This is a genomic window from Pseudonocardia sp. Ae331_Ps2 (assembly GCF_001932405.1).
GTDB lineage: Bacteria > Actinomycetota > Actinomycetes > Mycobacteriales > Pseudonocardiaceae > Pseudonocardia.
This window is the reverse complement of sequence record NZ_MCIM01000001.1, coordinates 5273984-5387349: the sequence shown is the minus strand read 5'-3', so window position 1 is coordinate 5387349 and position 113366 is coordinate 5273984. Positions and strand designations below refer to the sequence as shown.

Genomic DNA, 113366 nt, shown 5'->3' with positions numbered 1-113366 from the left:
GATCGTCGGCCGCGAGGGACGGCCCGGCCCGGCCGGTGTCGTCGAACAGCTCGACGCGCGCGCCTGCCTGCCCGGTGGGATGCCCGGGCTCGGCGACGGCCCGACCGTGCAGCTCTGGCCGCACGTGCACGGCACCGACGCGATGTTCCTGGCGCTGCTGCGCCGCCCGCTCACCGACTGAGCGCGGTGTGACGGCGGCCTCGCCCACGGGTGCGAGGCCGCCGGGACACGGCCAGTAGCCTGCTCCGCGTGCACCCGATGATCGCGCCCAGCATCCTCTCGGCCGACTTCGCCCGACTCGGCGAGGAGGCCGCCGCCGTGCGCGGCGACGGGACCGGCGACGGCGCGGACTGGCTGCACGTCGACGTCATGGACGCGCACTTCGTGCCGAACCTGACACTCGGTCTGCCGGTCGTGCAGAGCCTGCGCGCCGCCACCGACATCCCGCTCGACTGCCACCTGATGATCGAGGACCCGGACCGCTGGGCCCCGGGCTACGCCGAGGCGGGCGCCCGCAACGTCACCGTGCACGCCGAGGCCGCCCACGACCCGGTCATGCTCGCGAAGAACCTGCGTGCCGCCGGGTCCCTCGCCGGTCTGTCGCTCAAGCCCGGCACCCCGCTCGACCCGTGGGTCGAGGTGCTCCGCCACTACGACACGCTGCTCGTGATGAGCGTCGAGCCCGGCTTCGGCGGACAGAGCTTCATGCCCGAGGTGCTCGACAAGGTCCGCACCGTCCGCAACCTGGTCGACACCGGGCACCTCACGGTGCTCGTCGAGATCGACGGCGGCATCAACGCCGACACCATCGACGCGGCCGCCGAGGCCGGTGTCGACTGCTTCGTCGCCGGGTCCGCCGTCTACGGCGCCGAGGACCCGGGCCGCGCCGTCGCCGCGCTGCGCGACAGCGTCCGCCGGGCGACCCCGCACCGCTGGGCCGACTGAGCCCGCCGCGGACGACCGAGCGACCGAGCACACCGCAGTGGACCGCCCGACCGGCACCGACGAGCGCACGGCCGCGGCCATGCGCCGCGCCCTCGCCGCGTCCGTCGAGGTCCACGGCAGCACCAGCCCCAACCCGGCGGTCGGCTGCGTGGTCCTCGACCGCGACGGCGTCGTCGTCGGCACCGGCGCCACCGCACCGCCCGGCGGACCGCACGCCGAACGGGTCGCGCTCGCGGAGGCGGGGGACCGCGCCGCGGGCGGGACCGCCGTGGTGACCCTGGAGCCGTGCAACCACACCGGTCGCACCCCGCCGTGCGTGGACGGCCTCCTCGAGGCCGGCGTCGCCCGGGTGCACGCCGCCGTCGCCGACCCCAACCCGGTCGCCGCGGGCGGCCTCGACCGGCTCCGCGCCGCCGGAGTCGCTGTGACACTGGGCACCCTCGCCGACGAGGTGGCCCGGGGTCCGCTGCGCGGCTGGCTGCACCGCCAGCGCACCGGTCGCCCCCACGTGACCTGGAAGGTCGCCACCACCCTCGACGGCCGGGTCGCCGCCGCCGACGGCACCAGCCGCTGGATCACCGGGCCGGCCGCCCGGGCCACGGTCCATGACCTGAGACGCAGGATGGACGCGATCGTCGCGGGGACGGGTACCGTCCTGACCGACGACCCGGCGCTGACCGCCCGCCGGCCCGACGGCACCCTGTTCGACCACCAGCCCCTGCGGGTGGTGGTGGGACACCGCGACGTCCCGCCCGGCGCCCGGCTGGCCCGGACCGACGAGGACGGCACCGCCGACGTGCTCCACCTCCGCACCCGCGATCCGGGGGAGGTGCTCGCCGAGCTCGACCACCGGACCGTGGTGGACGTGCTCCTCGAGGGCGGACCGACCCTCGCCGGTGCCTTCGTCGCCGCAGGACTCGTCGACCGGGTGCTCGTGCACCTGGCCCCGGCCCTGCTCGGCGCGGGACCGCACGCCCTCGGCGACGCGGGCGTGGTAACGATCGCCGACATCGTGCGGTTGCACGTGGACGAGATCCACCGCGCCGGCGACGACGTGGTCATCGACGCACGACCGGTACCCGGCCCGACCGGGCCGGACGTGCCGCAGTAGGAGGGACGGGCGATGTTCACCGGGATCGTGGAGGAGGTCGGCGAGGTCGTCGACGTCCGCACCGACGACGACGTCGTCGTGCTGACCGTGCGCGCGGCCCTGGCCGCCGAGGTCGGGCACGGGGAGTCGGTCGCGGTGAACGGCTGTTGCCTCACCGCCGTCGTCACCGGGCCGGGCGCGGCCACGCTGACCCTCGAGCTGGTGCCCGAGACGCTCAAGCGCACCTCGCTCGGCGCCGTCGGCCCCGGCTCCGGGGTCAACCTGGAGCGCGCGGTGCCCGCCGGCGGCCGGCTCGACGGCCACATCGTGCAGGGCCACGTCGACTGCGTCGGCACCGTGGTCTCCCGCACCCCCGGCGAGCGCAGCGACGAGGTCCGCTTCTCACTGCCCGCCGAGCTCGCCCGCTACGTCGTCGAGAAGGGCTCCGTCGCCGTCGACGGGGTCTCGCTGACCGTCGCCTCGGTGTACCCGGACGGGTTCGGGGTGGCGTTGATCCCGACGACCCTGGCCGAGACCACCCTGGGGTCGCGCGCCCCGGGGGACCCGGTCAACCTGGAGGTCGACGTGATCGCCAAGTACGTGGAACGCATGACCGCGGGGTACCTGCAGGGGCCCGGGTCCGGACAGGAAGGGGCCGCCCGGTGAGCGAGCCGTCGGAGTCGCCGGTCAACCCGGCAGACCAGGGGGCTGGCAAGCTGCCGGACGCCCCGCACACCGCGATGTCGCCCTCGGAACGGGCCGAGCGCTTCGCCCTGATCGAGAAGGCCATCGCCGACATCGCCGAGGGCAAGCCGGTCGTCGTGATGGACGACGAGGACCGCGAGAACGAGGGCGACCTCATCTTCGCGGCGTCGAAGGCGACCGCGGAGCTGCTGGCGTTCACCGTCCGCTACACCTCAGGCTACGTCTGCGTGGCCATCACCGGTGAGGCCTGCGACCGGCTGGACCTGCCGCCGATGCACCACACCAACCGGGACTCCTTCCGCACCGCGTACACGGTCACCGTGGACGCGAAGGAGGGCATCACCACCGGCATCTCCGCCCAGGACCGCGCGCACACGATCCGCACGCTGGCCGACCCGGAGTCCGACCGGCACGACCTGGTCCGGCCCGGGCACGTGGTGCCGCTGCAGGCCCGCGAGGGTGGCGTGCTGCGCCGCCCCGGGCACACCGAGGCCGCGGTCGACCTGGCCCGGATGGCGGGCCTGCCCGCCGCGGGGGCGCTCTGCGAGATCGTCTCGGAGAAGAACACCGGCGAGATGGCCCGTGGCGAGGAGCTCGGCGTCTTCGCCGCCGACCACGACCTCACCCTGATCACCATCGCCGACCTCATCGCCTACCGGCGCCGCTACGAGAAGCACGTCGAACGGGTCGCGACCGCGCGGATCCCCACCGGCCACGGTGACTTCCTCGCCTACGGCTACGACTGCACCCTCGACGGCACCGAGCACATCGCCATGGTGATGGGCGACGTCGCCACCCCCGCCGACGACGGGGAGGACGTGCTCGTCCGGGTGCACTCCGAGTGCCTCACCGGTGACGTCCTCGGTTCGCTGCGCTGCGACTGCGGCCCTCAGCTCGACGCGGCCCTGGAGTCCGTCGCCAAGGAGGGCCGCGGTGTCGTGCTCTACATGCGCGGGCACGAGGGCCGGGGGATCGGCCTGCTGCACAAGCTGCAGGCCTACCAGCTCCAGGAGGCCGGCGCCGACACCGTCGACGCCAACCTCGCGATGGGGCTGCCCGCCGACGCCCGCGACTACGGCATCGGCGCCCAGATCCTCGCCGACCTCGGCGTGAAGTCGATGCGGCTGCTCACCAACAACCCGGACAAGCGCGCCGGGCTGGAGGGCTACGGCCTGCGCGTCGTCGGCCGCGAGCCGATGCCGGTGCGCGCCACCCCGCAGAACCTGCGGTACCTGCGGACCAAGCGGGACCGGATGGGCCACGACCTGCCCGACCTCGGTGAGGTCGCCGACCCGGCGCTCTGACCGGCGCCGCGCACCGCGGGCGAGCGCGGTCGGCGGACCCCCCGCTGCGGCCCACGGACCCGGAGGCGAGAATCGGCCCATGAGCGGTGAAGGCCGGCCCTCCGGGGCCACGCAGCTGGACGCGAGCGGACTGCGGGTCGGGGTGGTGGCGGCCCGCTGGCACGCCGAGATCGTGGACCGGCTGCTGGACCGGGCCGTCGCCACGGCCCGCGAGGCCGGCGTCGAACCGACCGTGGTCCGGGTGCCCGGCACCATCGAGCTCCCGGTGATCGCCCAGGAGCTCGCCCGCGGCCACGACGCCGTCGTCGCGCTCGGTGTCGTCGTCCGCGGCGGCACCCCGCACTTCGAGTACGTCTGCGACGCCGTCACCGCGGGCCTCACCCGCGTCGCCCTCGACGAGTCGACCCCGGTCGGCAACGGCGTGCTCACCACCGACACGGTGGACCAGGCGGTCGACCGCTCCGGCGCGCCGGGCGCGGCCGAGGACAAGGGCGCCGAGGCCTGCACCGCCGCACTCGAATCGGCGCTGGCGCTGCGCGACCTGCGTGCCGGCGCCCCGACCAGCCCGTGACCCCGACCCGGGTCAGCACAGGGAGACCCCAGTGACCGAGCAGCCGACCGACTCCACCACACCCGACGCCACCACCGCCGGCACCGCAGCGCCCGACACCCGGCCCCGGACCGGACCCGGGCCTGACGCGGTGACCCTGCGCCCGCGGGTCATCCGCTGGACGGCCTGGCTCAGCGCGCTCGGCGTGATGGTGTTCTTCCTCATCGCGGCCTACTACATGCCCGCCGAGGACACCGGGGTGATCTTCCAGCCGGCCGACCAGGTCGCGATGATGGTCATCGGGGCGTTCGTCGCCGGCGGGCTGCTGCTCATGGCCCGGCCCCGGGTGCGCGCCGACTCCCACGGCATCGAGGTCCGCAACGTCATCACCGCCCGGTGGTACGACTGGGCCGACGTGCACGGCGTCTCGTTCCCCGACGGCGCCGCCTCGGCCCGCCTGGAGCTGCCCGACGACGAGTACCAGTCGGTCCTGGCCGTGCAGGCCGTCGACCGTGGTCTGGCCGTGCGCCACGTCCGCACGCTCCGCACGCTGCACCGCGCCGCCGTCCTGGGCGAGTGACGGCTCAGGCGCCGATGCCCGGCGCCGCGGCCCGGTGGTCCAGGACCGGGCCGCCCAGGTCGGCCCGGTCGGCCGCGGCGGCCCCGTGCCGGAACCCGCTGCCCGACACCTGCGGGCGGCGGGCGCGACGCAGCCTGCCGAACTCGGCGTCGTAGGCGCGGTCCACCTCGGCGCCCCGGTCGGCCAGCACCAGCTCGGTCGACGCCGCCGCCCGCCCGGTCTCCGCCTCGGTCTCGCCCAGTGCCGAGCGCTCGGCCGCGCACAGCCGCTCGTACACCCGGCCCGCGAAGCCGTAGATCCAGGACCGCCGGTAGGCCGCCACCGACTCGCCGGGGTCCGGCGGGCGGACCGCGGCCAGCGCGGCCGTGGCCTGCAGCAGCAGCGACGTGTACAGCAGCTCCACCCGCTCCCGGTCCGAGGCGAACCCGAACACGGTGACCGCGGCGACCGAGCCGCCCCGCTGGTCGTGCATCACCCAGCGGCACCGCAGCGCCGACGCCGTCCACCCCAGCAGCCGGGCCTTCGCCCCGCTGTAGGGGTTGTCGACGGTGATCCGGCTCCGGCCGATCGGATCGGCCCGCGCCCCGGCGCCGGGTGCCGCGGCCAGCAGCGCCTCGTCGATCCCGTGCCGCGCCATGAGCGCGAACGCTTTGTCGGTGTAGATCTCGGCCTCGTCCGGCGTGCCGGCCCGCTCCGCTTTCGCCAGCAGCTTCCGGATCCGGTCCAGCCGGGCCCCGGGCACCTGCTCACCCGGTGCGGTGCCGATCTCGGTGCCGGTGTCGGTGCGGGGGCCGGTCTCCTGCGCGGTGGCCACGGCGGTCTCCTCGGGCTCGGTAGGGTCGAACTCGTGTTCGAGGGCGAGGTGTACCGGACCCTACCGACAGTTCCGGCGGCGCCGCGCGAGGTCCCCGGTCGACACGCGTCCCTACACCTCGTCCGGGGCCCGCGCCGAGACCGGGGCCGGACCGGGACTGTCGGTGCCCGCAACTACCCTGGGAGTCACCATGGCCGACCCCAGCACCTACCGTCCGGCGACCGGGACGATCCCGGAGTCGCCCGGGGTGTACCGCTTCTCCGACCCGCGCGGCCGGGTGATCTACGTCGGCAAGGCCAAGAGCCTGCGGCAGCGGCTGAACTCCTACTTCGCCGACCTGTCCGGTCTGCACCCGCGCACCCGGCAGATGGTCACCACCGCGTCGAAGGTGGAGTGGACGGTCGTCGGGACCGAGGTCGAGGCCCTCCAACTCGAGTACAACTGGATCAAGGAATACGACCCGCGGTTCAACGTCCGCTACCGCGACGACAAGAGCTATCCCGTGCTCGCCGTGACGATGCACGAGGAGTACCCGCGGCTGCACGTCTACCGCGGCCCGCGTCGCAAGGGCGTGCGCTACTTCGGCCCGTACGCCCACGCCTGGGCCATCCGCGAGACCCTCGACCTGCTGCTGCGGGTCTTCCCCGCGCGCACCTGCTCGACGGGGGTGTTCAAGCGGCACGGCCAGATCGGGCGGCCCTGCCTGCTCGGCTACATCGACAAGTGCTCCGCCCCGTGCGTGGGCAAGGTCAGCGCGGACGAGCACCGGGAGATCGTCGAGAACTTCTCCGAGTTCCTGTCCGGGCGCACCGACCGGATGGTGCGCCGGCTCGAACGCGACATGGCCGAGGCCTCGGAGAACCTCGAGTTCGAGCGCGCCGCCCGGCTGCGCGACGACCTCGGCGCCCTGCGCCGCGCCCTGGAGAAGCAGGCCGTGGTGCTGGGTGACGGCACCGACGCCGACGTCGTCGCCTTCGCCGAGGACGAGCTGGAGGCCGCGGTCCAGGTCTTCCACGTCCGCGGCGGTCGGGTCCGCGGCCAGCGCGGCTGGGTCGTCGACAAGGTCGAGCCCACCGACACCGGGCAGCTCGTGGAGCGGTTCGTCTCCCAGTTCTACGGCGAGCAGCACGCACTCGCCGGCGCCGCCGACGACGCCGCCCAGCCGGTGCCCAAGGAGATCCTGGTCCCGGTGCTGCCCGCCGAGACGCCCGCGCTGGAGCGCTGGCTGACCGGGCTGCGCGGGTCCAGGGTGCAGATCCGGGTGCCGCAGCGCGGCGACAAGCGGGACCTCGCCGCGACCGTCGCACGCAACGCGAAGGAGGCGTTCGCCCAGCACAAGCTGCGCCGCGCGGGGGACCTCACCGCCCGCTCGGCCGCCCTGCAGGAGATCCAGGAGAACCTGGAGCTCGACCAGGCCCCGCTGCGCATCGAGTGCATCGACATCAGCCACGTGCAGGGCACGAACGTCGTCGCCTCGCTGGTGGTCTTCGAGGACGGGCTGCCCCGCAAGTCCGAGTACCGCCGCTTCGAGATCCGCGACGCCGCGGCGGAGGGCGACGTCGCCTCGATCGCCGAGGTGGTGCGGCGCCGGTTCCGCCGCTACCTGGCCGAGACGGCCGACGAGCCCGCGCCCACCGAGGGCTCCGGCGAGGTCGCGCCGGGCGACACCGTCCGCACCGGGATCGACCCCGAGACCGGCCGGCCCAAGAAGTTCGCCTACCCGCCGAACCTGCTCGTCGTCGACGGGGCGAAGCCGCAGGTCGACGCGGCCGCGGCGGAGCTCGCCGCGCTGGGCATCACCGACGTCGCGGTGTGCGGGCTCGCCAAGCGCCTCGAGGAGGTCTGGCTGCCCGACGACACCGACCCGGTGATCCTGTCCCGGACCAGCGAGGGGCTCTACCTGCTGCAGCGCATCCGGGACGAGGCGCACCGGTTCGCCATCACCTATCACCGCCAGCGTCGTTCGCAGGGCATGACGGCGTCCGCGCTCGACGGGGTCCCCGGGCTCGGCCCGGCCCGCAGACAGGCGCTGCTCAAGCACTTCGGGTCGGTGCGCAAGCTGCGCGCCGCCGACGTCGACGAGATCGCCGGCGTGCCCGGCTTCGGTCGCCGGACCGCCGAGTCCGTGGTCGCGGCCCTGCACGCCGGAACCGAGGGGGAGAAGGCATGACCGAGGACAACGGCGAGGCGGCCGCGGGCCCGGGGATCGAGGTCGCGGTGGTCAGCGGCCTGTCGGGGGCCGGGCGCAGCACCGCGGCGAAGGTCCTGGAGGACCTGGGCTGGTTCGTGGTGGACAACCTGCCGCCCGAGCTGATCGCCACGATGGTCGAGCTCGGGTCGCGGGCCCGGGGCGAGGTGGCCCGGATCTCGGTGGTGATGGACGTGCGCTCGCGTGCGTTCACCGACGACCTCGGCGCCGTGATCAAGGACCTCGACGGCCGCGGCTACCGGCCGAAGCTGCTGTTCCTGGAGGCCTCCGCCGCGGTGCTGGTGCGCCGCTTCGAGCAGAACCGCCGCTCGCATCCCCTGCAGGGCGCCGGACGCATCACCGACGGGCTCAACGCCGAGCGCGAGGTGCTGCGCCCGCTGCGCGAGGACGCCGACCTCGTCGTCGACACCTCGAACCTGTCGGTGCACGACCTGCGCACCCGGATCGAGGGCTCGTTCGCCCAGGAGAGCGCGCACGCCGCGACCCGGGTGACGGTGCTGTCGTTCGGCTACAAGTACGGCCTGCCGCTGGACTCCGACCTCGTCGTCGACGTGCGGTTCCTGCCCAACCCGCACTGGATCCCCGAGCTGCGCCCGTTCACCGGCCGCGACCGGGAGGTCAGCGACTACGTGCTGTCCCAGGAGGGCGCGGAGGAGTTCGTCGACCGCTACCTGGAGCTGCTCGACCTGGTCGGGGCCGGGTACCGGCGCGAGGGCAAGCGCTACCTGACCGTGGCCGTCGGCTGCACCGGCGGCAAGCACCGCTCGGTCGCGATCTCGGAGGAGATCGGCCGACGGCTCGCCGACCGCGAGGGCATCCAGGTCAACGTCGAGCACCGCGACATGGGGCGCGAGTGAGCCCACGCCCGCCCGAGCACGGCGGGGGACTGCGGGTGGTCGCGCTCGGCGGCGGGCACGGCCTGCACGCCACGCTGACCGCGCTGCGTCGGTGCCCGCCGGTCACCGACATCACCGCCGTGGTCACCGTCGCCGACGACGGCGGTTCCTCCGGGCGGCTGCGCCGCGAGCTCGGTCTGCTCCCGCCCGGCGACCTGCGGATGGCGCTGGCCGCCCTCGCCGGTGACGACGAGCGGGGCCGCTTCTGGTCCGGGCTGGTCCAGCACCGCTTCGGCGGGACCGGCGCCCTGGCCGGGCACGCGGTGGGCAACCTGCTCCTCGCCGGGCTGCTGGAGCGCGACGGCGACCCGGTGCGGGCGCTGGCGACCGTCGGCGAGCTGATGGGCTGTGCCGGGCGGGTGCTGCCGATGGCCCGGGTGCCGCTGGACATCGAGGCGGAGGTCGCGCTGGACGGCGTGGACGGTGCCCACCTGATCCGGGGCCAGGTCGCCGTCGCCGCCACCCCCGGCCGGGTGCGCCGGGTCTGGCTGCGGCCCGAGAGCCCGCCGGCCTGCGACGAGGCCGTGCGTGCGGTGCGCGACGCCGACGTCGTGCTGCTCGGACCCGGCTCGTGGTTCACCAGCGTGCTCCCGCACCTGCTGGTGCCGGAGCTGCGTGCGGCACTGCTGGAGACCGTGGCGGCCCGGGTCGTGCTGCTCAACCTGGCCCCCGAGCCGGGGGAGACCGCCGGCTTCTCCCCCGAACAGCACCTTGAAGTACTGTCCGGGCACGCTCCCGGGCTGCGGGTGCACGCCGTCCTGGCCGACGCCGGGTCGGTGAGCCTGCCGGACCGGCTGGACGCGGCCGCCGCCGACCTGCTGGTCCCCGGCGGGCGGGTGTGGTCGGCCGCCGTCGCCGACGCCCGGGCGTCGACCCCACGTCACGACCCGGACGCACTGGCCGGGGCACTCGTCGACGTGTTCGGTGCTCTGGCCCCCGGCCGGATCCCGGCGGAGAACGGCACCCACGACAGCCCGCAGCACGACAGCCCGCAGCGTGGAAGGAGCTCCCGATGGCCATGACCGCCACGGTGAAGGACGAGCTGAGCCGGCTCACCGTCACCAAGCAGTCGTCGCGGCGTGCGGAGGTCGCCTCGTTGCTCCGCTTCGCGGGCGGCCTGCACATCGTGGGCGGCCGGGTGGTGATCGAGGCCGAGGTCGACACCGGCTCGGTCGCCCGCCGGCTGCGCCGCGAGATCCACGAGCTCTACGGCCACACCGCCGACGCGCACGTGATCACCGCGGGCGGGCTGCGCCGCAGCGCCCGCTACGTGATCCGGGTGATCCGCGACGGCGAGGGGCTCGCCCGCCAGACCGGGCTGCTCGACAACCGGGGCCGCCCGGTGCGCGGGCTGCCGCCGCCCGTGGTCTCCGGTGACCTGTCCGACGCCGAGGCCGCCTGGCGCGGCGCGTTCCTCGCGCACGGCTCGCTGACCGAGCCGGGCCGCAGCTCCGCCCTGGAGGTCACCTGCCCCGGCCCGGAGGCCGCGCTGGCGCTGGTCGGCGCGGCACGCAGGCTGGGTGTCACGGCGAAGGCCCGCGAGGTCCGCGGCGCCGACCGGGTCGTCGTCCGCGACGGCGACGCGATCGGCGCGCTGCTGACCAGGATGGGCGCCCACCAGAGCGTGCTGTCCTGGGAGGAGCGGCGGATGCGCCGCGAGGTCCGGGCGACGGCGAACCGGCTGGCGAACTTCGACGACGCGAACCTGCGCCGTTCGGCACGGGCCGCGGTCGCCGCGGCGGCCCGGGTCAGCCGCGCCCTGGAGATCCTCGGCGACGAGGTGCCCGAGCACCTGCAGGCCGCCGGCCGGCTGCGGGCCGAGCACACCCAGGCGTCGCTGGAGGAGCTGGGCCAGCTGGCCGACCCGCCGATGACCAAGGACGCGGTGGCCGGCCGGATCCGGCGGCTGCTGCAGACCGCGGACAAGAAGGCCGCCGAGCTCGGCATCCCCGACACCGAGTCCGCCGTCACCGCCGAGATGCTCGAGGAGGACGGCGGCGGGCGCTGACCCCGGTCACACCCCGTCACGAGAGGTTGCGCAGCGTCGGGCATGATGCCCTCGTGACGATCCCGGGCTCCACCCTCCTCGCCGTCCATCTCGATCGATCCAGCACGCTGCGGCCGCTCCTGCCCGCACTGCGCTCCGGTCTCGCCGACCTGCTCGCCGAGCAGGACGCCCACGACGGTGACCTGCAGGTCGTCGTCGCCACCGGGGACGACCTCACCCGCTCGCTGCCCGACGGCACGCACCCGCCCGCCGTCCCGGTCGGCGCCGGTGAGGCCCGGACCGCACTGCCCGCGAAGCTCCGCCCGCTGGGCGGCCCGGACCTGCGCGGCGGCGCGGCCCGGCTGCTCGGCGCCGTCGGCGACGAGCTCGCCGCCCGCGACGAGGCCGACCGCCCCGAGCGGGTCGTCGTCCTGCTCGTCGGGGAGGGCGCCGTGGGCGACACCTCCGCGGTCCGCGAGCGCATCGTCCACCAGCAGAACACCTACGCCTGGGAGTTCGTGCTGGTCGACGTGACCACCGGCACGATCCCGGCCACCGCCGGTGCCCGGGCGGCCGCGTCCGAGGAGAACCGGGGCGAGGGCGGGGACGCCGCCGTCGCCGTCGCCGAGCGCCCCGCGGGCGACGGTGCCGAGCGGTTCGGCGTGCCGGCCACCGCGACCATCACCGCAGGCCCGGGGGCCGCCGGCGTGACCGCCGCGCTGTCCGCGGCGTCGGCGTTCGTGACCCGGGCCCGTGCCGGGCGCCCGCACGAGCCGGTCGAGGGCTTCTCCGACGACGAGCGCGCCGCCGCCGAGGTCCCCGACACCCGTCCGGGCTGGCGCCGCCTGCTCCGCCTGGCCTGAGCACCCACCCGACGGCCCCGTGACCCGCCCGGGCACGGGGCCGCCGGGTGTCCGGATACCGGCCGGTACCGGTCCGTCCCCACACCGGGGACCGTCCGGAGCGCTCCGACCGTGCCCGACCGCGGAGCGCGGCGCAGGTCACGGGCCCTACGGGCGTCGCGACGGCCGATGCGCCGATAGGGTGGCTGCCGAGCACGGCACGCGCCGGCGCCCGCACGGGTGTCGACCCGCGATCGACCTGCCACACCCCACCGCCGGGACCCGGCGGGCCGGGGGAGAAGACGACAGGCACGACGAGCCCTGGAGGCATCTGTGACGGTCCGCGTAGGAGTCAACGGCTTCGGCCGCATCGGCCGGAACTTCTGGCGGGCGGTGGACGCCCAGCGCGCCGCCGGCACCACGGACATCGAGATCGTCGCGGTGAACGACATCACCGACAACGCGACCCTCGCGCACCTGCTGAAGTACGACTCGATCCTCGGGCGCCTGCCCTACGAGGTCAGCACCTCCGGCGACGAGATCGTCGTCGACGGCAAGGGCTTCAAGGGCCTGGCCGTCCGCGACCCCGCCGAGCTGCCCTGGAAGGACCTGGGCGTCGACGTCGTCGTCGAGTCGACCGGCATCTTCACCAAGCGCGAGGCCGCGGCCAAGCACCTCGACGGCGGCGCCAAGAAGGTCGTCATCTCCGCCCCGGCGACCGCCGAGGACATCACCATCGTCAAGGGCGTCAACGACGGCGACTACGACGGTTCGCAGACGATCATCTCCAACGCGTCCTGCACCACGAACTGCCTCGCCCCGCTGGCGAAGGTCCTCGACGACCTGCTCGGGATCGAGAAGGGTCTGATGACCACGATCCACGCCTACACCCAGGACCAGAACCTGCAGGACGGCCCGCACAAGGACCTGCGCCGCGCCCGCGCCGCCGCCCTCAACGTCGTCCCCACCTCCACCGGTGCGGCGAAGGCGATCTCGCTGGTCATGCCGCACCTCAAGGGCAAGCTCGACGGCTACGCGCTGCGGGTGCCGATCCCCACCGGCTCGGCCACCGACCTGACCGTCGACGTCCGCAAGGAGGCGTCGGTCGAGGAGATCAACGCGGCGTTCAAGGCGGCCGCCGAGGGCCCGCTCAAGGGCATCCTCAAGTACACCGAGGACCCGATCGTCTCCTCCGACATCGTGACCGACCCGCACTCGACGATCTTCGACGCCGGTCTGACCAAGGTCATCGGCAACCAGGTCAAGGTCGTCGGCTGGTACGACAACGAGTGGGGCTACTCCAACCGGCTCGTCGACATCACCGGTCTGGTGGCGTCGAAGCTGTGAGGACCCTCGACGACCTCGTCGCCGAGGGCGTGCAGGGCCGGACCGTCCTGGTCCGCAGCGATCTGAACGTTCCCCTCGACGACGACCGGAACATCACCGACGACGGCCGCATCCGCGCGTCCGTGCCGACGATCAACGCCCTCTACGAGGGCGGCGCCCGGGTCGTCGTCACCGCGCACCTCGGCCGTCCGAAGAACGGGCCGGACGAGAAGCTCTCGCTGGCCCCGGTCGCGCAGCGGCTCGGCGAGCTGCTCGGCGCCCCGGTGCGCCTGGTGCAGCTCGGCACGCCGCTACCGTCGATGGCCGCCGGTGACGTCGTACTGCTGGAGAACATCCGGTTCGACGCCCGAGAGACCAGCAAGGACGACGCCGAGCGCGGCGCGTTCGCCGACGAGCTCGTCGCCCTGGTCGGCGAGGACGCGGCGTTCGTGTCCGACGGGTTCGGCGTGGTGCACCGCAAGCAGGCGTCGGTCTACGACGTCGCCCAGCGGCTCGACCCCTACGCCGGCGGGCTCGTCCTGTCCGAGGTCGAGGTGCTCCGCACCCTGACCGGGAACCCGGAGCGACCGTACGCGGTCGTGCTCGGCGGCTCGAAGGTCTCGGACAAGCTCGCCGTGATCGAGGCGCTGCTGCCCAAGGTCGACACCCTGCTCGTGGGCGGCGGGATGTGCTTCACGTTCCTGGCCGCCCGGGGCCACGGCGTCGGGTCCTCGCTGCTGGAGGCCGACCAGGTCGAGGTCTGCCGGACGCTGCTGGAGTCCGGCAAGATCGTCCTGCCGACCGACGTCGTCGTCGCCGACGCGTTCTCCGCGGACGCGAACACGAAGACGGTGTCGGTCGAGGAGATCGCCGACGGCTGGATGGGCCTGGACATCGGGCCCGACTCGGTGCGGGAGTTCGCGGCCCGCATCGCCGACGCGAAGACGATCTTCTGGAACGGCCCGATGGGCGTGTTCGAGCTGGCGCCGTTCGCCGAGGGCACCCGCGGCGTGGCGCAGGCGATCGCGGACGGCGACGCCTTCTCCGTCGTCGGTGGCGGGGACTCCGCCGCCGCGGTCCGGGCGCTCGGCATCGCCGAGGACGCCTTCTCCCACATCTCCACCGGGGGCGGCGCGTCCCTGGAGTTCCTGGAGGGCGCGACCCTGCCGGGTGTCGCCGTGCTGGAGGAGAACGCCTGATGGCCACCCGCAAGCCGCTGATCGCCGGCAACTGGAAGATGAACCTCCACCACCTCGAGGCCATCGCGGTGGTGCAGAAGCTCGCCTTCGCCCTGCCCGACCGCTACCTCGACAAGGTCGAGGTCGCCGTCCTGCCGCCGTTCACCGACATCCGCAGCGTGCAGACGCTGATCGACGGGGACAAGCTGCGCCTCGTGCACGGGGCCCAGGACCTGTCCCCGCACGACTCCGGTGCCTACACCGGTGACGTGTCGGGGGTCATGCTGGCCAAGCTGGGCTGCACCTACGTCGTCGTCGGGCACTCCGAGCGCCGCGAGATCCACGGCGAGGACGACGCCGTTGTCAACGCCAAGGTGCACGCCGCGCTCAAGCACGGGCTCACCCCGATCCTGTGCGTCGGCGAGGGCCTGGACGTCCGCGAGGCCGGCACCCACGTGCAGCACTGCACCGAGCAGCTGCGCGCGGCGCTGAAGGGCGTCACCGCGGAGCAGGCCGCCGGGATCGTGCTCGCCTACGAGCCGGTCTGGGCGATCGGCACCGGCAAGGTGGCGGGTCCGGCCGACGCGCAGGAGGTCTGCGCCGCGCTGCGCGCGACGCTGGCCGAGCTGTACTCCGACGAGGTGGCCGGCGGCGTCCGCATCCTCTACGGCGGCTCGGTGAAGTCGTCGAACGTGGGCGAGATCGTGGCCCGGCCCGATGTCGACGGCGCCCTCGTCGGCGGGGCCAGCCTGGACGCCGAGGAGTTCGCGAAGCTCTCGGCGATCGCCGCGGGCGGCCCGCTCCCGTGACCGGCAACCACTAGCACCGGCACGACCACCGCGGCCCCGGTCCCCTCGTGAGGGGGCCGGGGCCGCTGGAGTATTCTCGGCCACTCCGGCGAGCGACCACTGATGGGGAAGCGCACGTGATCCTGACCCTCCAGATCATCCTGATCGTGACCAGCCTCCTGCTGATCGCGATGGTCCTGCTGCAGCGCAGCAAGGGTGGTGGTCTGACCAGCCTCTTCGGTGGCGGCGTGCAGTCGAGCCTGTCCGGCTCGGCGGCGGCGGACCGCAACATCGCTCGCTACACGGTCTTCGTCGGCCTCATCTGGCTCATCGCGGTGGTCGGCAACGGCCTGCTGCTGGCCACCGGCTGACGGTCGGACGGACGAGAGGGAGCGGGACATGGCAGGCGGCAACGCGATCCGCGGTACCCGGGTCGGTGCGGGCCCGATGGGCGAGAACGAGCGGGGCGAGACCGCCCCGCGCGAGCGCATCCCCTTCTACTGCGCGAACGGGCACGTCAACAACACCTGGTTCGCCGCGGAGGCCGAGGTCCCCGAGACCTGGGACTGCCCGCGCTGCGGGCTGCCGGGCGGGCGCGACGCGGAGAACCCGCCCGCCGCGCCCCGCACCGAGCCGTACAAGACGCACCTGGCGTACGTGAAGGAGCGGCGCAGCGACGCCGACGGGGAGGCCATCCTCGAGGAGGCCCTCGGCCGGCTGCGGGCGTCCCGGGAGCTCTGACCCCGAACCCGCGGCCCGCCCGGGTCGTGACCGGGCACACGTTCCGGTTAGATTCGGTGGTCATGAGCCGCTGGACGCTGCCCCCGGACCGGATCCCCTCGGCGTGGTTCAACGTCGTGCCGCACCTGCCGACGCCGCCGCAGCCGCCCCTGCACCCCGGGACCCGAGAGCCGGTGGTCCCGGACGACCTGGCTCCGCTGTTCCCGGCCGCCCTGATCGAGCAGGAGGCCAGCGCGGAGCCGTGGATCGACGTCCCCGGTGAGGTCCTCGACATCCTGAGGCTCTGGCGGCCCACGCCGCTGGTCCGCGCGACCCGCCTGGAGAAGGCGCTGGGCACCCCGGCGCGCATCTACTTCAAGGACGAGTCGATCTCGCCCTCGGGCAGCCACAAGACGAACACGGCGGTGGCCCAGGCGTTCTACAACGCCCGGGAGGGCACCACCCGGCTCACCACCGAGACCGGCGCCGGCCAGTGGGGGACCGCGCTGGCGTTCGCGTCCGCCCAGTTCGACCTGGACCTGAAGGTCTACATGGTGCGAGCGTCCTACGGGCAGAAGCCCTACCGGCGGATCGCGATCGAGACCTGGGGCGGGGAGGTCGTGCCGTCCCCGGTCGACGAGCCCGACCAGCCCGGCTCACTGGGCTCGGCCATCTCCGACGCGGTCCGCGACTGCGTCGGCCGCTCCGACACCCACTACGCACTCGGCTCGGTGCTCAACCACGTGCTGCTCCACCAGACCGTGATCGGTCTGGAGGCCAAGGAACAGCTGGCGCTGGCGGGGGAGCGGCTGCCCGACGTCGTCATCGCGCCCTGCGGCGGCGGGTCCAACCTGGGCGGCATCTCCTTCCCGTTCGTGCCGGACCCCGGCGTGCGGCTGCTCGCCGTCGAGCCGCTGTCCTGCCCGACGCTGACCCAGGGCCGCTACGACTACGACTTCGGCGACACCGCGGGTCTCACCCCGCTCATGCCGATGTACACCCTGGGCCACGACTTCGTGCCGCCGTCGATCCACGCCGGCGGTCTGCGCTACCACGGTGACTCGCCGCTGGTGTCGTCGCTGGTCAAGGACGAGCGGATGGAGGCCGTCGCCTACCCGCAGGGCAAGGTGTTCGAGGCCGCCATCCAGTTCGCGCGCGCCGAGGGCAAGATCCCGGCGCCGGAGTGCGGGCACGCCATCGCCGCCACCGTCGACGAGGCGCTCGCCGCGAAGGAGACCGGGGAGGAGAAGGTGATCCTCTTCAACTACTGCGGCCACGGCTTCCTCGACCTCGCCGCCTACGACGACTACACCCACGGCCGGCTCGACGAGATGGGCTGAGCCCCCGGGCACGTGACGACGGCCCGGCACCCCCGTGGCGGGAGTGCCGGGCCGTCACCGTGCGGGCGGTCAGCGGCGCAGGCCACCGACCAGGGCCGCGGTGTCGTGGCGGCGGGCCCACGCGACCACGCACACCGCCACCAGGGTCAGCGCCGGGAAGGCGACCATCGCGGGCATCAGCACCACGGTGACCGCGGTGGCCCCCACCATCAGCACCACCTGGCAGGCCGCGGCGAGCCCGCACAGCCGCGGGACGAGCAGCGCCACCGCGCCCGCCAGCTCCAGCCACCCGACGACGACCATCCCGGCCGTCCCCAGCCCCAGCAGGTCGAAGCCGGCGACCGCGACCGGATCGGCTCCGATCTTCGGCACGGCGGCCATGACGAAGATCCCGGCGAGCAGCACCTGCAGCACCCACAGGCCCACGGTGACGGCGCGCGGCCGGCGGGGACGGGCGGTGGTGGACGCGGACTCGGTGCGGATGGCGGTCATGACGGTCTCCCTCGATGGTGCGGCCCCGGGCCGGGGCCGCCGCCGTAAGGGGGAGACCGCACCCCGCGCCGGAACTCATCGGTCCGGTCCTGCCCCCGGTCCGGTCCGTGCCGTCGGTGCCGTGTGTCGCATGGGCGGCGTCTGCGTGCCCCGCGCCGGGTGCCCGGACCCGACACCCATCGGAAACCACGCATGGTTGCTCCACGAAACACCGCGGGCGAACGATCCCTGCCGGGGTCGGGGAACTGCGACGACGGAGGACGCGTGGGCGTGAATGCGGGAGACACCGCGTGGGTGCTGGTCAGCGCCGCGCTGGTGATGTTGATGACGCCGGGACTGGCGTTCTTCTACGGCGGGATGACCCGCAGCAAGTCCGTGCTCAACATGCTGATGATGAGCACCATCTGTCTGGCCGTGGTCAGCGTCCTGTGGGCGCTGTACGGCTACAGCTGGGCCTTCGGCAACGACGTGGGCGGCGGCCTCCTCGGCGTCGGCGAGTTCGCCGGGCTGGCGAACACCGTCGGCGCGATGGTCGGCGTCGGCAGCGACTCGGCCCCGTGGCCGGGGCCCGACGCTCTGCCCGCGCTGGCGTTCGTGATGTTCCAGCTCATGTTCGCGGTCATCACCCCGGCCCTGATCTCCGGCGCCGTCGCGGACCGCACGAAGTTCTGGGGCTGGACCGCCTTCGTCGTGCTCTGGGTGACCATCGTGTACTTCCCGGTCGCGCACTGAGGTGTTCTCAGTAGCGGGGTGGGAGGTTGTGGCGACACGCCGAGGGTGGTGAGATGAGCGGGAACGGGGCAGGACCCCGGTAGATCGGTTCGGTCCAGCACAGATCGACACCGTCACCGAGGTCCTGCATGTCTGATCCTGTCACCTACACCGCTGTCCTCCCGATCGGGGAGCGCACCGTGGCCTATCTGGCGCGGCTCCTGGTCCTTCAACGCCGTCGACGTGGCACCCGGCGGCGGGCGTTGACCCCGTTCGCCCAGGCAGTGCTGGTGATCCGCTGGTTCTGTGATGCTACCCGGGTCCGATGTTTGGCCGGTGACAACGCGATCAGCACTGCAACGGCCTACCGTTACCTGCACGAAGGCATCGACGTCCTCGCCGCGGCCGCACCCGGCCTGCACGGAGCCCTGCTCGCCGCCCGCACAGCCGGGCACACCCACGTGAATCTCGACGGCACCCTGATCGCCACCGACCGGTGCCGCGCGCTCGGCCTCACCCCCGGGGTCGACCTGTGGTGGTCGGGCAAGCACCGCCGCCACGGCGGGAACATCCAGGTCCTCACCGCACCTGATGGATGGCCGCTATGGACCAGCGACGTGCGGCCGGGCCGCGAGCACGACACCCGCTGCGCCCGTACCCACCCCGGGCTGCTCGAGGGCCTGGCCGCGTTCACCGACGACACCCACGCCGCGCTGGGCGACCTCGGCTACGAAGGCGAAGCCGACCGGCTCACCGTGCCCATCAAACCCGTCCCCGGCCGCGGGCAGACGGTCAACCAGCGCACCGTCAACACCCTGCACTCAGCCCTTCGTGCTCTGGCCGAACGCGGAAACGCCCTGCTCAAGACCACCTTCGCCGCGTTGCGGCGAGTCACGCTATGTCCCTGGCGCACCGGCGCGATCACCGCAGCTGCGCTCGTACTACTCCACACCGAGTACGACCGCACGACATGATCAACCCGCTACTGAGAACACCTCACTGGGTGTTCGCCTTCGACGGGTTCACCGGCCCGGACAACGTCGGCGGCTGGATCGCCAACACCCTCAAGGCCGAGGACTTCGCCGGCGGCACCGCGGTGCACATCAACGCCGGTGCCGCGGCGCTCGCGCTGGCGATCGTGCTCGGCAAGCGGCGCGGCTGGCCGCGCGAGCCGATGCGCCCGCACAACCTGCCCTTCGTGCTGCTGGGCATGGCGCTGCTGTGGTTCGGGTGGTTCGGCTTCAACGCCGGTTCCGCGCTCGCCGCCGGTGACCTCGCCGCGACGGCGTTCACCAACACCATGCTCGCCACCGCCACCGCGCTGATCGGGTGGCTGCTCGTGGAGCAGTTCCGCGACGGGCGTCCCACCACCCTCGGTGCGGCCTCGGGGGCCGTCGCCGGGCTGGTCGCGATCACCCCGGCCTGCGGGTTCGTGCGGCCGGTCGGGGCGCTGGCCATCGGGCTCATTGCCGGTGCGGTGTGCGCGCTGGCCGTCGGGCTGAAGTTCCGGTTCGGCCTCGACGACTCCCTCGACGTCGTCGGCGTCCACCTCGTCGGCGGCATCGTGGGCACCCTGCTCATCGGCTTCTTCGGCGACAACAGCGTCAACTCCGCCGCCGCCGGCGACAACGGCCTGTTCTACGGCGGTGGATTGGTCCAGCTGGGCCGTCAGGCACTCGCCGCGGGCGCCGTGCTGCTGTACTCCTTCGTCGTCGCGCTGGTCCTCGGTTACCTGATCAAGGTGACCATCGGGTTCCGCATCGACGAGGAGAACGAGGCCACCGGCATCGACGAGACCGAGCACGCCGAGACCGCCTACGACTTCTCGTCGCTGGGCACCCGCGCGCTCGCCGGGGCCTCGCGCCCCGCGACGCCGGCCACCCGCGAACCCGTGGGGGAGACCCGATGAAGCTCGTGACCGCCATCGTCAAGCCGTTCGCGCTGGAGGACGTCCGCGCCACGCTCGAACGCCTCGGCGTGCTCGGGCTGACCGTCGGGGAGGTCCGCGGGCACGGCAGGCAGAAGGGGCACACCGAGATCTACCGCGGCGCGGAGTACTCGGTGGACTACGTGCCCAAGGTGCGCATCGAGACCGTCGTCGACGACGACCTCGTCGACAAGGTCGTCGACGCCGTCGCCGAGGCGGCGCGCACGGGCAAGATCGGCGACGGGAAGATCTGGGTGCAGCCGGTCGAGACCATCGTGCGGGTCCGCACGGGCGAACGCGGCAGCGACGCCGTCTGAGCCGGTCAGCGCGTCGCCGGGCGGGCCGTCCGGCGACGCGCGACCCCGCCCGCGGGTGCGGTGCCCGCCGCGTGCGCCGCACCCAGCTCCGCCGCCGCGGCGGCGAACGCCGGGTCGAAGAACAGGAAGCTGAGCAGCTCCGCGCCGTGGGTGGTGTCGGCGTCCGGCACCGCGCCGCCGACCAGCCGTTCCAGCACGGCCAGCGACGGGTTCCGCAGCGCGCGCAGCCCGCCGTACTCGCGGCGGCGCACCGCGTCGGCCAGCTCCGCCAGCTCGGTGGCCCGGTCGGCGGGCGGCCCGGCGAACCAGGTCGCGATCCGGCGGTGCCGCCGGTCCTCGCCGCGCTCGACCAGCGCGTTGACCGCGCGCAGGGTCCGCAGGTCCTCGGTCACCCCGGCGCCCAGCACGATGCGCAGCGCCAGCGCGGCGACCGCGTACACGTCGGGCACCCGGTCGGCGGGGGGACAGCGCTGCGGCGGACGCGCCGAACGGCACGTCGGGTGTCGTCGCGACGACCCCGACCCAGTCGGCGCCCAGGCGCAGCGCGGGCTTCAGCGGGGTGTTGAGCCGGACCCCGCCGTCGAGGTACCAGCCGGCCGCCTCCCCCTCGATGCGGCGCGGGGCGAACAGCACCGGCACCGCGGCCGAGGCGAGCAGGTGGTCGGGGCCCAGCCGGGCGTCGACGTAGCGGATGTCGCGCCCCGGGTCGTATGGCGGCAGCGCCACGTCCGGCCCACGTTCGACGAACACCGTGGTCCCGCCGGTCCCGGCCGCGGTGCACGCCACGCCGACGGCGTCGACCCGGCCGCGGGCGACGGCGTCGTGCAGCCGGTCCCAGTCGACGACCCGGTCCACCACCGGGCGCAGCCGGTCGGCGTCCAGGAGCCGGGTCACTCGGTCCGGCACCAGCAGCAGCCTGCGCAGCCACGACGGGACCCCGGCGAGGTCACCGAGGTAGGCCGCGGTCGCCTCCACCGCCGACGACGGCAGCGCCACCACCTCGTCGGTGCGCACCGAGGACCAGCGGGCGACGAGCTCGGCGGCCGCGGCGTCCGGGGCGACATCGGCCAGCCCGGCGAGCGCGGCCACGTTCAGCGCACCCGCGCTCGTGCCGACCAGCACCGACGGCGCCGACCACGTCCTTGCCATCCGCGGAAGGAGCTCGGTCAGCGCACCCGCCTCGTAGGCCCCGCGCGCCCCGGCGCCGGCCACGACGAGTCCGGTCCGAGCCACCCCGCCAGGCTACCCGCGGTGGCCCCTCCCCAGGGCGACGGCGGGGACCCGCCGTCAGCCCCGCGGCACCGGCCGGACGTGACCGGCGGCGCGGGTCGCGCGCTCCCGGGCGGTGTCGACGTCGTCGGCGTGGGCGACCGCGACGCCCATCCGGCGCCGCTCGGTCGCGGTGGGCTTGCCGAACAGCCGCAGGTCCGCCCCCTCGACCGCGAGCGCCTCGGCGACGCCCTCGTAGGCGGGGGCGTCCATGTCCTTGCCGCCGTAGACCACCGCCGACGCACCCGGGGAGCGCAGTGCGGTGTCCACCGGCAGGCCCAGCACGGCGCGGGCGTGCAGCTCGAACTCCGAGAGCCGCTGGGTCGCCAGGGTGACCAGGCCGGTGTCGTGCGGGCGCGGGCTGACCTCGGAGAACAGCACGGTGTCCCCGCTCCCGTCGCGGCCCTCCCGGACGAACAGCTCCACCCCGAACAGCCCCCACCCACCGAGTGCCTCGGTGATCCGGGCGGAGACGTCGCGGGCGGCGGCCAGCGCGGCGTCGGACATGGGCTGGGGCTGCCAGGACTCGACGTAGTCGCCGGACTCCTGGCGGTGCCCGATCGGCTCGCAGAACGCGGTGCCGCCGGCGTGCCGGACGGTGAGCTGGGTGATTTCGTAGTCGAACTCGACGAAGCCCTCGACGATCACCCGCGGGTTCGACACCCGGGCGCCGGTGCGGGCCTGCTCCCAGGCGGCCTCGGCGTCGTCGGCGCTCTTCAGGACCGACTGCCCCTTGCCCGACGACGACATCACCGGCTTGAGCACGCACGGCAGCCCGACCGTGGCGACGGCGTCGCGGACCTCGTCGAGAGTGTCGGCGAAGACGTAGGGGGAGGTGGGCAGCCCCAGCTCCTCGGCGGCGAGGCGCCGGATGCCCTCGCGGTCCATGGTCAGCTTCGCGGCCCGTGCCGTCGGCACCACGGTCGTCCCGGCCGCCTCGATCTCCAGCAGCGCACCGGTGGCGATGGCCTCGATCTCGGGGATGACGAGATCGGGCGCCTCCTGCTCGATGAGCGTCGCCAGCGTCACCGGGTCGGTCATGTCGATCGCGTGCCAGCGGTGCGCCACCTGGTGCGCGGGTGCGTGCGGGTAGCGGTCGACGGCGACGACCTCCACACCCAGGCGCTGGAACGCGATCGCGACCTCCTTGCCCAGCTCACCCGAGCCGAGCAGCAGCACGCGGGTGGGGTCCGGGCCGAGCGGGGTGCCGATACGCATGACGGGGACCCTAACCGCAGGTCCACCTGCGGCACCCCGCCCGGGCGCGGCATCTCACATCCGCGCCCGGGCGGTGGTCAGGACACCCGGGCGACGAACCCGTCGGGCAGCTCCGCGGCCGCCTCGGTGTCGAGCAGCCAGCGGGTCGTGACGGTGCCGCGGGCCCCGCCGACCGGCAGCTCGGTCTCCGGTGTGCCGGTGAGCGCACCCGCGACGGCCGGTGCCTTGCCCGACCCGGCGGCGACCACCCACACCTCGCGGGAGCGGCGCGCCGCGGCCAGGGTCAGCGAGATCCGGGTCGGCGGCGGCTTCGGGCAGTCGAACACCGCGACGACCGTCGCCGCCTGCTCGTGCACGGCGGGGGAGTCGGGGAACACCGACAGGGTGTGGCCCTCCTCGCCCATCCCGACCAGGGTCACGTCGAACGCCGGGATGCCGTCGTCGTCGGGGCCCGCCAGGTCGTCGAGCAGCCGCGCGTAGTCGGCCGCGGCGGCCAGCGCGTCCTCGCGGGTGCCGCCGCCGGGCGGGGCCGCGGGCATCGGGTGCACCCGGGCCGGGTCCAGCGGGAGCGCGTCGAGCAGCGCCTCGCGGGCCTGGCGGTCGTTGCGCTCGGGGTCGTCGGCGGGGACGAAGCGCTCGTCGCCCCAGAACAGCTCCACCCGGTCCCAGTCGACGGCGTCGCGCGCCGGGGAGGCGGCGACGTCGCGCAACAGCGCGATCCCGACCCCGCCGCCGGTGAGCACCAGCCGTGGCACGGTGCCCGCGGCCTGCAGATCCACCAGCGCGGTGACCAGCCGGGCCGCGGTCGCCGCGGCGAGGGTGTCCTTGTCCGGGTGCACCGCGACCCGGACCTGCGACGTGGCGCTCACGCGCGCACCTTCAGCGGGGTGCGGCCGCGGGTCACCTTCGACACCCCGGCGAGGGCCTCGGCGTACACCTCGTCCGGGTCGAGCCTGCGCAGCTCCTCGGCGAGGCAGTCCGACACCTGCCGGCGCGCCAGCGCGATGAGGCGCTCCGGCTGCCCGGGCTGGCTCAGCCGGGCGGTCTTGCCGTCCGGGCGGGCCAGCTCGACGTCACCGGAGGGGCGCGTCAGCCGGACCAGGGCGAGCCCGTTGTCCTTCTCCGACGGCGAACGCTTCACCTTCACGCCCAGGCACGCGGCGAGCCAGCCCGCGATCAGCTCGGTGGACGGCGACACCGCCTCCCCGGCGACGACCGCCGACGTGATGCCCTCGAACGGCGGCACGTCCAGCGCCGCGGCCAGCTGGGCCCGCCACTGGGTGAGGCGGGTCCAGGTCAGGTCGGTGTCGCCCGGGGCGTAGTCCTTGCGGCGTGCCTCGAAGGCCTTCACCGGGTTCTTCGCCGAGAGCGCGTCGGTGATGCGGCGCTGCGCGAGGCGGCCCACCGCGTCCTCCGACGGCGAGGCCGGTGCCTCGTTCGGCCACCACGCGACGACCGGCGCGTCGGGCAGCAGCAGCGGCATGACCATCCCGGCGCCGGCGTCCGCGTCGGCCAGGGGGCCGTAGCCGCGGAGCACGATGACCTCGCTGGCGCCGGCGTCGCCGCCGACCCGGATCTGGGCGTCGAGCCGCGGCGAGGCCCGGCGCTGCCCGCGGGCCAGCACGATCACCCGGCAGGGGTGCTCGCGGCTGGCCGTGTTCGCGGCGTCCACGGCCCGCTCCAGCTCCGGGCCGTCCTCGGTCAGCACGACCAGGGTCAGCACCCGGCCCAGCGCGAACACGCCGCCGGACTCGCGGAGCTCGACGAGCTTGCGGTTGACCGCCGAGGTGGTGCTCGACGGGAGATCGATGATCACGATGGGGTCTCCGTCTTCTCCGCGACTGCCGTCGGTCCGCTCACGGCCGCCTCCAGTGGCGTCCGGTGCGGGCGAGCATCTCCTCGGCCGAGGTCGGACCCCAGGACCCCGCGGGGTAGGAGTCCGGGCCGCGCTCGTCGGCGGCCCAGTGCTCCAGCACCGGGTCCAGGATCTCCCACGACCGCTCGACCTCCTCGTTCACCGGGAACAGCGACGGCTCGCCGAGCAGCACGTCGAGGATGAGGCGCTCGTAGGCCTCCGGGGACGCCTCGGTGAACGCGTTGCCGTAGCCGAAGTCCATCGTGACGTCGCGGACCTCCATCTGGCTGCCCGGCACCTTCGACCCGAACCGCATGGTGACGCCCTCGTCCGGCTGCACCCGGATGACCAGGGCGTTCTGCCCCAGTTCCTCGGTCATCGTCGCGTCGAACGGCAGGTGCGGCGCACGCTTGAACACCACCGCGATCTCGGTGACGCGCCGGCCCAGGCGCTTGCCGGTGCGCAGGTAGAACGGCACCCCGGCCCAGCGGCGGTTCTCGACCTCGCAGGTGATCGCGGCGAAGGTCTCCGTGGTGGACTCCGGGTTGAAGCCCTCCTCCTCCTTCAGCCCCGGCACCTGCTCGCCGCCCTGCCAGCCGCCCTCGTACTGGCCGCGGGCGGTAGTGGCGTCGAGCGGGTGCGCGAGCTTGACCGCCTTGAGGACCTTGATCTTCTCCGCGCGCAGCTCGTCGGAGGAGAACGACGTCGGCTCCTCCATCGCGGTGAACGCGAGCAGCTGCAGCAGGTGGTTCTGGATGACGTCGCGGGCCGCGCCGATGCCGTCGTAGTAGCCGGCGCGACCGCCCAGGCCGATGTCCTCGGCCATGGTGATCTGGACGTGGTCGACGTAGTTGGCGTTCCAGATCGGCTCGAACAGCTGGTTGGCGAACCGCAGCGCCAGCACGTTCTGGACGGTCTCCTTGCCGAGGTAGTGGTCGATGCGGAACACCGAGTCCTCGGGGAAGACGTCGTTGACGATGGCGTTGAGCTCGATGGCCGAGGTCAGGTCGTGGCCGAACGGCTTCTCGATGACGACCCGCCGCCAGACGTCCGGGTCCTCCTGGGCGGACAGTCCGGAGCGGGCGAGCTGCTTGCAGACCACCGGGAACGCGCCCGGCGGGATCGACAGGTAGAACGCGTGGTTGCCGCCGGTGCCGCGCTTCTCGTCGAGCTCGCGCACGGTGCGCTCCAGCTCGTCGAAGGCGGCGTCGTCGTCGAAGGAGCCCTGGACGAACCGCAGCCCCTCGGCGAGGTGGTCCCACACCTCCTGCCGGAACGGGGTGCGGGCGTGCTCGCGCACGGCCTCGTAGACGACCTGGCCGAAGTCCTCGTTGTCCCAGTCGCGCCGGGCGAAACCGGTCAGGGCGAAGCCCGGCGGCAGCAGCCCCCGGTTGGCGAGGTCGTAGATCGCGGGCATGAGCTTCTTGCGTGACAGGTCCCCCGTCACTCCGAAGATCACCAGTCCGCAGGGGCCGGCGATCCGGGGGAGCCGCTTGTCACGGGGGTCGCGCAGCGGGTTGGTCCGTCCGCCGTTCGCGGTGGGCATCGCCCCTCCTAGTACTGGTGTTCTCGTGATCGGGACACCGGGTCACGGCTCTGTCGATGTGACGGCCCTGGCCAGGGTGACCAGCCCGGCGAGCCGGTCGGTCAGGTGCAGCCGCAGCACCGGACGTCCCCGGCGTCGCTGGTCGTCGATGACCGCCCGGGCCTGTGCCGCGTGCAGGCTATCCAGTCCCGGGCCGGGCGGCGAGGCGCCCGCGCCGACGGATCCCGGAAGATCACCGCCGGGTCCGTCCCCGGTCAGGTGACAGTGCACCGCGACGTCCGGTGCACCGGTGTCGCCGCTGCGGCAGGCCGGGGCCCAGCCGAACGCGACGGGCAGCCCGAGCCGGGCCACCAGTGGCCCGCGCAGCACCGAGACCGAGGCGTCGGACTCCGGGTCCAGCCAGGCCGAGACGACCGCCGGGGCCCCGTCGGCGACGGCGGCCAGCGCGTCGAGCGCACCGGCGACGGTGCGGGTGCCGGCCGGCAGCCAGTCCCCGGCGTGCACCGCGATCCCGCCGTCGACGAACGACGGCGCGGGGTCGGTGCCGTCGGCGGGCGCGGGTGGGGCGGGCGCGAACGGGTCGGTGTCGAGCACCCGCCCGGCCAGCGCCGCGGCGGCCTGCCACAGCACGACCGCGGCCCCCGGTCCGGCGTCGAGCCGCACCGCGCCGTGGCCCGGCCCTGGCCGCGGCCCGGTGCCGTCGGCGTGCACGTCCACGACGCCCGCGGGAGCGGTGGGCTCGCGGGGGCCGGGGCCCGCGCCGACCGGCTCGTCGGGCGGCACCGGCACGACGGTGAGCCCGGCGGCGGTGAGCAGCGGGGCCAGCCAGCCGGTCAGGGCGGGGGAGCGCTCGACGTCGCGCAGGGCGAGCAGCGAGCCGCGGCCCGCGACGAGCGCACCGGCCAGCAGCAGCGCCGGGTTGTCCGGGTCGTCGGCGGCCAGTGCGCGCTCGGCGGCGACGGCGTCGCCCAGGACGGCGGGCACGTCCGCTCCGGCGAGCCCCGCGGGGACCAGCCCGAGCGGTCCCAGTACGCCGAAACGGCCGGGCACGTCGGCGTCGAGGGTGACCACGACCGGACCGGGGTCGGCGGGGACGTCCAGCGGCGAGCCGGGCTCGGTCAGGTGCACGGTGCGCGCGGCGAGTGCCTGTGCGCCGACCTCCTCGGCGATCGCGGCGGCGACCACCCGGGTGACGGCCGCGACCACCGGGTCGGTGCCCGCCGCGTCGGCGACGACGAGGACGGTCTCGGCGAGCTCCCCGGACAGCGCCTCCGCGACCTGCACGGGGTCCGCGGAGTCCAGCGCGGTCAGCCGGGTCCCGTCCGGGGCGGTCCCGGCGACCACCCGGGCCGCGGCGACCGCGTCGGGCGTGCCGACGAGCAGCACCCGGTGCGCACCGGCGACGGCGAACCGCTCGCGCAGCGCGGCGACCTGGCCGACGAGTGGCCGGCTGCGGGTGGCGAGCCCGGCCCAGCCGGTGCGGGGCGGGGCACCCGCCGCGCGGGGCCCCCAGACGCTGGGGTCGCCGTCGGCGAGCCGGGAGGCGACGGTGTCGCCGGCCAGCTCGGCGGCGATCCGCCGGGCCGCCCCGGCGAACGGCTCACCGGCGAGCCGCACCCGCACCGGGGAGGGTGCGGGTACGGCCGGGCCGCCGGTGGCGGCGGAGCCGAGGTCGGCCCCGTCGCCACCGGGAGTGACCTCGTCCAACTACTTCGCGGAGTCGAGCTGGCCGCGGACGGTGTCCTGCAGCTCGGTCCAGGACTTCTCGAACTTCTCGACGCCCTCGTTCTCCAGGGTGAGGAACACGTCGTCGAGGTCGATGCCCTGGCCCTCCAGGTCGGTGAAGACCTGCTGGGACGCCCCGGCGGTGTCGGTGACCTTGTCCCCGTTCACCTCGCCGTGGTCGGCGAAGGCCAGCAGGGTCTTCTCCGGCATCGTGTTGACGGTGTTGTCCACGACCAGCTCGGACACGTACAGCGTGTCCGGGTAGTCGGGGTTCTTCACCCCGGTCGAGGCCCACAGCGGGCGCTGGGCGTGCGCACCCTTCGCGGCGAGGGCGTCCCAGCGGGCGCCGGAGAACGCGTCGCGGTAGGCGGCGTAGGCCAGCCGCGAGTTCGCGACGGCCGCCTTCCCGCGCAGACCGAGCGCCTGCTCGCCGCCGATCGCCTCGAGCCGCTTGTCGATCTCGGAGTCCACACGGGACACGAAGAACGAGCCGACCGAGTGGATCCGGGACAGGTCCTGGCCGTTCTCCAGGGCCTGCTCCAGGCCGGTCAGGTAGGCGTCCATCACGAGCTTGTAGCGCTCGACGGAGAAGATCAGCGTCACGTTCACGCTGATGCCCTCGGCGGTCGCCCGGGTGATGGCCGGCAGGCCCTCCTCGGTCGCCGGGATCTTCACCAGCAGGTTCGGCCGGTCGACGGCCTTGGACAGCTCGCTCGCCTGGGCGGCGGTGCCCTCGGTGTCGTGCGCCAGCCGCGGGTCCACCTCCAGGGAGACCCGGCCGTCGACGCCGCCGGTGCGCTCGAAGACGCCGGAGAACACGTCGCAGGCCTGCTGCACGTCGGCGACGGTGATCTCGCGGATCGCGGTGTCGACGTCGGCGCCCCGGGCGGCGAGCTCGCGGACCTGCGCGTCGTAGGCGGCGCCGTCGGACAGCGCGCCCGCGAAGATCGTCGGGTTGGTGGTGACCCCGACGACGTGCTTGTCCTCGATGAGCTCGGCCAGGTTGCCCGAGGTCAGCCGTTCGCGGGACAGGTCGTCGAGCCAGATGGAGACTCCGGCCGCGGAGAGTGCGGCCAGTCGGTCGTTGCTCACGTTCGCTCCCTTCACGCCGTCGTCGCGGCGAGGGTCTCCCGCGCGGCGTCGGCGACGGTGTCGGCGGTGAAGCCGAACTTCTCGAACAGGGTGGCGGCATCGGCGCTGGCGCCGAAGTGCTCGATGGACACCGATCGCCCAGCGTCGCCGACGACGGCGCGCCACGGCATCGCGATCCCGGCCTCGACCGAGACCCTGGCCCGCACCGCGGACGGCAGGACCGACTCGCGGTAGGCCTCGTCCTGGGCGTCGAACCACTCGACGCACGGCATGGACACCACACGGGTACCGACGCCGTCGGCCTCCAGCTTCTTCCGCGCCTCGACCGCGAGGTGCAGCTCGGAGCCGGTGGCGACGATCACGACCTGCGGGACGCCGGTCGAGGCGTCGGACAGCACGTAGCCGCCGCGCGCGACACCCTCGGCGGAGGTGCCCGGCAGGGTCGGCACGTTCTGGCGGGTCAGCGCGAACCCGATCGGCCCGTCCGACGGGCGCTCCAGCGCCGCCTTCCAGGCGTAGACGGTCTCGTTGGCGTCACCGGGGCGGACCACCGACAGGCCCGGGATCGCGCGCAGCGCGGCCAGGTGCTCGATCGGCTGGTGGGTCGGGCCGTCCTCGCCCAGACCGATCGAGTCGTGCGTCCACACGTAGATCGGGTTGGTCTTCATCAGGGCGGCGAGGCGGACCGCCGGGCGCATGTAGTCGGAGAACACCAGGAAGGTGCCGCCGTAGGCGCGGGTCGGGCCGTGCAGGGCGATGCCGTTGAGGACCGCGCCCATCGCGTGCTCGCGGACACCGAAGTGCAGCGTGCGGCCGTACGGGGAGGTCGTCCACATGCCGGTCGAGGCCGACTTCGGGCCGAACGAGTCGACGCCCTTCATCGTGGTGTTGTTCGACTCCGCGAGGTCGGCCGAGCCGCCCCACAGCTCCGGCAGCACCTCGGCCAGCGCGCCGAGCACGGTGCCGGAGGCCTTGCGGGTCGCCAGGCCCTTCTCGTCGGTGTCGAAGTGCGGCAGCGCGTCCGCCCAGCCCTCGGGGAGCTCCTTCGCGAGCAGCCGGTCGAGCAGCTGCTTGCGCTGCGGCTCGCGCTGCGCCCACTCGTCGAAGGTGCCCTGCCAGGTGTCGTGCGCGGCGCGGGAGCGCTCGCCGACGGCCCGGGTGTGGGCGAGGACGTCGGCGTCGACCTCGAAGTCCTGGTCCGGGTCGAACCCGAGGACCTTCTTGACCTCGCGGACCTCGTCGTCACCGAGCGCCGAGCCGTGCGCGGCACCGGTGTTCATCTTGTTCGGCGACGGGTAGCCGATCACGGTCTTGAGCACGATGATCGACGGACGGCCGGTCTCGGCCTTCGCGGCCTCGAGCGCGGCGAGGATGCCGGTGACGTTCTCGCCGCCCTCGACGACCTGCACGTGCCAGCCGTAGGCCTCGTACCGCTTCGCGGTGTCCTCGTTGAACGCGATGTTGGTGTCGTCCTCGATGGAGATCTCGTTCGCGTCGTAGATCACCGTGAGGTTGCCGAGCTCCTGGCGGCCGGCCAGCGACGACGCCTCGGAGGTGACGCCCTCCTCGATGTCGCCGTCGGAGGCGATCACGTAGATCTGGTGGTCGAACGGCGAGGACCCCTCGGGGGCGTCCGGGTCGAACAGACCGCGCTCGCGACGGGCGGCGATCGCCATCCCGACGGCCGAGGACAGCCCCTGGCCCAGCGGGCCGGTGGTCATCTCGACGCCGCGGGTGTGGCCCCACTCCGGGTGGCCCGGGGTGAGCGAGCCCCACGTGCGGAGGCTCTCGAGGTCCTCGCGCTCCAGGCCGTATCCGGCCAGGTAGAGCTGGATGTAGAGGGTGAGGCTGGAGTGGCCCGCGGAGAGCACGAACCGGTCGCGGCCCATCCAGTCCGGGTCGGCCGGGTCGTGGCGCATGACGCGCTGGAACAGCGTGTACGCCAGCGGGGCCAGGCTCATCGCGGTGCCGGGGTGTCCGCTGCCGCACTTCTGGACCGCGTCCGCGGCCAGTACACGGATGGTGTCCACGGCCCTGCGGTCGAGGTCGGTCCAGTCGTCGGGGACGTGCGCGCGGGTGAGCGCGGCGACGGCGCTGTCCCCGGCGTGGGGGGACGTAGCGGTCTCGGACAAGGCGATGGCTCCTGTACTCGCGTCGACGATCGTCGGTCTGCCGGTGGTGGATCCGGAGGTCCGCCCGGTGGTCGCGGCCACTGCGGTGGCGGCGACGTCGGCGGGTGTCGTGGTGACCCGGACCACCTGGCGGCATCCTCGCCGCCCCGACCCGGAACACCCTACTGCTCACGCCCGCGGCCAGCGGCTTTGCGCCTCGTGGCGTTCGGCGGACCGGGGCGCCGAGGTCGGTGTACCCGGCGGGCCCGCGACGCATGCCACCGGTTAGCATCGACGCGCTGTAGAACTAGGGAGGTCGCCACCGCGGCTACCCACCCGGTGTCCACGGCACCGAGCCGGTGCGGCCCCTCGGGCGGCGCGGCACGGGATCACTACGTCGAACCGAGCGAGGTACGAACAGGTGAGCGCACCCGCGTCAGGGCGGAGCCGGGCCGACGAGGCCGGAGTGCCGGCCGAGCACGTCCCGGCCGGACCGGACGCCGCGCCGGCGGCGACGCCCCCCGCCACGACCGTGGTGGTCCCGGCGGCACCGACCGGGCGCCTCGCCCGTGTCCGCGCCACGGTGGCGGCCTATCTGGGCCTCACCAAGACGCGGATCATCGAGCAGCTGCTCGTCGTCACCGTGCCCGCCATGTTCCTGGCCCAGCGCGGCGTGCCGTCGCTGCTGCTGATCGCGGCCACCCTGGTCGGCGGCGCGATGGCCGCCGCCGCGGCGCACGCGCTGAACTGCGTCGTCGACGCCGACATCGACCAGAAGATGGCGCGCACCGCCCGCCGTCCGCTGGCACGGGGACAGGTCCCCACCCGCAACGCGCTGGTGTTCGGCCTCGTCCTGGCCGCGCTGAGCTCGGTGTGGCTCGGCCTGACCACGAACTGGCTCGCCGCCGTGCTGTCGCTGGCCGCGATCGCGTTCTACGTGCTCGTCTACACGATGCTGCTCAAGCGGCGGACCTCGCAGAACATCGTGTGGGGCGGTGCCGCGGGCTGCATGCCGGTGGTGATCGGCTGGGCCGCGGTGACCGGCACCGTCGAGTGGCCCGCGCTGGTCATGTTCGGTGTGATCTTCTTCTGGACGCCGCCGCACTTCTGGGCACTGGCGATGCGCTACCGCGAGGACTACGCCGCCGCCGGGGTGCCGATGCTCCCGGTCGTCGCGCCCGCGCCCGCGGTGTCGGTGCGGATCGTGGTCTACAGCTGGGTGATGGTGGCCTGGAGCCTGCTCCTGCTGCCGGTGACGTCGTGGGTGTACCTCGCGGTGGCGCTGCTCGGCGGGGCCTACTTCGTGTTCCGGGCGCACCGGCTGCACCACCAGGTGAAAGAGGGCGGCGAGATCTCCCCGATGCCGCTGTTCCACCTGTCGAACATCTACCTGTGCGTGCTGTTCGCGGCGATCGCCGTCGACGCCGCGCTGGGGCTGCCGGTCCTGTTCTGAGCCCGGACCGGCAGCCGCCGGGGCGGTGGCCGGTCAGCGCAACAGGTCCGGGGTCTCCCACTCGGTGCCCAGCACGTGGTGGTCCAGGAACGCCCACACCGTGCGGTACCAGACCTTCGCGTGGTTCGGGGCGAGGACCCAGTGGTTCTCGTCGGGGAAATACAGGAACCGGTGCGGGTTGGCCTCCGGGTCGGCCTGCCGGGACACCAGGTCCCACCACAGCCGCAGCCCCTCGCCGATCGGCACCCGGTAGTCGCGGTCGCCGTGGATCACCAGCATCGGGGTGGCGATCGCGTCGGCGTGCCGGTGCGGGCTGTTGGCCTGGGCCATCGCCGGGGTCATCTCGGTCAGCCAGTACTCGGCGTGGTCGGTCGTCGGCCCGAACTGGTCGAGCGCCCACAGGCTGGCGTGGGTGACGATCGCGGCGAACCGGTCAGTGTGCCCGGCGACCCAGTTGGCCATGTAGCCGCCGAAGGAGCCGCCCATCGCCGCGGTGCGGGTGTCGTCGATGTCGGGCCGGGCGGTCGCGGCGTCGGTGGCGGCCATCAGGTCGGTGAACGGCGCGCCGCCCCAGGCACCCCAGCCGCGCTGGACGAAGTCCTGGCCGTAGCCGGTCGACAGGGCCGGGTCGGGGAGCAGCACGGCCCAGCCGCGTGCGGCCATCAGCCACGGGTTCCACCGCCACGACCAGGCGTTCCAGCTGGCCAGCGGGCCGCCGTGGATCCACAGCAGCAGCGGTACCGGGTGCTCGGCGTCGGCGCCTTCGGGCAGGACCAGCCAGGCGCGGACCCGGGTGCCGTCGGCGGCGGTGGTCTCCAGTTCGGTGAGCGAACCGGGCAGTGCGGGCGCCGCGGCGGGTGCGGGCAGGTGCTCCGGGACGGCGTCGTGGCCGTCGGCGGGGATCCGGACCGGGGCGGGCGGCGCGTCGTAGGCGTGGCGCAGTGCGTAGACCCACCGCCCGTCCGGCGACGGGCACGGGTCGGAGTAGGTGCCGTGGTCGCCGGTCAGCCGGGTGACGGCGTCGTCCTCCCCGGTCGCGCCCAGCTCGATCCGGAACAGCGGGCCGCGGCCGTTCTCGTCGGCGGTGACCACCAGCGCGGACCCGTCCCGGGTCCACCGCGCCGCGGTGGGCCACCGGTCCCAGCCCGGTGCCACCGGGCGCGGTGCGCCACCGGCGAGCGGGACCAGGACCAGCTCGATCCGCGGCGCGACCTCCGGGGTGGAGACGCGTTCGCGCAGCGCGACGACGGTCCGCCCGTCCGGGCTGATCCGGGGCGCGGCGTACTCGTGCCCGTCGTCGTCGGTGAGGCCGCGGTGCTCCCCGGTCGCGGTGTCGACCACGACCAGACCCGGCCGCCAGGTGCCGTGGCCGTGCGCGCGGTACCAACCGGTCACCACCGAGCCGCCGTCGGGGGACACGTCGAACGCGGTCTCGTCCAGCGCACGGCCCGGCGCCGGGGTGAGGTCCCGCCACGGGTCCGTCTCCCCGGGGGTGGCCAGGAGCAGCCGTTCCTCGGCCGGGCCGAGGTCGTGGTCCCAGTGCCGCACCGGGTAGCCGGTGTGCAGCATCGCGGTGACCTTGCCCTCGGTGCGCGCGCTGCGGCGCTGCTCGTCCTCCTCGGTCGTGGTGGCACCGGGCAGCGTGGGGGAGGACACGACGACCGTCCCCGCGTCGGCGGCGACAGCGACCGCGGAGATCCCGCCGGGCCGCGCCCCGGCGGGCTCGGCCTCGCCCCCGGCCGCCGGGAGGCGCCACAGCGAGGTCGGCGGCTCGGTCTCCCCGGTGGCATCGGGGTCGGGGCGGGCGGACCGGAACAGCAGGTCGCCGTCGGGGGTGAAGACCGGCCCGGACTCGCCGGCCGCGCCCCGGGTCAGCCGCCGCGCCGGGGCGTCCCCCGCGGGGTCGATCTCCCACAGGGCGGTCCGGTAGCGGGTGCCGTCGGCGTCGAGCTCGGCGACGCCGGTGACCAGGCGCTGCCCGTCGGGGGACAGGGTGAGCCCGCCGAGGCGGGGGAGCGCGACGTAGGCGTCGAGGTCGTGGAACGGGGTGTCGGTCACGCCGTCGGTTCTACCGCACGCCGCGCGGCGGACCGACCCCCGTGGCGCCTCGTCAGGGGACGAGCAGCACCTTGCCGGTGGTGCGGCGGCCCTGCAGGTCGTCGTGGGCGGTGCGGGCGTCCGCCAGGCCGTAGCGGTGTCCGATCCGTACGTCGAGGCGGCCCGCGGCGACCTCGCCGTACACGGCCGCCGCGCGAGCGCGCAGCTCGTCGGTGGTGGCGATGTAGTCGAACAGCTTCGGGCGGGTCAGGTACAGCGACCCCGCCGCGTTGAGCCGCTGCGGGTCGAACGGCTCGACCGGGCCGGACGCGGCGCCGTAGAGCACCAGCGTGCCGCGACGGCGCACCGAGGCCAGGCTCGCGTCGAACGTGCTGCGCCCGACCGAGTCGAACGCCGCGTGCACGCCCTCGCCGCCGGTGAGGTCGCGGACGGCGGCGGCCAGGTCGTCGACCGCGGTGTAGTCGATCACCTCGTCGGCGCCGGCCCCGCGGGCCAGCTCGGCCTTCTCCGGCGTCGACGTCGTGGCGATCACCCGGGCGCCCTTGGCGACGGCCAGCTGGGTGAGCAGCAGCCCGACGCCCCCGGCCGCGGCGTGCAGCAGGATCGTCTCCCCGCCGCGCAGCGGGAAGCAGTCGGTGACCAGGAAGTGCGCGGTCATGCCCTGCAGCGCCGCGCCGACCGCGACGTCGTCGGCGACGCCGTCGGGCACCGGGACGGCCTTCGCCCACGGCACGGCGACCTGCTCGGCGTAGCTGCCCAGGGTGTTGGCCCAGGCGATCCGGTCCCCGACCGCGACGCCGTCGACGTCCGGGCCCAGCGCGGTGACCCGGCCCGCGCCCTCCAGCCCCGCGACGTAGGGCGTCGGCATCGGGTAGATGCCCTCGCGCTGGTAGGTGTCGATGAAGTTCACGCCGGCCGCGGCGACCTCCACCAGCACCTCGCCCGGACCCGGGACCGGGGCGTCGGTGTCGACGACCTCCAGCACCTCGGACCCGCCGGGCTCCCGCACCCGTACCGCACGCATGTGTCCTCCTCGTCGCTCGCCGCTGCTGCCGGTCCCGATCATGCCCGCACGCGTCGCGGCGCGGCATCCGGGAGACGGCCCGCCGCGAGCCCGGTGCGCGCGACGAGACCGTCGGTCGGCAGCGGGTCGCGCAGCACGTCGTCCGGACGGACCCGTGCCGGCTCAGGCCGACGCGGCGGCGGGTTCCGGGGCGGTGTCCGCCGGGTCACCGGTCGGGGTGGCGCGGGGGTCGACGGCGGCCGGCCGGGTCGCGGTCCCGGCCCACACCCAGGCGGCCGCGGCGGCGGTCAGCCCGGCGCCGAGCACGTGCAGTGACACCAGCAGCTCCGGGACCCCGAGGGCGTACTGGACCCCGCCGAGCGCGCCCTGGGCGAGGACGACCACGACGAGCACCCGGAAGCGGCGCTGCAGCGCCTGCGGGGCGGACACCGCGCGCAGCAGGAACCCGAGCCCGACCAGGGTCCCGAGGTAGAGGAACAGGGTGTCGACGTGCAGCTGCGCGAGCGCGGGGATCGGCACGTCCAGGCGCGGGGTCTCCGGGTCGCCGCCGTGCGGACCCGCCGCGGTGACCAGCGTCCCGGCGACGAGCAGCACCGCGAGCACCGCGGTGGAGAACAGCACCAGCCCGCGCCCGGCGGCGGGCACGGTGCGGGTCGCCGGGCCGTCGGCCTCGGTCGCCGCGCCGACGAACAGCACCGAGAACCAGACCAGCACCATCGAGGCGAGGAAGTGCAGCATCACCGTCCACCAGGCCAGACCGAGGAGCACCGTGATGCCGCCGATGACGGCCTGCGCGACGACGCCGAGCGGCATGGCCAGCGCGAGCGCGGTGAGGCGGCGCCTGCGGGGCCGGGTGAACAGGGCCCCGAGCAGCGCGGCGCCGGCGAACAGCACGACCAGGATCCCGAGCAGCCGGTTGGAGAACTCGATCCACATGTGCAGCGGCGCGATCTCGGCGTGGTCGACCGGGATCATGCTGCCCGGCTCGCACTGCGGCCAGGTCGAGCAGCCGAGCCCCGAGCCGGTGACCCGCACGACCGATCCGGTCACCCCGATCCCGATCTGGGCGACGAGGTTCGCGATCGTGAGCCGGCGCATCAGCACCGGCGGGGTGGAGGGCACGCGCGACGACAGCACACTACGCATCGTAGAAGATGGGTCTCAGGTCCAGCGCACCAGCCGCGACGCCGCCACCCCGGCGACGACGGCCCACCCGGTGAGCACCAGCAGGGGCCCGGCCGACGGGAACTCGCCCGCGCCGAGCGCCGACCGCAGCGCCTCGGCCAGCGCCCCGGACGGGAGCCACGGGGCGATCGCCGCCAGCGGTCCCGGCAGGTCCGCGACCGGCACCACGATCCCGCCCGCCAGCAGCAGCGCGAACCACACCAGGTTGGCGACGGCGAGCACGATCTCCGCCCGCAGCGTCCCGCCCAGCAGGATGCCCAGCGCCCCGAACGCGGCAGCGCCGAGCAGCACGGCCAGCGCGGCGCCGTCGAGCCGGGCCCCGGCCGGGGACCAGCCCAGCAGTGCGGCGAGTACGCCGAGCAGCACCACCTGGATCACGACGACGGCGGCGACCGCGGTCAGCCGCCCGCACACCAGCAGCCAGCGGGGCAGCGCCGTAGCGGCGAGCCTGCGCAGCGCGCCGTAGCGGCGGTCGAAGCCGAGCGCGATGGCCTGGCTGGTGAATGCCGAGCTCATCACGGCCAGCGCCAGCATGGCGGCGAACAGCCACGCCACCCGCGGCTCCGGGGCGGGCACCGCCGGGACGAGCGTGAGCCCGGCCAGCAGGGCCGCCGGGATAAGCAGGGTCAGCAGCACCTGTTCGGCGTTGCGCAGTGCGAGCCGGGTCTCCAGGCCGCCCTGGGCCCGCAGCATCGTCAGCGCACGTCCGCGGCCGGGCGCGGGGGTGAACATGCCGTCGGGGAACGGCGGGGCCGTCGGCGGGGTCCTCACGAGCGCAGCTCCCGTCCGGTGAGGTCGAGGAAGACGTCCTCCAGGCTGCGGCGCACGACCTGGACGTCCTCGGCGAGCACGCCCTGGTCGGCACACCACGAGGTGATGGCGGCGAGCGCGGCCGGGTCGATCCGGCCGCGGACCCGGTAGCGGCCGGGGGAGGTCTCGCAGCTGGCGTAGCCGGCGGGCAGCCGGGCGTCGAGACCGTCGACGTCCATCCCCGGCCGGGCCCGGAAGCGCAGCTCGGTCTGGTCGCCCGCGGTCAGCTGCGCCGGCGAGCCGTGCGCCACGACCCGGCCGTGGTCGATGATCACGACGTCGTCGGCGAGCTGTTCGGCCTCGTCCATCAGGTGGGTGGTGAGCAGCACCCCGACGCCGTCGCGGCGCAGCGCCCGCACCAGGTCCCACACCAGGTGGCGGGCCTGCGGGTCGAGACCGGCGGTCGGCTCGTCGAGGAACACCAGCTCCGGGCGCCCGACGACGGCGCAGGCCAGCGCCAGGCGCTGCTGCTCCCCGCCGGAGAGCCGCTTGTACGGCGTGCCCGCCCGCGGTCGAAGCCCGAGCACGTCGAGGAGCATGTCCACGTCGAGCGGGTGCGCGGCGCAGTCGGCGACCAGGTGCAGCATCTCCCCGGTCCGCACGGCCGGGTACGCGCCGCCGCCCTGCGGCATGACGCCCACGCGGGGGCGGACGGTCTCGTCGGCCGGGTCGTGGCCGAGTACCCGCACCCGCCCGGCCGAGGGCGCCCGGAAGCCGGTGCACACCTCGACGGTCGAGGACTTGCCGGCGCCGTTCGGGCCGAGCAGGGCGAGGACCTCGCCGCGGGCCAGGTCGAGGTCGATCCCGTCGACGGCGGTCGTGGTGCCGTAGCGCACGACGAGGCCGCGGATCTCCAGGGCGGCGCTCACCGGGCGGGCTCCGTGTCCGAGGCCGCGCGGGTCCCGGCGGGGGCGTCGCCCGGGGTGGCTGCGCCGTCGGCGTCGTCGGCGTCGTCGGCGTCGTCGGGGCCGTCGGCGGCCGCGTCGCCGGGGGCGCGGATCAGCCGCGCGACCACGTACAGCGCGAGGGCGTACATGACCGCGCCCGCGGTGATCGCCAGCGGCAGCTGGAATCCGCGGAAGAAGAAGTCGGCGCCGGTGGGCGGCACGACCAGGGCCAGCACCACCGACAGGAGCAGCAGGCCGCGGCGGTAGAACGGCATGGCCCGGGTGACGACCAGCGGCAGCAGGGCCCAGAACAGGTACCACGGGTGCACGACCGGGCCGAGCAGCACGACCGCGCCGAGCCCGAGACCGGTGCCGGTGACCGGGTCGACCGTGCCGCGCAGGCAGCCCAGCAGCAGGGCGACCACGATGACCACGATCGGCAGCACGAACAGGCTGCGCATCAGGCCCATCGTGGTGTCGAGGTGGTCACCGAGCCCGGCGAGCCTGCCGACCTGGCCGGCGAGCAGGCCGAGGTTGGTGCTGATCGACATGGGGGAGATGAGCGCGCTGGGCGCCGACAGCCCGCGCACCCAGTTGAAGCCCAGCCCGGTGGCGAGGCTGAAGAAGGTCAGCACCGCGGCGGCGATCGCGGACAGCCACGCGGTCGTCACGGCCCAGTCGACGAGCCTGCCGCCGCGCCTGCGGACCAGGTACACGCCGACGAACCCCAGTGCGAGCAGCGCGGGGAGCTTCACCGAGGCGGCGGCGACGATCAGCGCGGCGCCGGCGGTGATCCGCCACCAGGGCTGCACGGTGTCGTCGCGGCCGAGCATCACCCAGAGCCCGAGCAGCATCAGCGGCAGCATGATCGACTCGTTGTGGATGCCGCTGACCATGTGGAACAGCACCAGCGGGTTCGCCGCGCCGAGCCACAGGACCAGCCCGGCATCGAGGTCGAAGCGCGACGCGAGCCGCGGCAGCACCCACACCAGCAGGGCGACCCCGGCGAGCGCCAGCAGCCGGTGTTCGAGGATCCCGAGGACGACGTTGTCCCCGGACAGCGCGGTGATCCCGCGCCCCAGGCCGAGGAACAGCGGGCCGTAGGGCGCCGGGGTGTCGCGCCAGACCGTGGGGATGCCGCGGACCAGCGGGTCGTCGATGCCGAGCGCCTGCGCCGGGCCGATCGAGTACGGGTCGATCCCGCGGGCGAGCGTCGCGCTCTGGGCGAGGTAGCTGTAGATGTCCTTGGAGAACATCGGCGGCGCCAGGGCCAGCGGCACCCCCCACAGGATCGCGGTGCGGCCGAGCTCGCGACGCTCGGGCGCGGGGTGCCGCGCCCCGCGGGTGGTGAGCATCCGGGCGATCCACAGCCAGGCGGTGACCACCATCAGCAGGCCCGCGTAGGTGACGGCGATGGCCAGGGTGACGTTGCGCGCGGGCAGCCCGATCACGCGCAGCCCGTTCAGCGGGTTCGGCACCGGGAACGCCCCGGAACCCAGTGCGCTGATCCCCATCAGGAGCGCGCCGATCAGGCCGAGGATCCGCGCGATCCGGGCCTGCTCGCGCAGGCCGCGCCGGGCCCGGTGGCCGGTCGACGGCGGTGCGGCGGGGGGATCGGACGGCGCCGCACGCGTCGGGGGGTCGTCGCGCCCGGGCGGGGCGACCTCGGGCGTCACCATGGGAGAAGAGGCTAGTGGTGCCGCCGCGGGGGGTCCGGTACCGGCCCTCACCTGCGGGTGGAGTGAGCCCGGTCACCGCGGCGGGGGGCCTGTTTTGCCGTGCCGACCGATATACGCAACACTGGTGTTGTGAAAACGGACCGGACAGCGCCGCGGCGCCTCGACGACCCTGCCTGCGGGCACGGCGTCGCGGGCGACGCCGTGGTGCCCGCCGGATCCGGGACGGGTACCCGTGCCCTCGTGGCGCGGGTGCTCATGGAGCAGGGTCCGGTCACGGCCGCCGTCGTGGCGGCCGAGCTGGAGCTCACCGAGGCCGCCGTGCGCCGGCACCTCGACGCGCTGATCGTCGACGGCGAGGCGGAGGCCCGGGCCCCGGCCCGGTCCGCCCGGCCGCGGGGCCGGGGTCGTCCGGCCCGGGAGTACCTGCTCACCGACACGGGCCGGGTCCGGTTCGGGCACGGGTACGACGACCTGGCCACCCAGGCTCTGCGCTTCCTCGCCGACACGGCGGGGGAGGAGGCGGTCGACGCCTTCGCCCGGCACCGGGTGCGCGAGCTGCTCGGGTCCGACCTCGACGCGGTGACCGCTCCGGCGGAGCCCGCGGAGCGGGTCGAGGCGCTCGCCCGGGTGCTCAGCGCCCGCGGCTACGCCGCACAGACCCGGCGCGGCGGGTTCGGGGTGCAGCTGTGCCAGCACCACTGCCCGGTCGCCCACGTGGCCACCGAGTTCCCGGAGCTCTGCGAGGCCGAGACGCGTGCCTTCGCCGATCTGCTGGGCACGCACGTGCAGCGGTTGGCCACGATCGCCCGCGGCGACGCCGCGTGCACCACACACGTGCCGCTCGAGGATCCCGAACTCCTCGCGCGGGTACGGGACAGGGGAGCCGCGGGTACCGCGCAGCTCCCACCACCACGGTCCCCGAAAGGGAGGCAGTCCTTATGACGACCACTCCTGATGTGCGCACCGAGCTCACGCAGGAGGAGACGATCGCGGCGCTCGGCCGGTACGACTTCGGCTGGGCCGACTCCGACGAGGCGGGCTCCATCGCGAAGCGTGGCCTGTCCTCCGAGGTCGTCGCCGACATCTCCCGCCTGAAGAACGAGCCCGAGTGGATGCTGGAGTTCCGGCAGAAGGCGCTCGACATCTTCGGCAAGAAGCCGATGCCGCGCTGGGGCTCCGACCTGTCCGGGATCGACTTCGACAACATCAAGTACTTCGTGCGCTCCTCGGAGAAGCAGGCCGCCACCTGGGAGGACCTGCCCGAGGACATCAAGAACACCTACGACAAGCTGGGGATCCCCGAGGCTGAGAAGGCCCGCCTGGTCTCCGGTGTCGCCGCGCAGTACGAGTCCGAGGTCGTCTACCACTCGATCCGCGAGGACCTCGAGCAGCAGGGCGTCATCTTCCTGGACACCGACACCGCGCTGAAGGAGCACCCGGAGCTGTTCCGGGAGTACTTCGGCTCGGTCATCCCGTCCGGTGACAACAAGTTCTCCGCCCTGAACTCCGCGGTCTGGTCCGGCGGCTCGTTCATCTACGTCCCGCCGGGTGTGCACGTCGACATCCCGCTGCAGGCCTACTTCCGGATCAACACCGAGAACATGGGCCAGTTCGAGCGGACGCTGATCATCGTCGACGAGGGTGCCTACGTGCACTACGTCGAGGGCTGTACCGCGCCGATCTACAAGACCGACTCGCTGCACTCGGCCGTCGTCGAGATCGTGGTCAAGAAGGGCGGCCGCTGCCGCTACACCACGATCCAGAACTGGTCGAACAACGTCTACAACCTGGTCACCAAGCGCGCCAAGGCCGAGGAGGGCGCGACCATGGAGTGGGTCGACGGCAACCTCGGCTCCAAGGTGACCATGAAGTACCCGGCCGTGTGGCTGATGGGCGAGCACGCCAAGGGCGAGGTCCTCTCGATCGCGTTCGCGGGCGAGGGCCAGCACCAGGACGCCGGCGCCAAGATGGTCCACCTCGCGCCCAACACCTCCTCGACGATCGTGTCGAAGTCGGTGGCGCGTGGCGGCGGCCGTACGTCCTACCGCGGCCTGATCCAGGTCAACCCGCGCGCACGCAACTCCCGGTCCACGGTGAAGTGCGACGCGCTGCTGGTCGACACGATCTCCCGCTCCGACACCTACCCCTACGTCGACATCCGCAACGACGACGTGTCGATGGGGCACGAGGCCACCGTCTCCAAGGTCTCCGACGACCAGCTCTTCTACCTGATGAGCCGCGGTCTGACCGAGGACGAGGCCATGGCCATGGTCGTGCGCGGGTTCGTCGAGCCCATCGCGCGCGAGCTGCCGATGGAGTACGCGCTGGAGCTGAACCGGCTGATCGAGCTGCAGATGGAGGGTTCCGTCGGATGACGACGAGTGACGTTGCCGGCCTCGCGCCCGAGCTGGAGGGCGCCAAGGAGGGGCAGGGCGAGGTCCCGATCGCCTCGGCCGGTGAGCGCTTCCAGTCCTTCGACGTGGAGGCGTTCGAGGGCCCCGGGGGCCGCGAGGAGAACTGGCGGTTCACCCCGCTGCGGCGCCTCAAGGGCCTGCACGACGGGTCGGCCGACCTGCAGGGCTCGCCCGTGGTCACGGTCACCGAGGCCGCGGGGGTCACGGTGGAGACCGTCGGCCGCGACGACGCCCGTCTCGGTGAGGGCGGCACGCCCTTCGACCGGGTCGCCGCCGCCGCGTGGTCCGGCTTCGCCGAGGCCACCGTGGTGACCCTGGACGGCGAGAAGGTGGAGCCGGTCACGATCACCGTGGAGGGCCCCGGCGAGGGAGTCTCCGCGGCCGGCCACCTGCACATCCGCACCACCCCGCACACGCAGGCGACGGTCGTCGTCGTGCACCGGGGCTCGGGCGTGCTGGCCGACAACACCGAGGTCGTGCTCGCCGACGGCTCGCACCTGACCCTGGTCGTCACCGAGGAGTGGGCCGACGACGCCGTGCACGTGGGCGCCGAGCACTACTCGGTCGGCCGCGACGCCACGCTGCGCGGGACGACCGTGCAGCTCGGCGGCGACCTGGTCCGGGTCTCCTCGACCGTGCGCTACGCCGGCCCCGGCGGCGACGCGGAGCTCCTCGGGCTCGGGTTCACCGACGCCGGCCAGCACCTGGAGCAGCGGCTGCTGGTGGACCATGCGGTGCCGAACTGCAAGTCCAACGTGCTCTACAAGAACGCGCTGCAGAGCCTCACGAAGGACTCCTCGCACGTGGTGTGGATCGGCGACGTGCTGATCCGGGCCGCCGCGGAGAACACCGAGACCTTCGAGTTCAACCGGAACCTGGTGCTCACCGAGCACTGCCGCGCCGACTCCGTGCCCAACCTGGAGATCGAGACCGGCGAGATCGTGAGCGCCGGCCACGCCAGCGCGACCGGCCGGTTCGACGACGAGCAGCTGTTCTACCTGCGCAGCCGCGGCATCCCCGAGGACCAGGCCCGCCGCCTCGTCGTCCGCGGGTTCTTCGGCGAGGTCCTCAACAAGATCACGCTGCCGGAGCTCAAGGAGCGACTGGAAGCGGCCGTCGAGGCCGAGCTCGCCCTGACCGGCGTCTGATCCCACACCCTTCCCGAATACGGAGCGACCACCACAGATGTCCACTCTGGAGATCAAGGACCTGCACGCCTCGGTCGAGACGGCCGAGGACGGTCCCAAGGAGATCCTGCGCGGCGTGAACCTCACCGTCCGCGCGGGCGAGACGCACGCGATCATGGGGCCGAACGGCTCCGGCAAGTCCACGCTGGCCTACGCCATCGCCGGGCACCCGAAGTACACCGTCACCGGCGGCGAGGTGCTCCTCGACGGCGAGAACGTCCTGGAGATGTCGGTCGACGAGCGGGCGCGCGCCGGGCTGTTCCTGGCGATGCAGTACCCCGTCGAGGTCCCGGGCGTGTCGATGGCGAACTTCCTGCGCTCGGCGGCCACCGCCACCCGCGGCGAGGCGCCGAAGCTGCGGACCTGGGTCAAGGAGGTCAAGGAGGCCATGGCCGGCCTCGACATCTCCCCGGAGTTCGCCGACCGCTCGGTCAACGAGGGCTTCTCCGGCGGTGAGAAGAAGCGCCACGAGGTGCTCCAGCTCGAGCTGCTGAAGCCGAAGTTCGCCGTGCTCGACGAGACCGACTCCGGCCTCGACGTCGACGCCCTGCGCGTCGTGTCCGAGGGCGTGAACCGGTACCGCTCCGGCGGCGAGACCGGCGTCCTGCTGATCACGCACTACACGCGGATCCTGAACCACATCAAGCCGGACCGCGTGCACGTGTTCGCCGGCGGCCGCGTCGTCGAGTCCGGCGGCCCGGAGCTGGCCGACGAGCTCGAGAAGAACGGCTACGTCCGGTTCACCCGGGCCGACAAGGCAGCGGTCTGACATGACCCTCACCCACGGAACCGGGACCACGGCCGGCCTGGACGCCGACGCCGTGGCCCGGATCCGGGCGGACTTCCCGATCCTCGCGCGCACCGTGCGCGAGGAGAAGCCGCTGGTCTACCTCGACTCCGGCGCGACCTCCCAGCGGCCGCGCCAGGTGCTCGACGCCGAGCGCACGTTCCTGGAGCGGCACAACGCTGCTGTCCACCGGGGCGCGCACCAGCTCGCCGAGGAGGCCACCGACGCCTACGAGTCCGCCCGGGCACGCATCGCGGCGTTCGTCGGTGCGAACGACGACGAGGTCGTGTTCGTCAAGAACGCGACCGAGGGCGTCAACCTGGTCGCCTACGGCCTCGGCAACGCCTCGGTCCGGACCGGGCTCGACGCCGCCTCCGAGCGGTTCGCGCTCGGCCCCGGTGACGAGATCGTGGTGACCGAGCTGGAGCACCACGCGAACCTCATCCCGTGGCAGGAGCTGTGCCGGCGGACCGGCGCGACCCTGCGCTGGTACTCGGTCACCGACGACGGCCGGATCGACCTCGACTCGCTCGAGCTGACCGACCGGACGCGGGTCGTGGCCTTCACCCACCAGTCGAACGTGACCGGTGCCGTCGCGCCGGTCGCACAGCTGGTGGCCCGCGCCGCCGCGGTCGGGGCACTCACCGTGCTCGACGCCTGCCAGTCGGTGCCGCACATGCCGGTCGACCTGCACCGGCTCGGGGTGGACTTCGCGGTCTTCTCCGGGCACAAGATGCTCGGGCCGTCCGGGGTCGGCGTCCTCTACGGCCGCCGGGAGCTGCTGGAGGCGCTCCCGCCGTTCCTCACGGGTGGCTCGATGATCGAGACCGTCCGGATGGAGGGCGCGACCTACGCCCCGCCCCCGCAGCGGTTCGAGGCCGGGGTGCCGATGACGTCGCAGGCCGTCGGCCTCGGCGCCGCGGTCGACTACCTCGAGGCGATCGGGATGGACGCCGTCGCCGCGCACGAGGCGTCGCTGACCGCGGCCGCCCTCGAGCAGCTGTCGGCGATCGACGGGCTGCGCATCGTCGGTCCGGCCACGCCCGGCGAGCGCGGGGGAGCGGTGTCGTTCGTCGTGGACGGCATCCACGCCCACGACCTGTCCCAGGTGCTCGACGACGCCGGCGTCGCCATCCGCGTGGGTCACCACTGCGCGTGGCCGCTGCACCGGCGTTTCGGCATCGTGGCCAGCGCCCGCGCGTCGTTCGCGGTGTACAACACGCTCGACGAGGTCACCGCGCTGGCCGACGGGGTGCGCGCCGCCCAGACGTTCTTCGGGACGGTGTGACGTGCAGCTGCAGCAGATGTACCAGGAGATCATCCTGGACCACTACCGCGACCCGCACGGGTCCGGGCTGCGCGAGCCCTACGACGCCGAGACCCACCACGTGAACCCCACCTGCGGGGACGAGGTCACGCTGCGGGTCAAGGTCGACGACGGTCCCGAGGGTGCCGTGGTCACCGACGTCTCCTACGAGACGCTGGGCTGCTCGATCAGCCAGGCCTCGGTGTCGGTGCTGCACGACCTGGTCGCCGGGAAGTCGGTCGGCGAGGCGTGGAAGATCATGGCCTTGTTCCAGGAGATGGCCCAGGGACGCGGCAAGGTCGAGCCCGACGAGGACGTCATCGGCGACGGCGTGGCCTTCGCCGGCGTCGCCAAGTACCCGGCGCGGGTCAAGTGTGCTCTCCTGGGCTGGATGGCATTCAAGGACGCGGTGAGCCGCACCGACGCCAGCATCGAGAACTCCGAGGGGAGTCCGGCATGAGCGAGACCACCGAACAGAGCACCTCCGAGGACGTGGTGCGCGGGGCGGCGGGCATGCCCGAGCCGCCCGCCCGGGCCGACGCCGGTGACGGCGCGACCCTGGAGGCCCTGGAGGAGGCGATGAAGGACGTCGTCGACCCCGAGCTGGGCATCAACGTCGTCGACCTCGGCCTCGTCTACGGCATCGACCGGGACGGCGGTACCGCAGTCATCGACATGACGCTGACCTCGGCGGCCTGCCCGCTGACCGACGTGATCGAGGAGCAGACCCGCTCCGCGCTCACCGCCGGTCCCGACGGCGGCCTCGTCGACGACGTCCGGATCAACTGGGTCTGGATGCCGCCGTGGGGCCCGGAGAAGATCACCGAGGACGGCCGCGAGCAGCTGCGCGCCCTCGGCTTCCGGGTCTGAGGACCCGTACCGACCCGACGGGCCGGATCCCCGACATCCGGGGGTCCGGCCCGTCGTCGTCTCACGGGAAGTAGACCTCCCGCAGCCGGCCCTCGAGCCCGGCGACGCCGCCGGTGTCGATGCCGAAGTGCGTCTCCAGCGCGTCCCGGACCCGGGCGGGGGAGGCGAGGTCGTGCCGCTGCGCGGCGCGGTCGGCGGTGCGCACGGTGAGCCGGGTCCCGTCCAGGGTGGTCCGGCGTTCCGGGGTGGTGCGCGCGGCGACGAGCCCGGTCCGGAAGTGCGACCCCGGGTGGTGGGTCAGGTACCAGGAGCCCATCGCGAAGTCGATGTCCGGTGCGGGGGCCAGGTCGAAGGTGTACTGGTCGGCCCAGCCACCGTCGCCGCCGCGCCGCTGCAGGACCCAGCTGCCGTGGTCGCCGCGGGCGTAGCGGTAGGTAGCCTGCGGGGTCGGCTGCTCCAGCCCGGCGACGAGCCGCAGCGCGGTGGTCGGCACCGTCGAGCCGAACCCGGCGTCGACGGTGAAGCGGCCCTCCACGGTGTCGACGAGGGTCAGCCGGTGGGTGCGCTCGGTCGGCGGGTCCTCGGCGGCCAGGCCCAGCCGGACCCGCCCGACCAGCGGGGTCACCCGCAGACCGAGGTCGGCCAGGGCGTCGTGCAGCAGCCGGTTGTGCTCGAAGCACCAGCCGCCGCGCCGCCCGTGCACCAGCTTGGCCGCGACACCGTCGGCGGTGGTCGGCGGTTCGACCCCGGTGAACGGGTCGAGGTTCTCGAACGGGATGGTCGCGACGTGCGCGGTCACGAGCCGGTCGAGCAGCGCCCGGTCCGGTGTCGCCCGGTCGACCCCGATGAGGTCGAGGTAGGCGGCGACCGAGGTGGTCACCGTGCTCGTCGTGCTGCCCGTCGTGCTCGTCATGGTGATCGAGGCTGTCACCTCGACCCGGGTTCAGGTCAACTGAATCGACCGGGTCGACCGGGTCGACACGGTCAGCGTTCGCGGGCCCCGCGCAGCGCCCAGGCCCGCAGGTGGGAGTAGCCGCGCGTGTGCAGGGTCGCGATCCGCCGCAGGTCGAAGCGCGGGTCGTCGCGCAGCGCGTCGTACATCTCCTTGTCGACGAGCACCGTGTCCGGGCGCGCCTCGGAGGTGAGCCGGGCCGCGACGTTGACGACCTCGCCGTAGACGTCGCCGTAGCGGGCGAGCACCATGCCGTGCGCGAGCCCGATCCGCAGCAGGGGCAGCGACGGCTCGGTCCGGACCCGGTCCCGCAGGCCGAGCGCGATGGCCGCCGCGTCGGCGGGGTGCTCGGTCACGAAGAGCACCTCGTCGCCGACGGTCTTGATCACCCGGCCCCGGCCGTTCGCGATGACCTCGTTGGTCACGGCCCCGAAACGTTCGATCATCTCGCTGAGCTCGTCCATGCTGCGACGGCGGGTGGTGCGGGTGAACCCGACCATGTCGGCGAACCCGACCGACAGCGGCCAGGTGTCGGCGACGATGTCGGCGACGTCGCGGCGCTGCACCCCGGCGACCCAGCGCGACGCCGTCGCCGCGAGGTGGCGCCGCCACACGTAGGACTGCAGCGCCTCCAGGTCGGGGATCACCTCGGCGGCGAGCCGCGCCGCGTCGCGCGGGGTCAGCTCCCCGAGGTGCGCGGCGGCGACCTGGGCGAGCATCCCGATCTGCCACTCGGCGAGCCGGGACATCGACTGCGCGAGCGCCCGGGCGACGGCCTCGCGGGCGACCGTCTCGGGCAGCCACTCCCGGCTCAGCCGGGTGACCATCCGGGCGGCCTCGAGGTCGGCCCGGGTGTAGACGCGGTCACCCGGCTCGGAGTCGGTGAACCCCAGCGCCCGCCAGAGCCGCCCCGACTCCTCCGGGTCGAGCCCCGCGGCCTCCACCAGCTCGTCGCGGGTGAACTCGCGGGGCACGCCCAGGATGAGCTCGTCCAGCGCCCCGTCGTCGACCTCGCTCCAGTCGATCGAGGCGGGATCGGGCAGGGGGCGGGACGACCCGGGCTCGGACCTCACGCGATCACGTGGTGTGCACGACGAGCACGTCCACGCCGGCACGGCGGGTCGCGTCGGCGGGCACCGAGCCGAGCAGCCGCCCGGAGAACGTGTTCAGACCGCGGTTGCCGACCACGAGGAGGTCGGCGCGGTGCTCCTTGACGGCCTTGCGGAGCACGTCCACCGGGGCGCCGTCCTCGGCGAAGGTCGAGACGTCCTTCGCGCCGACGGCGGCGGCCCGGTCGGCGGCCTCGCGCAGCGCCTCCTCGGCGGGGGTCCAGCCGGTGACGAGGAAGGCCTCGTCCTTCAGCGCGTCCTCCGCGGCCGAGGTGTCCTCGCGGCTGGCCGGGGTGTAGGCGGAGACGATGACCAGCTTCGCGCCGCTGTCGGCGGCCACCCCGGCGGCGCGCTCGACGGCCAGGAACGACGTCGCCGAGCCGTCGGTGCCGACGACGATGGTCTGGTATGCGGACACAGGTGCCTCCCGGGGGAACGGTCGCGCGTCGCCGGGCATGCGGCCGGCGTCACCGCGTGCGACGACGTTACTACGTTGTATCCGATCAACTTGTCCCGAGTCCCTCCCGTCATCGCCCGTTCGGGTGGAATGCTGCAGCTGATCGCAGCATGCGCGTACGCACGGCCGGCGGAGCGGCCCGGAACACCCCGGCCATTCCGGCGAGGGTGCCGGTCAGGTCGTCGCGGCCGGTGAGGAACGCGCGTCCGCTGCGCCCGGCGAAGAACGCGTCGAAGAAGTCCGGCACGAGGTGCGGCGGCATCTCCAGCACGGTGCGCAGCCCGTGCCGGCGCAGCCGGTGCACCGCGCGGGCCGACCGGGGCCAGAGCAGCCGCCGGGCCGCCGTCGTCGCGGCGGCGGGATCGTGCGGCAGGTGCCGGGCCAGCTCCGCGGCCAGCCGGGGGGCCAGCCCGAGCGCGGGGGCGACGCTGAACCCGGTGGCCGGGTGCACCAGCGGGGTCGCCGCCCCGAACCCGACGGGGTGCCGCGGACCGCGCGGGGTGTCGACCGGGAAGCGCACCCGCTCGACGGGGGCGCCGTCGGGCACGGTGACGCCGGCCCCCGCGAGCCGGGCCGCGAGCCGGTCGCGCAGCTCGGGCAGCGGCAGCCCCGGCCGTCGCGCGAGGGAGGTCTCCTCCAGCAGGACGGTGCCGTCGCCGTAGGGGACGGCGTAGAGGAACGTCGGCCAGTCCGTCCACCCGGGCCGGTGCGGGCCGGGGGAGCGCCAGTCCATGAAGACGGCCTCGCCGGGCCGCACCACCGGTGCGGCCGCCCGCTCGTCGACGACGACCCCCCAGGCGGTCTGCTCGGTCCCGCCCGCCGGGCCGGGGCGCAGCCGCGACGGCGCCCCCGTCGCGTCGACGACCAGTGCCGCGTCGACGACCTGCGTCGCGTCGTCCCCCGGTGCTGTGTCGCTGCCTCCGCCTCCGCTGCCGCTGCCGCTGCCGCTGCCGCTGCCGCTGCTGCTGCTGCTGCCGCTGCCGCTGCCGCTGCCGTCGCCGCTGGTGCCGTCGGCGTCGGTGCCGCTGCTCCCGCCGTCACCGCCCCGGTCGCCCGGGACGTGCAGCCGCACCCGGTACCGGTGGCCGTCGGGCCGGACGTCGTCGGCGGCGGCGCGGCCGGGCAGCACCGTGACCCCGGCGAGCCGGGCGTCGAGGTGGGCGCGCAGCCCGGCGGTGTCCAGCACCGCGTACGGGCCCAGCGCGCGCCTGCCGCCGCCGGGCAGCACGGCCACCGCCGCCGGCCGGGCCGCGACCGTCGTGGCCGGCAGGTGCGGCGGCAGCTCCTCGGGCCACGCGCAGTAGGTCGCCGTCCACGCCCGCTCCGGGGCGGGATCGGCGAGCACGGTGCGCAGCCCGGCCTCCGCGCACGCCGCGGCGAGTGCACGCCCGGCCAGCCCGCCGCCGAGCACCAGCACGTCGGCCACCGTCGGCCCGGAGGCACCCGAGGGCTGCGCTGTCGTGCCCGAGGGCTGCGGCGCCGCGGCCCCGCCGGCCGTCCCGGTCACCGCGGGTCCTGCCGGTGCCGCCCGGCGGACAGGCTGCCGCCGTCGATCCGCAGGGTGGCGCCGGTGACCCAGGACGCGGCGTCGGAGACGAGGAACGCGACCGCCTCGGCGACGTCCGCCGGCTCCCCGATGCGCCCCAGCGGGTAACCCGCCACGACCGACGCCTCGTCCCGGGCGTAGAGCGCCTCGGCGAACCGCGTCCGCACCACGGCGGGGGCGACGGCGTTGACCCGGATGTCGGGGCCGAGCTGGCCCGCCAGCTCCTCGGTCAGGGTGAGCAGCGCCGCCTTCGACGCCCCGTAGGCGCCGATGACGCCGGTGGCGCGCAGCGCCGCGACCGAGGCGACGTTGACGACCGCGCCGCCGTGCGCGCCCATCCAGACCCGGTGCGCCTGCTGGACGAACCCGAGCGCGGCGACGACGTTGACGTCGAGGATCTTGCGGACGGCATCGAGGTCGGCCTCGACCAGCGGCCCGTGCTGGGGGTTGATCCCGGCGTTGTTGACCAGCACGTCCAGCGAGCCGAACGCCGCCACCGTGGCCTCCGCCGCGGCGGCCCGGTGCGCCGCGTCCCCGGCGTTGCCGGCGACGGCCAGCACCCGGCCGGCGTCGACACCCGCGGCTGCCGCGAGACCGGCCGCCGCCGCGTCGAGCTCGGGGGCGTGCCGCCCGGTGATCGTCACCGACGCGCCGCGCGCCAGCAGCGCGGCCGCGACGCCGTGGCCGATGCCCCGTGAGGCGCCGGTGACCAGTGCCGCCCGACCGGCCAGGGAGGTGAGATCGGTCATGGAGAACGACCCTACGTGGGAAACACCGTGGACCCGGCCGGTAGGCTGGCCGCGTGATCCTGATCGAGTAGACCGGCTCCCGGGCACAGGTGTGCCCGCATCCGGTCCTCTCAGCGTCACTCCTCGTCCTCCGTCTGGAGCCCTTTCACGTGATCACCACGACCGACCTCGAACTGCGTGCCGGGTCCCGCATCCTGCTCTCCGGTGCGACCCTGCGCGTGCAGCCCGGCGACCGGATCGGTCTGGTCGGGCGCAACGGCGCGGGCAAGACCACCTCGATGCGGGTGCTGGCCGGTGAGGGCGAGCCGTACTCAGGGCAGCGGACCGCGAACTCCCCGGTCGGCTACCTGCCGCAGGACCCGCGCGAGGGCGACCTGTCGGTGACGGCGAAGGACCGGGTGCTCTCGGCCCGCGGCCTGGACGTGCTGCTCGCGAAGATGGAGAAGGCGCAGACGGCGATGGCCGAGCTGGCCGACCCGGCCGCGAACGACAAGGCGATCCGCGAGTACGGCCGGCTCGAGGAGCGGTTCTCCGCCCTCGGCGGCTACGCCGCGGAGTCCGAGGCCGCGCGGATCTGCACCCACCTGGGACTGCCCGAGCGGGTGCTCGCCCAGCCGATGCGGACGCTGTCGGGCGGTCAGCGTCGGCGCGTGGAGCTTGCCCGGATCCTGTTCGCGGCCTCCGACGGCGGGTCGCAGTCGGCGACCACGCTGCTGCTCGACGAGCCCACCAACCACCTCGACGCCGACTCGATCACCTGGCTGCGCGGGTTCCTGCAGTCGCACGAGGGCGGGCTCGTCGTGATCAGCCACGACACCGAGCTGCTGGCCGCGGTCGTGAACAAGGTGTGGTTCCTCGACGCCACCCGCGGCGAGGCGGACCAGTACAACATGGACTGGAAGCGGTACCTGGAGGCGCGCGCCACCGACGAGAAGCGTCGTCGCCGCGAGCGGGCCAACGCCGAGAAGAAGGCGTCCGCACTGCACGTGCAGGCCGCGAAGATGGGTGCGAAGGCCACCAAGGCCGTCGCGGCGAAGAACATGGCCCGCCGCGCCGACGCACTGCTCGCCGGCCTGGACGACGAGCGTCAGGCCGACCGCGTCGCGCACATCCGGTTCCCGACCCCGGCGCCCTGCGGGCGGACCCCGCTCACCGCGGAGAACCTGTCCAAGGCCTACGGGTCGCTGGAGGTCTTCACCGGGGTGGATCTCGCGGTGGACCGCGGGTCGAAGGTCGTGGTGCTGGGCTTCAACGGCGCCGGGAAGACGACGCTGCTGCGGATCCTGGCCGGCACCGAGGAGTCCGACTCGGGCGGTGTCGTCCCCGGCCACGGGCTGCGCCGGGGCTACTTCGCCCAGGAGCACGACACACTCGACATGGACGCCTCGGTCTGGGACAACATCCGCCACGCCAGCCCGGACGCCCCCGAGCAGCAGCTGCGGACCCTGCTCGGGTCGTTCATGTTCTCCGGGGAGCAGCTCGAGCAGCCCGCCGGGACGCTGTCCGGCGGTGAGCGGACCCGGCTCGCCCTGGCCGGGCTGGTGTCCTCGGCGGCGAACGTGCTGCTGCTCGACGAGCCGACCAACAACCTGGATCCGGCCAGCCGCGAGCAGGTGCTCGACGCGCTGCGCCGCTTCGAGGGGGCCGTCGTGCTCGTCACCCACGACCCGGGCGCGGTCGAGGCGCTGGAGCCGGACCGGGTGATCGTGCTGCCCGACGGCACCGAGGACCACTGGTCGGCCGACTACCTGGAACTGGTCCAGCTCGCCTGACCGGTCACCGCACGCCGCGGTGATCACCCGACCGGACCACCACGATCATCGGACGTGTCCGGCACGTGTCGCGGGCGGCCGCGGCGACCTCCTCGGCCGGTCCCGACGGGTGGTTCGTTGCGCCACCCGACGGACGGCGCCGTCGAACGGTGCTCGCGGTGCTGAGCCGTTCGGGGTAACCGTTCGCCGATCGCGTTTTCCGCGGTCTGGTCATAAATCGTCAACTGGATCATCATGACCTGATCGTCGCGGCTGATGCGGCGATCCGCGGGGGCATCCGCGGAGGGGATGAGGAGGGCCGATGGCCGAGCTGAAGAAGGGCGCCCGGATCACCGGGACGCAGCGGGGCAAACTCGCCGCCGACCTGAAGAAGAAGTACGAGAAGGGCGCCAGCATCCGTTCGCTGGCCGAGCAGACCGGGCGGTCGTACGGATTCGTCCACCGGGTCCTGTCCGAGACGGGTGTGACGCTGCGCGGGCGCGGCGGCGCCACCCGCACCAAGAAGAAGTAGCTCTCTCGTCGGCGCCGCCGACCGGGTCGAGGAACGGGCCCGGGGCGGCGTCGTCGTGTGTCCGGGGTCGGTCGTGTGCCCGGGCCCCGGGCCGCCGGGCGCGTGATCGCCGCGCCCGCCCGCCGTGCGCGCCGTAACGTGAACCCTCGCCGTCCACCACCGGCGAAGGGGAACACCGTTGGATCGCCCGCTCACCCTGATGCGCGGGGTCATCCGGGGGGCGGACTCGACGTCCATCCGCCGTGGCTCCATCGCGCGGGGCACCTGGCCCCGGATCTGGGGCTTCGTCCGGCCCTACCGCCGCTGGCTGTTGTCCTACCTGGCCCTGACCACCGTCACCGCGGTGATCGGGGTCGCCACGCCGGTGCTGGCCGGCCGCGTGGTCAACACGATCGTCGCGGCGAACGACCTGCCCGACGCCGCCCGCGTCGTGATGGTGATCGCCGGGGCGATCGCCGGGATGGCCGTCCTGGAGGCGGTGGTCGGGCTCACCGGACGCTGGTTCTCCGCGCGGCTCGGTGAGGGCCTGATCGAGGACCTGCGGGTGGCGGTGTTCCGCCACGTCCAGTCGATGCCGCTGGCGTTCTTCTCCCGCACCCGGACCGGGGCGCTGGTCAGCAGGCTCAACAACGACGTGATCGGCGCCCAGACCGCCATCACCGGCACCCTGTCCACCGTGCTGTCCAACAGCATCCAGCTCGTGCTGGCCGTCGCGGTCATGATCGGGCTGGCCTGGCAGGTCACCGTCCTGGCGATGCTGCTGCTGCCGGTGTTCGTGCTCCCGGCCCGGCGGATGGGGACCTGGCTCGCCGAGCTGCGCCGCGAGGCCGCTGAGCTCAACGCCACCATGGGCAACCAGATGACCGAGCGGTTCTCCGCACCCGGCGCCACGCTGGTGAAGCTGTTCGGCGACCCCGACTCCGAGGCCGCCGTCTTCCGCGGCCAGGTGTCGCGGGTGCGCGACATCGGTGTCCGGTCGGCGATGGTGTCGCGGCTGTTCGTCACCGCGCTCCAGCTGGTGTCCGCGCTGGCCCAGGCCATGATCTACGGTCTCGGCGGCTACCTCGCGGTGACCGGGTCGATTCCGGCGGGCACGGTCGTCGCGCTCGGGCTGCTGCTGAGCAGGCTCTACACCCCGATGACGGCGCTGGCCAACGCCCGCGTCGACGTCATGACCGCGTTGGTCGCCTTCGAGCGGGTCTTCGAGGTGCTGGACCTGCGCCCGATGCTGACCGAGCGGCCCGATCCGGCCCCGCTGCCCGACGGCCCCGTCGACGTGGCCCTGCGCGGGGTCCGGTTCACCTACCCCAGCGCCACGGACGTCTCCCTGGCCTCGCTGGAGGAGGTCGCGGTGCTCGACCAGCGGGTCAATGCCGAGGTGCTGCACGGCGTCGACCTGCAGGTCCACGGTGGTGGCCTGCTGGCCCTGGTCGGGTCGTCCGGGGCCGGGAAGTCGACGCTGGCCTCGCTGGTCCCCCGGCTCTACGACGTCGACTCCGGCTCGGTGGAGCTGTCCGGGGTGGACGTGCGGGACCTGTCGTTCGCCACGCTGCGCGGTGCCGTCGGCATGGTCACCCAGGACGGGCACCTGTTCCACGACACCATCGCCGGGAACCTGCGCTACGCCGCACCCGCCGCCACCGACGACGAGATGGTCGACGCGTTGCGGCGCGCCCGGCTCGGCGACCTGCTCGACACGCTGCCCGACGGCCTCGACACGGTGGTGGGGGAGCGCGGCTACCGGCTCTCCGGCGGCGAGCGCCAGCGCCTGACCATCGCCCGGCTGCTGCTGGCCCGCCCGCGGGTGGTGATCCTCGACGAGGCCACCGCCCACCTCGACTCCGAGTCCGAGGCCGCGGTGCAGGAGGCACTGGCCGAGGCGCTGGTCGGGCGGACCGCGATCGTCATCGCGCACCGGCTGTCCACCGTGCGGGCGGCGGACCGGATCGCGGTGCTGGAGGGCGGTCGGGTCGTCGAGTCCGGCACCCACGACGAGCTGCTGGCCGCCGACGGCCGCTACGCCACCCTCTACCGCACCCAGTTCCTCCCGGCCGCGACCGCGAGCTGAACGGCCCGCGGGGACGGGACTCAGGTCCGCCCGGCCAGCGGGTCCGCCACCTCGGCGTCGGGCTCGGCGACCGCGGCGACCGCGGCGAACAGCAGCGCGACGCCGACCGCGCCGGGGTCCGGTGCGCCCTTCGCGCGCTCCCCGACGTAGGACGCGCGGCCGTGCCGGGCCGCGAGCTCCGCGGTCCGTTCGGCGCCGTCGAGGGCCGCGGCCGCCGCCGCGGCGAACCCCGCACGGTCCAGCGCGGTCACGGCGGGGGCGAGCGCGTCGACCATCGTCCGGTCGCCCACCTCGGCCTCGCCGACCCGCTGGATCGCGGTCAGCCCGGCCCGGGCGCCCGCGGCGAACGCGGCCGCGTCGGCCGAGCCGTAGGACAGCGCGCGGGCGATCTCGGAGAACAGCAGGCCCAGCAGCGGGCCGCTGGTGCCGCCGACCTCGTCGAGGAAGACCTCGCCGAGCGCGCCGAAACCGCGCTGCGGACCGCGCTCCGCGAGCGCGACGGCCAGCCGGACCCCGGCACGCAGGTTGTCGCCGTAGTCGCCGTCGCCCGAGTGCTGGTCGAGGTCGGTGAGCGCGCCGTGGCCGTCCTCGACGGCCCGGGCGAACCGGGCCAGCACGGCGTCCTGGTCGATCCGCTGGCCCGTCATGAGGTCTCCGTCCGGGGGAAGGCGGCCGTCCGGGCGGGGGCGGACCACAGGTCCGTCCACTCCGGGCGCATCCGGGTCAGGGTCAGGGAGAAGCCGGCCATGTCCAGGGCGGGCACGAAGGTGCCGACGAGCAGACCCACCCGCTCCAGCCCGCGTGCCTCCAGCGCGACGGCGGCCAGCTCGGCGAGCACGTACAGCTCCAGCAGCGCCGTGCCCCCCATGCCGTTCACGACCAGGACGACCTGGTCGGGGCCCGCGGGCAGGCCGGCGACGATCTCGTCGAGCATCCGGTCGACGAGCTCCTCGGTGGGCGGCCGGTCGACCGAACGCCGTGCCCGCTCGCCGTGGATGCCGACGCCGTAGTCGAGCTGCCCGTCGAGGGCGAACGCGGGCTCCCCGGTGCGGGCCGAGGTCTGCGCGCGGGAGGCGACGGCGAGGCTGCGCGAGGCGGCGGCGACGTCCGCGCCCAGCGTCGCGAGCTCGGTGAGCCCGGCGCCGGTGTCCGCGGCGGCCCCGAGGATCTTCTCGACGACGACGGTCGCCCCGGTCCCGCGCCGCCCGGTCGCGGTGTCGAGCCCGTCGGTTGCCAGGTCGTCGTCGACGAGGACCCGGGCGACGTCGACGCCCTCCATCCGCAGCCGCTCCGCGGCGATGCCGAAGTTGATCCGGTCGCCCGTGTAGTTCTTCACGACGTGCAGGACCCCGTCCGGGCCGGCGGCAGCCCGGGAGGCGTGCAGCACGGCCTTGTTGTGCGGGGAGGTGAACACCGGGCCGGGGGCGACGGCGTCGAGCATCCCGCGGCCGAGGAACCCGGCGTGCAGCGGCTCGTGGCCGGACCCCCCACCGGAGACCAGCCCGACCCGCCTGCCGGGTGCCCGATCGCGGGCGACCAGGTGGATCGGGTCCTCGTGCAGGACGACGAGGTCGGCGTGGGCCCGGGCGAACCCGCGGACGGCGGCCGGCACGGGGTCGTCGCCCGCGGGGTGGAAGGGGAACGGCATGGCGCCGATCATGCTGGCCGCGGGCGGTCAGCGCATCAACGGCGCGCGGACGGCGTTCTCCACGAGGTCGAGCACCGGGCCGAGGTCGTCGGCGGGCAGGCCCATCGCCAGGTGCGACACGAGCCCCTCCAGCACCAGCTCCAGGTACTGGGCGAGCACCGGGACCGGCACGTCGTCGCGCAGGGCGCCGGCCGCGGCCTGGCGTTCCAGCCGCGCCCGGGTCGCGGCCGTCAGCGCACCGGAGTGCTGCTGCCAGCGGGCCCGGAACTCCGGCTCGGTGCGCAGCCGTCGCGAAACCTCCAGGCGGGTGCCCAGCCAGCTGCGGTCCGATCCGTCGCGCAGCAGGTCGCGCATGACCTGCACCAGGCCCTGCTCGGCGACGACGTCGGCCATCCGGGTGGCGTCCTGCTCGGCCAGGGCCAGGAACAGCGCCTCCTTGTCCCGGAAGTAGTGGAAGATCGCGCCACGGGACAGCCCGGTGTACTCCTCGAGCCGCCGCACGGTGGCGCCCTCGTAGCCGTGATCGGCGAAGCAGGTCCGGGCACCGGAGAGGATCTGCTGCCGGCGCGCGGCGAGCTGGTCGGTGCTGACACGGGGCATGGCCCCAGTATTCCGTACGCTTGTCCTGCATGGGGGGACGGTCGTGCCGCCGGTCACCCGCGATCGCGCGGGATCACGGTTGCATCGCGTGCGGGTGTCACACGTCGGGGGTAGCGTCGACCTGGTGACCCTGGACCACCAGAGCACCGACGGTGTGCTCCGCAGCGTGGGGGAGGCCGAGGCCTACGTGGCGTCGGTCTGCTTCAAACACGGCCCCCCGACCCTGGCCGGTGTCGAGATCGAATGGATGCTCCACCGACCCGGTCACCCGGCCGACCCGGTCGACCTCGGCGCCGTGCGTGCCGCGCTCGGCCCGCACTGCCCGGCCTCCCTGGACCCCGCCTCGCACGCGGCCCCGCTCCCCGCGGGCGGCACCGTGACCGTCGAGCCGGGCGGCCAGATCGAGATCTCCAGCGCTCCCGCCGGCTCGCTCGAGGCCCTCCTCGGCGCCCTCACCGCCGACTCCGCCCACCTCCACGGACTGCTCGCCGAGTACGGCCTGCGCCCGCACGACCGCGCCGCCGACCCGGTCCGGCCCGCCCGGCGGCTGCTGGACCTGCCGCGCTACGCGGCCATGGAGTGCGTGTTCGACGGCGTCGGCCCGCACGGCCGCAGCGGCATGTGCTCCACGGCCGCGGTGCAGGTCAGCGTGGACGCCGGCCCGGCCGCCGGGATCGCCGACCGCTGGGCGGTCCTGCACGAGCTCGGCCCGGTGCTGCTCGCGGCGTTCGCGAACTCGCCGGTGCAGCACGGCCGCCGCACCGGCTGGAAGTCCTCCCGCCAGGCGTGCTGGCTGAGCCTGGACCCCTCGCGGACCGCGCCGCCGTCCATCGCGGCGTCCGGTACCGACCCGGCCGCGGCGTGGGCGCGCCGGGTGGTCACCACCCCGCTGCTGTGCGTGCGCGGCACCGGGACCTGGTCGGTGCCACCCGGGGTCACCTTCGCCGACTGGGTGTCCGGCCGCGTCCGTGGCGGGGTCCTCGACCGGCCGCCGACACTGGCCGACCTCGACTACCACGTCTCGACCCTGTTCCCGCCGGTCCGTCCGCAGGGCTACCTCGAGGTGCGCTACGTCGACGGCCAGGCCGGCGCGGACTGGGCGCTGCCCGCCGCGGTCCTGCTCGCGCTGACCACCGACACCGTCGTCGACCGGGTGCGGGAGCTGTGCGAGCCGGTCCGCGACGAGTGGGTCGCCGCCGCCCGCGACGGGCTGGACCACCCCGGGCTCGCCGCCGCGGCGGCCGCGCTGTTCCCGCTGGCCTGCGACGTGCTCGCCGCTGCGGACCACCCGCTGACCACCGCCCCCGCACCGCTGCTGGACCGGCTGCGGGAGGTCACCGAGCAGCGTGTGCTGCGCGGGCGCTGCCCCGCCGACGAGGCCGACCCGGCCGAGCACGGCGCGGGGCCGACTACCGCCCCGTTCCCGCCGGGGCTGTACCTGCCCCAGGCCGGTCGAGGCCCCGCCAGACCCGGTGACACCGCCAGTCCGACCACCCGAGCCGCCGAGGAGGACGTGGCATGACCGCCGACCCCACCGTTCCCACCGGACCCCTGACCGGGCCCGCGACGCCCGGGGAGCGCCCGGAGACCATGCGCACCCGGGTCGCGGCGCTGCTGGAGCGCTCGCGGGGCCGCAGCACCGCGCTGACCGATCTCGACGACGGCGAGCTGCAGGCCCAGCACTCGCCGCTGATGTCACCGCTGGTCTGGGACCTCGCGCACATCGGGTCGATGGAGGAGCTGTGGCTCGTCCGTGACGTGGGCGGCCGCGAGCCGCTGCGCCCGGAGATCGACGGCCTCTACGACGCGTTCCAGCACTCCCGCTCCTCGCGGGTCACGCTGCCGCTGCTCACCCCGGCCGAGGCCCGCGGCTACGTCGCCGAGGTCCGGGACAAGGCGCTCGACGCGCTGCACCGCAGCCCGCTGCGCGGTCGCCGGTTGGAGGCGGAGGGCTTCGCGTTCGGGATGATCGTGCAGCACGAGCAGCAGCACGACGAGACCATGCTCGCCACCCACCAGCTGCGCTCCGGGGCGCCGGTGCTCGACGCCGCCCCGCCGCCCCGCCCGGCCGGTGCGGTGGACCCGGCGGCGGAGGTCCTCGTCCCGGCGGGCCCGTTCGAGATGGGCACCTCGGCCGAGCCGTGGGCGCTGGACAACGAGCGGCCCGCGCACGTCGTCGACCTGCCCGCGTTCCGGATCGACGTGCACCCGGTCACCAACGGCGCGTTCGCGGCGTTCGTCGACGCGGGTGGCTACGACGACCCGCGGCTGTGGACCGACGCCGGCTGGGCGCACCGCACGGAGGAAGGGTTGGCCGCGCCGCGGTTCTGGTCCCGCGACGCCGACGGCACCTGGTGGCGGCGCCGGTTCGGGATCATCGAGCGGGTGCCCGACGACGAGCCCGTCGTGCACGTGTCCTTCCACGAGGCCCAGGCCTACGCCCGCTGGGTCGGCAAGCGGCTGCCCACCGAGGCGGAGTGGGAGAAGGCCGCCCGCTTCGACCCGGCGACCGGCCGCTCGCGGCGCTTCCCCTGGGGCGACGACGAGCCGCGCGCCGAGCACGCCAACCTCGGTCAGCGGCACCTGCAGCCGGCCCCGATCGGGGCCTACCCGGCGGGGGCGTCCGCGCTCGGGGTGCAGCAGATGGTCGGCGACGTCTGGGAGTGGTGCGACTCCGGCTGGCACCCCTACCCGGGGTTCACCGTGTTCCCGTACCCCGAGTACTCGGAGGTCTTCTTCGGCGGGGACTACGCCGTCCTGCGCGGCGGGTCGTTCGGCACCGATCCGGCGGCGATCCGGGCGACGTTCCGCAACTGGGACCACCCGATCCGCCGACAGATCTTCGCCGGGTTCCGGCTGGTCCGCGACGCCGGTGTGTAGGCACCTCGCGTACCTGGGGGAACCGGCCACACTGGCGTCGCTGGTCCTGGAACCGGAGCACGGGCTGCTCGCGCAGTCCTACGCCCCGGCCGACATGCGCGGTGGCGGCACGATCAACGCCGACGGCCACGGCACCGGCTGGTACCCGCCCGGGAGCACGACGCCGGTGCGGGTCCGCTCGGCGTCGCCGCTGTGGTCCGACACGTCCTACGCCGCGCTGGCCGGGACGACGACGTCGGGTGCGGTGCTCGCCGCCGTCCGCTCGGCGACGGTCGGCATGCCGGTCACCGCGACGGCCGCCGCCCCCTTCACCGACGGGCGGTGGCTGTTCAGCCACAACGGCGTCGTCCGCGGCTGGCCAGAGTCCCTCGCGGACGCCGCGGCGGCACTGCCCGTCACCGACCTGATGACCCTCGACGCCCCCACCGACGCGGCACTGCTCTGGGCGGTGGTCCGGCGGGGTCTCGCCGACGGCGCCGACCCGGCCGACCTGCTGGCCAGGGTCTGCGCCGACACCGAACGGACCGCGCCCGGCTCGCGGCTGAACCTGCTGCTGACCGACGGCACGACGATCTGGGCGACGGCCTGGCGGCACGCACTCGCCGTCCGGGTCGGACCGGGCTGCGTGACCGTCGCCTCCGAACCGACCCATGCGTTCCCCGACTGGACCCGGGTGCCCGACCGGCACCTGGTGGTGGCCCGACCGGGCCACCACGAGAGTCATGACCTAGGAGCTCCGTGAGCACTCCCGGCGCCATTCAGCTGGACGTCCACCTCACCGAATCCGATGCCGACACCGCGCTGCGGTCCGACGTGACGCGCGGGCTCGCCGCGTCGCCGAAGGAACTGCCGCCGAAGTGGTTCTACGACGCCCGGGGATCCGAGCTGTTCGAGCGGATCACCGAGCTGCCCGAGTACTACCCCTTCCGCACCGAGCGGGCCCTGCTCGCCGACTCCGTGGACGACATCGCCCGCTCCTCGGGCGCCGACACCGTCGTCGAGCTGGGGTCGGGGTCCTCGACCAAGACCCGGCTGCTGCTCGACGCGTTCGCCCGTGCCGGGACGCTGCGCCGCTACGTCCCGCAGGACGTCAGCGAGTCCGCCCTGCGCGGCGCCATCGACGAGCTCCACCGGGACTACCCAGAGCTGGAGTTGCACGGCGTGGTCGGCGACTTCACCCGTGACCTGGACCGGCTGCCCGGTGCCGAGCCGGGCGGGAAGCGGATGATCGCCTTCCTCGGCGGCACCATCGGCAACCTCATGCCCGGCCCGCGCCACGACTTCCTGCGACACGTCCGCTCGGTGCTGCGGCCCGGTGAGCAGCTGCTGCTCGGCACCGGCCTGGCCACCGACCCGGCCGTGATGGTCCCCGCCTACGACGACGCGGCCGGGGTCACCGCGGAGTTCAACCGCAACGTGCTGCGCGTGCTCAACCGCGAGCTCGGCGCGACCTTCGACGTCGACGCGTTCGACCACGTCGCGGTGTGGGACGCGGAGAACTCGTGGATCGAGATGCGGTTGCGCGCCACCCGCGACATGCGGGTCCGGATCGCCGACCTCGACCTCGACGTCGCGTTCGTCGCGGGGGAGGAGCTCGCCACCGAGATCTCGGCGAAGTTCACCCCGGCGACGGTCGACGCGTTCGCCGCCGCGGCCGGGTTCGCGCCGCCGCGCCGCTGGGTCGACCCCGACGCGCGGTTCGCGCTGACCCTGTTCACCGCCGCCTGAGCCCGGGCGGTGCTGCGCCGGCCGGGCGCAGCACCGCCGACGGCGTGGTCCCGGTCTCCCGGCGGAACGCCGCGACGAACGCCGAGGGCGTCGCGTAGCCGACGTGCCGGGCAACCACGCCGACCGGGCGGCCCGCGGCCAGCTGCTCCAGTGCGACGCGCATCCGCAGCAGCGTCCGCCACCGGCCGGGGCCCACCCCGGTCTCGGCGCGGAACAGCCGGGACAGGGTGCGTTCACCCGCTCCCACGGCCCGGCCCCACGCGGCGGTGTCGCGGTCGTCGGCGGGATCGTCGAGCAGGGCCAGGGCGACCCGGCGGGCTCGCGGGTCGGTGGGCAGGACGAGCCGGACCGCCGCGCCGGGGCCGCCGGCGTCGCGGGCCGGGCGGAGCCGGTCGAACAGCACCGCCTCGGCGCGGGACCGCTCGGGCGTCGCGGGCCCCGGCCCGGCCAGGTGTTCCAGCAGGGCCGCCACCAGCGGTTCGACCGCGAGCACGCACGGCGCGGGCCAGTCGATCGGGCAGCGGCCGGGCCACAGGTAGATCCCGCGCATCGCCGCCGTCTCGGTGGCGGCCGTGACGTGCGGGACCCCGGCCGGCAGCCACAGCGCCCGTCCGGGGCCGAGGACCCAGCTGGTGTCGGCGACGGTGACCCGCAGGACCCCGGCGGCCGCCCAGGCGAGCTGATGGGCCGGGTGGGTGTGCTCGGCGAACGCGTGCCCGCGCTCGAGCGGGATGCGGGAGACCAGCACCGCGGCGCCCGGCACGTCGGGGACGTGCGCGGGCAGGCCGGAACGCGACACGATCCGGCAGCCTAGCGGCTCCCGGCCACCGCTACCCGCGCCTAGCGTCGCGGCCATGGCGATGAACGTGCTGCACCGGCGGATCTGCCGCTCCGACTCCTGGTCCGACCGGATGCACGGGACGACGCTGCCCTGGGCCACCCGCGACGTCGACCTCACCGGTGAGGTCCTGGAGATCGGCCCCGGCTACGGCGTCACCACCCGCTGGCTCGCGCCGCGATCCGGGGCACTGACCGCGCTGGAGGTCGACCCCGTGCTGGCGGCCGACCTGCGTGACGACCTCGGGGACGAGCTCGGGGTCGACGTCCGGCACGGCGACGGCGCCGCCCTGCCGTTCCCGGACGGGAGCTTCGACGCCGTCGTCTGCTTCACGATGCTCCACCACGTCCCGACACCGGGGGAGCAGGACCGGCTCTTCGCCGAGGCCGCACGGGTGCTGCGTCCCGGTGGGACGTTCGCCGGGATCGACTCCCGGATGTCGCTGCGGTTCCGGGCGGTCCACATCGGGGACACCCTGACCGCGGTCGACCCGGCGACACTGCCGCGGCGGCTCGGCGCGGCCGGGCTCGCACGGCCGGAGACCGAGCTGGGTGCGCGGTCGTTCCGGTTCCGGGCCGGCCGCGGCTAGGGTCGGGTGCATGAGCACCGACTGGCGCCACGACGGCGTCCGGGTCATCCCCGGCGACATGCTCGACGACAACACCCCGCAGACCCCCGGCATGCACCGCGCCGCCGCCGTCACCGGGGACCGGGTCGGCGCGCAGCGGTTGTGGGCGGGCACGGTGACCATCCACCCCGGCGCCCGCACCGCGGCGCACCACCACGGGGAGCTGGAGAGCGTCATCTACGTCGTGCGCGGCCGGGCCCGCATGAAGTGGGGCGAGCACCTGGAGTTCACCGCCGAGGCCGGGCCGGGCGGGTTCATCTTCGTGCCGCCGTGGGTGCCGCACCAGGAGATCAACGCCCTCGACGACGAGCCGCTGGGGTGCGTGCTGACCCGCTCCGGTCAGGAGCCGGTCGTGGTGAACCTCGACATCACCGGGGTCGAGCAGCCCGAGCACGTGCCGTGGATCGACCCGCTGCACCGGTCCTGAGCAGGCAGACGACCAGCGTCAGCGCCAGCAGGGTGCCCAGGACGAGGTCGACCACCGGCCACGCCCGCTCCGACGGGTCGAGCCCCAGGGTGTAGACGGCCAGCGGGTCCACCAGACGCCCGCGGTAGGCGAGCAGCGTCGCCGGACCCAGCGCGAGCAGCAGCCCGGCGACGCGGCCCGCGGTGGCCGTCGCCCCCGGGTGCCGGCGCGCCCACAGCGCCGAGACCGAGAGCAGCGCCAGACCCGCGAGGATCAGTGGCAGCCAGGCTCGCCACAGCCCGACCGGCAGTACTGGCACCGCTGTCCCGTGCCGGAAGACCAGACCCGGCACCTGCTGGGCGACCAGCAGCACGGCGGCGGCGCCGGCGACGACCGGGGTGGCCCGGGACGGCCGGCCGGGCGACTGTCCCGACGGCTGGCCGGACGGCTGCTCGGACGGCTGCTCGGACGGCTGGCCGGACGACACGGCACTCACGGCGGGTGACGATACGGGCCGTCGCCGCGCGTCGGGTGTGACCGTGCCCGAGGGGCTCCCGGAGGTTGTGCGTGCCCCGCGTCGCCGGGCACGCCCGGCGTACCCGGCACGCGTCCGGTCTCATCCCGTCGGAGCGATCCGCGGGAGTGCCCGTGGGCCGGGAAGGGGCAGACCGAGGTTCTCGCGCAGGGTCGTGCCGGTGTAGTCGTCGGCGACGATCCCGCGGCGGCGCAGCTCGTGGAGCAGGCCGTCCACGACGAACTCGTGCTGCCGGGGGTCGGCCAGCCCCTGCAGCGAGATGACGTCGAGGACGCCGGCCCGGAACCGCTCCTCGACGGCGTCGGCGAGCTGTTCGGGGGTGCCCGCCGCGGCCCAGTGCCCGGTGTCCTGTGCCGCGATCACCAGCTCGCGCAGGGTGTATCCCTCCCGGACGTAGCGGGCGAAGATGTCGACCCGCCCGCGGCGACGGTGCACCGACCGGATGTCGGGCAGCAGGGACTCCGGGATCGGCACGTCGAGCGGCAGCTCGGCCAGCGCGGTGGGCTCGATCCCCCCGAGCATGTCGGCCACCTGCGCGCGGCCGCGGTCGAAGTCGATCGCCTCCCGCCGGTCGCGCACCGTCCGCAGGGCCTCCTCCTCGGTGGCGCCGTAGGTGGCGTGGAAGGAGCTGAAGATCAGGGGGAGCCCGCCGGGCCGCCCGAGCCTGCCGGCCTCGGCACGGATCGCGCGGGTGAAGTCCAGGGCGATGTCCAGGGTGGGCAGCGAGGTGAAGACCACCTCGGCGTAGCGCGCGCCGAGCGCCCGGCCCGCCTCGGACTGCCCGGCCTGCATCTGTACCGGGCGCCCCTGCGGCAGCGGGGGGATGTTGAGCGGGCCCGCCACGTCGAAGAACCGGCCGGCGTGGTCGATCGGGTGCACCCGCTCGGGGTGCAGCACCGCCCGCCCGTCCGGCCCCCGGGTGAGCGCGTCGGCGTCCCAGCTGTCCCACAGCGCGTTGACGACCTCGAGGGTCTCGGCGGCGCGGGCGTACCGGTCCTCGGGGTCGGGCAGCCCACCGGGTCCGAAATTCTCCTCGCCGAGCGACGACGTGACCAGGTTCCAGGCCGCCCGCCCGTTCGACACGTGGTCGAGCGTGCCGAACAGTCGGGCCAGGTTGTACGGGTGGTGGAACGTCGTGGAGACCGTCGCGATGAGCCCGATGCGCGAGGTCACCTGGCTCAGCGCGGACACGAACACGAGCGGCTCCTGCGACCCGATCGCGCCCTGGGCGCCGAAGCGGAGCAGGTCCGCGGTGAACAGGGCGTCGATCCGGGCGGCCTCGGCGAGCTCGGCGACCCGTACCGCGGTGTCCAGGGTGGACCGCTCGGGGTCCAGGGCGAGGTCGTAGGTCTCCGCGACGCCGCCCGCTCCGGTCACCGTGCGGAGCATGCGGGGTGGACGGGCGCTCACCGCGACCTCCGGATCCCGTGGGGCCGGATGCGGGAGGAGGCACCGGCGCCTGACGCCGGGGGGACGGCACCCGTCGGCGTGGGGGCGGGCCGCGTCGGCCGGTCGGTACCGGTGGTGGGCACCAGGGCACCGCGGGATGTGGCGGGCATGAGGATCCTTCGGTCGTGCGGTCGGGAGACGGGCTGTGGTCAGCCCCGACAGCACGCCCCCGAGGTCCGCACGAAGTCCACGTGGCGGCGCCGGACGGCGACGAACATGCGGTCCTCCCTCGTGCTGGGCGCTACCACCCGCACCCGCGGCCGGACGGTGCTGTCGTCTCGCCGACCCCACCTCTGCCGGTCGCCCCGTGCGAGCCTGCGGAGCCGACACAACCCGGGTGGTGCGCCGGTGTCAAGGCGGATCAGGCACTTGCGCCGGCCGCCTGCGGGGCGGGTCCCGAGGGCGAGGACCGACCGATGACCGGGGGTCTCCGCCCCCGGAACCCGGAACCGGAACCCGGCAGCGGGGCCGCCGCCCGCTGCGGAGCGGGTCAGGGCCGGCTGCGGGCGACGAGCTCCTCGATCGCCCGGACGACCTGGTCGGGAGCCTCCTCCGGGATGAAGTGGCCGGCACCGACCACCCGGACGTCGAGGACGTCGACCGCGTCGCCGACGAGGGGTCGGACGGCCGCCGCCATGTCGGGGATCGAGCCCTGGTCGCTGGAGATCGCCGACACCGGCACATCGATCTTCCGGGCGGCCGCGAGCTCGCGGTTGCGACTCGCCGACTCCGGCACGGACCGGTAGTAGGCGAGGATCGCCCGCACCCCGTCCGCCGCGGCGAACAGGCGTGCGTACCGGTCGATCTCGGCATCGGAGAACACGTCGGGCGCCGCGGCCTTTTGGGTCAGGAACCAGGCCACGTACTCCCGCTCGTGCCCGCTGATGAGCGTCTCGGGGAGATCGGGCACGAGGTGGAAGGCGAAGTGCGCGAGCTTGTAGGCGCTCGCGGGGTCGAGGGCCACGCTGGTGGGCAGGCTGACGCCGGGGATCCCGGCGTCGAGCAGTGCCAGACCGAGCAGCTCGGGTCCGCCGGACGCGGCCGGGGTGTCGAGGGCGTAGGTGGTGGCGACCCATGCCCCGACGTCGTGGGCGACGAGCCAGTGCTCGCCGACCCCGAGGAGCTCGACGGCCCGCCGCACGAGGCGCGCCACGCTGAGGGTGTCGTAGCCGTCGGCGGGCCGGTCGGAGTGCCCCTGCCCGGGAAGGTCCAGGGCCACGACCCGGTGGGTCGCGGCGAGGGCGGGCATGACCCGGTGCCAGGCCCACCAGGTCTGCGGCACGCCGGCCAGGAGCACCACCGCGGGTGCCTCCGGGACGCCACCGTCGACGGCGTGCAGCGTCACCCCGTCGACGTCGACCATGTGGTGGGTGAAGCCGTCGAGGACGTCGAACGGCAGGTCGATCTCGCGGTGAGCGGATGCGGTCATCGTGCTCTCCTCCCTGGGGAGCCGAGCGTAGAACGGGTACCTATCGCCTCCACCGTGGGCGTGGTCGTTCTCCCCGGGCAGAGCCGGTGTCGGCCGCGCGTGAGCTGCCGCGGCGTGCCGCACCCGGTAGCGTCGTCGCCGATGCGGCGGCGGACGGACGAGCAGGCGGCCGCCCCGGTTCCGGCCGGGGCCCGCGACTCCGGGGCAACCCCGGGGTGCACCGGCACGATGCAGCACGGCGTCCCGCGCGCGGACGGCACGACAGCGCTGCCCGCGGCGCGCGGCGGACGGAGAACACCGGTCGACCCCCGCCGCCGCATCACCCAGCGTTGCGGCCCCGCCGTACCGTCCGATCCCGCGGTGCGGGACCGCTCGAGGGTGCGGGGCCGCTGATGGCACCGCACCCGGCGGCGGTCGCCGCGGCCGCCTGCGCCGGGCCGTGGGGCACGGACCCGCTGACCGAGCGGCTCGCCGGGCTCGGTGGCTGGTCGGGACCCGAGGAGCTGGCGGGCGTCGTGGGCGCGCTCGTCGCCCGGCGGCGCCGAGCCCCGCGCGATTCCTCGGCCGGTGTCGAGGCCGAGGTCGTCGCGCTGCTGGCGGGGCCGCGCCGACATCGCCGGGTCGAGCAGCCCGACCCGGTGTGGCGCCTGCCGGTGCCCCGCTGGGCGGATCTGTCCGCCCTGGCCACCGCCCTGCACCTCGACGACGGCGAGCTCGCCTGGTTCGCCGACCCCGGCGGCTGGCTGCGGCACGCCCCCGAGGGGCCGCTGACCCACTACCGGCGGCACTGGACACCGTCGCGCTCCGGGACACCCCGGCTGATCGAGGCACCCGCCCCGCGGCTCGCCGAGCTGCAGCGCCGGATCCGGCGGAGGGTGCTCGACCGGATCCCGGTGCACCCGGCCGCGCACGGCCACGTCCGGGGGCGGAGCCCGCACACCCTCGCCGCGGAGCACCGGGCCCGGCCGATGGTGCTGCGCCTGGACCTTGAGGGCTTCTACTCCCACGTGACCGGCGGCCGGGTCGCCGGACTGCTGCGGGTCGCGGGCTACCCGCCCGCCGTCGCCGCCACCATCGCCGGCCTGCTCGTGACCGCCACCCCGCCCGGGGTGCTGCGCGCCTGCCCGCACCGCGGCGATCCCGCCGCGCGACGACGGATGCTCGACCGCCTCGCCGCACCGCACCTGCCCCAGGGCGCGCCGTCGTCGCCGACGGTGGCCAACCTGCTCACCTACGGACTGGACCGGCGGCTGAGCGGCCTGGCGACCGCGGTCGGCGCCGCCTACGGCCGCTACGCCGACGACCTGGTGTTCTCCGGCGACGCCGCGCTGCCGGTGCACGGTCTGACGCGGCGGGTGGCGGCGATCGCCGCGGAGGAGGGCTTCCGCGTCCGCCCGGACAAGACCCGGATCATGCCCGCGCACCATCGGCAGCGCGTCGTGGGCCTGGTCGTCAACGGCGACGCCCCGGCCGCCTCGCGCCGCGACCACGACGAGTTGCGCGCGATCCTGCACAACGCCGCCCGCACCGGCCCCGACGCGCAGAACCGGGCCGGGCACCCGGTGTTCCGCGAGCACCTGCTGGGGCGGATCGCGTGGGTGGGTCACGGACGCCCGGCGCGGGCGGCGCGGCTGCGGGAGCTCTTCGACCGCATCAGCTGGTGAACCGCCGGGGACGGGGAAACGGCGGGCGCCGGGGGAGCGCGACGGCTACGGTGACGGCCGTGGGCAGTCCGGAGTCGAACACGCGGTAGCCACCGGTCCCACCGGTGGCGGCGACCTCCCCTGCCCGCACCCGGTGACGCGGCCGGACCGATGTCCGTTCCCGACCCCGTCACCCACGGAGTTCCACCGTGCTGCTCGTCGTCCTCGCCTGCGCCGTCACCGCGCTGGCCACCACGGAGTTCATGCTCGCCGGGCTCGTCCCGGACATCGCCGCCGACCTCGGCGTCACCCCGCTCGCCGCCGGGTCCCTGACCTCGGCGTTCGCCGTGGGGATGGTCCTCGGCGCCCCGCTCACAGCGCTGGCCGCACGCCGGCTGCCGCCGCGGCTCGCACTGTGCGGGTTCCTGGCCGCCTTCGTCGCCGCGCACGTCGCCGGGGCGCTGACCCCCGGCCTGGGGATCCTGCTGGTCACCCGGGTGCTCGCCGCGCTGTGCACCGCCGGGTTCCTCGCCGTCGCCCTGTCGGTCGCGGTCGCGGCGGCGCCGCCGGAGCGTACGGCCCGCGCGACCGCGACCCTGCTGTCCGGCACGACCGTCGCCCTCGTCGCCGGTGTCCCGGCCGGCGCACTGGTGGGACAGGCGTTCGGCTGGCGTGCGACGTTCTGGGTGGTCGCGGCGGTGGCCGCCGTCGCGCTGGCCGGGGTCGTCGCCGGCGTCCCCACCGGCGACGGCGGGCGGGCACCGGCGCCCGGCCTGCGCGCCGAGCTGACGGTCCTGCGCCGGGGCGCGGTCGTCGGGGCGCTGGCGCTCGGTGCCCTGGTGAACGGCTCGACGTTCGCCGCGTACACCTACCTGGCGCCGCTGCTGGCCGAGGCGGGCGGCCCACCGGCGGTGCCCGTCGGGCTGCTGCTGTTCGGGTCCGGCGCCGCCACAGGGGTGGGCATCGCGGGCAGGTTCGCCGACACCCGCGCCCGCCCGCTGCTGCTCGGCGCGGGTAGCGCGCTGCCGGTGGCCTGGACCGCGCTCGCGCTCGGTGCCACGCACCCGGTGGCGGTGCTCGCCCTGGTCGGGCTGCTGGGCGCGCTGGGTTTCGCGGTCGCGTCGACGCTCGTCGCCCGGGCGCTGACGGCCGCCCGCGAGGCACCGACCCTCGGCGGCGCCGTCGCCACCGCGTCGCTGAACGCCGGAGCGACCCTCGGCCCGCTGCTGGGTGGCGCGGCATTCGCGGCGGCCGGGCCGATCGGTCCGATATGGACGGCCGCGGCACTGGCCCTGCTGGCCGCGCCGCTGCTGGTGCTCACAACGACTCCCAGTCCAGCTCCGGGCCGGGCGGCCACGGCCGCTCCCACCCGCCCAGGCGCAGCACCGCGTCGAGCACCTCGGCGGTGAACCCCCACACCACGTCCTCGCCCACCCGGAAACCGGGGCCCCGCCAGGCCCCGCCCCCGGCCCGGAGCCGGAACCGGTGCGCCGGGTCGGCGAGCACCACCAACGGCACCTGCAGCACCGCCTCGGTCTCGGCCGGGTCGACCGCGTGCAGCCGGGTCGGCGTCCGCCAGTGCCCCAGTACCGCGGTCACGTGGAACCCGGTCAGCAGGATCAGCCGCGGCAGCGTCGCGACGACGTCCACACCGGACGGCTCCAGCCCGGTCTCCTCGGTCGCCTCCCGCAGCGCGGTGGCCGCGGGATCGGTGTCGCCCGGGTCCGCACGGCCCCCGGGGAAGGAGATCTCGCCGGAGTGGTGGCGCAGCCGTCGGGCCCGCCGCTGGAGCACGACCTCCGGGCCGTCGGGGCCCTGCCCGAGCAGCACCAGCACGGCCGACTGCCGGGGTCCGACGTGGTCGGCGGGCAGGTCGTTCCTGCTGATGTCCCGCGGCCCGGCGTGCTCCAGCCCGCGCAGCAACGGCACCATCCAGTCCGGGGCACGGCCGGGATCGGGCCGGGCGGCGTCGAGCCAGCGCCGGGCCGCGGCGACGTCACACATACGGTTGGGTGATCATCTCGAGGAAGTGACCGGCCGGGTCGAGGAAGTACACCCCGCGCCCGCCGTGCCCGTGGTTGATCTCGCCGGGGCGGGTGCGCTGCGGGTCGGCCCAGTGCTCGGCGCCCGCCTCGACGAGCCGGGCGTACGCGCGGTCGAACAGCGCGTCGTCGACGAGGAACGCGTAGTGCTGGGGCTGGATCTGCGGGTAGACGTCGGTGGGCAGGTCGGCGAACTGGACGAGGACGCCGCCGTCGAGGGCGACGTTGGTGAACGGCCCCCAGGACGGCGCCTGCGCCGCCTCCAGGACGTGCCGGTAGAACTCGGCGGAGGCCACCCGGTCCCGGGCGGCGACGATCATGTGGTTGAACGTGCAGGTCATACGGGTCTCCCGACGACAGTGGGGACCACGCGAACGACCTGGGTGAAGGAGCTGCGCCCGCGGGCCCGTGCGGGACTGGCGAGAACTCCTTCCGGCTGGGCCCATCGGGGGCGCACCGGACACGCTATCAGCGCAGCGCGGCGTTGCCGATGTCCTGCGCCCGCCGCAGCCCCGCGGCGACGGGCAGCCGCCCGGCGAACAGGTCGTCGAGCGTGGGCTCCATCGCCGTCGTCGCCGCGCCCACCTTCGGCCCCGACGGTGCCGGGGTCGTCGGGCCGTCCGCGACGAACTCCCGGGTGTCGACGCCGCGGCGCGCCCAGTAGTCGAACCAGCCCCGCTGGGCCGCGGTCACCGCGGGCAGCCCGGCGCCGCTGTCGCCGACCGGGGCGGCACCCTCCGGCGATCCCAGCCAGCGCAGCACCCGCAGGATCTCCGGACGCCGCGGGCTGTCGGCGTTGCCGGCGGCCACGATGCTCGACACCACGCTGACCCGGCCGCGCGGGCCCTCGACCATCGGCGCGATCCCCCAGTCGAAGGTCGCGCCCTCGGCGATGTTGGCGAGGTTGTAGGTGCCGCTCTGGAACAGTGCGATCCGGCCCCGCAAGAACTGGTCGCGGCTGAAGTCCGGGTTCTGGTTCGTGTCGGCCGCGGACGGCGCCACCCGCTCGGTGTTGATCATGTTCACCAGGTAGCCGAACGCCTGCTCACCCGCGGGCGTGGCGAAGTCGAAGGTCTCGTCGGGGGCCTGCAACCGGCCGCCCGCGGAGGCGAGGAAGTTCACGTAGATCGCCTGCAGGTCCCGGGCCGCGTTGAAGCCGTACCGGCGCACCGTGCGCGGGTCGAACCCGGGCTGGTCCGCGGTCCGTCCGGTGGCGTCGGCGGTCAGCCTCCGCGCGGCCGGGAGCAGGGTGTCGCGGGCCGGGTCGGTCGGATCCCACCGCAGCGTCGTCGGGTCGACCCCGGCCGCGCGGACCAGGTCCTTGTTGTAGAACAGCGCGATCCGGCCGTCGGTCACCACCGGGACACCCCACAGAGTGCCGCCGCGGGTGTACTGGTCCGCGGCGGCCGGCACCCAGCCGGCGCGCTGGTCGGCCAGCGCCGACCCGACGTCGATCAGCCTTCCGGCGTCGGCGAGCGCCCCGAAGTTGGACGAGTTGACCCAGTAGATGTCGGTCGCGGTACCCGAGGCCACGTCGAGGGGCAGCGAGGTGAAGTAGTCCTTGAACGGGACCTGCACCAGCTCGACCCGGATGTCGGGGTTGGCCGCGGTGAACGCGTCGAACGAGCGCCGGTAGGCCGCCGCGACCTGGGTGTCCCACAACCGCAGCGTCACCGTGGTGACGCCGTCGGCATCGTCGTCGAACTGCGACGCGGGGGAGCAGGCCGTCAGCACCAGCGCCGCGACCAGCACCAGCGCGGCGCCCAGGCGGCGCCTCACCGGAACCCCGTGATCGTGATCGAGCGGACGACGCTGCGCTGGAACACCAGGAACAGCGCGATCAGCGGGACGATCGCGACCGTCGTCGCCGCCATCACGATCGGCCAGTTCCCGTTGTACTGGGTCTGCAGCCCGGCGGTCGCCACCGTCATCACCTGCCAGGTCCGGCCGGAGGTGATGACCAGCGGCCACAGGAAGTTGTTCCAGTGCGTCACCACGGTGATCACCGCCAGCGTCGTGAGGATCGGCCGGCTCACCGGCACGACGACGTGCCGCAGGATCCCGACCGTCCCGGCACCGTCGAGCCGGGCGGCGTCGATCAGGTCCTGCGGGATGGTCCGGAAGTGCTCGCGCAGCAGGAAGATCGCGAACGGCGACCCGAGGACGTAGGGCAGCACCAGCGCCCAGAAGGTGTTCCGCAGCCCCACCTCGGTCATCATCAGGTACAGCGGGATCACCGTCACCGCCTGCGGCACCATCAGCGTCCCCAGGTACACCCAGAACAACGCGTCGCGACCCGGGAACTCCAGGCGGGCGAACGCGTACGCCGCGAGCACCGAGAACAGCAGCTGCCCCACCAGGACCACGACCACCACCTGCGCGGTCACCGCGATCGGGGTCACGAAGTCGTAGTCGCGGCCGAACAGGGTCACGATGTTCTCGACCGTCGGCGGGGCCGGCGGTGCCAGCACCGGCGTCGCCGCGAACTGCCGGGTCGTCTTCAGCGCGGTCATCACGCTCAGCACGAACGGCGCCAGCGTCACCACCGCGCCCACCAGCAGCGCGACCAGCACGGCCGCGTCGACGAGTCTGCCGCGCCTCACGTGTCGAGCTCGTAGGTCGTGCGACGGCTGAACCACCGCTGCTGGGCCACGGTCACCACCACCAGGATCACGAACAACACCACCGCCATCACCGCGGCCTGCCCGACCGCGCGGTTCTCGAACGCCTCGTAGTAGATCCGCCCCGCGACGACGTCGGTGACACCCTGCGGGCCGCCGTTCGGCGTGAGCGCGTACACCGAGTCGAACACCTGGAAGCTGGAGATCACGCCGGTGACCAGCACGAAGAACAGCGTCGGCCGCAGCAGCGGCAGCCGGATCCGCCACAGCAGCTGCCACGCCGATGCCCCGTCGAGCCGGGCCGCCTCGACGATCGTGTCCGGGATGGCGCGCAGCCCGGCCAGGAAGAACAGGGCGACGTAGCCGACCTGGGTCCAGGCGGTCACCGCCGCGACCGACGGCAGCGCCAGCGCAGGGTCGGCCAGCCACTCGACGCGGATCCCCAGCAGCGCGTTGAGCGCGCCGTCGGTGGGGGACAGGATCCACCGCCACACCACGCCCAGCGCCAGCGGCGCGCAGATCCACGGCAGCACGAAGATCACCCGGAACACCGTGGTCCCCGGCAGACCGCGGTCCAGCAGCAGCGCCGCCGCCAGACCGAGGGCGGTCTGCACCGGGATGACGATGAGCACGAAGAACGCCGTCACCAGCAGGGACCGGGTGAACCGGCCGTCGGTGGCGACGGCGACGACGTTGTCCAGCCCGACGAACGTCCGCGGCCCGACCAGGTCCCACCGGAACAGCGCCAGCCCCACCACGATCAGCACCGGGACCAGCAGGAACAGCACCACACCCAGCAGGCTGGGCGCCAGCAGCAGGTACGCGGTGCGGGTGTCCCGCCGGGACCGGCTCACGTCCCGTGGGCGAAGCCCGCGGCCTCGCTCCCGCGGACGGGACCGGCCTGGCGGCGCAGCCGCTCCAGCAGCCGCGCCAGGTCGTCGAGCAGCAGCGCGGCCAGGTCGTGGCTGAACCCGTTGCGCACCACGATCCGCAGCGCCGCCAGGTCCTCCCGGTTCTGCGGGAACGTGTACGCCGGGACCAGCCATCCCGTCTCGCGCAGACCCGCCGACACGTCGAACACCGAGAACGGTTCGCCGTCGGCGACGGTGAACGCGAACACGGGCAGCTGCGAGCCGTCGGTGAGCAGCCGGAACGCGCCCGTGTCGGCGATCCGCCCGGCCAGCCCGGTGGCGATCTCCCGGCAGGTGCTCTGGACCCGCGCGTAGCCCTCGCGGCCGAGCCGCAGGAAGTTGTAGTACTGGGCGATGACCTGCCCGCCGGGGCGGGAGAAGTTCAGGGCGAACGTCGGCATGTCCCCGCCCAGGTAGTTCACCCGGAACACCAGGTCCTCGGGCAGCGCGTCGGTGTCGCGCCACACCGCCCACCCGACGCCCGGATGCACCAGGCCGTACTTGTGGCCGGAGGTGTTGATCGCCGCCACCCGGGGCAGCCGGAAGTCCCACTCCAGGTCGGGGTCGCAGAACGGCGCGATCATCGCTCCCGACGCGCCGTCGACGTGCACCGGGACGTCCAGCCCGGTGCGGGACTGCAGGTCGTCGAGCGCGGCGCAGATCTCGGCGACGGGCTCGTAGCTGCCGTCGAAGGTGGACCCCAGGATCGCGACGACGCCGATGGTGTTCTCGTCGCACAGCGCGACGGCCTCGTCGGCCCCCAGGTGCAGCCGGTCGCCCTCCATCGGGACCAGCCGCGGCTCCACGTCCCAGTAGTTCGCGAACTTGTCCCAGCAGATCTGGACGTTCACGCCCATCACGATGTTCGGCCGGTCCGTCGGGAGGCCTGCCGCCCTGCGCCGGTGCTGCCAGCGCCGCTTGAGCGCCAGCCCCCCGAGCATGCACGCCTCCGACGAGCCCGTCGTCGAGCAGCCGACGGCCCGTCCCGGGTCGGGGGCGTGCCACAGGTCGGCGAGCATCCGCACGCACCGCTGCTCCAGGTCCGCGGTCCGCGGGTACTCGTCCTTGTCGATCATGTTCTTGTCGAAGGACTCGGCCATCAGCCGCTCGGCCTGGGGCTCCGCCCACGTCGTGACGAACGTGGCCAGGTTCAGCCGGGCGTTCCCGTCGAGCATCAGCTCGTCGTGCACGACCTGGTAGGCGATCTCGGGGTGCAGGCCCGAGTCGGGCATCCGGAACCGGGGGATGTCCACCGGCTCGGCCGCGAAGACGGGGTTGACCGAGACCCCGCGGTCGTCGCCGCGGTCCTCCGAGGGTGAGTGCGCACCGGGCATGGTCAGCAACCTAGGCCCGGCCGGCCGGGAGCGCCCGCGGACGCGCCCGATCCGGGGACCCGGGTCAGGCGCCGAGCAGCTTCTTCTGGACCTTGCCCATCGCGTTGCGGGGCAGGGCGTCGACGAACACGACCTCGCGGGGACGCTTGTGCCAGGACAGCTGCCCGGCGACGTGGTCGATCAGCGCCTGCCCGTCACGCGAGTCGCCGACGACGTAGGCGACGATCTTCTGGCCGAGGTCGGGGTCGGGGGCGCCGACCACGGCCACCTCGGCGACGCCCGGGTGGTCGAGCAGCACGGCCTCGATCTCCCCGGAGCCGATCCGGTAGCCGCCCGACTTGATCAGGTCGGTGGACTCGCGGCCGACGATGCGGTGGAACCCGCCCGGGTCGCGGACGGCGAGGTCCCCGGTGCGGAACCAGCCCTCGCCGGCCCAGCACTCGTCGTTCGCGTCGGGGCGGTTCAGGTAGCCGTCGAACAGCATGGGGCCGCGGACCTCGAGCCGGCCGACGGTCTCGCCGTCGTCGGGGACGGTGGCGGGGGCGTCGTCGGAGGCGGGCAGCAGCCGGGTCTGGGCGCCAGGGACGGGGAGGCCGACCCATCCGGCGCGACGCTCCCCGGAGGCGTGCGCGGACAGGGTGATCATGGTCTCGGTCATGCCGTAGCGCTCGACCGGCGCCTGCCCGGTCAGGCCGGCGATCCGGTCGAACAGCGAGGCGGGCAGCGGGGCGCTGCCCGAGACGAGGAGCCGGGCCCGGCCCAGGGCACGGGCGGCGTCGGGCTCGTCGACGATCCGGTTCCAGACCGTGGGGACGCCGAAGTACATCGAGGCGTCGACCGCGGCGTAGCGGGCGGGCTGCGGCTTGACCGTGTGCACCACCCGCGACCCGAGGCGCAGCGAACCGAGCACCCCGAGGATGAGGCCGTGCACGTGGAACAGGGGCAGACCGTGGGCGACGGTGTCCTCGGGGGTCCAGTCCCACACCTCGAACAGGGCGTCCAGCCCGGCGGCGATCGCGGCCCCGGACAGCTGCGCGCCCTTGGGGCGGCCGGTGGTGCCGGAGGTGTAGAGCAGCATCGCGGTGGCGGCCGGGTCGACCGCGCGCGGGGTGAGCGGTCGTGCGCCGGGGACGACGACCGGCAGGTCGACGCCGTCGGGCCGCGGTCCCGCCCAGGCGGTGGCGCCGGAGTCGGTCAGGATGTGCCCACGCTCGGCCGGCCCCGAGTCCGGGGGGACCGGCACGACCGGCACCCCGGCCATGATCGCGCCGGTGATCGCGACGACGGTGTCGATCGAGGCGGTGGCGTGCACCGCGACCGGGCCGTCGTCGGGGATCCCGGCGGCGACGCGTCCGCCCCGGTCGACGAGCTCGGAGCGGGAGAGCACGTCGTCGCCGACGGTGACGGCCCGCTCCAGGTCCCGCGGCTCGGTCAGGGAGGTGAGGAACACGAGGATCTCCTTCTCACGCGGCCATGGCCGGCAGTACGAGGGCGCCGACCAAGGCCAACGGGCCGATCACGACCATCGACAGGCCCCAGCGGGTCAGCAGTGCAGTCATGCGGGGGCGTTCCTGCTCGTCGACGGTGGTGGCGACCAGCGTCGCACCCACCGTCGAGAAGGGCGACACGTCCACGATGGACGAGCAGACCCCGAGCGCGCAGATCAGCGCCCAGCCCGGGAGCCCGCCCTGCTGCACGAGCGGGATCGCCAGCGGCACCAGCGCGGCGAGGATGCCGGTGGTCGAGGCGAACGCCGACACCAGCCCGCACACCGCGCAGATCACCAGCGCTGCGAGCAGCGGGACGGTGAGGCTCGCGGCGAGGTCGCCCAGCAGGTCGACCGAGCCGATCTCCTGGAGCACGCCCACGTAGGTGATGATGCCGCCGACCAGCAGCACGGTGGACCAGTCGATCTCCTTCAGGGCACCGCGACCGCTGTCCGGGTCGATCAGGGTCAGCACCGCGCCGAAGACGAAGGCGAGCACTCCGACGTCGGGCTCGGCGTCGAGCAGCGCCAGCACGACGATCGCCGCGACCAGGCCGAGCATCGCGACGACGGTGATCCGGTGCGTCGCGGTGAACGGCTCGCGCGCCGGCGGCTCGGTGTCTCCGGGCTCCTGGGGCCCGCCGCCAGCGGCGACCGGGACCCGGCTGCGGGCGGAGAACATCAGGTAGGACGCGGCCAGCAGCACCAGGTTCGCGACGATCGCGACCGCGAACAGGGTCAGCGGGGCGAGCGCGATGCCCGCCGCCGACGCCGTGCCCCAGGTGACGATCCCGAACAGCGACGTCGGTGCGAACCCGCCCGCCGACAGCCCGGTCCCGATGGCCAGCGCCATCAGCATCGGGTCGATCCCGCGCCGGTGGGCCACGGTCATCCCGATCGGTGCCATGACCAGACCGCCCAGGGGCGAGCCCATCGCCGACACCACGCCGGTGAGCACGAAGAACGTCAGCGGCAGCGCCCCGGTCCGGTCACCGACCACGACCAGGGCCCGGTCGACGAGCCGGCCGATGGTGCCGTTGGCCTTCGCGATCCCGAAGAAGAACGTCACCCCGACCAGCAGGACGAGGATGTCGACGGGGAAGCCCGCGACGACGTCGTCGAGCGGCAGGCCCGCGACGAGCACGCCCATGCCCGCGGCGGCCGCGAACATGACGATCCCGATGTGGGACCGGCGGACCTCGGCGATCACGAAGACCGCCGCGAACACCACCAGCGTGACGACCTGCACCGTCTGCACCGCCATGCCTACCCCCGTTGGTACGCGCTTGTCGTATCGGTCCATCAGGTGGCACAGTGGTTCGTAGAGTGGACCGTCTGGGGCGGACACTAGGTCGCCCGAACGGGGGAGGTCAACACCGCTCATGGCTCCGACCACCAGCGTCGTCTCCGCGGTCCGCGTCCTGGAGGCGGTGGGGGAGCGTCAGCCCGTCGGGCTGTCCGACCTCGCCCGCACCGTCGCGCTGCCGAAGTCCACCGTGCAGCGGATCCTGCACACCCTCGCCGAGGTCGGCTGGTGCGTCAGCGACGACACCGCCCGCTGGCGGCTCACCTACCGGGCGTTCGCGGTCGGCAACCAGGCCCGCGACGCCGGTGGCCTGCGCGCGGTGGCGCTCCCGGTCCTGCACGAGCTGCAGCTCACGACGGGGGAGACCGTGCACCTGGCGGCCCCGGACGGTCGCGAGCTGGTCCTGCTCGAACGGCTGGACACCGCGCACCGGCTGCGCGCGTTCCTGCCGCTGGGTCACCGCATCCCGCTGCACGCCTCGGCCACCGGGCAGGCCTACCTCGCCGCGTGCACCCCGGCGGAGGTCGAGGACTACCTCGCCGGTCCGCTGGAGGCGTCCACCCGGCGCACCGTCGTCGACCCCGACCGGCTGCGGGCCCGGATCGCGGAGGTCCGCGAGCGCGGATGGTCGGTCAACCCCGAGGGGCTCTCCGACGGCATCGCCGCGGTCGGCGCCCCCCTCCTCGGTCCCGACGGGCAACCGGTCGGGGCGCTGTCGGTGTCCGGTCCGACGGTGCGGATGACCGAGGACGTCTTCGACGACCACGGCCGCGCCGCCGCCGACGCCGCCCGGCGCATCTCCCACGACCTGGGGGCCCGTCCGTAGGCACGCGCCGGGAGTGCAGTCCCAGCCCGCAGCCCCGGCCCGCAGTCCCGTCCGGCAGCACCGACGGAGCCCGCCCCCTCGGCGAGGGGACGGGCTCCGTGTGGTGGTGGGTGCTGCGCGCGTCAGCTCTTCAGCATGCCTCGCAGGACGTACTGCAGGATGCCGCCGTTGCGGTAGTAGTCCGCCTCACCGGGGGTGTCGATGCGGACCTTCGCGTCGAACTCGACGGTCTCGCCGGACCCCTTGGTCGCGGTCACGTGCACCGACTTCGGGGTCTTCCCGTCGTTCAGCTCGGTGACGCCCGCGATGTCGAAGGTCTCGGTGCCGTCGAGCCCGATGCTCTTCGCCGACTCGCCCTCGGGGAACTGCAGCGGGATCACGCCCATGCCGATCAGGTTCGAGCGGTGGATCCGCTCGAAGGACTCGACGATGACGGCGCGCACGCCCAGCAGCGCGGTGCCCTTGGCCGCCCAGTCACGCGACGAGCCGGAGCCGTACTCCTTGCCGCCGAGGATGACCAGCGGGGTGCCGGCCGCGGCGTAGTTCTGCGCGGCGTCGTAGATGAACGCCTGCGGTCCGCCGTCCTGGGTGAAGTCGCGGGTGTAGCCGCCCGAGACGTCGTCGAGCAGCTGGTTGCGCAGCCGGATGTTCGCGAACGTGCCGCGGATCATCACCTCGTGGTTGCCGCGCCGCGAGCCGAAGGAGTTGTAGTCCTTCTTCTCGACGCCGTGGGAGTCCAGGTACTCCGCGGCCGGGGTGCCCGGCTTGATCGCACCGGCCGGCGAGATGTGGTCGGTGGTGACCGAGTCGCCGAGCAGCGCGAGCACGCGGGCGCCGGAGATGTCGGTGACCGGGTCCGGCTCGCCCTTCATGCCCTCGAAGTACGGGGGCTTGCGGACGTAGGTGGACTTCTGGTCCCACTCGAAGACCTTGCCCTCGGGGGTGGGCAGCGCGCGCCAGCGGTCGTCGCCGCGGAACACGTCGGAGTAGCTCTTGGTGAACATCTCCGAGGTGATCGAGGAGTCCACGACGTCGTTGATGTCCTCGGTCGAGGGCCAGATGTCGCGGAGGAAGACGTCGTTGCCCTCGGAGTCCTGCCCCAGGGGCTGGGTCTCGAAGTCGAAGTCCATCGTCCCGGCCAGCGCGTAGGCGATGACCAGCGGCGGGGACGCCAGGTAGTTCATCTTGACGTCGGGGTTGATCCGGCCCTCGAAGTTCCGGTTGCCCGAGAGCACCGAGACGACGGTGAGGTCGTTGTCGTTGACCGCGGCCGAGATCTCCTCCGGCAGCGGGCCGGAGTTGCCGATGCAGGTGGTGCAGCCGTAGCCGACCAGGTTGTAGCCGAGCTTGTCGAGGTAGGGCCAGAGGCCGGCCTTCTCGTAGTAGTCGGTCACGACCTGGCTGCCCGGGGCCATCGAGGTCTTGACCCACGGCTTGGTGGTCAGGCCCTTCTCGACGGCGTTGCGCGCCAGCAGCGCGGCACCGAGCATGACGCTCGGGTTCGAGGTGTTGGTGCACGAGGTGATCGAGGCGATCACGACGGCGCCGTGGTCGAGCACGAACTCGCCACGCGTCTCGGACTTCACCGTGACCGGCTTGGACGGGCGGCCCTCGCAGCCGTCGGCCGCCGACATGATGATCGGCGCGGCGTCGTCGTCGGCGAAGGAGAGCGCGGGGGCGTCGCTGGCCGGGAAGGACTCGTTCGACGACTCGTCGACGCCGGCGAGCGGGCTCGGGGCCACGCCGTCGTCGGTGTAGTCGTGCACGGTCTTGCGGAACGCCGGCTTGGCGTCGGTCAGCTCGATGCGGTCCTGCGGGCGCTTCGGGCCGGCGATCGACGGGACGACCGTCGACAGGTCGAGCTCCAGGGTCTGGGAGTAGACCGGCTCGTGGTCCGGGTCGTGCCAGAGGCCCTGCTCCTTGGCGTAGGCCTCGACCAGCGCGATCTGCTCGGCGGACCGGCCGGTCAGCTTCAGGTAGCGGACGGTCTCCTCGTCGATCGGGAAGATCGCCGCGGTCGAGCCGAACTCCGGGCTCATGTTGCCGATGGTGGCGCGGTTGGCCAGCGGCACCGCGCCGACGCCGGCGCCGTAGAACTCGACGAACTTGCCGACGACGCCCTGGCGGCGCAGCATCTCGGTGATCGTCAGCACCACGTCGGTGGCGGTCACGCCGGTCGGGATCTCGCCGGTCAGCTTGAAGCCGAGCACCTGGGGGATGAGCATCGAGACCGGCTGGCCGAGCATCGCGGCCTCGGCCTCGATGCCGCCGACGCCCCAGCCCAGCACGCCCAGGCCGTTGACCATCGTGGTGTGGGAGTCGGTGCCGACCAGGGTGTCGGGGTAGGCCTGTCCGTTGCGCGGCATGACCACGCGCGCCAGGTTCTCGATGTTGACCTGGTGCACGATGCCGGTGCCGGGCGGGACGACCTTGAACTCGTCGAAGGCGCCCTGGCCCCACCGCAGGAACTGGTAGCGCTCCTTGTTGCGGCCGTACTCGAACTCGATGTTGCGCTCGAACGCGTCGGCGGTGCCGAAGAAGTCGATCATCACCGAGTGGTCGATGACCAGCTCGGCCGGTGCGAGCGGGTTGACCTTGGACGGGTCGCCGCCCATCTCGGTCACGGCCTCGCGCATGGTCGCCAGGTCGACGACGCAGGGCACGCCGGTGAAGTCCTGCATGATCACCCGGGCGGGGGTGAACTGGATCTCGGTGTCCGGGTCGGCCTGCGGGTCCCAGTTCGCCAGGGCGTTGATGTGGTCCGCCGTGACGTTCGCACCGTCCTCGGTGCGGAGCAGGTTCTCGAGCAGGACCTTCAGGCTGAACGGCAGGCGCTTCGAGCCCTCCACCGCGGAGAGCCGGAAGATCTCGTAACCGGTGCCCCCGACGTCGAGCTGTCCTCGGGCGCCGAAGCTGTCGGTGCTGGCCACTTGGTGGTCCTCCCGTGGTGGTGGGCGGTCGCTATGTCCGGTGCGGTGAGCCCGCCCCGCCTCGCGGGGGAGGAGGGGCTCACCTGCGTCGTGTCGGAGTCTCGCGCACCGCCGTGTCGGCAGCAGCGCGGACCCTCGTGAGGTAAACAGTACGCCTGTCCTATAAGCCTGGCGAGCCGGGTGTGGCCGGAGTCGCGGAGCCGTCGGGGGCGTGGGGTCGCTCGTGTGATGGACGAGTCCGGTGTGTCGCACGGGATTCGGGTGACGCGAGTGGCAGTGTTGCCGGTCGAGCTCCCCTGTCGATCCCGCCCCGCTCCCCGGAAGGACCTCCCCGTGACGCGCCAGCCGTCGGCGACCCTCGTCGTGGTGGCCGTGCTCGTGGCGGTTGCACTGGCCTCGCCCGGGGTGGGTGCGGCCGCGACCGTCGTGCCCACCGCCGCCGTGCCCATTGCTGCGGTGCTCCCGGCGCAGCCTCCGCCCCCGCCGCCGCCCAACCCCGGCGACGACGAGCTGGAGCGCAGCCGCCAGTCGGTGCAGGACCGGGCGGCCGAGGTCGGCAGGCTCACCGCCCGCCTCGCCGAGCTCGACGCACAGGCCGAGCAGCTGCAGATGGAGGTCGCGGGGCGCAACGAGGAGGCACTCGCCGCCCGGGACACCGCCGACGCCGCCGGTCGCGAGGCCGAGACCGCCGCGGCCCGGGCCGCCGACGCCCGCGCCGCGACCGAGGCTGCGGGTCGCGCCGTCGACGACGCCCGGACCCGGATCGACGCGTTCGTCGGCGACGTCTACACCCACGGCCTCGACCTGGGCCCGCTCGGCCTGCTCTCCCGGGCGACCGACCCGCAGGACCTGATGGACCGGGCCCGGCTCACCGACGCGCTGAGCGAGGACCAGGCTGCCGTCCTGGAGCAGCTCCAGCAGGCCCGCATCGCCCAGGCCAACGCCGACTCCCTCGCCCGCGCGGCGCAGGAGGAGGCCGACCGGCGTCGCGCCGACGCCGAGCAGGCGTCCGCGGCGGCCGACGCCGCCGTCGACGAGGCCGTCGCGGCCGCCGACGCCCAGCAGACCCGGCTCGACGCGGTGCACGCCGAACGCACCGACGTGCAGTCCCGGCTCGACGCCGCCGAGAACGCCGACGCCGGGCTGCGCGCCCAGCGCCAGCGCTACGAGGCGTGGCGGGCCGAACAGGCCCGGCTCCAGGCCGAGGCCGACCGGCGGGCCAGGGAGGAGGCGGCGTCGCGGGTTGCGCAGGAGTCCGCGCCGTCGGCGGGTCCCGCGCCGCGGCGCACCGGGACGGCGGCGATCGAGACCGTGATCGACCGGGCGATGGCCCAGCTCGGCACCATCTACGCCTGGGGTGGCGGCAACACGCGCGGACCGACCCGCGGCATCCGCGACGGCGGCGTCGCCGACGCCCACGGCGACTTCCGCAAGGTCGGCTTCGACTGCTCGGGGCTGATGCAGTTCGCCTTCGCCGGGGTCGGCATCTACCTGCCCCGCTACAGCGGGAACCAGGCCAACGCCGGGCGGCTGGTGCCGATCTCGGACATGCGGCGCGGGGACATGCTGTCCTGGGCCGAGGGCGGTCGCACCCACCACATCGCCATCTACCTCGGCGACGGCAAGATGCTGGAGGCTCCGTACTCGGGTGCGACCGTGCGGGTCACCCCGGTCCGCTACGCCGGACTGAACAAGGTCACCCGGCTGCTCTGACCGCCGCGGCCTCCGCGGCGAGCTCGTCGAGCACCAGCCGTACCGCGGGCCGGGTCACCGCACCGCGGGTCACGGCGCGCACCAGGCGGGCGGCCCGCACCCCCGCGAGCGGGCGCAGCGCGAGCCGGGCGCCGTCGCGGTGGTCGGTGGAGTAGCGGGGCAGCAGCGCGACGCCGTGCCCGTGCGCGACGAGCTCCTCGGTGACCGAGAAGTCGTTGATCCGCTGCACCACCCGCGGCACGGTGCCGGTCACCAGGGACAGCGAACTCAGCACGTCGTCGACCGGCCAGCCGCCGGCGACCGAGATCCAGTCGGCGTCGACGAGCTCGGGCAGGTGCACCTCGGCACGGTGGGCCAGCGGGTGGTCCGGGGGGAGCGCGACGTCGAGGGGCTCGCGCAGGAGCGGGTGCACGGTGAGCCGGCCGGTGCCGAACGGGTCGAGCCGTTCGTCGTGGTGGGTGACGACGACGTCGGCGCCGGCCGCCGCGGCCGGCACCTCCTCCGGACGCAGGTCGAGGTCCCGGCAGGACAGCGCGAGCCCGGGATGGGCCGACGCCCGGTGCAGCAGACCGGGCAGGAGCAGCCGGGCCGCGGACGGGAAGAACACCACCCGCACCGTCCCCAGCGGCTGCTCGCGCAGTCCCGCGGCGGTCTCCTCCAGCCGGCCCAGCGCGTCGAGCACCTCCTGCGCCCCGTCGACGACGGCCCGCCCGGCCGCGGTGAGCCGCAGACCACGGCCGTCCGGCGCGGTCAGCTCCAGGCCAGCCTCCCGCGACAAGGTCTTGAGCTGCTGGGACACCGCGGACGGGGTGAAGTTCAGTGCCGCGGCGACGGCGGTGACCGAGCCGCGGTCGGCGAGCTCGCGCAGGATCCGGAGCCGACGCACGTCCATGAAGGAACGCTACAACATCGTTTCACTTCTCATCGCTGGTCTGTACGGTCAGGGGGCGGCAGCGTGGACCCGTGACCGTTCGGGACCGTCTGCTCGCCGTCGTCGTCGCCGTGTTGTGGGGCGCCAACTTCATCGCCATCCACGTCGGCCTGGAACACTTCCAGCCGCTGTTCCTCGCCGGGCTGCGGATGCTCGTGCTCGCGGTGCCGACGGTGCTGCTCGTACCGCGGCCGCGGGTGCCGCTGCGCTGGCTCGTCGGCTACGGGCTCGGGTTCGGCACGGTGCAGTTCCTCTTCCTGTTCCTGGGTATGTACGCCGGGATGCCGACCGGGCTCGCGTCGCTGGTGCTGCAGGCGTCGGGGCCGTTCACGCTGGTGCTGGGCGCGCTGTTGCTGCGCGAGCGGGTGACGCCGCGGCAGTGGGCCGGGATCGGCGTCGCCGTCGTCGGTCTGGGGTGCATCGCGGTGGCCCGGGCACAGTCCGCGGCGTTGCTGCCCGTGGTGTTGACCCTGCTCGGCGCACTCGGCTGGGCGGCCGGGAACCTGTGCAGCCGCCTGGCCCAGCGCGAGGGCGAGGCGGTGAACCCGCTGCACCTGACGCTGTGGATGACCGTCGTGCCGCCGGTGCCGCTGCTGGCCGCCTCGGCCGTGGTGGAGGGGCCGGGCGCGTGGGGCGACGTCGTCGCGATGGTGACCCCCGACGGCGTCGCGGGGCTGGCCGCGCTCGTGTACCTGTCGCTGGTCGCGACCGTGCTGGCCGCCGGGATCTGGACCGGGTTGATGCGCCGCTACCCGGCCGGGCTCGTCGCGCCGCACTCGCTGCTCGTGCCGGTGGTCGGGATGAGCCTGGCGATGGTGCTGCTGGGGGAGCGGCCGTCGGTGATCGAGCTGGTCGCCGGGGCGGTGGTGGTCGGCGGGGTGCTGGTGGCGTCCGCGCCGGCCCGGGGTCGGGTGCCGGTGGCGGTGTGAGGGCGCGCTGCTCGCGGGTGGCGGTGCAGAGGGTGTCGGCGTAGGGGCTCGCTGGGATCGGCGGGCGGGGGTGGGTCGACGAGCCCGCCCGCCGGACGGGTGCGTCGGACGGCCGTGCCCGAGCGCCGAACGACCTGGAAGACAGCATCTCAGGGGGATATAATCGAACGTATGATCGAGACCGTGATGGCCTGGACGTCCGTCGACCCCGGTGACGACCCGGCCTGGATCGAGCACCGACGCCGCCGTGAGGCGGTGGAGGAGGCGACCCGGTGTCCGCACGGTCTCGCGGCCGATCTGTGCGGCGAGATGTGCGGGCCCGAGCAGCCGCCCGACCCGTCCGGCGGGATCGACGACGTGGCGTGGGCCGCATTGCGCTGCCTGGTCGCCGGGGCGCTGCCCGACCGGCTCACCGACCTGCAGGTGCTCGACGTCCTCGAGGGCGCCGAGCACTGGGTGCGCCGCTCGACCGCCCTGCGGATGCGCTCGGTCGCGGAGGTCGCGGAGCGGCACCCGACCAGGACGAGTGCCGCACCGCCCGGAGCGGACCCGCGTGCGTCGCAGCCCGTCGCGCGATGGTTGCCGGACCAGGTGGCGATCGTGCTGCGGGTCCCGCGCGACCACGCCCGGTCGCTGATCGGTCAGGCGCAGCGGTTCGCCAGGGTGCTGCCGGAGACCCTGGCGGAGTGGGAGTCGGGGCGGATCGACCAGGCTGCGGCCGAGGCGATCTCGTCGTCGACCCTCGTCCTCGACGACGAGCGTGCCCGACGGGTGCAGGCCGCCGTCCTCCCGGGCGCCCCGCAGCGCACCGGCGGTTGCTCCGGGAGCGGCTGCGCCGCCACATCGCCCGGATCGGCCCGGACGGCGCCCGCGAGCGTCACGAACGGGCCCGTTCGGAGCGGCGGATGTCGGTCTCCCCGGGGGACGACGGCATGGGGTCGCTGTGGCTGGGCGGCACCGCCGCGCAGGTCGAGGCGTCGTGGCAGTGCGTCGACCGGCTCGCGCGTTCCCTCGACGACCCGTGCGACGACCGGACCCTGGACCAGAAGCGCGTCGACCTCGCCCACCAGCTGCTGCAGGGCACGCTGACGCTCACCGACGTCGGTACGGTCCGGGACGCGCTCGGTGCGGCCGCTGAGGGTGCCGAGGACGGCACCCTGCTCGCCGCGGTCGCGCAGGTGCTCGCGGCGAAGCCGGACCCGGGGGAGGTGGTGGGTCGTCGTCCGCTGATCCAGGTCGTGGTCCCGCTCAGCACGCTGATGGGAGGCGCGGCGCCGGCCGAGCTGGTCGGGCACGGTCCGATCCCCGCGGACCTCGCCCGGGCCTTCGCCGCAGGCAGTGTGTGGCAGCGGTTGGTGACCGACCCGCTGTCGGGCATGCTGCTCGACGTCGGACGGACGCGCTACCGCCCGCCGGTCGCGATGGCCGACCACGTCCGGGCACGAGACGGCACCTGTCGCGGTCCCGCGTGCAGCCGCCGGGTCCGCGACCTCGACCACCACCGGCCCTGGGCGGCCGGGAACGGGCCGACGAGTGCGGAGAACCTGTTCGGGCTGTGCCGGGCCGACCACGCGTTGAAGGACGCTCCCGGCTGGCAGGTGCTCGCCGGGCGCGACGGCAGCCTGACCTGGGTGGCACCGTGCGGCCGTCGGGCGACGACGCAGCCGTTCGACTACCGGGCCTTCACCGATCCGTTGCCCTCCGGGGCCGACCACGGCGCCGACCATGGTGCCGCCCTCGTGCCCTTCTGATCCCGTCGAACCCTTCTGGGCATCGCGCGGATCGGGCAGGGTGGTGTCGTGGAGCGGCACCGGGAACGCAGCGAGGCCCAGGCGGTGGAGACCACCCTGGCCGTGCTGCTCGGTGTCACCGCCGCCGGCGTGGTGCTCGCGGTCGTGTGGGCCCTGCGGGCCGGGTTTGACATCGTGCACCCGTGGTGGTCGTTCCGCACCGGGTTCCCGCTCCCGGTGGCCGGGGCGCTGGGGCTGGTCGTCATGGTCGTCGTCCTGCTGCGGGCGCGTCGGCGGGGGATCTGAGCGCTGTTCGGGCCGCCGGGGCGGTGGGTGACCGGGACGGGTGAGCGCGCCCGAAGCCGGACGACGCACCCACCTGCCGACGGGTAGGCTCGAACCATGGCACGAGGAATCTGGTCGCAGAAGGTCCGCACCGCCCGCTGACGGCGGCGCCCACCTCTTCGTCCCGCGAAGCAACCACCGCGTCCGCCGTCCCGGTCCCCGCCGGGCGGCGCACTCCGTGCTGCCCGGCTCCGATCTCGGATGCCGCGGAGCCTCTCGTGCACACCACCCCCGAACCCTCGTCCCTCCTCCCCACCCTCGACGCCGGCGCGTCCGCCCACGTGCGCGCCGAGGACATCGTCGTCACCCGCGGATCGCACCGCGTCCTCGCCGGCGTGACCCTCACCGTCTCCGCCCGGTCACGCCTCGCCGTGGTCGGGGAGAACGGCCGGGGCAAGTCCACGCTCCTGCACGTCCTCGCCGGCGTGATCGTCCCGGACTCCGGCACCGTGCACCGCGCCGGGACCGTCGCCCTGGTCCGCCAGGAGGTGCCCGCCCGTGACGGCGAGACCGTCGGCACGCTCACCGCGGAGTCGCTCGCCGCCCCGCGGACGGCGCTGCGCGAGCTCGACGCGGCGACCGGGGCGCTCACCGACGGTGCGCCCGGCGCCGACGACCGGTTCGCCGCCGCCCCGGACACCGCGACCCGGCTCGACGCCTGGGACGCCGAACGCCGCATCGACGTCGCGCTGGACGCACTCGGCGCCTGCACCGACCGCGACCGGCCGCTGGAGACCCTGTCGGTGGGGCAGCGCCACCGGGTGCGGCTGGCGTGCCTGCTCGGCGCCCGCCACGACGTCCTGCTCCTCGACGAGCCCACCAACCACCTCGACGCGGGCGGTCTGGACTTCCTGACCCGCACCCTGCGTGCGTACCCGGGCGGACTTGCCGTGGTCAGTCACGACCGGGCCCTGCTGCGCGAGGTCGCCGAGGAGTTCTGCGACCTCGACCCGACCCGTGACGGCGCGCCCCGGCTCACCGCGGGCGGCTACGACGGCTGGGTGACCGCCCGCGACCGGGCCCGCAGTGCATGGGAGGCCGCGTACGCCGAGCAGCAGGCCGAGCACCGCCGCCTCGTCGAGGCCGTCGCCACCGCCCGGGACCGGCTCTCGACCGGCTGGCGCCCGGACAAGGGGACCGGCAAGCACGCCCGCCAGTCGCGGGCTCCCGGCGTGGTGCAGGCACTGCAGCGCCGCCGCGCCGAGCTCGACGCGCACCGGGTCGACGTGCCGGTGCCGCCGTCGTCGCTGCGTAGGCCCGACCTCGACGTGCGACCGGGCGCGCCGCAGTTGCGCGCGCAAGGGATCGGCGTGCGGGACCGCCTCGCCGGCCCGGTCGACCTGGTCCTCGACGGGGGCGACCGGCTGCTCGTGACCGGGCCGAACGGGGCCGGGAAGTCGACACTGCTCGCCGTGCTGGCGGGAGCACTCGACCCGGACACCGGGGCGGTGCGCACCGCGGGCGGCGCCCGGGTCGTCCGGCTGGGGCAGGAGACCGCGGTGCTCGACCCGCGGTGGCCCGCGCGCGCCGTGCTGGAGCAGGCCGGCGGCGGTGCTCACGGCCTGCTCGACGCGGCGGCGTTGCGGACGCCGGTCGGACGGCTGTCGGAGGGGCAGCGACGACGGCTCGACCTGGCCGTGACCCTCGCGGCGCGCCCGACGACGCTGCTGCTCGACGAGCCGACCAACCACTTGTCGGCGCGGCTGGTGGACGAGCTCACCGCGATGGTGCGGGACACCTCGGCGGCCGTCGTCGTCGCCACCCACGACCGGCAGCTGCTGCGCGACCTGGCCGACTGGCCGCGCCTCGAGCTCGGTACGGCCGGCTGATCAGGGCCGGAGCCCGGCCTCGACGACGTCGAGGGTGCGACGCAGCCCGGACTCGAACAGCGGCTCGCCGCCACCGGGTCCGCGCACCACCGCGCCGCCGAGCAGCCGGGACAGCACCGGCAGCTGCTCGGACCGGCCGGAGCGACGGACGTCGTCGAGGGTGGGCAGGCGGTCCCCGGCCAGGGCCGCCGCCCCCCGCACGTAGCCGTGCAGCAGGTGCAGCACCTCCACGGCCGCGTGCAGCGGATGCCCCGCCCCGACGACGTGCGCGAGCAGCGCCTCCGCCCACGCGCACTCGGCCGGGCCGGTGGCGCGGGGACCGGCGAGCAGCCCGACGGCCCACGGGTGCTCGTCGAGCACCTCGCGCAGGGCGGACGCCCAGATCTCGCACCCCAGCCGAAGCCCGCAGCCCGCCAGGTCCGGCGGCTCGCCCAGCGCGGCGTCCAGGACGAGGTCGACCAGCGCGTCCTTGCCGGGCACGTGCCGGTACAGCGACATCGGCGCCGACCCCAGCTCCCGGGCCAGCCGCGGCATCGACACCGCGGCCAGGCCGTCGGTGTCGGCGAGGCGCAGCGCCGTGGCGACGACGGACCCGCGGTCCAGCGTCCGTCGCGCCGGGGCCGGGGGAGCGGCCCAGCGGGGGTCGTCGACGGTCACGGCGTGGATCATGCCACGCACGTCGTAGAGACACCTACGCACTGTGCGTAAGCCCTACGCAGACACGGGCGGCGGGTCGTCCGCCGTGCGGTTCGTAGGGTGGCCCGATGCAGTGGTGGGAGGTCGGGGTCATCGCGCTGGCCGGAGTCTGGGCGGGGTTGATCAACACCGTCGTCGGGTCCGGGACGCTGGTGACCTTCCCGGTGCTGGTGGCGCTCGGCTTCCCGCCGGTGACGGCGACGACGTCGAACGCCATCGGCCTGATCACGGGGTCGATCACCGGCGCCGTCGGCTACCGCAGGGAGTGGGCCGGGCACGGTCGCCGGCTCGCGAAGTACGCCGTCGCGTCGTTCCTCGGGGCGGTCGTCGGCGCGGCGCTGCTGCTGTCGCTGCCGCCGGATGCGTTCGAGACGATCGTGCCGGTCCTGGTCGGCACCTCGGTGCTGCTGGTCGCCGTGCAACCGCTGCTGGCCCGCCGGCTGCGGGACCGGCCGCGTCCCGACCGGTCCGGCTCACCGGTGCTCTACCTGCTGGTGTTCCTGGTGGGCGTCTACGGCGGCTACTTCACCGCCGCACAGGGGATCATGCTGGTCGGGGTCATGGGGCTGCTCCTCGCGGACCCGCTGCAGCGGCTCAACGCCTTCAAGAACACCCTCGCCTCGGTCGTGAACATCGTCGCGGGGGCCATCTACGCCGTCGTCGCGCCGGTCGACTGGAGGGTCGTCGGGATCATCGCGGTCAGCTCGATCGTCGGCGGGCTGCTCGGCGCGAAGGTCGGGCGCAGGCTGTCGCCCGCGGTGCTGCGGAGCGCGATCGTCGTGATCGGGGTCGCGGCCATCGTGTTCCTGCTGGTGGAGTGAGCGGCCCGGAACTGTCGGGGGTGTCTGCTCTGCTGGGGCCGTGGACGACGACCGCGCCGCCGAGCTGGCCGCGGCCCTCGCCGCGCTGGCCGGTCGCGAGATCGGTCCGGGCGAGGCGCGGGCCGTCGTCGCGCACGCCCACGACCTGACCCCGGCCCGGGCGAACGCGGTCTGGACCCGGCACCGGGCGGCACCGCGGACCGTGCCGCTGCGCGACTACCTGGCGATGACGCTCCGGTTCACCGCGCAGGACCCTGCGGTCGGCCCGCTGGCGGGCGGGGAGCGGCACGCCTCACCGGATCCACACGGCCGACACGGTGGGATGGCACCGTGAGCACGACTGCCTCGACCGGCCCGGACCCGATCACCCCCGCCCGCGACGCCGAGCGGCTCGAGCGTGCGGTACTCGAGGTGAAGCGGGTGATCGTCGGCCAGGACCGGCTCGTCGAGCGGATGCTGGTGGGTCTGCTCGCGAAGGGGCACCTGCTGCTGGAGGGCGTCCCCGGCGTCGCGAAGACCCTCGCGGTGGAGACCTTCGCCCGGGTCGTCGGGGGGAGCTTCTCCCGGCTGCAGTTCACCCCCGACCTGGTGCCCGCCGACATCCTCGGCACCCGGATCTACCGGCAGGGCAGGGAGGAGTTCGACGTCGAGCTCGGCCCGGTCGTCGCGAACTTCGTGCTGGCCGACGAGATCAACCGCGCCCCGGCGAAGGTGCAGTCGGCGATGCTCGAGGTGATGGCCGAGCGCAAGCTCTCCCTCGCCGGTCGCGACCACCCGATGCCCGACCCGTTCCTCGTGCTCGCCACCCAGAACCCGATCGAGAACGAGGGCGTCTACCCGCTGCCCGAGGCCCAACGCGACCGCTTCCTGTTCAAGCTGATCATCGAGTACCCGGGGGTCGAGGAGGAACGGGAGATCATCTACCGGATGGGGTCCACCCCACCGGTGGCCTCCCAGGTCCTCACCCCCGACGAGCTGGTCCGGCTGCAGCGCACCGCGGCGGACGTGTTCGTGCACCACGCCCTGGTCGACTACGTCGTGCGGCTGGTCGTCGCGACCCGGCTGCCGTCCGAGCACGGCCTGTCCGACGTCGCGTCCTGGATCGCCTACGGGGCCTCGCCGCGTGCGTCGCTGGGCATCGTGTCCGCCGCCCGCGCGCTGGCCCTGGTGCGTGGCCGCGACTACGTTCTGCCGCAAGACGTGCTGGAGGTCGCCCCGGACGTGCTGCGGCACCGCCTCGTGCTGTCCTACGACGCGATCGCCGACCAGGTGCCGGTCGACCACATCGTCACCCGGGTCCTGCAGACCGTGCCGTTGCCGCAGGTCAGCGCCCGGCCCGGGGGAGCGCCCGAGGGTGCGCCGTCGGCGTGGCCGCCCGCACCGGGTGCCGGCCAGGGTCCGGCGTGACGGCGGGGTCCGCCGACCTCGTCCGGCTCGAGGCCTCCCTGCGGACCCTGGAGCTCACCGTCCGGCGCCGGCTGGACGGCCTGCTCCAGGGCAACCACATCGGGCTGCTGCCCGGCCCCGGCACCGAGCCCGGTGACGCGCGCCCGTACCAGCCCGGTGACGACGTCCGCCGGATGGACTGGTCGGTCACCGCCCGCACGACCGCCCCGCACGTGCGCGAGACCGTCGCCGACCGCGAGCTGGAGACCTGGGCGGTGGTGGACCTGTCGCGCAGCATCGACTACGGCACCGCCCGCACCGACAAGCGGCACCTGGCGCTGGCCGGGCTGACCGCGGTCGCCCAGCTGACGACCGGGGGCGGCAACCGGCTCGGCGCCGTCGTCGCGAACGGGGAGTCGACGCTGCGGCTGCCCGCCCGCGGTGGCCTGGCGCACGCCCGTGGCCTGGTCCGCCGGGTCGCGACGATGCCGTCGGCGCCCGAGGGCACCCGCGGTGACCTGTCGGGCGCACTCGACGAGCTGCGCCGCCCCCCGCGCCGGCGCGGGCTGGTCGTGGTGGTCTCGGACTTCCTCGGCGAGCCCACCTGGGAGCGGTCGCTGCGGGCGCTCTCGGCGCGCCACGAGCTCCTCGCCATCGAGGTCGTCGACCCGCGGGAGCTGGAGCTGCCCGACGTCGGGACCGTCGTGCTGGCCGACCCCGAGACCGGGCGTCAGCGCGAGGTCGACACCACACCGCTGCTGCGCCGCGAGTTCGCCGCCGCCGCCTCCGAGCACCGCGACCGGGTGGCCGCGGCGCTGCGTCGCTGCGGGGCCGGGCACCTGACCCTGCGCACCGACACCGACTGGGTGGCCGACATCGTGCGGTTCGCCGTCGCCCGCAAGCACACCGCGTCTCCGCGCAACGGCACAGCGGCCCCACGCAGCGGCGCCGCGTTCTCGGGCAACGGCGCAGCGGCCCCGCGCAACGGCGCAGCGTTCCCGCCCGACGGAACTGCGGCCCCGCGGAGGCCCGCGTGACGTTCACCGCCCCCTGGTGGCTGCTCGGGCTGCTCGTCGTCGCCGCGCTGGCGGTCGCCTACGTGTGGCTGCTGCGCCGGCGCCGTCGCGACGTCGTACGGTTCACCAACCTGGAGCTGCTGGAGTCGGTCGCCCCGAAGCGGCCGGGCCGGTGGCGGCACCTTCCCGTGATCGCGTTGATCGCGGCGCTGGCGGTGCTCACCGTGGCGCTCGCCGGGCCACAGGCGATGGCGAAGGTGCCGCGGAACCGGGCCACGGTGATGCTGGTGATCGACGTGTCGCTGTCGATGAAGGCCACCGACGTCGCGCCGACCCGGCTCGCCGCCGCGCAGGCCGCGGCCAAGCAGTTCGCCGACCAGCTGACCCCCGGCGTCAACCTCGGGCTGGTGTCGTTCGCCGGGACCGCGGCGGTGCTCGTCTCGCCGACGACCGACCGCAGCGCGGTCAAGAACGGCGTCGACAACCTGCAGCTCGCCGAGTCCACCGCGACCGGCGAGGCGATCTTCACGGCGATGCAGTCCATCGACACGTTCTCCCGGTCGCTGCAGGGCGGCCCGGACGCGGAGGGGGTGCCGCCTCCGGCGCGGATCGTGCTTCTCTCCGACGGCACCCAGACCGTGCCGGGTCCGGACGGGGAGAACGAGCCGCGCGGCTCGTTCACCGCGGCCGCCGAGGCGCGCAACCGCGGCATCCCGGTGTCCACGATCTCCTTCGGCACCAGCTACGGCACGATCGAGCTCGACGGCGGACGCACCCCCGTCCCCGTCGACGACGCCTCGATGGAGCGCATCGCGCAGCTCGCCGGTGGCCGGTTCTTCACCGCCGCCACCGAGTCCGAGCTGCGCGCGGTCTACTCCGACCTGTCCGAGGAGCTCGGCTACGAGGAGCGCGAGGTCGACGCGAGCAGACCGTGGATGATCGGCGGGTTCGTGCTGCTGATCGGCGGGCTCGGTGCGGGCATCCTGCTCGGCAGGCGGCTGCCGTGAGGGTGATCTCCGCTCGCGGGTACCGACCGGTAGTGCGTTAGGTTCACCCCCCGTGGGACGCAGCGTGCTCGTGACCGGAGGAAACCGCGGCATCGGCCTGGCGATCGCGCAGGCGTTCGCGGCCGAGGGCGACCAGGTGGCGGTGACCTACCGCTCGGGGAAGGACGACATCCCCGACGGGCTCTTGCCGGTGCACTGCGACGTCACCGACGCCGAGTCCGTCGACGCCGCGTTCACCGAGGTCGAGGCCGCCCACGGACCGGTCGAGGTGCTGGTGTCCAACGCCGGCATCACCGACGACGGCCTGCTCATGCGGATGTCCGAGGAGTCCTTCACCCGGGTCGTCGACGCCAACCTCACCGCCGCCTACCGGGTCGCGAAGCGGGCCTCGCGCGGGATGCTGAAGGCCAAGAAGGGCCGCATGATCTTCGTGTCGTCGGTCGTGGGCCTCTCCGGGTCGGCCGGGCAGGTCAACTACGCCGCCTCCAAGTCCGGGCTCGTCGGCCTCGCGCGCTCGGTCGCCCGCGAGCTCGGCAGCCGCGGCATCACCGCGAACGTCGTCGCCCCCGGCTTCGTCGACACCGACATGACCCGCGCGCTGCCCGAGAAGCGGCGCGAGGAGATCCTCGGGACCATCCCGCTCTCCCGCTACGCCGACGCCGGCGAGATCGCCTCGGTCGTCGCCTTCCTCGCCTCGCCCGGCGCCGGCTACGTCACCGGGGCGGTCGTCCCGGTCGACGGCGGCCTGGGCATGGGGCACTGAGCATGGGGCACTGATCGGCGCTCACGCGCGAACACCGACACCGGGCCCCGGGTCCGGGCCCCCGCAGAACTCTCGAAAGGACGTCATGGGACTGCTCGACGGCAAGCGGCTGCTGATCACCGGTGTGATCACCGATGCCTCGCTGGCCTTCCACTCCGCCAAGATCGCCCAGGAGCAGGGCGCCGAGGTCGTGCTCACCGGCTTCGGCCGGATGCGGCTGGTCGAGCGGATCGCGATGCGGCTGCCGAAGCCCGCCCCGGTCGTCGAGCTGGACGTGTCGAACCAGGAGCAGCTGGACTCGCTCGTCGAGCGGATCACCCCGCACCTGGGCGAGGAGCCCCGCCTCGACGGCGTGCTGCACTCGATCGGGTTCGCCCCGGCGGGTGCGCTGGGGGAGGGTGCGTTCCTGAACGCGCAGTGGGAGGACGTCGCCACCACGATCCAGGTGTCGGCGTTCTCGCTGAAGTCGCTGGCGATGGCGTGCAAGCCGCTGCTCGGTCCGGGCAGCTCGATCGTCGGCATGGACTTCGACAACCGTCAGGCCTGGCCCGCCTACGACTGGATGGGCGTCGCGAAGTCGGCGCTGGAGTCGGTCACCCGCTACCTGGCCCGCGACCTGGGCCGCGACGGCATCCGGGTCAACCTGGTCGCCGCCGGCCCGGTGAAGACGATGGCCGCCAAGTCGATCCCGGGCTTCGCCGCGTTCGAGGACGTGTGGGACAAGCGTGCCCCGCTCGGCTGGGACATGAACGACCCGGTGCCGGTCGCGAAGACCGTGTGCGCCGCACTGTCGGACTGGATGCCGACCACCACCGGATCGATGATCATGGCCGACGGCGGGGTGCACGCCGTCGGCGTGTGAGGCCGGGGAGCGCGCCCGCGGGAAGGCGTCGATAATCGGGTCGTGCCCGAACAGTCCTGCCCCGACCCCGATGCCATCCTGGTGCTCAGCTTCGGCGGCCCCGAGGCCCCCGACGAGGTCCGCCCGTTCCTGGAGAACGTGACCCGGGGCCGCGGGGTCCCGCCGGAGCGCCTCGACGCCGTCGAGGAGCACTATCAGCACTTCGGCGGGGTCTCGCCGATCAACGCCCGCAACCGCGAGCTGATCGCGTCGATCGCCGCGCGCACCGAGCTGCCGGTGTACTTCGGCAACCGCAACTGGCGGCCCTTCGCCGAGGACACCGTGCGCGAGATGGCCGAGGCCGGCGTCGAGCGGGCACTGGTGTTCGCGACCAGCGCCTACGGCGGCTACTCCGCCTGCCGCCAGTACCACGAGGACATCGCCCGGGCCCGCGACGCCGTCGGCGAGGCGGCGCCCGAGCTGGTCAAGCTGCGCCACTTCTACGACCACCCGGACTTCGTGCGCGCCAACGCCGACGCCGTGCGGACGGCGTGGGCGCAGCTGCCCGAGGACCGGCGCGAGGCGGCGCGGCTGGTGTTCACGGCGCACTCCATCCCCACCTCCGCCGACGCGGCGGCCGGGACCCCGGCCGACGGCGGGCACCGCTACTCCCGGCAGGTCGCCGAGGCCGCCGCGCTGGTCGCCGCCGAGCTGGGCGTCGACGAGTTCGACGTCGTCTGGCAGTCCCGCTCCGGTCCGCCGCAGGTGCCGTGGCTGGAGCCCGACATCGTCGACCACATCGACGACCTGCACGCCAAGGGTGTGCCCGCGGTCGTCGTCGCGCCGGTCGGGTTCGTGTCCGACCACGTCGAGGTCGTGTGGGACCTCGACAACGAGGCCGCCGAGCGTGCCGCCGAGCACGGCATGGGGTTCGCCCGGGCCGCCACCGCCGGGCCCGACCCGCGGTTCGCCGACATGGTGGTCGAGCTCGTGCGGGAGCACACCGACGACGCGCCCGCCCGGCGGCTGGGCAGCGGCCCGTCGGCGGGGTGCACCCGCAACGGGGCACCCTGTGCGGTCGACTGCTGTGTGCCGCAGCGGCGGCCCGCCCGGTCGGGCTGATCAGCGGCGCCGTACCCGGGCGAGGTGGGCGGGGACCTCGACCCTGGTCCCGGCCGGCTCACCGTAGGCCTGCGCCAGGGCGGCGGTCACGACTCCCCGGTACGACGCCGGTGTGACGGTCTCCACCGACCAGTCCGGACCGGTGAACGCGGTGCGGACGTCGGCCGCGTCGATCACCGGGCCGAACTCGGCGGCGGCGCCGGTCCGGGCCAGGGCGAGCACGTGCACGACGCCGCCGGGGCGCACGATCCCGGCCAGCGCGCGGGCGTAGCGGGCCTGGTCAGCGGGGTCGAACAGGTGGAACAGGGCACTGTCGACCACCGTGTCGAACGGGCCGAGGCCGTCCGGGGCGAGTGCGTCGGCGACGACGAACCGCGCGTCCACCCCCGCGGCCGCGGCGCGCTCGCGTGCCCGGTGCACCGCGGTCGGGGCGGCGTCGGCGCCGAGCACGTCGTACCCGAGCCCAGCCAGCAGGATCGTGTGCTCGCCGGTGCCGCACCCGGGGTCGAGGACGGTCCCGGTGACGGCGCCGTCGCGGGCCAGCGCGACGACGGCCGGCTGCGGCTCGTCGATGACCCAGGGCGGATCGCCGTCGCGGTAGGCCTGCTCGAACCAGGAGACGGGCGGGGTGAGGTCCATCGGATGCTCCTCTGACGGGGTTCTCGCGAGAGCCTGCGACCTCGATCGAGGTTCAGGTCAAGGCCCGGCGTCACACCAGGTCCGCCGTCCCGGCGGCCACGGCGTCCCGCCCACCTTGTCAAGGAATCATTGACGCCCGCGCGTGGTCAATCGAACGGCGACACCTGCCGGACGTGGAGACGGGGGAGGGGTGGCCGGACTCCGCGGGGTCCGGCGCGGGGCCCGTCGCCGGGAGCGTGGCGGCCCCACGCAGGGGGACCTGCACGGATGGTGTTCCCGGCATCGCCGAGCTGCGGGAACAAGTCGTCGGCATGGTGCGGCCCGGCTGCCGCGTGCGGAGGCGGTGCTCCTGTCGGGCCCTCGGTGATGCCGCCGCGCCCACGCCGCATCCCGCCGCGCCGCATCCCGCCGTGCCGGAGCGCATCGCGCGGTCTCCTCGCCGACCGTCGGATCGTGTCCTGACCTCCGATGACAATGATTCATTGACGCCAACAGATCGTCGACGAAACGACGACAACCACACCGCCAGGAGCCGGGGGAGTCGGCGCCGGCCGGGGAGCCCGGGCTGCGGGATCTCCCGTGCGATGTGCGGTGTGGTCGGTCCGGGTCAGCGGGGCAGGTCGGCGGCCCGGTCGAGGGCGTCGACGACGGCGTCGGTGAACGCTCCGGCACCACCGTGCCCGGCGTCGTCGATGATCCGCAGCTCGCTGCCGGGCCAGCGCCGGTGCAGGTCCCAGGGGATGTCCGGGGGCCCGCTGACGTCGTAGCGGCCGTGGACCATGCTCCCGGGGATGCCGGCGAGCCGGGTCGCCCCGTCGAGCAGGGCGCCGTCGGGGAGGAACGCGGCGTGCCGCCAGTAGTGCGTGACCAGCCGGGCGAACACGAGCCGGAACGCCGGGTCCTCGTAGCGGCTGCTCGGCCGGTACCCCGGGACGAGGGAGACGTGGACGTCCTCCCAGCGGCACCACTCGCGGGCTGCGTGCTCGCGGACGGCCGGGTCGGGGTCGGCGAGCAGGGTCGCGTAGGCGTCGACGAGGCGGGTGCCGCGCAGCGGGGCGGGCACGGCCTCGGCGAAGCGGTCCCAGGCGGCGGGGAAGATGCGGCGCATGTCCTCGGTGATCCAGCGGACCTCCCGCTCGGTCGTCGTCGCGACGGCGGCGAGCAGTAGCGCCTCGACCCGCTGCGGGTGGGCCTGGGCGTAGGCCAACGCGAGGGTGCTGCCCCAGGAACCGCCCTTCACGACCCAGGAGGGGATCGCCAGCAGCTCGCGGAGCCGCTCGATGTCGTCGAGCAGCAGCCGGGTGGTCGGGGTGCGTTCCAGGTCGACGTCGGGGTCGGACGCGAGCGGCCTGCTGCGGCCGCAGCCGCGCTGGTCGAACAGCACGATCCGGTACCGCTCGGGGTCGAAGTACCGGCGTGCCCCGGCCGAGCAGCCCGAGCCGGGGCCGCCGTGCAGGTACAGCACCGGGCGTCCGTCGGGGTTCCCACAGGTCTCCCAGTACAGGGCCTGGCCGTCGTCGGTGGTGAGGACGCCCGTGTCGTAGGGCTCGATCGGTGGGTGGAGAGGCACCGCTACAACCCTGCCAGCAGGGCGGCCGAGTTGTCCTCCCAGGCGTTGTCGACACGGATGTAGGTGCCCACGGTGGCCAGGGAGCGGTGCCGGGTCTGGTGGGCGATGGCCCGGTCGGAGGCGCCGCGCTGGTGGGCGTAGGTGACGTGGCCCGCGCGCAGGGAGTGCGCCGACCAGGGGCCGGGGCCGATGCCGGCGCGGGCGACCGCACGCTGGACGATCTCGTTGACCGACTCCGGGTGCAGCGGGCGGTCGGTGACCCGGTTGCCACGGGTGACCTTGCGCAGCACCGGGCCCTCGGTGATCCCGGCGGCCTCGAGCCAGGTCCGCAGCGCGGTGACCGGGCAGCGCGCGGCCCGGTGCGCGTGCGGGAGGACCACGAGCTCGGGCTCGGTGCCGTACGGGTTGGTCTTGGACCGGGGGATCGACAGGACGCGGCCGCGGGGGTGCTCGGCGACGTCGGCGACGGTGAGTCCGGCCAGCTCGGAGCGGCGCAGCGCGGAGAAGAACCCGACCAGCAGCAGGGCCCGGTCGCGCAGGCCGGCGAGGTCGGTCCCGGACCCGCACGCGGCGACGACGTCGTCGAGATCGGGCGGCATGAGGGCGCGGGCCCGGACCGGCGGCGCGCCGTGGGTACGGCGGATGCCCTCCCACACGGCGGTGACGCGGCGGGCGTCGGTGGGGTCGGGCAGGTCGCGCATGACGTGGACGAAGCGGATCGAGGACAGTCGACGGCTGATGGTCCCGACCTTGGCCCCGGCCCCGGCGAGCTCGGTGATGTAGCCGGACAGCGCCTCGGGGGCGGCGGGCAGTGGCGCGTGGCCGTTCCGGGCGCACCAGCCGCTGAACTCGCGCCAGTCCGAGGCGTAGCCGCGGCGGGTGTTCGGAGAGCGGGCGGCCGCGACGTAGGCGGCCTCCTCCGGCGTCAGCGGCAGGTCGACCTGCGGTGCGAGCAGCTCGGCACCGGGGACCGTGGTGCGGTCGGGCACGGGGGCGGTCACGGGGTCATCCTGCCGGTTGCGGCGCCGCGGCCACGAGCACCACGCCCGACCCGCTCGCCCCCTCGGCGGGGAAGCGGAGCTCGGCCTCGGTGCGCAGCCCGGTGTCCTCGACGAGCGCGCGGAGCCGCTCGGGCCGCCACAGGTGCGTGGTCCAGGTGACCGGGACGCCGCCGTAGCCCTCGGTGCGGACGAGGTCGCCATCGCCGGCGTGGGTGGCCAGGATCAGTCGTCCGCCCGGGGCCAGCGCCCGGGCGAAGGAGGCCAGGACGTGCGGCAGGACGTCACGGGGCAGGTTGAACAGCGACCACCACCCGAGCACGCCGGCGAGCGAGTCGTCGGGCACGTCGAGCTCGGTGGCCGAACCGACCGCGAACGAGCAGTGCGGGTGCAGGCGACGGGCGTGGGCGACCATCGCGGGGGACAGGTCCACACCCGAGGCGTCCACCCCGCGCTCCACCAGGTAGGCGGTGACCTGCCCCGGCCCGCAGCCGACGTCGAGGACCGGCCCGCGGCCGGCGACGGCGTCGGCGAACACGTCCATCGCGGCGCGCAGCCAGGGATGGGCGCGGACGTCCCCGATCCCGGTGTCGACGACCATCGCGACGTAGTTGTCGGCGACGCGGTCGTAGGACGCGCGGACGGCGTCCAGGTCGGCGGGGCGCGGGACCGGTTCGGTGGGCACGCCGGCGACCGTAGGGCAGGGGACCGACACTCAGGCGCCGCGTGACCGGCGACCGGCCGGGGCGTGGCGCAGGGTCTGCTGGTGCGCGACGGCGCGGCGCACGATGTCGATCACGCCGTCGTCGTCGGCCAGGTAGACGCGGTGGCGGCCCTGGCGGCGGACGCGGACCCACCCGGCCGCCTTGAGCTTGCCCAGGTGGTGGCTGACCGTCGCGACGGACTGGCCGAGCTCCTCGGCGAGGGCGCCGACGTCGCGCTCGCCGTCGGCCAGCAGCCACATGATGTGCAGCCGGACGGTGGCCGAGAGCATGCCGAAGGCGGAGGCGGTGTCGTGCAACAGGTCCTGCGACGGGGGATCGGGGGTCAACGGTCTCCTTCCGCGACGGGGTGACGAGCGTCAAACATTATCACACCCGTTTGAACGTTGCAGCTCGGTACGGTTCACTGGTCCCCGACTGTCCACGAGGGAGGTGAGCCGGATGTCCGACGACGAGCACAGTAGGTGCGGCCGCACGGACTGCCGGCCGCTGCACCGGGAACTCCCGGGCTGAGCTCCGGGCCACGTGCCCGCGTCCGCCGTCCACAACGGCCGCTTCGTCCGCGCGGCGTCCCCTGCCGCGCGTCTCCCACCTCTCCGTCCGTCACCGCCGCCCCCACACGGCCGGTCGTCGCGTGCTGCGCCGACCGGCATCGACGTGTGCCCGGCCGCGGCCGGCGGACCTCTCCTGCGCAACGAGAGCGAGTACGTGATGACGACCGTCGAGATGCTGCTGCGCCTGGGGGCCGGTGTCGGCCTGGGCACGGTGATCGGCTTCGAGCGCCAGTACCGGGCGCGGATGGCCGGCCTGCGCACCAACGCCCTGGTCGCCGTCGGCGCGACCCTGTTCGTCCTGCTGTCCGCACACGGCTTCGGTGGGCTGTCCGACACCGGCAGTGCCGATCCCACCCGGGTGGCGGCCCAGATCGTGTCCGGCATCGGGTTCCTCGGCGCCGGGGTGATCCTGCGCGACGGGATGACCGTCCGCGGGCTCAACACCGCGGCGACCCTGTGGTGCTCCGCCGCCGTCGGAGCGCTGTCCGGGGCCGGGCTCTACCCGGTCGCCGCCGCGGGGACCGGCGTCGTGGTGCTGGTGAACCTGGCGCTGCGCCCGCTGGGGCGGGCCATCGACCGCCGCCCGGAGTCCGGCGACGAGACCCCGACCGTCTACAGCTTCCACGCCGTCACCCGCGACGACGCCGAGGCCCACGTCCGGGCGCTGCTGGTCCAGGCACTCGGGCGCACCGACTTCCGGCTCGCCTCGGTCCGCTCGGCCAACACCGACACCGACGGCTACGTCGAGGTCCGGGCCGACCTGGCCGCCGACCACCGTGACGACACCCAGATGGAGTCGGCGGTCAGCCGGCTGTCGCTGGAGCCCTCGGTCACCAGCGTCCGGTGGGACGTGCGGACCCCGGCCCGGGACACCGGCGCCGCACGCTGACCCCGCCCGCAGGCGGAGAAAGGAGACCGTCGTGGTGCTGCGCGTGTTCCCCTCCCGGGAGGCACTGGCCCGGCCGCGGCAGGGCCTCGTCGACGTCGCCGTGCTGGCCGGGGCCGCCGCCCTGCTGTACGCACTGGTGCGGGTCTCGCACGGGATCGACGTCCCGTTCGACCCGGCCACCGCGCCGTCGCGCCTCTCGACCGACCCGGCCGAGCTGCCCTACTACGCCGCCCGCTCGCTGCTGCGGATGTTCGCCGCGCTCGTGCTGTCGGTGCTGTTCACCTTCGTCTACGCCACCGCCGCGGCCCGGCTGCCGCGCGCGGAGGCGGTGCTCCTGCCGGCGCTCGACATCCTGCAGTCGGTGCCGATCCTGGGGTTCCTGTCGATCACGGTCACCGGCTTCCTCGCCCTGTTCCCCGGCTCGGAGCTGGGCCTGGAGTGCGCGTCGATCTTCGCGATCTTCACCTCGCAGGCCTGGAACATGGCGTTCGCCTTCCACCGGTCGCTGGTGTCCCAGCCCCGTGAGCTGGACGAGGCGGCGCGGCTGCTGCGGCTGTCGAAGTGGCAGCGGTTCTGGCGGGTCGACGTGCCCGGCGGGATGATCCCGCTGGTCTGGAACGGCATGATGAGCTTCGGCGGCGGCTGGTTCTTCCTGGTCGCCTCGGAGGCACTGACCGTGGACGGGCACTCCTACGTGCTGCCCGGTATCGGTGCCTACGTGGCCACCGCGACGGCCGACGCCGACCCGGGCCGGGTGCTGCTCGCCGTCGTCGTCATGGTGGTCATGGTCGTCGGGGTGAACGTGCTGTTCTGGCGGCCGCTCACGGCCTGGGCGGAGCGGTTCCGGATCGGCGACTCCGCGCCCGCCGAGGCACCCCGCAGCGTGGTGCTGGACCTGCTCCGCCGCTCCCTCGTCCCGCGGGCGGTCGGCCGGGTCGCGGGGCGGCTGGTCGGGCCGCTCGACCGGGCCATGGCGGTGTTCGGCCGCGCCGAGCACCCGCTGCGGGTGTCGGCCGTGCGCCGGCGGGCCGGTGACGTCGTGCTGGGGGCGGCGGGGGCGGCCGTGCTCGCCTACGCCCTGGTCCGGATGGCCGGTTACGTCGCGGCGACGGTCGGGTTCGGCGAGGTCGGGCACGCCCTGCTGCTGGGGCTGGTCACGTTCGGCCGGGTGGTGCTGCTCGTCGTCGTAGCGACGGTGGTGTGGGTGCCGGTCGGGGTGTGGATCGGCATGAACCCACGGGTGTCCCGGCTCGCGCAGCCGGTGGTGCAGGTACTGGCCTCGTTCCCGGCGAACTTCCTGTTCCCACTGGTCACCGGGGTGCTCCTGGCGACCGGGGTGAGCCTGGACTGGGGCGGGATCGTGCTGATGAGCCTGGGTGCGCAGTGGTACATCCTGTTCAACGTGATCGCCGCGGCGTCGGCGATCCCGCACGACCTGCGCGAGGCCGCGGCCGACCTCGGGCTGCCGCGCTCGCTGTGGTGGCGCCGGCTGGCGCTGCCCGCGGTGTTCCCCGGCTACGTCACCGGCGGGATCACCGCCGCGGGTGGCGCCTGGAACGCCTCGATCGTCGCCGAGGTCGTGACCTACGGACCGGTCACGCTCACCGCCACCGGGCTCGGCGCGTACATCGCGCAGGCCACCGCCGCCGGCGACGGGCCCCGGATCCTGATCGGCGTCGTCGTCATGAGCCTGTACGTCGTCGGGGTCAACCGCCTGTTCTGGCGACCCCTGCAGGCCCTGGCCGAGCGCCGCTTCGCCCTCTGACCCGCTGCCCCACCGATCACCAGGAGGCATCCCGTGTCGTCCACGACCGCCACCCGTTCCGACGCCCTGATCACCCTCGACGGGGTCAGCACGAGCTTCCCCGGCAGCACGGGGGAGGAGCTGCGGGTCCTGCAGGACATCGCCCTGGAGCTGCGCGAGGGAGAGATCGTCGCGTTGCTCGGCCGGTCGGGTTCGGGCAAGTCGACCCTGCTGCGCACCATCGCCGGGCTGATCGCGCCGACGTCGGGCACGGTGCGGTACCGGGGCCGCGAGCTCGACGGCGCCAACCCCGGTGTCGCGATGGTGTTCCAGTCCTTCGCACTGATGCCGTGGCTGACCGTGCAGGACAACGTCGAGCTGGGGCTCGCCGCCCGGGGCGTCCCGGCCGCCGAGCGCCGCGAGCGAGCCCTGGCCGCGATCGACCTGATCGGACTCGACGGCTTCGAGTCCGCCTACCCGCGGGAGCTGTCGGGCGGTATGCGCCAGCGGGTCGGGTTCGCCCGGGCGCTGGTGCTGGAACCGGACCTGCTGCTGATGGACGAGCCGTTCTCCGCCCTGGACGTGCTCACCGCGGAGAACCTGCGCACCGAGCTGATGAGCCTGTGGACCGGACGGCGCTTCCCGACCCGGTCGGTCTGCATCGTCACGCACAACATCGAGGAGGCGGTGCTGCTGGCCGACCGGGTCGTCGTCCTGGAGGCCAACCCGGGGCGCATACGGGCGGAGGTCGCGGTCGACCTGCCGCGGCCGCGGGACCGCGCGACGCCGGCGTTCACCGCGCTGGTCGACCGGCTCTACGACCTGTTGACCGGTCGCGAGTCCGACGTCGTCGGCGCCGGCACCGGCGAGGTGACCCCGACCGCGCGGCCGCTGCCCGCCGCCTCGGTGGGCGGGCTGGCGGGCCTGGTGGAGCTGGTGCACTCCGGTGGCGGCCGGGCGGACCTGCCCGAGCTCGCCGCCGGACTGAGCTTCGAGGTCGACGACCTGCTGCCGCTGGTCGACGCGGCCGCGATGCTCGACCTGCTGGAGGTGTCCGGGGCGGACCTGCACCTGACCGGCACCGGGCGGGCGTTCACCACCGCCGACATCCAGGAGAGCAAGCGGATCTTCGCCGCGCAGGCGGTGACCCGGGCCCCGCTGGTGCGCACCGTGCACCGGGCGCTGTCCGCCGCTGCGGACGGATCGCTGCGGGTCGGGTTCTTCCTGGACCTGCTGCAGCGGGGGTTCTCCGCCGAGGACGCCCGCCGCCAGATCGACACCGCGATCGACTGGGGCCGCTACGGCGAGCTGTTCGACTTCGACACCGACACCGGTCTGCTCACCCTCGACCCGGCCCCCTGACCCCGCCGGGCCGCCCGCGCTCCCGGCGGTCCCTGTCAAGCCATACGGGATTCCCCGCATTATCCAGTGTTATCTCGGTTAATGATAACGAACCATGAACTGGTTTCGAGTTTGAGAAACATGAACTGGTAGCGTGGGGTGCATGGCGGACACGGTGGTGCGGTGCGGATACAGCCGATGCCGGGCGGAGCTGCCCCCGCCCGGGCCGCAGGGCGGCCGTCCGCGGTCGTTCTGCCGGGACACCCGGTGGGAGCAGGGTCGGACCTGCGCGCAGATGGCCCGCGCCGAGCGGGAGGCCCTCGGGGCCCTCGGCCTCGACACCGGGACCGGGGCGTTCGCGCTCGACGCGGACCGGCTCCGCGAGCACGTCGGTGCGCTCGCCGGACCGGTGGCCGAGCTGTCCGGGGCACTGACCGCCGTGTTGGACCGGCTCGACGAGATCGAGCGCGACGCCCTGGCCGCCACCGAGGCCGCCCGCGCCGCCGCCACCGAGTCCGACGCGGCCCGTCAGCAGGCCGAGACCGCCCGGGAGGCGGCCGAGCGCCGGGCCCGTGACGCGGCCCGGGCCGCCGCCGACGCCCGGCAGGAGCGGGCCGAGGCGGTGGCCCGGGCCGAGGAGGCCACCGCCACCGCCCTCGCGGCGACCGAGGCCCTCGGTGCCGCGCGCCAGCAGGCCGCCGACGCCGTCGCCGCCCGGGACGCCGCCGTCGTCGCGCGCGCCGCCGCTGTCGCCGACGCCCGTGCGGAGCGGGAGGCCGCCGCGTCCGCCGGCCGGGGCCGGGAGACCGCGGTGCTCGCGGCCCGGACCGCGGAGCACGAACGCGACACCGCGCTCGCCCGCGCCGACGACCTCGCCCGCGACCGCGACCGTGTGGCCGGGGAGCTGGCGGCGCTGCGCGCCGAGCTCGCCTCGGTGGCCGGCGAGCGGGCCGGGCTGGCCGAGACCGTCGCCGAGCAGCGCAGCCGTCTCGCCGGGCAGCAGGACGCGCTGGCCGAGGCCCGCGCCGTCGCCGACGGGCTGCGTGCGGAGCACGACGCGGCGCGTGCGGAGATCCGGGAGCTCTCCGACCGGATCGAACGCGTCCGCGCCGAGCGCGACGGCCACGCCGCCGAGCTCGAACGGCTGCGGAGCGCGACCGTGGAACCCGCTCCTGTGGCCCGGATGCACCCCGACGACCTCGCCGCCCTGGCCGCAGCCCTGAAGGACTGACGCACCGGGCTGGATCGGCGTCGGGAGGTGCGGCTCGCGCGTCGACGCGACGTGAAGGTCGAGATCGCGAGCGTCCGGCGTCAGGAGCCGTCCTGAGCCGCCCGGTCACCGGTCGTCCGGTCGGACAGGGCCCAGCTGGCCAGGACGTCCATCGCCTCGCGCGACGGTGACCCGGCCGCGGTCGAGTAGAGGAACAACGTGGTGTCCGGATCACCGGGCGGGGTGAGGGTCTCGTACTCCACGCTCAGGTGCCCGACGACCGGGTGACGCAGCCGCTTGGTCCCGTAGGTCCGCTGGTAGACGCGGTGCTCCCCCCACCATCGGTCGACATCGGGGCTCTCCCGGCGCAGCTCGGCCACGAGCTCGACGGTCGCCCGGTCCCCGGGGTCGCGGCCTGCCTCCAGCCGCAGGGTCTCGACCGCGGCGCGGGCCTGTACCGCCCAGTCCTCGAACAGCGACCGCGCGTCGGCGTCGAGCATGATCCAGCGGGCGTAGTTGCGTTCGGGGGCGGGGAACCGGTCGAAGTCGACGAACAGCGCCGCGGCCATCCGGTTCGCGGCCAGCACGTCCATCCGGCGGCCCAGCAGCAGCGCCGGCTCGTCGAGGGCGTCGAGCAGCTGTCGCAGCCCGGGCCGTACCCGCTGCACCGCCCGGGCCCGGGGCCGCGGCGAGGCCGGGCCGAGCCCGATCAGGTCGCTCAGGTGGGCCCGTCCCGCGGCGTCCAGCTCCAGGGCCCGGCCGATGGCATCGACCACCGACGGCGAGGGGACGATCCGGCGTCCCTGCTCCAGCCGGGCGTAGTAGTCCGAGGAGACTCCGGCGAGCAGCGCCACCTCCTCCCGGCGCAGCCCCGGCACGCGGCGGACGCGCCCGTCGGCGGGCAGGCCCGCCCGCGCCGGGTCGCACTGACCGCGGGCGCGGCGCAGGAAGTCGGCGAGCTCGCGGTTGTTCCCGGCCATGCCGGCCAGTATCGCCCCACCCGGTCCGTCCCACCTGGCCCTGTGGGTCCTGGTCAGCGGAGTCCGCGGTCGGGCAGGGCCCGGTATAGGCCCCCGCGGCACCCATGCCGCCACAAGGCTGGGGACACGCTCCGATCGCCGGGAGCGCACCACGGTCGACCATCGAGGGAGAACCACCATGGGCCGGATCCTGATCGTCATGTCCGCCGCCGACACCTGGGAGCGCACGGACGGCACCTCCTACCCGACGGGCTACTGGGCCGAGGAGCTGGCGGCGCCGTACGAGACGTTCGTCGGCGCCGGGCACACCGTCGAGTTCGCCTCCCCGGGCGGCGTTCTGCAGCCCCTGGACCAGCACAGCGCCGACCCCGAGGTCGCCGGCCCCGACTGCGCGCGTTACGTCGAGGTCGCGGAGACCGCCCTGCGGGAGTTCGGGGCGCCGCTGGTGCTGGCCGAGGTCGACCCGGAGCGGTACGACGCGATCGTGCTCCCCGGCGGCCACGGACCGGTCGTCGACCTGCACGAGGACGCCGACCTGGGTGCTCTGCTGGCGCGGGCCGATGCCGACGGCCGGATCGTCGGCGCGGTGTGCCACGGCCCCGCGGGTCTGCTGAGCGCGACCGGCCCGGACGGCGGCTGGCTGTTCGCCGGGCGCCGGATGGCCGCCTTCACCGACGAGGAGGAGCAGATCTTCGGCACTGCGGAGGGCGCTCCGTGGCTGCTGGCGAGCCGGCTGCGCGAGCGCGGTGCCGCCCACGAGAGCGGGCCTGCCTACGAGGCGTTCACCGTCGTCGACGGCAACCTGGTCACGGGTCAGAACCCGGCGTCCAGCGCGCCGATGGCCGAGCAGGTCAACGACGCCCTGCGTGCCCGCGGCTAGGTGTTGCCGGTCCGGCCGAGGAGGAGGGTCTCCCGGGCGAGCTCCCGGCCGACCTGGTGGGCGAGGTGGGCCGAGCCGTCGCCGTCGTCGAAGGAGCCGACGTCGGCGTCGGTCGGTGTGGCGCGGGCGTGCTCGCGGGGGCGATCGTCAGGCCGGCGCCGGCGTGCAGCGTGTGATGGCAGTGCTCATCCGTCGGTGGGGGCAGGCCGCGATTACGCCGTCCGGACCTTCCGACGGTCACGCGTGACTGTAAGTTCTTCTCGGGGTAGGAGGTGTCACCGTCGATGCCGACCACGGTCACGGGGTCCACATGAGATGGATGCTGGGCAGGCTCCGTCGCGGGCGGCACCGCGCCCGGGGCCGGTGGCGCCGCCGGGGCTGCACGTGGCCGTGGTGACCCGTCGTCGACGCGGCCTGGCACGCTCGGCGTCATGACCTCCCGTGTTCCCTCCCGCCGTCGCCGCGACGGTGAGGTCCCCGCCCCGGTCGTGGTGACGGTGCTGCGGGAGCGGCTCTACGGCACCCTGTCCTGCCTCTCGACCCTGCTGGTCCTGCTCGGCCACGGCGGCGAGGGATCCTCGGCCGGGTCCGCGATCGTGGACGTCGTCGTGGCCGCGGGCGCCCTGTGGGCGGCGAGCCTGCTCTCCGACGTCGTCGCCCACCTCACCGTGCACGGTCACGGCCCCCGCGGCCACGAGCTCGTCGCCGCGCTGCGCAGCTCGGGGCAGATCCTGCAGGCCTCCGCCGCGCCCGTCGTGCTGCTCGTCGCCGCCGCGGTCGGGCTGCTGGAGCTCACCACCGCGCTGGAACTCGCGACCGGGGTGACGGTGCTGGTGCTGGCCCTGTTCGCGGTGCTCGCGGCCCGGCGGACCCCGCTGTCGTGGTGGCGACGGGTGCTGCTGGTCGTCGCCCTGGTCGGGCTGGGCGCACTGGTCATCGTGGTCAAGCTGCTCGCGCACGGCTGACCTCGCACACGGCCGCCCCCGGCCGGTCCGGCACGGACTCAGGCGGTGCCCGGGCGGGGCGGCCCGTACCGGAACGACGGGTGCGTCACCTCGGCGGTCGCGCGGGGCGAGAACCCGTCGAGGAGGTGGTCGACCCCGGACCAGGCACACGCGGCAGGGACGTCGTCGCCGAACGGGGCGAGGACGTTCACGCAGTAGGCGGCGTCGCGGCCGCGGACGGTGTCGGCGACGGCCGCGGCCCGCCCGGCGGCGCCGCCCAGGTGCCGGATCCCGGTCACGACCATCGGCCCGGTGCGGGAGACGACCCGGTCGAGGCCGTCAGGGTCGAGACCGTCGACCAGCACGTCGTCGCCGAGGTAGGCGTGCGGGACCTCGGGCTCGGCATACACCCGCGACGACGCGCGCGGGTCCAGCGGGGCGACGGTGTCGTCGTCCCAGGCGACGGCGGCGCGCAGCGGCGCGAGCAGCGCGTCGGTGCGGCCGGTACCGCCGGTGCCGACGACCCCGACCCGCAGGACGCGACGTCCGCGCAGGTGCGGGGGGAGGACGGGCAGGTCGGGGTAGGGGACCACGGACACCCCGGAGGTGACGTCGTCGGGCAGGGTCGCGGTCCAGTCCGCCCAGGCGTGCAGCGCGGCCGGGTCGCCGGGGGCGTCCGCGGCGCCGAGGACGCGGACCAGGCCGCCGCCGACCAGACCGTCGGAGCCGAGCAGCCCGACGACGACCGCGGTGACGACGTCGCCGTCGTCGGGGCCGGTGCCGCGCAGCCGGGCGAAGTACGCCGGGTCGGACTCCGCGGTCACCGTGACGGTGCCCCCGGCGCGGGCGATCTCGACGGCGCGGACGTGGTCGGCGGCCCAGCCGTCGGCGCGGACGGCGAGGCCGAGCCCGCCACCGAACAGGTACCCGGCGACGCCGACCGACGGTGCGCTGCCGTGCGGCGGGCGGAGTCCGTGCGGCGCCGCCGCGGCGACGACGTCGCCCCAGGTCGCGCCCACCCCCGCGCGGCCGGTGCGGGTGCGCGGGTCGACCGTCATCTCCGCCAGCGCCGCGGTGTCGATCAGCAGGCCGCCGTCGCACGGGCGGCGCAGGCCGTGCCCGGTGGCGTGCACGGTGACGGCGAGGCCGTCGTGGTCGGCCCGCGTCAGCGCGGCGACGACGTCGTCCGCCCCGGTGGCGGTCACGACCGCCGAGGGCCGGTGGGTGATCCCGGTCTGGAAGCTGGGTGTGCTGGTCATGGCATCGAGCCTGGGACCGACCACGGCAGAAGTCGAAGAGATGGATCGTCTGCTCGCTAGCATCCCTGGTTATGGAACTGCGTCACCTGCGCTACCTGGTCGCGGTCGTCGACTCCGGGACCGTCACCGCGGCCGCCGCGGCGCTGCACGTCGCGCAGCCCGGGGTGAGCGCGCAGCTGCGGCAGCTGGAACGGGAGCTCGGTGCGCCGCTGTTCGAGCGCGGCCCGCGCGCGGTCACGCTCACCGAGGCCGGACGGGCGGTCCTGCCGCACGCCCGCGCCGCGCTCGCCGCCGTGGAGGACGCCCGCGACGCCGTCGCCGCGTTGCACGGTCTGCTGCGCGGGCGGGTCGCGGTCGGCATGGCCACGTCGCTGCCGGACACCGTGCTCGCCGACCCCGTCGGGGACTTCGCCGTCGCCCATCCGCAGCTGGAGGTGACCCTGCGGGAGGGGACCACCGACGAGCTGGTCGACGAGCTGCGGGCCGGGCGGCTCGACGTCGCCGTGCTGGGGTTCCCGCACGCCCCGCCCGACGGCCTCGACGGACGGGTGCTGGTCGAGTCCCCGCTGGTCGCCGCGGTCGCGGCGGACGACCCGTTCGCCGGCCGGGCCGCGATCACGTGCGAGGAGCTCGCGGCCCGGCCGCTGATCTGCCTGCCCCGCGGGCACGGTCTGCGCGCCGCGCTGGACGCGGCGCTGGCGGCCCGGTCGCTCACCGCGCGGGTCGGGTTCGAGTCCGGGGCGATGACCCTGCTGCTGCGTCTGGCCGCCCGCGGCGCGGGCGTGGCGGTCGTCCCGGAACCCGCGCTCGGCGCGGCCGGGGTCGTGGCACTGGCGCGGCCGCCGGTGGCGGTGCCGATCACCCCGCAGATCCGGACGCGGCTGCACCTGGTGTGGCGCTGGGGCG

105 protein-coding genes and 5 pseudogenes (2 of these 110 running past the window's edge) are annotated in these 113366 nt (G+C 74.4%); 62 read left to right on the top strand and 48 right to left on the bottom strand.

What is annotated here, in order from left to right:
* The 7 genes and pseudogenes from Ae331Ps2_RS33605 to Ae331Ps2_RS25180 form a co-directional block, all read left to right on the top strand.
* Positions 1 to 181: pseudogene (locus Ae331Ps2_RS33605) on the top strand (RsmB/NOP family class I SAM-dependent RNA methyltransferase) (its annotated part extends 1271 nt beyond the left edge of the window); the annotation flags it as partial.
* A 77-nt stretch (positions 182 to 258) separates the two neighbouring features.
* Complete coding sequence (gene rpe / locus Ae331Ps2_RS25205) at positions 259 to 945, top strand: ribulose-phosphate 3-epimerase (protein WP_075311721.1); 687 nt, start codon at positions 259 to 261, stop codon at positions 943 to 945.
* 79 nt (positions 946 to 1024) lie between these two features.
* A complete protein-coding gene (gene ribD / locus Ae331Ps2_RS25200; protein ID WP_075311723.1) occupies positions 1025 to 2056 on the top strand; it encodes a bifunctional diaminohydroxyphosphoribosylaminopyrimidine deaminase/5-amino-6-(5-phosphoribosylamino)uracil reductase RibD in 1032 nt (343 codons plus the stop codon).
* A gap of 12 nt (positions 2057 to 2068) precedes the next feature.
* Positions 2069 to 2701: a riboflavin synthase gene (locus tag Ae331Ps2_RS25195; protein ID WP_075306102.1), complete on the top strand. Its 633-nt coding sequence runs from the start codon at positions 2069 to 2071 to the stop codon at positions 2699 to 2701.
* A 74-nt stretch (positions 2702 to 2775) separates the two neighbouring features.
* The gene (locus Ae331Ps2_RS25190) at positions 2776 to 4044 is read left to right on the top strand and encodes a bifunctional 3,4-dihydroxy-2-butanone-4-phosphate synthase/GTP cyclohydrolase II (RefSeq protein ID WP_043277925.1); all 1269 of its coding nucleotides are present in this window, start codon (positions 2776 to 2778) and stop codon (positions 4042 to 4044) included.
* A 79-nt stretch (positions 4045 to 4123) separates the two neighbouring features.
* The gene (ribH, locus tag Ae331Ps2_RS25185; RefSeq protein WP_020623634.1) at positions 4124 to 4615 is read left to right on the top strand and encodes a 6,7-dimethyl-8-ribityllumazine synthase; all 492 of its coding nucleotides are present in this window, start codon (positions 4124 to 4126) and stop codon (positions 4613 to 4615) included.
* A 31-nt stretch (positions 4616 to 4646) separates the two neighbouring features.
* Positions 4647 to 5174, top strand: a complete 528-nt coding sequence (locus Ae331Ps2_RS25180; protein ID WP_233147556.1) for a PH domain-containing protein — start codon at positions 4647 to 4649, stop codon at positions 5172 to 5174.
* 4 nt (positions 5175 to 5178) lie between these two features.
* On the opposite strand, the gene Ae331Ps2_RS25175 is transcribed toward Ae331Ps2_RS25180, so the two are convergent.
* Positions 5179 to 5988, bottom strand: coding sequence for a DUF2786 domain-containing protein (locus Ae331Ps2_RS25175; RefSeq protein WP_337819502.1), 810 nt, complete (start codon positions 5986 to 5988; stop codon positions 5179 to 5181).
* 190 nt (positions 5989 to 6178) lie between these two features.
* Between Ae331Ps2_RS25175 and uvrC the strand changes: the two genes are divergently transcribed.
* The 11 genes from uvrC (at position 6179) to Ae331Ps2_RS25120 (ending at position 17274) form a co-directional block, all read left to right on the top strand.
* Positions 6179 to 8158: an excinuclease ABC subunit UvrC gene (gene uvrC, locus Ae331Ps2_RS25170; RefSeq protein WP_075306104.1), complete on the top strand. Its 1980-nt coding sequence runs from the start codon at positions 6179 to 6181 to the stop codon at positions 8156 to 8158.
* Positions 8155 to 9054, top strand: a complete 900-nt coding sequence (gene rapZ / locus Ae331Ps2_RS25165) for an RNase adapter RapZ (RefSeq protein WP_075306106.1) — start codon at positions 8155 to 8157, stop codon at positions 9052 to 9054. Before uvrC ends, rapZ begins: the two co-directional genes overlap by 4 nt.
* Before the next feature lie 29 nt (positions 9055 to 9083).
* Entirely contained in the window at positions 9084 to 10115 is a 1032-nt protein-coding gene (gene yvcK / locus Ae331Ps2_RS25160) for a uridine diphosphate-N-acetylglucosamine-binding protein YvcK (RefSeq protein ID WP_083696365.1), read from the top strand.
* Positions 10106 to 11101 (top strand): DNA-binding protein WhiA, encoded by a 996-nt coding sequence (gene whiA, locus Ae331Ps2_RS25155; protein WP_060711951.1) that lies wholly within the window; start codon positions 10106 to 10108, stop codon positions 11099 to 11101. The genes yvcK and whiA overlap by 10 nt, the downstream gene beginning before the upstream one ends.
* 53 nt (positions 11102 to 11154) lie before the next feature.
* Complete coding sequence (locus tag Ae331Ps2_RS25150; protein ID WP_075306109.1) at positions 11155 to 11943, top strand: hypothetical protein; 789 nt, start codon at positions 11155 to 11157, stop codon at positions 11941 to 11943.
* A gap of 312 nt (positions 11944 to 12255) precedes the next feature.
* Positions 12256 to 13269, top strand: coding sequence for a type I glyceraldehyde-3-phosphate dehydrogenase (gene gap / locus Ae331Ps2_RS25145; RefSeq protein ID WP_075306111.1), 1014 nt, complete (start codon positions 12256 to 12258; stop codon positions 13267 to 13269).
* Positions 13266 to 14447, top strand: a complete 1182-nt coding sequence (gene pgk / locus Ae331Ps2_RS25140; protein ID WP_075306113.1) for a phosphoglycerate kinase — start codon at positions 13266 to 13268, stop codon at positions 14445 to 14447. The genes gap and pgk overlap by 4 nt, the downstream gene beginning before the upstream one ends.
* On the top strand, positions 14447 to 15235 hold the full coding sequence (tpiA, locus tag Ae331Ps2_RS25135) for a triose-phosphate isomerase (RefSeq protein WP_020627704.1): 789 nt from the start codon (positions 14447 to 14449) through the stop codon (positions 15233 to 15235). Before pgk ends, tpiA begins: the two co-directional genes overlap by 1 nt.
* Positions 15236 to 15351: 116 nt before the next feature.
* Complete coding sequence (gene secG / locus Ae331Ps2_RS25130) at positions 15352 to 15585, top strand: preprotein translocase subunit SecG (RefSeq protein ID WP_020627703.1); 234 nt, start codon at positions 15352 to 15354, stop codon at positions 15583 to 15585.
* A 28-nt stretch (positions 15586 to 15613) separates the two neighbouring features.
* On the top strand, positions 15614 to 15955 hold the full coding sequence (locus tag Ae331Ps2_RS25125; RefSeq protein WP_020627702.1) for an RNA polymerase-binding protein RbpA: 342 nt from the start codon (positions 15614 to 15616) through the stop codon (positions 15953 to 15955).
* A 62-nt stretch (positions 15956 to 16017) separates the two neighbouring features.
* Positions 16018 to 17274, top strand: coding sequence for a TrpB-like pyridoxal phosphate-dependent enzyme (locus Ae331Ps2_RS25120; protein WP_075306115.1), 1257 nt, complete (start codon positions 16018 to 16020; stop codon positions 17272 to 17274).
* 69 nt (positions 17275 to 17343) lie between these two features.
* Here Ae331Ps2_RS25120 and Ae331Ps2_RS25115 read toward each other — a convergent pair whose 3' ends face one another.
* Positions 17344 to 17766: a DoxX family protein gene (locus tag Ae331Ps2_RS25115; RefSeq protein ID WP_075306117.1), complete on the bottom strand. Its 423-nt coding sequence runs from the start codon at positions 17764 to 17766 to the stop codon at positions 17344 to 17346.
* A gap of 318 nt (positions 17767 to 18084) precedes the next feature.
* On the opposite strand from Ae331Ps2_RS25115, the pseudogene Ae331Ps2_RS25110 reads away from it, so the two are divergent.
* The 4 genes and pseudogenes from Ae331Ps2_RS25110 to Ae331Ps2_RS25095 all read left to right on the top strand — a co-directional run.
* Positions 18085 to 18495 (top strand): annotated as a pseudogene (locus tag Ae331Ps2_RS25110) (ammonia channel protein); the annotation flags it as partial.
* Between the two features lie 131 nt (positions 18496 to 18626).
* Positions 18627 to 19451 (top strand): transposase family protein, encoded by an 825-nt coding sequence (locus Ae331Ps2_RS25105; RefSeq protein WP_075329683.1) that lies wholly within the window; start codon positions 18627 to 18629, stop codon positions 19449 to 19451.
* A 23-nt stretch (positions 19452 to 19474) separates the two neighbouring features.
* Positions 19475 to 20386, top strand: a pseudogene (locus Ae331Ps2_RS25100) (ammonium transporter); the annotation flags it as partial.
* On the top strand, positions 20383 to 20721 hold the full coding sequence (locus Ae331Ps2_RS25095) for a P-II family nitrogen regulator (RefSeq protein ID WP_075306119.1): 339 nt from the start codon (positions 20383 to 20385) through the stop codon (positions 20719 to 20721). The pseudogene Ae331Ps2_RS25100 and the gene Ae331Ps2_RS25095, both read left to right, overlap by 4 nt.
* A gap of 5 nt (positions 20722 to 20726) precedes the next feature.
* Here the strand turns inward: Ae331Ps2_RS25095 and Ae331Ps2_RS32750 are convergent, their stop codons facing one another.
* The 9 genes and pseudogenes from Ae331Ps2_RS32750 to tkt form a co-directional block, all read right to left on the bottom strand.
* Positions 20727 to 21161 (bottom strand): hypothetical protein, encoded by a 435-nt coding sequence (locus Ae331Ps2_RS32750; protein WP_198932183.1) that lies wholly within the window; start codon positions 21159 to 21161, stop codon positions 20727 to 20729.
* A 160-nt stretch (positions 21162 to 21321) separates the two neighbouring features.
* Positions 21322 to 21933: pseudogene (locus Ae331Ps2_RS34390) on the bottom strand (patatin-like phospholipase family protein); the annotation flags it as partial.
* 75 nt (positions 21934 to 22008) lie between these two features.
* Positions 22009 to 23208, bottom strand: coding sequence for a formate-dependent phosphoribosylglycinamide formyltransferase (gene purT / locus Ae331Ps2_RS25085; protein WP_075306121.1), 1200 nt, complete (start codon positions 23206 to 23208; stop codon positions 22009 to 22011).
* Between the two features lie 77 nt (positions 23209 to 23285).
* A complete protein-coding gene (pgl, locus tag Ae331Ps2_RS25080; protein ID WP_075306123.1) occupies positions 23286 to 24077 on the bottom strand; it encodes a 6-phosphogluconolactonase in 792 nt (263 codons plus the stop codon).
* Positions 24074 to 25024, bottom strand: coding sequence for a glucose-6-phosphate dehydrogenase assembly protein OpcA (gene opcA / locus Ae331Ps2_RS25075; RefSeq protein WP_075306125.1), 951 nt, complete (start codon positions 25022 to 25024; stop codon positions 24074 to 24076). Before opcA ends, pgl begins: the two co-directional genes overlap by 4 nt.
* A gap of 40 nt (positions 25025 to 25064) precedes the next feature.
* Entirely contained in the window at positions 25065 to 26609 is a 1545-nt protein-coding gene (gene zwf, locus Ae331Ps2_RS25070) for a glucose-6-phosphate dehydrogenase (protein ID WP_020626160.1), read from the bottom strand.
* A gap of 42 nt (positions 26610 to 26651) precedes the next feature.
* Complete coding sequence (locus Ae331Ps2_RS25065; RefSeq protein ID WP_075306127.1) at positions 26652 to 28316, bottom strand: hypothetical protein; 1665 nt, start codon at positions 28314 to 28316, stop codon at positions 26652 to 26654.
* Positions 28317 to 29426, bottom strand: a complete 1110-nt coding sequence (tal, locus tag Ae331Ps2_RS25060; protein WP_043280211.1) for a transaldolase — start codon at positions 29424 to 29426, stop codon at positions 28317 to 28319. It abuts the gene before it with no gap.
* Positions 29427 to 29437: 11 nt separating this feature from the next.
* Complete coding sequence (gene tkt / locus Ae331Ps2_RS25055) at positions 29438 to 31558, bottom strand: transketolase (RefSeq protein WP_075311729.1); 2121 nt, start codon at positions 31556 to 31558, stop codon at positions 29438 to 29440.
* 511 nt (positions 31559 to 32069) lie between these two features.
* Between tkt and Ae331Ps2_RS25050 the strand changes: the two genes are divergently transcribed.
* Positions 32070 to 32990 (top strand): heme o synthase, encoded by a 921-nt coding sequence (locus Ae331Ps2_RS25050; RefSeq protein WP_233147767.1) that lies wholly within the window; start codon positions 32070 to 32072, stop codon positions 32988 to 32990.
* Between the two features lie 33 nt (positions 32991 to 33023).
* Here the strand turns inward: Ae331Ps2_RS25050 and Ae331Ps2_RS25045 are convergent, their stop codons facing one another.
* From Ae331Ps2_RS25045 to mptB, 6 genes are all read right to left on the bottom strand, one after another.
* A complete protein-coding gene (locus tag Ae331Ps2_RS25045) occupies positions 33024 to 35048 on the bottom strand; it encodes a prolyl oligopeptidase family serine peptidase (RefSeq protein ID WP_075306129.1) in 2025 nt (674 codons plus the stop codon).
* Positions 35049 to 35100: 52 nt separating this feature from the next.
* Entirely contained in the window at positions 35101 to 36072 is a 972-nt protein-coding gene (locus Ae331Ps2_RS25040; protein WP_075306131.1) for a quinone oxidoreductase, read from the bottom strand.
* Positions 36073 to 36234: 162 nt separating this feature from the next.
* Entirely contained in the window at positions 36235 to 37218 is a 984-nt protein-coding gene (locus Ae331Ps2_RS25035; protein WP_369804838.1) for a heme A synthase, read from the bottom strand.
* A gap of 15 nt (positions 37219 to 37233) precedes the next feature.
* Positions 37234 to 37989, bottom strand: a complete 756-nt coding sequence (locus tag Ae331Ps2_RS25030) for an ABC transporter permease (RefSeq protein ID WP_051050365.1) — start codon at positions 37987 to 37989, stop codon at positions 37234 to 37236.
* Positions 37990 to 38024: 35 nt separating this feature from the next.
* Positions 38025 to 38936, bottom strand: coding sequence for an ABC transporter ATP-binding protein (locus Ae331Ps2_RS25025; protein WP_075306135.1), 912 nt, complete (start codon positions 38934 to 38936; stop codon positions 38025 to 38027).
* A complete protein-coding gene (gene mptB, locus Ae331Ps2_RS25020; RefSeq protein WP_083695963.1) occupies positions 38933 to 40633 on the bottom strand; it encodes a polyprenol phosphomannose-dependent alpha 1,6 mannosyltransferase MptB in 1701 nt (566 codons plus the stop codon). Before mptB ends, Ae331Ps2_RS25025 begins: the two co-directional genes overlap by 4 nt.
* 129 nt (positions 40634 to 40762) lie before the next feature.
* On the opposite strand from mptB, the gene Ae331Ps2_RS25015 reads away from it, so the two are divergent.
* Genes Ae331Ps2_RS25015 through Ae331Ps2_RS24985 form a run of 7 tightly spaced genes read left to right on the top strand, consistent with a single transcriptional unit; the run spans position 40763 to position 47197 of the window.
* Complete coding sequence (locus tag Ae331Ps2_RS25015) at positions 40763 to 41575, top strand: helix-turn-helix transcriptional regulator (RefSeq protein ID WP_369804837.1); 813 nt, start codon at positions 40763 to 40765, stop codon at positions 41573 to 41575.
* The gene (sufB, locus tag Ae331Ps2_RS25010; protein ID WP_075306139.1) at positions 41572 to 43008 is read left to right on the top strand and encodes a Fe-S cluster assembly protein SufB; all 1437 of its coding nucleotides are present in this window, start codon (positions 41572 to 41574) and stop codon (positions 43006 to 43008) included. The genes Ae331Ps2_RS25015 and sufB overlap by 4 nt, the downstream gene beginning before the upstream one ends.
* Positions 43005 to 44195, top strand: coding sequence for a Fe-S cluster assembly protein SufD (sufD, locus tag Ae331Ps2_RS25005; RefSeq protein WP_075306141.1), 1191 nt, complete (start codon positions 43005 to 43007; stop codon positions 44193 to 44195). Before sufB ends, sufD begins: the two co-directional genes overlap by 4 nt.
* A 37-nt stretch (positions 44196 to 44232) precedes the next feature.
* On the top strand, positions 44233 to 45003 hold the full coding sequence (gene sufC / locus Ae331Ps2_RS25000; protein ID WP_075306143.1) for a Fe-S cluster assembly ATPase SufC: 771 nt from the start codon (positions 44233 to 44235) through the stop codon (positions 45001 to 45003).
* Position 45004: 1 nt separating this feature from the next.
* Positions 45005 to 46309: a cysteine desulfurase gene (locus tag Ae331Ps2_RS24995; protein ID WP_075306145.1), complete on the top strand. Its 1305-nt coding sequence runs from the start codon at positions 45005 to 45007 to the stop codon at positions 46307 to 46309.
* 1 nt (position 46310) lies between these two features.
* On the top strand, positions 46311 to 46787 hold the full coding sequence (gene sufU / locus Ae331Ps2_RS24990) for a Fe-S cluster assembly sulfur transfer protein SufU (RefSeq protein ID WP_075306147.1): 477 nt from the start codon (positions 46311 to 46313) through the stop codon (positions 46785 to 46787).
* Positions 46784 to 47197: a metal-sulfur cluster assembly factor gene (locus Ae331Ps2_RS24985; protein ID WP_020624271.1), complete on the top strand. Its 414-nt coding sequence runs from the start codon at positions 46784 to 46786 to the stop codon at positions 47195 to 47197. The genes sufU and Ae331Ps2_RS24985 overlap by 4 nt, the downstream gene beginning before the upstream one ends.
* A 61-nt stretch (positions 47198 to 47258) precedes the next feature.
* On the opposite strand, the gene Ae331Ps2_RS24980 is transcribed toward Ae331Ps2_RS24985, so the two are convergent.
* The 5 genes from Ae331Ps2_RS24980 to Ae331Ps2_RS24960 all read right to left on the bottom strand — a co-directional run bounded on the left by Ae331Ps2_RS24980 (position 47259) and on the right by Ae331Ps2_RS24960 (position 52010).
* A complete protein-coding gene (locus Ae331Ps2_RS24980; RefSeq protein ID WP_075306149.1) occupies positions 47259 to 48110 on the bottom strand; it encodes an arylamine N-acetyltransferase in 852 nt (283 codons plus the stop codon).
* A gap of 71 nt (positions 48111 to 48181) precedes the next feature.
* On the bottom strand, positions 48182 to 49222 hold the full coding sequence (locus Ae331Ps2_RS24975; RefSeq protein WP_198932182.1) for an adenylate/guanylate cyclase domain-containing protein: 1041 nt from the start codon (positions 49220 to 49222) through the stop codon (positions 48182 to 48184).
* Positions 49223 to 49226: 4 nt separating this feature from the next.
* Positions 49227 to 49676: a universal stress protein gene (locus tag Ae331Ps2_RS24970; RefSeq protein ID WP_020624268.1), complete on the bottom strand. Its 450-nt coding sequence runs from the start codon at positions 49674 to 49676 to the stop codon at positions 49227 to 49229.
* A gap of 109 nt (positions 49677 to 49785) precedes the next feature.
* The gene (locus Ae331Ps2_RS33595; RefSeq protein WP_075329800.1) at positions 49786 to 51222 is read right to left on the bottom strand and encodes a lycopene cyclase family protein; all 1437 of its coding nucleotides are present in this window, start codon (positions 51220 to 51222) and stop codon (positions 49786 to 49788) included.
* Complete coding sequence (locus Ae331Ps2_RS24960) at positions 51219 to 52010, bottom strand: SDR family oxidoreductase (protein WP_075306153.1); 792 nt, start codon at positions 52008 to 52010, stop codon at positions 51219 to 51221. The genes Ae331Ps2_RS33595 and Ae331Ps2_RS24960 overlap by 4 nt, the downstream gene beginning before the upstream one ends.
* 149 nt (positions 52011 to 52159) lie before the next feature.
* Between Ae331Ps2_RS24960 and Ae331Ps2_RS24955 the strand changes: the two genes are divergently transcribed.
* From Ae331Ps2_RS24955 to Ae331Ps2_RS24945, 3 genes are all read left to right on the top strand, one after another.
* On the top strand, positions 52160 to 53782 hold the full coding sequence (locus Ae331Ps2_RS24955; protein WP_020625428.1) for an ABC-F family ATP-binding cassette domain-containing protein: 1623 nt from the start codon (positions 52160 to 52162) through the stop codon (positions 53780 to 53782).
* Between the two features lie 301 nt (positions 53783 to 54083).
* The gene (locus tag Ae331Ps2_RS24950; protein ID WP_010240451.1) at positions 54084 to 54293 is read left to right on the top strand and encodes a helix-turn-helix domain-containing protein; all 210 of its coding nucleotides are present in this window, start codon (positions 54084 to 54086) and stop codon (positions 54291 to 54293) included.
* A gap of 199 nt (positions 54294 to 54492) precedes the next feature.
* Positions 54493 to 56361 (top strand): ABC transporter ATP-binding protein, encoded by a 1869-nt coding sequence (locus Ae331Ps2_RS24945; RefSeq protein WP_233147766.1) that lies wholly within the window; start codon positions 54493 to 54495, stop codon positions 56359 to 56361.
* Positions 56362 to 56381: 20 nt separating this feature from the next.
* Here the strand turns inward: Ae331Ps2_RS24945 and Ae331Ps2_RS24940 are convergent, their stop codons facing one another.
* The 3 genes from Ae331Ps2_RS24940 to Ae331Ps2_RS24930 are packed head-to-tail and all read right to left on the bottom strand — an operon-like array spanning position 56382 to position 58609.
* A complete protein-coding gene (locus tag Ae331Ps2_RS24940; protein ID WP_075311737.1) occupies positions 56382 to 57008 on the bottom strand; it encodes a DAK2 domain-containing protein in 627 nt (208 codons plus the stop codon).
* A complete protein-coding gene (locus tag Ae331Ps2_RS24935; protein WP_075311735.1) occupies positions 57005 to 58009 on the bottom strand; it encodes a dihydroxyacetone kinase subunit DhaK in 1005 nt (334 codons plus the stop codon). Before Ae331Ps2_RS24935 ends, Ae331Ps2_RS24940 begins: the two co-directional genes overlap by 4 nt.
* A gap of 27 nt (positions 58010 to 58036) precedes the next feature.
* Positions 58037 to 58609 carry a TetR/AcrR family transcriptional regulator gene (locus Ae331Ps2_RS24930; RefSeq protein ID WP_020625434.1) on the bottom strand — a complete coding sequence of 191 codons (573 nt, stop codon included), beginning with the start codon at positions 58607 to 58609 and terminating at the stop codon, positions 58037 to 58039.
* 124 nt (positions 58610 to 58733) lie between these two features.
* Between Ae331Ps2_RS24930 and egtA the strand changes: the two genes are divergently transcribed.
* The 4 genes from egtA (at position 58734) to egtD (ending at position 63217) form a co-directional block, all read left to right on the top strand.
* Positions 58734 to 60131: an ergothioneine biosynthesis glutamate--cysteine ligase EgtA gene (egtA, locus tag Ae331Ps2_RS24925; protein WP_249265330.1), complete on the top strand. Its 1398-nt coding sequence runs from the start codon at positions 58734 to 58736 to the stop codon at positions 60129 to 60131.
* 68 nt (positions 60132 to 60199) lie between these two features.
* A complete protein-coding gene (gene egtB, locus Ae331Ps2_RS24920; protein ID WP_369804875.1) occupies positions 60200 to 61489 on the top strand; it encodes an ergothioneine biosynthesis protein EgtB in 1290 nt (429 codons plus the stop codon).
* The gene (gene egtC, locus Ae331Ps2_RS24915; protein WP_075306161.1) at positions 61482 to 62231 is read left to right on the top strand and encodes an ergothioneine biosynthesis protein EgtC; all 750 of its coding nucleotides are present in this window, start codon (positions 61482 to 61484) and stop codon (positions 62229 to 62231) included. Before egtB ends, egtC begins: the two co-directional genes overlap by 8 nt.
* Complete coding sequence (gene egtD, locus Ae331Ps2_RS24910; RefSeq protein ID WP_083695959.1) at positions 62228 to 63217, top strand: L-histidine N(alpha)-methyltransferase; 990 nt, start codon at positions 62228 to 62230, stop codon at positions 63215 to 63217. Before egtC ends, egtD begins: the two co-directional genes overlap by 4 nt.
* Here the strand turns inward: egtD and Ae331Ps2_RS24905 are convergent.
* Positions 63204 to 64016, bottom strand: coding sequence for a helix-turn-helix domain-containing protein (locus Ae331Ps2_RS24905; protein WP_075306163.1), 813 nt, complete (start codon positions 64014 to 64016; stop codon positions 63204 to 63206). The genes egtD and Ae331Ps2_RS24905 overlap by 14 nt on opposite strands.
* A 55-nt stretch (positions 64017 to 64071) precedes the next feature.
* On the opposite strand from Ae331Ps2_RS24905, the gene Ae331Ps2_RS34020 reads away from it, so the two are divergent.
* Both Ae331Ps2_RS34020 and Ae331Ps2_RS24895 read left to right on the top strand, forming a co-directional pair.
* Positions 64072 to 64644, top strand: a complete 573-nt coding sequence (locus Ae331Ps2_RS34020; RefSeq protein ID WP_075306165.1) for a class I SAM-dependent methyltransferase — start codon at positions 64072 to 64074, stop codon at positions 64642 to 64644.
* A 10-nt stretch (positions 64645 to 64654) separates the two neighbouring features.
* Positions 64655 to 65110 carry a cupin domain-containing protein gene (locus Ae331Ps2_RS24895; protein ID WP_075306167.1) on the top strand — a complete coding sequence of 152 codons (456 nt, stop codon included), beginning with the start codon at positions 64655 to 64657 and terminating at the stop codon, positions 65108 to 65110.
* Here Ae331Ps2_RS24895 and Ae331Ps2_RS24890 read toward each other — a convergent pair.
* From Ae331Ps2_RS24890 to Ae331Ps2_RS24880, 3 genes are all read right to left on the bottom strand, one after another.
* The gene (locus Ae331Ps2_RS24890) at positions 65052 to 65585 is read right to left on the bottom strand and encodes a hypothetical protein (protein ID WP_139318708.1); all 534 of its coding nucleotides are present in this window, start codon (positions 65583 to 65585) and stop codon (positions 65052 to 65054) included. The two genes, Ae331Ps2_RS24895 and Ae331Ps2_RS24890, sit on opposite strands and share 59 nt — an antisense overlap.
* A gap of 120 nt (positions 65586 to 65705) precedes the next feature.
* Entirely contained in the window at positions 65706 to 67001 is a 1296-nt protein-coding gene (locus tag Ae331Ps2_RS24885) for an NtaA/DmoA family FMN-dependent monooxygenase (protein WP_233147552.1), read from the bottom strand.
* 562 nt (positions 67002 to 67563) lie between these two features.
* Positions 67564 to 68502, bottom strand: coding sequence for an alpha/beta fold hydrolase (locus Ae331Ps2_RS24880; RefSeq protein ID WP_075306171.1), 939 nt, complete (start codon positions 68500 to 68502; stop codon positions 67564 to 67566).
* Between the two features lie 392 nt (positions 68503 to 68894).
* On the opposite strand from Ae331Ps2_RS24880, the gene Ae331Ps2_RS24875 reads away from it, so the two are divergent.
* Both Ae331Ps2_RS24875 and Ae331Ps2_RS24870 read left to right on the top strand, forming a co-directional pair.
* Positions 68895 to 70166 (top strand): reverse transcriptase family protein, encoded by a 1272-nt coding sequence (locus Ae331Ps2_RS24875; RefSeq protein ID WP_083695958.1) that lies wholly within the window; start codon positions 68895 to 68897, stop codon positions 70164 to 70166.
* A 188-nt stretch (positions 70167 to 70354) separates the two neighbouring features.
* Complete coding sequence (locus tag Ae331Ps2_RS24870; RefSeq protein WP_075306173.1) at positions 70355 to 71554, top strand: MFS transporter; 1200 nt, start codon at positions 70355 to 70357, stop codon at positions 71552 to 71554.
* Here the strand turns inward: Ae331Ps2_RS24870 and Ae331Ps2_RS24865 are convergent.
* From Ae331Ps2_RS24865 to Ae331Ps2_RS24830, 8 genes are all read right to left on the bottom strand, one after another.
* Positions 71463 to 72149 carry a CoA pyrophosphatase gene (locus Ae331Ps2_RS24865; protein WP_075306175.1) on the bottom strand — a complete coding sequence of 229 codons (687 nt, stop codon included), beginning with the start codon at positions 72147 to 72149 and terminating at the stop codon, positions 71463 to 71465. The genes Ae331Ps2_RS24870 and Ae331Ps2_RS24865 overlap by 92 nt on opposite strands.
* Positions 72142 to 72528 (bottom strand): VOC family protein, encoded by a 387-nt coding sequence (locus Ae331Ps2_RS24860; protein ID WP_075306177.1) that lies wholly within the window; start codon positions 72526 to 72528, stop codon positions 72142 to 72144. Before Ae331Ps2_RS24860 ends, Ae331Ps2_RS24865 begins: the two co-directional genes overlap by 8 nt.
* A 127-nt stretch (positions 72529 to 72655) precedes the next feature.
* Positions 72656 to 73966, bottom strand: coding sequence for a sugar ABC transporter substrate-binding protein (locus Ae331Ps2_RS24855; RefSeq protein ID WP_075306179.1), 1311 nt, complete (start codon positions 73964 to 73966; stop codon positions 72656 to 72658).
* A complete protein-coding gene (locus tag Ae331Ps2_RS24850) occupies positions 73963 to 74790 on the bottom strand; it encodes a carbohydrate ABC transporter permease (protein WP_020623777.1) in 828 nt (275 codons plus the stop codon). The genes Ae331Ps2_RS24855 and Ae331Ps2_RS24850 overlap by 4 nt, the downstream gene beginning before the upstream one ends.
* The gene (locus tag Ae331Ps2_RS24845) at positions 74787 to 75662 is read right to left on the bottom strand and encodes a carbohydrate ABC transporter permease (RefSeq protein ID WP_075306181.1); all 876 of its coding nucleotides are present in this window, start codon (positions 75660 to 75662) and stop codon (positions 74787 to 74789) included. The genes Ae331Ps2_RS24850 and Ae331Ps2_RS24845 overlap by 4 nt, the downstream gene beginning before the upstream one ends.
* On the bottom strand, positions 75659 to 77053 hold the full coding sequence (locus Ae331Ps2_RS24840; protein WP_075306183.1) for a glutamate decarboxylase: 1395 nt from the start codon (positions 77051 to 77053) through the stop codon (positions 75659 to 75661). The genes Ae331Ps2_RS24845 and Ae331Ps2_RS24840 overlap by 4 nt, the downstream gene beginning before the upstream one ends.
* A 64-nt stretch (positions 77054 to 77117) precedes the next feature.
* Positions 77118 to 78503 (bottom strand): acyl-CoA synthetase, encoded by a 1386-nt coding sequence (locus Ae331Ps2_RS24835; protein WP_198932181.1) that lies wholly within the window; start codon positions 78501 to 78503, stop codon positions 77118 to 77120.
* Between the two features lie 13 nt (positions 78504 to 78516).
* Positions 78517 to 79803: an SLC13 family permease gene (locus Ae331Ps2_RS24830; RefSeq protein WP_075306186.1), complete on the bottom strand. Its 1287-nt coding sequence runs from the start codon at positions 79801 to 79803 to the stop codon at positions 78517 to 78519.
* A 118-nt stretch (positions 79804 to 79921) separates the two neighbouring features.
* Between Ae331Ps2_RS24830 and Ae331Ps2_RS24825 the strand changes: the two genes are divergently transcribed.
* Positions 79922 to 80671 carry an IclR family transcriptional regulator gene (locus tag Ae331Ps2_RS24825; protein WP_075306188.1) on the top strand — a complete coding sequence of 250 codons (750 nt, stop codon included), beginning with the start codon at positions 79922 to 79924 and terminating at the stop codon, positions 80669 to 80671.
* A 122-nt stretch (positions 80672 to 80793) separates the two neighbouring features.
* On the opposite strand, the gene Ae331Ps2_RS24820 is transcribed toward Ae331Ps2_RS24825, so the two are convergent.
* Positions 80794 to 83601: an aconitate hydratase gene (locus Ae331Ps2_RS24820; protein ID WP_075306190.1), complete on the bottom strand. Its 2808-nt coding sequence runs from the start codon at positions 83599 to 83601 to the stop codon at positions 80794 to 80796.
* A gap of 333 nt (positions 83602 to 83934) precedes the next feature.
* Here Ae331Ps2_RS24820 and Ae331Ps2_RS24815 point away from each other — a divergent pair, with 333 nt between their 5' ends.
* Positions 83935 to 85314 carry an NlpC/P60 family protein gene (locus Ae331Ps2_RS24815; protein ID WP_083695956.1) on the top strand — a complete coding sequence of 460 codons (1380 nt, stop codon included), beginning with the start codon at positions 83935 to 83937 and terminating at the stop codon, positions 85312 to 85314.
* Here Ae331Ps2_RS24815 and Ae331Ps2_RS24810 read toward each other — a convergent pair.
* Positions 85298 to 86206, bottom strand: a complete 909-nt coding sequence (locus tag Ae331Ps2_RS24810; protein WP_075306191.1) for a LysR family transcriptional regulator — start codon at positions 86204 to 86206, stop codon at positions 85298 to 85300. The two genes, Ae331Ps2_RS24815 and Ae331Ps2_RS24810, sit on opposite strands and share 17 nt — an antisense overlap.
* Before the next feature lie 71 nt (positions 86207 to 86277).
* On the opposite strand from Ae331Ps2_RS24810, the gene Ae331Ps2_RS24805 reads away from it, so the two are divergent.
* The 4 genes from Ae331Ps2_RS24805 (at position 86278) to Ae331Ps2_RS24790 (ending at position 91078) form a co-directional block, all read left to right on the top strand.
* Entirely contained in the window at positions 86278 to 87174 is an 897-nt protein-coding gene (locus tag Ae331Ps2_RS24805) for an EamA family transporter (protein ID WP_075306193.1), read from the top strand.
* A gap of 815 nt (positions 87175 to 87989) precedes the next feature.
* Positions 87990 to 88925, top strand: coding sequence for an HNH endonuclease signature motif containing protein (locus Ae331Ps2_RS32220; protein ID WP_139318711.1), 936 nt, complete (start codon positions 87990 to 87992; stop codon positions 88923 to 88925).
* 48 nt (positions 88926 to 88973) lie between these two features.
* Positions 88974 to 89210 (top strand): hypothetical protein, encoded by a 237-nt coding sequence (locus Ae331Ps2_RS24795; protein WP_075306197.1) that lies wholly within the window; start codon positions 88974 to 88976, stop codon positions 89208 to 89210.
* A 257-nt stretch (positions 89211 to 89467) separates the two neighbouring features.
* The gene (locus tag Ae331Ps2_RS24790) at positions 89468 to 91078 is read left to right on the top strand and encodes an ABC-F family ATP-binding cassette domain-containing protein (RefSeq protein WP_075306199.1); all 1611 of its coding nucleotides are present in this window, start codon (positions 89468 to 89470) and stop codon (positions 91076 to 91078) included.
* Here Ae331Ps2_RS24790 and Ae331Ps2_RS24785 read toward each other — a convergent pair whose 3' ends face one another.
* Positions 91079 to 91747, bottom strand: a complete 669-nt coding sequence (locus Ae331Ps2_RS24785) for a TetR/AcrR family transcriptional regulator (RefSeq protein ID WP_020627770.1) — start codon at positions 91745 to 91747, stop codon at positions 91079 to 91081.
* 95 nt (positions 91748 to 91842) lie between these two features.
* On the opposite strand from Ae331Ps2_RS24785, the gene Ae331Ps2_RS24780 reads away from it, so the two are divergent.
* The 8 genes from Ae331Ps2_RS24780 to Ae331Ps2_RS24745 all read left to right on the top strand — a co-directional run bounded on the left by Ae331Ps2_RS24780 (position 91843) and on the right by Ae331Ps2_RS24745 (position 98730).
* On the top strand, positions 91843 to 92595 hold the full coding sequence (locus Ae331Ps2_RS24780) for a sulfite exporter TauE/SafE family protein (protein WP_075306200.1): 753 nt from the start codon (positions 91843 to 91845) through the stop codon (positions 92593 to 92595).
* A 40-nt stretch (positions 92596 to 92635) separates the two neighbouring features.
* Positions 92636 to 92929, top strand: a complete 294-nt coding sequence (locus Ae331Ps2_RS24775) for a hypothetical protein (protein WP_075306202.1) — start codon at positions 92636 to 92638, stop codon at positions 92927 to 92929.
* Positions 92926 to 94002 carry a MoxR family ATPase gene (locus tag Ae331Ps2_RS24770; protein ID WP_075306204.1) on the top strand — a complete coding sequence of 359 codons (1077 nt, stop codon included), beginning with the start codon at positions 92926 to 92928 and terminating at the stop codon, positions 94000 to 94002. The genes Ae331Ps2_RS24775 and Ae331Ps2_RS24770 overlap by 4 nt, the downstream gene beginning before the upstream one ends.
* Positions 93999 to 95018: a DUF58 domain-containing protein gene (locus tag Ae331Ps2_RS24765; protein ID WP_233147551.1), complete on the top strand. Its 1020-nt coding sequence runs from the start codon at positions 93999 to 94001 to the stop codon at positions 95016 to 95018. Before Ae331Ps2_RS24770 ends, Ae331Ps2_RS24765 begins: the two co-directional genes overlap by 4 nt.
* Positions 95015 to 96004, top strand: a complete 990-nt coding sequence (locus tag Ae331Ps2_RS24760; protein ID WP_075306206.1) for a VWA domain-containing protein — start codon at positions 95015 to 95017, stop codon at positions 96002 to 96004. The genes Ae331Ps2_RS24765 and Ae331Ps2_RS24760 overlap by 4 nt, the downstream gene beginning before the upstream one ends.
* Positions 96005 to 96056: 52 nt before the next feature.
* A complete protein-coding gene (fabG, locus tag Ae331Ps2_RS24755; protein ID WP_020627585.1) occupies positions 96057 to 96767 on the top strand; it encodes a 3-oxoacyl-ACP reductase FabG in 711 nt (236 codons plus the stop codon).
* Positions 96768 to 96852: 85 nt separating this feature from the next.
* On the top strand, positions 96853 to 97629 hold the full coding sequence (gene fabI, locus Ae331Ps2_RS24750; protein ID WP_020627584.1) for an enoyl-ACP reductase FabI: 777 nt from the start codon (positions 96853 to 96855) through the stop codon (positions 97627 to 97629).
* Positions 97630 to 97671: 42 nt separating this feature from the next.
* Complete coding sequence (locus tag Ae331Ps2_RS24745; protein WP_075306208.1) at positions 97672 to 98730, top strand: ferrochelatase; 1059 nt, start codon at positions 97672 to 97674, stop codon at positions 98728 to 98730.
* Here Ae331Ps2_RS24745 and Ae331Ps2_RS24740 read toward each other — a convergent pair whose 3' ends face one another.
* The 5 genes from Ae331Ps2_RS24740 to Ae331Ps2_RS24720 all read right to left on the bottom strand — a co-directional run bounded on the left by Ae331Ps2_RS24740 (position 98731) and on the right by Ae331Ps2_RS24720 (position 102988).
* Positions 98731 to 99369, bottom strand: a complete 639-nt coding sequence (locus tag Ae331Ps2_RS24740) for a class I SAM-dependent methyltransferase (protein WP_075306209.1) — start codon at positions 99367 to 99369, stop codon at positions 98731 to 98733.
* Between the two features lie 607 nt (positions 99370 to 99976).
* Positions 99977 to 100939 carry a prolyl aminopeptidase gene (pip, locus tag Ae331Ps2_RS24735; protein ID WP_075306211.1) on the bottom strand — a complete coding sequence of 321 codons (963 nt, stop codon included), beginning with the start codon at positions 100937 to 100939 and terminating at the stop codon, positions 99977 to 99979.
* Positions 100940 to 100941: 2 nt separating this feature from the next.
* Positions 100942 to 101940 (bottom strand): site-specific integrase, encoded by a 999-nt coding sequence (locus Ae331Ps2_RS24730; RefSeq protein WP_083695952.1) that lies wholly within the window; start codon positions 101938 to 101940, stop codon positions 100942 to 100944.
* A gap of 4 nt (positions 101941 to 101944) precedes the next feature.
* Positions 101945 to 102622, bottom strand: coding sequence for a trans-aconitate 2-methyltransferase (locus Ae331Ps2_RS24725; protein ID WP_075306212.1), 678 nt, complete (start codon positions 102620 to 102622; stop codon positions 101945 to 101947).
* Between the two features lie 30 nt (positions 102623 to 102652).
* Positions 102653 to 102988, bottom strand: coding sequence for a helix-turn-helix transcriptional regulator (locus Ae331Ps2_RS24720; RefSeq protein WP_075306213.1), 336 nt, complete (start codon positions 102986 to 102988; stop codon positions 102653 to 102655).
* A 382-nt stretch (positions 102989 to 103370) separates the two neighbouring features.
* On the opposite strand from Ae331Ps2_RS24720, the gene Ae331Ps2_RS24715 reads away from it, so the two are divergent.
* The 4 genes from Ae331Ps2_RS24715 to Ae331Ps2_RS24700 all read left to right on the top strand — a co-directional run bounded on the left by Ae331Ps2_RS24715 (position 103371) and on the right by Ae331Ps2_RS24700 (position 108418).
* Positions 103371 to 104102: an MgtC/SapB family protein gene (locus Ae331Ps2_RS24715; RefSeq protein ID WP_043281833.1), complete on the top strand. Its 732-nt coding sequence runs from the start codon at positions 103371 to 103373 to the stop codon at positions 104100 to 104102.
* Between the two features lie 31 nt (positions 104103 to 104133).
* The gene (locus Ae331Ps2_RS24710; protein WP_249265328.1) at positions 104134 to 105867 is read left to right on the top strand and encodes an ABC transporter permease subunit; all 1734 of its coding nucleotides are present in this window, start codon (positions 104134 to 104136) and stop codon (positions 105865 to 105867) included.
* Positions 105868 to 105900: 33 nt separating this feature from the next.
* The gene (locus Ae331Ps2_RS24705; protein ID WP_083695951.1) at positions 105901 to 107208 is read left to right on the top strand and encodes a nitrate/sulfonate/bicarbonate ABC transporter ATP-binding protein; all 1308 of its coding nucleotides are present in this window, start codon (positions 105901 to 105903) and stop codon (positions 107206 to 107208) included.
* A 142-nt stretch (positions 107209 to 107350) separates the two neighbouring features.
* Positions 107351 to 108418 (top strand): response regulator receiver protein, encoded by a 1068-nt coding sequence (locus Ae331Ps2_RS24700; RefSeq protein WP_249265326.1) that lies wholly within the window; start codon positions 107351 to 107353, stop codon positions 108416 to 108418.
* Positions 108419 to 108498: 80 nt separating this feature from the next.
* Here the strand turns inward: Ae331Ps2_RS24700 and Ae331Ps2_RS24695 are convergent, their stop codons facing one another.
* Complete coding sequence (locus tag Ae331Ps2_RS24695) at positions 108499 to 109377, bottom strand: helix-turn-helix transcriptional regulator (protein WP_075306219.1); 879 nt, start codon at positions 109375 to 109377, stop codon at positions 108499 to 108501.
* A 178-nt stretch (positions 109378 to 109555) separates the two neighbouring features.
* On the opposite strand from Ae331Ps2_RS24695, the gene Ae331Ps2_RS24690 reads away from it, so the two are divergent.
* Positions 109556 to 110257, top strand: coding sequence for a type 1 glutamine amidotransferase domain-containing protein (locus tag Ae331Ps2_RS24690; protein WP_075306221.1), 702 nt, complete (start codon positions 109556 to 109558; stop codon positions 110255 to 110257).
* 11 nt (positions 110258 to 110268) lie between these two features.
* Here the strand turns inward: Ae331Ps2_RS24690 and Ae331Ps2_RS33585 are convergent.
* Positions 110269 to 110432 (bottom strand): annotated as a pseudogene (locus Ae331Ps2_RS33585) (1,4-dihydroxy-2-naphthoyl-CoA synthase); the annotation flags it as partial.
* 256 nt (positions 110433 to 110688) lie between these two features.
* On the opposite strand from Ae331Ps2_RS33585, the gene Ae331Ps2_RS24685 reads away from it, so the two are divergent.
* A complete protein-coding gene (locus Ae331Ps2_RS24685) occupies positions 110689 to 111222 on the top strand; it encodes a hypothetical protein (RefSeq protein WP_075306223.1) in 534 nt (177 codons plus the stop codon).
* Between the two features lie 38 nt (positions 111223 to 111260).
* On the opposite strand, the gene Ae331Ps2_RS24680 is transcribed toward Ae331Ps2_RS24685, so the two are convergent.
* Positions 111261 to 112460: an FAD-binding oxidoreductase gene (locus Ae331Ps2_RS24680; protein ID WP_075306225.1), complete on the bottom strand. Its 1200-nt coding sequence runs from the start codon at positions 112458 to 112460 to the stop codon at positions 111261 to 111263.
* Between the two features lie 71 nt (positions 112461 to 112531).
* On the opposite strand from Ae331Ps2_RS24680, the gene Ae331Ps2_RS24675 reads away from it, so the two are divergent.
* Positions 112532 to 113366 carry the 5' portion of a LysR family transcriptional regulator gene (locus tag Ae331Ps2_RS24675; protein ID WP_075306227.1) on the top strand. Its footprint extends 65 nt past the window's final position, so only the first 835 of its 900 coding nucleotides appear in the window; the start codon lies at positions 112532 to 112534; its stop codon lies off the right edge, out of view.

What these genes read in the sequence shown, in the direction of transcription:
- Ae331Ps2_RS24960 (WP_075306153.1), bottom strand. Translation starts at nt 52,010, where the DNA reads ATGACCGATCTCACCTCCCTGGCCGGTCGGGCGGCACTGGTCACCGGC.
- Ae331Ps2_RS25120 (WP_075306115.1), top strand. Translation starts at nt 16,018, where the DNA reads ATGAGCCGCTGGACGCTGCCCCCGGACCGGATCCCCTCGGCGTGGTTC.
- sufC (WP_075306143.1), top strand. Translation starts at nt 44,233, where the DNA reads ATGTCCACTCTGGAGATCAAGGACCTGCACGCCTCGGTCGAGACGGCC.
- Ae331Ps2_RS24690 (WP_075306221.1), top strand. Translation starts at nt 109,556, where the DNA reads ATGGGCCGGATCCTGATCGTCATGTCCGCCGCCGACACCTGGGAGCGC.
- Ae331Ps2_RS24825 (WP_075306188.1), top strand. Translation starts at nt 79,922, where the DNA reads ATGGCTCCGACCACCAGCGTCGTCTCCGCGGTCCGCGTCCTGGAGGCG.
- purT (WP_075306121.1), bottom strand. Translation starts at nt 23,208, where the DNA reads ATGCGTATCGGCACCCCGCTCGGCCCGGACCCCACCCGCGTGCTGCTG.
- Ae331Ps2_RS24875 (WP_083695958.1), top strand. Translation starts at nt 68,895, where the DNA reads ATGGCACCGCACCCGGCGGCGGTCGCCGCGGCCGCCTGCGCCGGGCCG.
- Ae331Ps2_RS24860 (WP_075306177.1), bottom strand. Translation starts at nt 72,528, where the DNA reads ATGACCTGCACGTTCAACCACATGATCGTCGCCGCCCGGGACCGGGTG.
- Ae331Ps2_RS25035 (WP_369804838.1), bottom strand. Translation starts at nt 37,218, where the DNA reads ATGCGTAGTGTGCTGTCGTCGCGCGTGCCCTCCACCCCGCCGGTGCTG.
- Ae331Ps2_RS25040 (WP_075306131.1), bottom strand. Translation starts at nt 36,072, where the DNA reads ATGCGTGCGGTACGGGTGCGGGAGCCCGGCGGGTCCGAGGTGCTGGAG.
- Ae331Ps2_RS24715 (WP_043281833.1), top strand. Translation starts at nt 103,371, where the DNA reads ATGACGACCGTCGAGATGCTGCTGCGCCTGGGGGCCGGTGTCGGCCTG.
- ribH (WP_020623634.1), top strand. Translation starts at nt 4,124, where the DNA reads ATGAGCGGTGAAGGCCGGCCCTCCGGGGCCACGCAGCTGGACGCGAGC.
- Ae331Ps2_RS25095 (WP_075306119.1), top strand. Translation starts at nt 20,383, where the DNA reads ATGAAGCTCGTGACCGCCATCGTCAAGCCGTTCGCGCTGGAGGACGTC.
- Ae331Ps2_RS24995 (WP_075306145.1), top strand. Translation starts at nt 45,005, where the DNA reads ATGACCCTCACCCACGGAACCGGGACCACGGCCGGCCTGGACGCCGAC.
- rpe (WP_075311721.1), top strand. Translation starts at nt 259, where the DNA reads ATGATCGCGCCCAGCATCCTCTCGGCCGACTTCGCCCGACTCGGCGAG.
- Ae331Ps2_RS24940 (WP_075311737.1), bottom strand. Translation starts at nt 57,008, where the DNA reads ATGACGGGCCAGCGGATCGACCAGGACGCCGTGCTGGCCCGGTTCGCC.
- Ae331Ps2_RS25195 (WP_075306102.1), top strand. Translation starts at nt 2,069, where the DNA reads ATGTTCACCGGGATCGTGGAGGAGGTCGGCGAGGTCGTCGACGTCCGC.
- sufB (WP_075306139.1), top strand. Translation starts at nt 41,572, where the DNA reads ATGACGACCACTCCTGATGTGCGCACCGAGCTCACGCAGGAGGAGACG.
- Ae331Ps2_RS24950 (WP_010240451.1), top strand. Translation starts at nt 54,084, where the DNA reads ATGGCCGAGCTGAAGAAGGGCGCCCGGATCACCGGGACGCAGCGGGGC.
- Ae331Ps2_RS24930 (WP_020625434.1), bottom strand. Translation starts at nt 58,609, where the DNA reads ATGCCCCGTGTCAGCACCGACCAGCTCGCCGCGCGCCGGCAGCAGATC.
- Ae331Ps2_RS24740 (WP_075306209.1), bottom strand. Translation starts at nt 99,369, where the DNA reads ATGGACCTCACCCCGCCCGTCTCCTGGTTCGAGCAGGCCTACCGCGAC.
- Ae331Ps2_RS24840 (WP_075306183.1), bottom strand. Translation starts at nt 77,053, where the DNA reads ATGCCCGGTGCGCACTCACCCTCGGAGGACCGCGGCGACGACCGCGGG.
- mptB (WP_083695963.1), bottom strand. Translation starts at nt 40,633, where the DNA reads ATGGTGACGCCCGAGGTCGCCCCGCCCGGGCGCGACGACCCCCCGACG.
- fabI (WP_020627584.1), top strand. Translation starts at nt 96,853, where the DNA reads ATGGGACTGCTCGACGGCAAGCGGCTGCTGATCACCGGTGTGATCACC.
- egtB (WP_369804875.1), top strand. Translation starts at nt 60,200, where the DNA reads ATGCGCACCCGGGTCGCGGCGCTGCTGGAGCGCTCGCGGGGCCGCAGC.
- Ae331Ps2_RS25125 (WP_020627702.1), top strand. Translation starts at nt 15,614, where the DNA reads ATGGCAGGCGGCAACGCGATCCGCGGTACCCGGGTCGGTGCGGGCCCG.
- Ae331Ps2_RS24780 (WP_075306200.1), top strand. Translation starts at nt 91,843, where the DNA reads ATGCAGTGGTGGGAGGTCGGGGTCATCGCGCTGGCCGGAGTCTGGGCG.
- tpiA (WP_020627704.1), top strand. Translation starts at nt 14,447, where the DNA reads ATGGCCACCCGCAAGCCGCTGATCGCCGGCAACTGGAAGATGAACCTC.
- Ae331Ps2_RS24935 (WP_075311735.1), bottom strand. Translation starts at nt 58,009, where the DNA reads ATGCCGTTCCCCTTCCACCCCGCGGGCGACGACCCCGTGCCGGCCGCC.
- Ae331Ps2_RS24680 (WP_075306225.1), bottom strand. Translation starts at nt 112,460, where the DNA reads ATGACCAGCACACCCAGCTTCCAGACCGGGATCACCCACCGGCCCTCG.
- Ae331Ps2_RS24830 (WP_075306186.1), bottom strand. Translation starts at nt 79,803, where the DNA reads ATGGCGGTGCAGACGGTGCAGGTCGTCACGCTGGTGGTGTTCGCGGCG.
- Ae331Ps2_RS24700 (WP_249265326.1), top strand. Translation starts at nt 107,351, where the DNA reads ATGGCGGACACGGTGGTGCGGTGCGGATACAGCCGATGCCGGGCGGAG.
- sufD (WP_075306141.1), top strand. Translation starts at nt 43,005, where the DNA reads ATGACGACGAGTGACGTTGCCGGCCTCGCGCCCGAGCTGGAGGGCGCC.
- Ae331Ps2_RS24695 (WP_075306219.1), bottom strand. Translation starts at nt 109,377, where the DNA reads ATGGCCGGGAACAACCGCGAGCTCGCCGACTTCCTGCGCCGCGCCCGC.
- uvrC (WP_075306104.1), top strand. Translation starts at nt 6,179, where the DNA reads ATGGCCGACCCCAGCACCTACCGTCCGGCGACCGGGACGATCCCGGAG.
- Ae331Ps2_RS24865 (WP_075306175.1), bottom strand. Translation starts at nt 72,149, where the DNA reads ATGTGTGACGTCGCCGCGGCCCGGCGCTGGCTCGACGCCGCCCGGCCC.
- Ae331Ps2_RS25030 (WP_051050365.1), bottom strand. Translation starts at nt 37,989, where the DNA reads ATGTTCACCCCCGCGCCCGGCCGCGGACGTGCGCTGACGATGCTGCGG.
- Ae331Ps2_RS24895 (WP_075306167.1), top strand. Translation starts at nt 64,655, where the DNA reads ATGAGCACCGACTGGCGCCACGACGGCGTCCGGGTCATCCCCGGCGAC.
- rapZ (WP_075306106.1), top strand. Translation starts at nt 8,155, where the DNA reads ATGACCGAGGACAACGGCGAGGCGGCCGCGGGCCCGGGGATCGAGGTC.
- Ae331Ps2_RS24980 (WP_075306149.1), bottom strand. Translation starts at nt 48,110, where the DNA reads ATGACGAGCACGACGGGCAGCACGACGAGCACGGTGACCACCTCGGTC.
- Ae331Ps2_RS25115 (WP_075306117.1), bottom strand. Translation starts at nt 17,766, where the DNA reads ATGACCGCCATCCGCACCGAGTCCGCGTCCACCACCGCCCGTCCCCGC.
- Ae331Ps2_RS34020 (WP_075306165.1), top strand. Translation starts at nt 64,072, where the DNA reads ATGGCGATGAACGTGCTGCACCGGCGGATCTGCCGCTCCGACTCCTGG.
- whiA (WP_060711951.1), top strand. Translation starts at nt 10,106, where the DNA reads ATGGCCATGACCGCCACGGTGAAGGACGAGCTGAGCCGGCTCACCGTC.
- Ae331Ps2_RS24945 (WP_233147766.1), top strand. Translation starts at nt 54,493, where the DNA reads ATGCGCGGGGTCATCCGGGGGGCGGACTCGACGTCCATCCGCCGTGGC.
- Ae331Ps2_RS25105 (WP_075329683.1), top strand. Translation starts at nt 18,627, where the DNA reads ATGTCTGATCCTGTCACCTACACCGCTGTCCTCCCGATCGGGGAGCGC.
- Ae331Ps2_RS24880 (WP_075306171.1), bottom strand. Translation starts at nt 68,502, where the DNA reads ATGACCGCATCCGCTCACCGCGAGATCGACCTGCCGTTCGACGTCCTC.
- Ae331Ps2_RS25190 (WP_043277925.1), top strand. Translation starts at nt 2,776, where the DNA reads ATGTCGCCCTCGGAACGGGCCGAGCGCTTCGCCCTGATCGAGAAGGCC.
- Ae331Ps2_RS24685 (WP_075306223.1), top strand. Translation starts at nt 110,689, where the DNA reads ATGACCTCCCGTGTTCCCTCCCGCCGTCGCCGCGACGGTGAGGTCCCC.
- Ae331Ps2_RS24785 (WP_020627770.1), bottom strand. Translation starts at nt 91,747, where the DNA reads ATGATCCACGCCGTGACCGTCGACGACCCCCGCTGGGCCGCTCCCCCG.
- Ae331Ps2_RS24810 (WP_075306191.1), bottom strand. Translation starts at nt 86,206, where the DNA reads ATGGACGTGCGTCGGCTCCGGATCCTGCGCGAGCTCGCCGACCGCGGC.
- zwf (WP_020626160.1), bottom strand. Translation starts at nt 26,609, where the DNA reads ATGCCCACCGCGAACGGCGGACGGACCAACCCGCTGCGCGACCCCCGT.
- ribD (WP_075311723.1), top strand. Translation starts at nt 1,025, where the DNA reads ATGCGCCGCGCCCTCGCCGCGTCCGTCGAGGTCCACGGCAGCACCAGC.
- Ae331Ps2_RS24985 (WP_020624271.1), top strand. Translation starts at nt 46,784, where the DNA reads ATGAGCGAGACCACCGAACAGAGCACCTCCGAGGACGTGGTGCGCGGG.